Source organism: Ekhidna sp. (assembly GCF_965228795.1).
Lineage (GTDB): Bacteria > Bacteroidota > Bacteroidia > Cytophagales > Cyclobacteriaceae > Ekhidna.
In genome coordinates this window covers 1903157-2018499 of the sequence record NZ_OZ245839.1, presented here as the reverse complement: position 1 = coordinate 2018499, position 115343 = coordinate 1903157, and the positions used below count along the sequence as shown (strand labels likewise).

The 115343-nt window shown below is 40.5% G+C and carries 106 protein-coding genes and 2 tRNA genes (2 of these 108 running past the window's edge); 52 read left to right on the top strand and 56 right to left on the bottom strand.

Annotation, left to right across the window (positions count from 1 at the left end):
• Positions 1-531, bottom strand: the start of a protein-coding gene (locus tag ACQK2H_RS09080; RefSeq protein WP_425391118.1) for an alginate export family protein. It extends 726 nt beyond the left edge of the window; only the first 531 of its 1257 coding nucleotides appear in the window; the start codon lies at positions 529-531; the stop codon falls past the left edge of the window.
• Positions 532-625: 94 nt separating this feature from the next.
• Positions 626-1777, bottom strand: coding sequence for a hypothetical protein (locus tag ACQK2H_RS09075; RefSeq protein ID WP_425391117.1), 1152 nt, complete (start codon positions 1775-1777; stop codon positions 626-628).
• Between the two features lie 129 nt (positions 1778-1906).
• Between ACQK2H_RS09075 and ACQK2H_RS09070 the strand changes: the two genes are divergently transcribed.
• The 5 genes from ACQK2H_RS09070 to ric (ACQK2H_RS09050) all read left to right on the top strand — a co-directional run bounded on the left by ACQK2H_RS09070 (position 1907) and on the right by ric (ACQK2H_RS09050) (position 7631).
• Complete coding sequence (locus ACQK2H_RS09070) at positions 1907-3913, top strand: hypothetical protein (protein ID WP_425391116.1); 2007 nt, start codon at positions 1907-1909, stop codon at positions 3911-3913.
• Positions 3914-3949: 36 nt separating this feature from the next.
• Positions 3950-5743, top strand: coding sequence for a hypothetical protein (locus tag ACQK2H_RS09065; RefSeq protein ID WP_425391115.1), 1794 nt, complete (start codon positions 3950-3952; stop codon positions 5741-5743).
• A gap of 88 nt (positions 5744-5831) precedes the next feature.
• Positions 5832-6293, top strand: a complete 462-nt coding sequence (locus ACQK2H_RS09060; protein ID WP_425391114.1) for an acyl-CoA thioesterase — start codon at positions 5832-5834, stop codon at positions 6291-6293.
• 122 nt (positions 6294-6415) lie between these two features.
• Entirely contained in the window at positions 6416-6847 is a 432-nt protein-coding gene (locus ACQK2H_RS09055) for an RrF2 family transcriptional regulator (protein WP_425391113.1), read from the top strand.
• Positions 6848-6893: 46 nt separating this feature from the next.
• Entirely contained in the window at positions 6894-7631 is a 738-nt protein-coding gene (ric, locus tag ACQK2H_RS09050) for an iron-sulfur cluster repair di-iron protein (RefSeq protein ID WP_425391112.1), read from the top strand.
• Between the two features lie 125 nt (positions 7632-7756).
• Here ric (ACQK2H_RS09050) and ACQK2H_RS09045 read toward each other — a convergent pair whose 3' ends face one another.
• The 9 genes from ACQK2H_RS09045 to ACQK2H_RS09005 all read right to left on the bottom strand — a co-directional run bounded on the left by ACQK2H_RS09045 (position 7757) and on the right by ACQK2H_RS09005 (position 15294).
• Complete coding sequence (locus ACQK2H_RS09045) at positions 7757-8539, bottom strand: ABC transporter permease subunit (protein WP_425391111.1); 783 nt, start codon at positions 8537-8539, stop codon at positions 7757-7759.
• A gap of 66 nt (positions 8540-8605) precedes the next feature.
• Positions 8606-9322 carry an ABC transporter ATP-binding protein gene (locus ACQK2H_RS09040; protein ID WP_425391110.1) on the bottom strand — a complete coding sequence of 239 codons (717 nt, stop codon included), beginning with the start codon at positions 9320-9322 and terminating at the stop codon, positions 8606-8608.
• Positions 9319-10545, bottom strand: a complete 1227-nt coding sequence (locus ACQK2H_RS09035) for a nitrous oxide reductase family maturation protein NosD (RefSeq protein WP_425391109.1) — start codon at positions 10543-10545, stop codon at positions 9319-9321. The genes ACQK2H_RS09040 and ACQK2H_RS09035 overlap by 4 nt, the downstream gene beginning before the upstream one ends.
• Before the next feature lie 5 nt (positions 10546-10550).
• Entirely contained in the window at positions 10551-10982 is a 432-nt protein-coding gene (locus ACQK2H_RS09030; RefSeq protein ID WP_425391108.1) for a nitrous oxide reductase accessory protein NosL, read from the bottom strand.
• Positions 10983-10993: 11 nt separating this feature from the next.
• Positions 10994-11605, bottom strand: coding sequence for a hypothetical protein (locus ACQK2H_RS09025; protein ID WP_425391107.1), 612 nt, complete (start codon positions 11603-11605; stop codon positions 10994-10996).
• A gap of 77 nt (positions 11606-11682) precedes the next feature.
• On the bottom strand, positions 11683-13650 hold the full coding sequence (nosZ, locus tag ACQK2H_RS09020; protein ID WP_425391106.1) for a Sec-dependent nitrous-oxide reductase: 1968 nt from the start codon (positions 13648-13650) through the stop codon (positions 11683-11685).
• A gap of 12 nt (positions 13651-13662) precedes the next feature.
• Positions 13663-14235, bottom strand: coding sequence for a fasciclin domain-containing protein (locus ACQK2H_RS09015; protein WP_425391105.1), 573 nt, complete (start codon positions 14233-14235; stop codon positions 13663-13665).
• Between the two features lie 17 nt (positions 14236-14252).
• Positions 14253-14744, bottom strand: coding sequence for a c-type cytochrome (locus ACQK2H_RS09010; protein WP_425391104.1), 492 nt, complete (start codon positions 14742-14744; stop codon positions 14253-14255).
• Between the two features lie 130 nt (positions 14745-14874).
• Entirely contained in the window at positions 14875-15294 is a 420-nt protein-coding gene (locus ACQK2H_RS09005; protein WP_425391103.1) for an RrF2 family transcriptional regulator, read from the bottom strand.
• Between the two features lie 344 nt (positions 15295-15638).
• On the opposite strand from ACQK2H_RS09005, the gene ACQK2H_RS09000 reads away from it, so the two are divergent.
• From ACQK2H_RS09000 to ACQK2H_RS08990, 3 genes are read left to right on the top strand one after another with little or no spacing between them, the layout of a single operon-like run.
• The gene (locus ACQK2H_RS09000; RefSeq protein ID WP_425391102.1) at positions 15639-15827 is read left to right on the top strand and encodes a hypothetical protein; all 189 of its coding nucleotides are present in this window, start codon (positions 15639-15641) and stop codon (positions 15825-15827) included.
• 14 nt (positions 15828-15841) lie between these two features.
• Positions 15842-16492: an MCP four helix bundle domain-containing protein gene (locus ACQK2H_RS08995; protein ID WP_425391101.1), complete on the top strand. Its 651-nt coding sequence runs from the start codon at positions 15842-15844 to the stop codon at positions 16490-16492.
• Between the two features lie 3 nt (positions 16493-16495).
• Positions 16496-17125 carry an MCP four helix bundle domain-containing protein gene (locus ACQK2H_RS08990; RefSeq protein ID WP_425391100.1) on the top strand — a complete coding sequence of 210 codons (630 nt, stop codon included), beginning with the start codon at positions 16496-16498 and terminating at the stop codon, positions 17123-17125.
• Here the strand turns inward: ACQK2H_RS08990 and hemN are convergent, their stop codons facing one another.
• From hemN to ACQK2H_RS08940, 10 genes are all read right to left on the bottom strand, one after another.
• Positions 17126-18469 (bottom strand): oxygen-independent coproporphyrinogen III oxidase, encoded by a 1344-nt coding sequence (gene hemN / locus ACQK2H_RS08985; protein WP_425391099.1) that lies wholly within the window; start codon positions 18467-18469, stop codon positions 17126-17128. It abuts the gene before it with no gap.
• Positions 18470-18548: 79 nt separating this feature from the next.
• Positions 18549-20627, bottom strand: coding sequence for an ATP-binding protein (locus ACQK2H_RS08980; protein ID WP_425391098.1), 2079 nt, complete (start codon positions 20625-20627; stop codon positions 18549-18551).
• 133 nt (positions 20628-20760) lie between these two features.
• A complete protein-coding gene (locus tag ACQK2H_RS08975; protein ID WP_425391097.1) occupies positions 20761-21441 on the bottom strand; it encodes a sulfite exporter TauE/SafE family protein in 681 nt (226 codons plus the stop codon).
• Complete coding sequence (locus tag ACQK2H_RS08970; RefSeq protein WP_425391096.1) at positions 21438-21860, bottom strand: FixH family protein; 423 nt, start codon at positions 21858-21860, stop codon at positions 21438-21440. The genes ACQK2H_RS08975 and ACQK2H_RS08970 overlap by 4 nt, the downstream gene beginning before the upstream one ends.
• A 141-nt stretch (positions 21861-22001) precedes the next feature.
• Complete coding sequence (gene ccoG, locus ACQK2H_RS08965; protein WP_425391095.1) at positions 22002-23429, bottom strand: cytochrome c oxidase accessory protein CcoG; 1428 nt, start codon at positions 23427-23429, stop codon at positions 22002-22004.
• Positions 23430-23578: 149 nt separating this feature from the next.
• Positions 23579-24583, bottom strand: coding sequence for a cbb3-type cytochrome c oxidase N-terminal domain-containing protein (locus ACQK2H_RS08960; RefSeq protein ID WP_425391094.1), 1005 nt, complete (start codon positions 24581-24583; stop codon positions 23579-23581).
• Positions 24570-24761 (bottom strand): CcoQ/FixQ family Cbb3-type cytochrome c oxidase assembly chaperone, encoded by a 192-nt coding sequence (locus ACQK2H_RS08955; protein WP_349567115.1) that lies wholly within the window; start codon positions 24759-24761, stop codon positions 24570-24572. The genes ACQK2H_RS08960 and ACQK2H_RS08955 overlap by 14 nt, the downstream gene beginning before the upstream one ends.
• A gap of 19 nt (positions 24762-24780) precedes the next feature.
• Complete coding sequence (ccoN, locus tag ACQK2H_RS08950; RefSeq protein ID WP_425391093.1) at positions 24781-26952, bottom strand: cytochrome-c oxidase, cbb3-type subunit I; 2172 nt, start codon at positions 26950-26952, stop codon at positions 24781-24783.
• Positions 26928-27140 (bottom strand): cbb3-type cytochrome oxidase assembly protein CcoS, encoded by a 213-nt coding sequence (ccoS, locus tag ACQK2H_RS08945; RefSeq protein ID WP_425391092.1) that lies wholly within the window; start codon positions 27138-27140, stop codon positions 26928-26930. The genes ccoN and ccoS overlap by 25 nt, the downstream gene beginning before the upstream one ends.
• A gap of 386 nt (positions 27141-27526) precedes the next feature.
• Entirely contained in the window at positions 27527-28246 is a 720-nt protein-coding gene (locus ACQK2H_RS08940; protein ID WP_425391091.1) for a Cthe_2314 family HEPN domain-containing protein, read from the bottom strand.
• A 276-nt stretch (positions 28247-28522) separates the two neighbouring features.
• Between ACQK2H_RS08940 and ric (ACQK2H_RS08935) the strand changes: the two genes are divergently transcribed.
• The 4 genes from ric (ACQK2H_RS08935) to trxA are packed head-to-tail and all read left to right on the top strand — an operon-like array spanning position 28523 to position 31441.
• Complete coding sequence (gene ric / locus ACQK2H_RS08935; RefSeq protein ID WP_425391090.1) at positions 28523-29275, top strand: iron-sulfur cluster repair di-iron protein; 753 nt, start codon at positions 28523-28525, stop codon at positions 29273-29275.
• A 58-nt stretch (positions 29276-29333) separates the two neighbouring features.
• The gene (locus ACQK2H_RS08930) at positions 29334-29711 is read left to right on the top strand and encodes a hypothetical protein (protein ID WP_425391089.1); all 378 of its coding nucleotides are present in this window, start codon (positions 29334-29336) and stop codon (positions 29709-29711) included.
• A gap of 4 nt (positions 29712-29715) precedes the next feature.
• Entirely contained in the window at positions 29716-31104 is a 1389-nt protein-coding gene (locus ACQK2H_RS08925) for an MBL fold metallo-hydrolase RNA specificity domain-containing protein (protein ID WP_425391088.1), read from the top strand.
• 40 nt (positions 31105-31144) lie between these two features.
• A complete protein-coding gene (gene trxA, locus ACQK2H_RS08920; RefSeq protein ID WP_425391087.1) occupies positions 31145-31441 on the top strand; it encodes a thioredoxin in 297 nt (98 codons plus the stop codon).
• A gap of 1 nt (position 31442) precedes the next feature.
• Here the strand turns inward: trxA and ACQK2H_RS08915 are convergent, their stop codons facing one another.
• The 4 genes from ACQK2H_RS08915 to ACQK2H_RS08900 all read right to left on the bottom strand — a co-directional run bounded on the left by ACQK2H_RS08915 (position 31443) and on the right by ACQK2H_RS08900 (position 36528).
• Positions 31443-31904: an OsmC family protein gene (locus ACQK2H_RS08915; RefSeq protein ID WP_425391086.1), complete on the bottom strand. Its 462-nt coding sequence runs from the start codon at positions 31902-31904 to the stop codon at positions 31443-31445.
• Between the two features lie 96 nt (positions 31905-32000).
• Complete coding sequence (locus ACQK2H_RS08910) at positions 32001-33596, bottom strand: 7TM diverse intracellular signaling domain-containing protein (RefSeq protein WP_425391085.1); 1596 nt, start codon at positions 33594-33596, stop codon at positions 32001-32003.
• Between the two features lie 135 nt (positions 33597-33731).
• On the bottom strand, positions 33732-36101 hold the full coding sequence (locus ACQK2H_RS08905) for a heavy metal translocating P-type ATPase (RefSeq protein WP_425391084.1): 2370 nt from the start codon (positions 36099-36101) through the stop codon (positions 33732-33734).
• Complete coding sequence (locus ACQK2H_RS08900) at positions 36082-36528, bottom strand: universal stress protein (RefSeq protein ID WP_425391083.1); 447 nt, start codon at positions 36526-36528, stop codon at positions 36082-36084. Before ACQK2H_RS08900 ends, ACQK2H_RS08905 begins: the two co-directional genes overlap by 20 nt.
• Before the next feature lie 114 nt (positions 36529-36642).
• Here ACQK2H_RS08900 and ACQK2H_RS08895 point away from each other — a divergent pair, with 114 nt between their 5' ends.
• Entirely contained in the window at positions 36643-37944 is a 1302-nt protein-coding gene (locus ACQK2H_RS08895) for an ATP-binding protein (RefSeq protein WP_425391082.1), read from the top strand.
• Here the strand turns inward: ACQK2H_RS08895 and ACQK2H_RS08890 are convergent.
• Positions 37937-38122, bottom strand: coding sequence for a PLD nuclease N-terminal domain-containing protein (locus ACQK2H_RS08890; RefSeq protein WP_425391081.1), 186 nt, complete (start codon positions 38120-38122; stop codon positions 37937-37939). The genes ACQK2H_RS08895 and ACQK2H_RS08890 overlap by 8 nt on opposite strands.
• 125 nt (positions 38123-38247) lie before the next feature.
• On the opposite strand from ACQK2H_RS08890, the gene ACQK2H_RS08885 reads away from it, so the two are divergent.
• The 3 genes from ACQK2H_RS08885 to ACQK2H_RS08875 all read left to right on the top strand — a co-directional run bounded on the left by ACQK2H_RS08885 (position 38248) and on the right by ACQK2H_RS08875 (position 41955).
• On the top strand, positions 38248-39294 hold the full coding sequence (locus ACQK2H_RS08885) for a response regulator (protein ID WP_425391080.1): 1047 nt from the start codon (positions 38248-38250) through the stop codon (positions 39292-39294).
• A 388-nt stretch (positions 39295-39682) separates the two neighbouring features.
• Positions 39683-40786, top strand: a complete 1104-nt coding sequence (locus ACQK2H_RS08880) for a hypothetical protein (RefSeq protein WP_425391079.1) — start codon at positions 39683-39685, stop codon at positions 40784-40786.
• A 53-nt stretch (positions 40787-40839) separates the two neighbouring features.
• On the top strand, positions 40840-41955 hold the full coding sequence (locus tag ACQK2H_RS08875) for a hypothetical protein (protein WP_425391078.1): 1116 nt from the start codon (positions 40840-40842) through the stop codon (positions 41953-41955).
• A gap of 289 nt (positions 41956-42244) precedes the next feature.
• Here the strand turns inward: ACQK2H_RS08875 and ACQK2H_RS08870 are convergent.
• The 4 genes from ACQK2H_RS08870 to ACQK2H_RS08855 all read right to left on the bottom strand — a co-directional run bounded on the left by ACQK2H_RS08870 (position 42245) and on the right by ACQK2H_RS08855 (position 45778).
• Positions 42245-42318 (bottom strand) — tRNA-Thr (locus tag ACQK2H_RS08870).
• Positions 42319-42501: 183 nt separating this feature from the next.
• A complete protein-coding gene (locus tag ACQK2H_RS08865; RefSeq protein WP_425391077.1) occupies positions 42502-44568 on the bottom strand; it encodes a DUF349 domain-containing protein in 2067 nt (688 codons plus the stop codon).
• A 47-nt stretch (positions 44569-44615) separates the two neighbouring features.
• Complete coding sequence (locus ACQK2H_RS08860) at positions 44616-45194, bottom strand: YqgE/AlgH family protein (protein WP_425391076.1); 579 nt, start codon at positions 45192-45194, stop codon at positions 44616-44618.
• Complete coding sequence (locus tag ACQK2H_RS08855) at positions 45194-45778, bottom strand: tRNA-(ms[2]io[6]A)-hydroxylase (RefSeq protein WP_425391075.1); 585 nt, start codon at positions 45776-45778, stop codon at positions 45194-45196. Before ACQK2H_RS08855 ends, ACQK2H_RS08860 begins: the two co-directional genes overlap by 1 nt.
• A gap of 67 nt (positions 45779-45845) precedes the next feature.
• Here ACQK2H_RS08855 and pdxH point away from each other — a divergent pair, with 67 nt between their 5' ends.
• On the top strand, positions 45846-46487 hold the full coding sequence (gene pdxH, locus ACQK2H_RS08850; RefSeq protein ID WP_425391074.1) for a pyridoxamine 5'-phosphate oxidase: 642 nt from the start codon (positions 45846-45848) through the stop codon (positions 46485-46487).
• Positions 46487-47674, top strand: a complete 1188-nt coding sequence (locus ACQK2H_RS08845) for a glycosyltransferase (RefSeq protein ID WP_425391073.1) — start codon at positions 46487-46489, stop codon at positions 47672-47674. The genes pdxH and ACQK2H_RS08845 overlap by 1 nt, the downstream gene beginning before the upstream one ends.
• Here the strand turns inward: ACQK2H_RS08845 and ACQK2H_RS08840 are convergent.
• Together ACQK2H_RS08840 and bshB1 are read right to left on the bottom strand one after the other, a co-directional pair.
• On the bottom strand, positions 47671-48909 hold the full coding sequence (locus ACQK2H_RS08840; protein ID WP_425391072.1) for a carbohydrate porin: 1239 nt from the start codon (positions 48907-48909) through the stop codon (positions 47671-47673). The genes ACQK2H_RS08845 and ACQK2H_RS08840 overlap by 4 nt on opposite strands.
• A gap of 24 nt (positions 48910-48933) precedes the next feature.
• On the bottom strand, positions 48934-49650 hold the full coding sequence (gene bshB1 / locus ACQK2H_RS08835; RefSeq protein ID WP_425391071.1) for a bacillithiol biosynthesis deacetylase BshB1: 717 nt from the start codon (positions 49648-49650) through the stop codon (positions 48934-48936).
• 121 nt (positions 49651-49771) lie between these two features.
• On the opposite strand from bshB1, the gene ACQK2H_RS08830 reads away from it, so the two are divergent.
• From ACQK2H_RS08830 to ACQK2H_RS08810, 5 genes are all read left to right on the top strand, one after another.
• The gene (locus ACQK2H_RS08830; protein WP_425391070.1) at positions 49772-51475 is read left to right on the top strand and encodes an amidohydrolase family protein; all 1704 of its coding nucleotides are present in this window, start codon (positions 49772-49774) and stop codon (positions 51473-51475) included.
• Positions 51476-51483: 8 nt separating this feature from the next.
• Entirely contained in the window at positions 51484-52833 is a 1350-nt protein-coding gene (locus ACQK2H_RS08825) for an amidohydrolase (protein ID WP_425391069.1), read from the top strand.
• A gap of 29 nt (positions 52834-52862) precedes the next feature.
• Positions 52863-53231, top strand: coding sequence for a four helix bundle protein (locus tag ACQK2H_RS08820; RefSeq protein WP_425391068.1), 369 nt, complete (start codon positions 52863-52865; stop codon positions 53229-53231).
• Positions 53232-53255: 24 nt separating this feature from the next.
• Entirely contained in the window at positions 53256-54548 is a 1293-nt protein-coding gene (locus ACQK2H_RS08815) for an amidohydrolase family protein (RefSeq protein ID WP_425391067.1), read from the top strand.
• Positions 54549-54621: 73 nt separating this feature from the next.
• Entirely contained in the window at positions 54622-55389 is a 768-nt protein-coding gene (locus tag ACQK2H_RS08810; RefSeq protein WP_425391066.1) for a patatin-like phospholipase family protein, read from the top strand.
• Here ACQK2H_RS08810 and ACQK2H_RS08805 read toward each other — a convergent pair.
• On the bottom strand, positions 55386-55973 hold the full coding sequence (locus tag ACQK2H_RS08805) for a hypothetical protein (RefSeq protein WP_425391065.1): 588 nt from the start codon (positions 55971-55973) through the stop codon (positions 55386-55388). The genes ACQK2H_RS08810 and ACQK2H_RS08805 overlap by 4 nt on opposite strands.
• Positions 55974-56080: 107 nt before the next feature.
• Between ACQK2H_RS08805 and ACQK2H_RS08800 the strand changes: the two genes are divergently transcribed.
• Both ACQK2H_RS08800 and ACQK2H_RS08795 read left to right on the top strand, forming a co-directional pair.
• Complete coding sequence (locus tag ACQK2H_RS08800; RefSeq protein WP_425391064.1) at positions 56081-57064, top strand: hypothetical protein; 984 nt, start codon at positions 56081-56083, stop codon at positions 57062-57064.
• Between the two features lie 99 nt (positions 57065-57163).
• Positions 57164-57430 carry an SdpI family protein gene (locus tag ACQK2H_RS08795; RefSeq protein ID WP_425391063.1) on the top strand — a complete coding sequence of 89 codons (267 nt, stop codon included), beginning with the start codon at positions 57164-57166 and terminating at the stop codon, positions 57428-57430.
• Position 57431: 1 nt separating this feature from the next.
• On the opposite strand, the gene ACQK2H_RS08790 is transcribed toward ACQK2H_RS08795, so the two are convergent.
• Both ACQK2H_RS08790 and ACQK2H_RS08785 read right to left on the bottom strand, forming a co-directional pair.
• Positions 57432-57614: a CPXCG motif-containing cysteine-rich protein gene (locus ACQK2H_RS08790; RefSeq protein WP_425391062.1), complete on the bottom strand. Its 183-nt coding sequence runs from the start codon at positions 57612-57614 to the stop codon at positions 57432-57434.
• Entirely contained in the window at positions 57611-58915 is a 1305-nt protein-coding gene (locus tag ACQK2H_RS08785; RefSeq protein WP_425391061.1) for an MFS transporter, read from the bottom strand. Before ACQK2H_RS08785 ends, ACQK2H_RS08790 begins: the two co-directional genes overlap by 4 nt.
• A gap of 121 nt (positions 58916-59036) precedes the next feature.
• Here ACQK2H_RS08785 and ACQK2H_RS08780 point away from each other — a divergent pair, with 121 nt between their 5' ends.
• The 5 genes from ACQK2H_RS08780 to ACQK2H_RS08760 all read left to right on the top strand — a co-directional run bounded on the left by ACQK2H_RS08780 (position 59037) and on the right by ACQK2H_RS08760 (position 65193).
• Positions 59037-59579 carry an RNA polymerase sigma-70 factor gene (locus ACQK2H_RS08780; RefSeq protein WP_425391060.1) on the top strand — a complete coding sequence of 181 codons (543 nt, stop codon included), beginning with the start codon at positions 59037-59039 and terminating at the stop codon, positions 59577-59579.
• Between the two features lie 27 nt (positions 59580-59606).
• Complete coding sequence (locus ACQK2H_RS08775; RefSeq protein WP_425391059.1) at positions 59607-60578, top strand: FecR family protein; 972 nt, start codon at positions 59607-59609, stop codon at positions 60576-60578.
• 272 nt (positions 60579-60850) lie between these two features.
• Positions 60851-63178: a TonB-dependent receptor gene (locus tag ACQK2H_RS08770; RefSeq protein WP_425391058.1), complete on the top strand. Its 2328-nt coding sequence runs from the start codon at positions 60851-60853 to the stop codon at positions 63176-63178.
• Complete coding sequence (locus ACQK2H_RS08765; protein WP_425391057.1) at positions 63175-63948, top strand: DUF4249 family protein; 774 nt, start codon at positions 63175-63177, stop codon at positions 63946-63948. The genes ACQK2H_RS08770 and ACQK2H_RS08765 overlap by 4 nt, the downstream gene beginning before the upstream one ends.
• A 129-nt stretch (positions 63949-64077) precedes the next feature.
• Positions 64078-65193 carry a hypothetical protein gene (locus ACQK2H_RS08760; RefSeq protein WP_425391056.1) on the top strand — a complete coding sequence of 372 codons (1116 nt, stop codon included), beginning with the start codon at positions 64078-64080 and terminating at the stop codon, positions 65191-65193.
• 73 nt (positions 65194-65266) lie between these two features.
• Here the strand turns inward: ACQK2H_RS08760 and trxB are convergent, their stop codons facing one another.
• The 5 genes from trxB to ACQK2H_RS08735 form a co-directional block, all read right to left on the bottom strand.
• Positions 65267-66217, bottom strand: a complete 951-nt coding sequence (gene trxB, locus ACQK2H_RS08755; protein ID WP_425391055.1) for a thioredoxin-disulfide reductase — start codon at positions 66215-66217, stop codon at positions 65267-65269.
• Between the two features lie 108 nt (positions 66218-66325).
• Entirely contained in the window at positions 66326-68482 is a 2157-nt protein-coding gene (gene pnp / locus ACQK2H_RS08750) for a polyribonucleotide nucleotidyltransferase (RefSeq protein WP_425391054.1), read from the bottom strand.
• Positions 68483-68564: 82 nt separating this feature from the next.
• A complete protein-coding gene (rpsO, locus tag ACQK2H_RS08745; protein WP_425391053.1) occupies positions 68565-68834 on the bottom strand; it encodes a 30S ribosomal protein S15 in 270 nt (89 codons plus the stop codon).
• Positions 68835-68869: 35 nt separating this feature from the next.
• Positions 68870-70549 carry an LptF/LptG family permease gene (locus ACQK2H_RS08740; RefSeq protein WP_425391052.1) on the bottom strand — a complete coding sequence of 560 codons (1680 nt, stop codon included), beginning with the start codon at positions 70547-70549 and terminating at the stop codon, positions 68870-68872.
• A 129-nt stretch (positions 70550-70678) separates the two neighbouring features.
• A complete protein-coding gene (locus ACQK2H_RS08735) occupies positions 70679-71068 on the bottom strand; it encodes an START-like domain-containing protein (RefSeq protein ID WP_425391051.1) in 390 nt (129 codons plus the stop codon).
• A gap of 251 nt (positions 71069-71319) precedes the next feature.
• Here ACQK2H_RS08735 and ACQK2H_RS08730 point away from each other — a divergent pair.
• A tRNA-Met gene (locus ACQK2H_RS08730) sits at positions 71320-71393 on the top strand.
• Between the two features lie 31 nt (positions 71394-71424).
• Here the strand turns inward: ACQK2H_RS08730 and ACQK2H_RS08725 are convergent.
• From ACQK2H_RS08725 to ACQK2H_RS08690, 8 genes are all read right to left on the bottom strand, one after another.
• Positions 71425-71847, bottom strand: coding sequence for a (4Fe-4S)-binding protein (locus ACQK2H_RS08725; protein ID WP_425391050.1), 423 nt, complete (start codon positions 71845-71847; stop codon positions 71425-71427).
• A gap of 1 nt (position 71848) precedes the next feature.
• Entirely contained in the window at positions 71849-72154 is a 306-nt protein-coding gene (locus ACQK2H_RS08720; protein ID WP_425391049.1) for a GNAT family N-acetyltransferase, read from the bottom strand.
• Positions 72135-72773, bottom strand: coding sequence for a pyridoxamine 5'-phosphate oxidase family protein (locus ACQK2H_RS08715; RefSeq protein ID WP_425391048.1), 639 nt, complete (start codon positions 72771-72773; stop codon positions 72135-72137). The genes ACQK2H_RS08720 and ACQK2H_RS08715 overlap by 20 nt, the downstream gene beginning before the upstream one ends.
• A gap of 211 nt (positions 72774-72984) precedes the next feature.
• Positions 72985-73830, bottom strand: coding sequence for a universal stress protein (locus ACQK2H_RS08710; protein ID WP_425391047.1), 846 nt, complete (start codon positions 73828-73830; stop codon positions 72985-72987).
• 96 nt (positions 73831-73926) lie between these two features.
• Positions 73927-74823, bottom strand: coding sequence for a 1,4-dihydroxy-2-naphthoate polyprenyltransferase (locus ACQK2H_RS08705; protein ID WP_425391046.1), 897 nt, complete (start codon positions 74821-74823; stop codon positions 73927-73929).
• 2 nt (positions 74824-74825) lie between these two features.
• Positions 74826-76610 carry an arginine--tRNA ligase gene (gene argS / locus ACQK2H_RS08700; RefSeq protein WP_425391045.1) on the bottom strand — a complete coding sequence of 595 codons (1785 nt, stop codon included), beginning with the start codon at positions 76608-76610 and terminating at the stop codon, positions 74826-74828.
• Positions 76611-76621: 11 nt separating this feature from the next.
• On the bottom strand, positions 76622-77557 hold the full coding sequence (ctlX, locus tag ACQK2H_RS08695; protein WP_425391044.1) for a citrulline utilization hydrolase CtlX: 936 nt from the start codon (positions 77555-77557) through the stop codon (positions 76622-76624).
• Positions 77550-78464: a dimethylarginine dimethylaminohydrolase family protein gene (locus tag ACQK2H_RS08690; RefSeq protein ID WP_425391043.1), complete on the bottom strand. Its 915-nt coding sequence runs from the start codon at positions 78462-78464 to the stop codon at positions 77550-77552. The genes ctlX and ACQK2H_RS08690 overlap by 8 nt, the downstream gene beginning before the upstream one ends.
• Positions 78465-78626: 162 nt before the next feature.
• Between ACQK2H_RS08690 and ACQK2H_RS08685 the strand changes: the two genes are divergently transcribed.
• The 3 genes from ACQK2H_RS08685 to ACQK2H_RS08675 all read left to right on the top strand — a co-directional run bounded on the left by ACQK2H_RS08685 (position 78627) and on the right by ACQK2H_RS08675 (position 86155).
• The gene (locus ACQK2H_RS08685; protein WP_425391042.1) at positions 78627-80012 is read left to right on the top strand and encodes an arginine decarboxylase; all 1386 of its coding nucleotides are present in this window, start codon (positions 78627-78629) and stop codon (positions 80010-80012) included.
• A 97-nt stretch (positions 80013-80109) separates the two neighbouring features.
• Positions 80110-85359, top strand: coding sequence for a BspA family leucine-rich repeat surface protein (locus tag ACQK2H_RS08680; protein ID WP_425391041.1), 5250 nt, complete (start codon positions 80110-80112; stop codon positions 85357-85359).
• Positions 85360-85420: 61 nt separating this feature from the next.
• Positions 85421-86155 (top strand): polyprenol monophosphomannose synthase, encoded by a 735-nt coding sequence (locus ACQK2H_RS08675; protein WP_425391040.1) that lies wholly within the window; start codon positions 85421-85423, stop codon positions 86153-86155.
• On the opposite strand, the gene ACQK2H_RS08670 is transcribed toward ACQK2H_RS08675, so the two are convergent.
• Entirely contained in the window at positions 86152-87369 is a 1218-nt protein-coding gene (locus tag ACQK2H_RS08670; RefSeq protein WP_425391039.1) for an ABC transporter permease, read from the bottom strand. The genes ACQK2H_RS08675 and ACQK2H_RS08670 overlap by 4 nt on opposite strands.
• Positions 87370-87431: 62 nt before the next feature.
• Between ACQK2H_RS08670 and ACQK2H_RS08665 the strand changes: the two genes are divergently transcribed.
• The 5 genes from ACQK2H_RS08665 (at position 87432) to ACQK2H_RS08645 (ending at position 91063) form a co-directional block, all read left to right on the top strand.
• A complete protein-coding gene (locus tag ACQK2H_RS08665; RefSeq protein ID WP_425391038.1) occupies positions 87432-88580 on the top strand; it encodes an exo-beta-N-acetylmuramidase NamZ family protein in 1149 nt (382 codons plus the stop codon).
• Between the two features lie 3 nt (positions 88581-88583).
• A complete protein-coding gene (locus ACQK2H_RS08660) occupies positions 88584-89501 on the top strand; it encodes a glutaminase (RefSeq protein WP_425391037.1) in 918 nt (305 codons plus the stop codon).
• A gap of 10 nt (positions 89502-89511) precedes the next feature.
• A complete protein-coding gene (locus ACQK2H_RS08655) occupies positions 89512-90381 on the top strand; it encodes a pirin family protein (RefSeq protein ID WP_425391036.1) in 870 nt (289 codons plus the stop codon).
• 11 nt (positions 90382-90392) lie between these two features.
• Positions 90393-90761 carry a VOC family protein gene (locus ACQK2H_RS08650; protein WP_425391035.1) on the top strand — a complete coding sequence of 123 codons (369 nt, stop codon included), beginning with the start codon at positions 90393-90395 and terminating at the stop codon, positions 90759-90761.
• Positions 90762-90883: 122 nt separating this feature from the next.
• Complete coding sequence (locus tag ACQK2H_RS08645; RefSeq protein WP_425391034.1) at positions 90884-91063, top strand: hypothetical protein; 180 nt, start codon at positions 90884-90886, stop codon at positions 91061-91063.
• A 15-nt stretch (positions 91064-91078) separates the two neighbouring features.
• Here ACQK2H_RS08645 and ACQK2H_RS08640 read toward each other — a convergent pair whose 3' ends face one another.
• On the bottom strand, positions 91079-91936 hold the full coding sequence (locus ACQK2H_RS08640; RefSeq protein WP_425391033.1) for an oxidoreductase: 858 nt from the start codon (positions 91934-91936) through the stop codon (positions 91079-91081).
• A 153-nt stretch (positions 91937-92089) separates the two neighbouring features.
• On the opposite strand from ACQK2H_RS08640, the gene ACQK2H_RS08635 reads away from it, so the two are divergent.
• The 6 genes from ACQK2H_RS08635 (at position 92090) to ACQK2H_RS08610 (ending at position 100178) form a co-directional block, all read left to right on the top strand.
• A complete protein-coding gene (locus ACQK2H_RS08635; RefSeq protein WP_425391032.1) occupies positions 92090-93256 on the top strand; it encodes an aspartyl protease family protein in 1167 nt (388 codons plus the stop codon).
• Positions 93257-93283: 27 nt separating this feature from the next.
• Entirely contained in the window at positions 93284-94210 is a 927-nt protein-coding gene (gene fmt, locus ACQK2H_RS08630) for a methionyl-tRNA formyltransferase (protein ID WP_425391031.1), read from the top strand.
• A 193-nt stretch (positions 94211-94403) separates the two neighbouring features.
• Positions 94404-94904, top strand: coding sequence for a dihydrofolate reductase (locus tag ACQK2H_RS08625; RefSeq protein ID WP_425391030.1), 501 nt, complete (start codon positions 94404-94406; stop codon positions 94902-94904).
• 7 nt (positions 94905-94911) lie between these two features.
• Positions 94912-95313, top strand: coding sequence for a hypothetical protein (locus tag ACQK2H_RS08620; protein WP_425391029.1), 402 nt, complete (start codon positions 94912-94914; stop codon positions 95311-95313).
• Entirely contained in the window at positions 95294-96088 is a 795-nt protein-coding gene (locus ACQK2H_RS08615; protein ID WP_425391028.1) for an SDR family oxidoreductase, read from the top strand. Before ACQK2H_RS08620 ends, ACQK2H_RS08615 begins: the two co-directional genes overlap by 20 nt.
• A 40-nt stretch (positions 96089-96128) precedes the next feature.
• Complete coding sequence (locus ACQK2H_RS08610; protein WP_425391027.1) at positions 96129-100178, top strand: S8 family serine peptidase; 4050 nt, start codon at positions 96129-96131, stop codon at positions 100176-100178.
• A gap of 3 nt (positions 100179-100181) precedes the next feature.
• On the opposite strand, the gene mtgA is transcribed toward ACQK2H_RS08610, so the two are convergent.
• A complete protein-coding gene (mtgA, locus tag ACQK2H_RS08605) occupies positions 100182-100883 on the bottom strand; it encodes a monofunctional biosynthetic peptidoglycan transglycosylase (RefSeq protein WP_425391026.1) in 702 nt (233 codons plus the stop codon).
• A 23-nt stretch (positions 100884-100906) separates the two neighbouring features.
• On the opposite strand from mtgA, the gene ACQK2H_RS08600 reads away from it, so the two are divergent.
• Complete coding sequence (locus ACQK2H_RS08600; protein ID WP_425391025.1) at positions 100907-103630, top strand: triple tyrosine motif-containing protein; 2724 nt, start codon at positions 100907-100909, stop codon at positions 103628-103630.
• Here ACQK2H_RS08600 and ACQK2H_RS08595 read toward each other — a convergent pair.
• Complete coding sequence (locus ACQK2H_RS08595) at positions 103601-104161, bottom strand: EF-hand domain-containing protein (RefSeq protein WP_425391024.1); 561 nt, start codon at positions 104159-104161, stop codon at positions 103601-103603. The genes ACQK2H_RS08600 and ACQK2H_RS08595 overlap by 30 nt on opposite strands.
• A 186-nt stretch (positions 104162-104347) precedes the next feature.
• On the opposite strand from ACQK2H_RS08595, the gene ACQK2H_RS08590 reads away from it, so the two are divergent.
• The 6 genes from ACQK2H_RS08590 to ACQK2H_RS08565 all read left to right on the top strand — a co-directional run bounded on the left by ACQK2H_RS08590 (position 104348) and on the right by ACQK2H_RS08565 (position 110864).
• Entirely contained in the window at positions 104348-105592 is a 1245-nt protein-coding gene (locus ACQK2H_RS08590) for a competence/damage-inducible protein A (protein ID WP_425391023.1), read from the top strand.
• A gap of 51 nt (positions 105593-105643) precedes the next feature.
• Complete coding sequence (locus ACQK2H_RS08585; protein WP_425391022.1) at positions 105644-106969, top strand: dihydrolipoamide acetyltransferase family protein; 1326 nt, start codon at positions 105644-105646, stop codon at positions 106967-106969.
• Between the two features lie 10 nt (positions 106970-106979).
• Positions 106980-107864 carry a cation diffusion facilitator family transporter gene (locus tag ACQK2H_RS08580; RefSeq protein WP_425391021.1) on the top strand — a complete coding sequence of 295 codons (885 nt, stop codon included), beginning with the start codon at positions 106980-106982 and terminating at the stop codon, positions 107862-107864.
• Positions 107865-107874: 10 nt separating this feature from the next.
• On the top strand, positions 107875-108813 hold the full coding sequence (locus ACQK2H_RS08575; protein WP_425391020.1) for a lipid A-modifier LpxR family protein: 939 nt from the start codon (positions 107875-107877) through the stop codon (positions 108811-108813).
• 70 nt (positions 108814-108883) lie between these two features.
• On the top strand, positions 108884-110410 hold the full coding sequence (locus tag ACQK2H_RS08570; protein WP_425391019.1) for a GNAT family N-acetyltransferase: 1527 nt from the start codon (positions 108884-108886) through the stop codon (positions 110408-110410).
• Positions 110411-110480: 70 nt separating this feature from the next.
• Complete coding sequence (locus ACQK2H_RS08565) at positions 110481-110864, top strand: hypothetical protein (protein WP_425391018.1); 384 nt, start codon at positions 110481-110483, stop codon at positions 110862-110864.
• A 139-nt stretch (positions 110865-111003) separates the two neighbouring features.
• Here ACQK2H_RS08565 and surE read toward each other — a convergent pair whose 3' ends face one another.
• The 4 genes in view from surE to dnaG are tightly spaced (at most 3 nt apart) and all read right to left on the bottom strand, a layout consistent with a single transcriptional unit that may run on beyond the window.
• Complete coding sequence (gene surE, locus ACQK2H_RS08560; protein WP_425391017.1) at positions 111004-111774, bottom strand: 5'/3'-nucleotidase SurE; 771 nt, start codon at positions 111772-111774, stop codon at positions 111004-111006.
• Positions 111775-111777: 3 nt separating this feature from the next.
• Entirely contained in the window at positions 111778-112380 is a 603-nt protein-coding gene (locus tag ACQK2H_RS08555) for a hypothetical protein (RefSeq protein WP_425391016.1), read from the bottom strand.
• A complete protein-coding gene (locus ACQK2H_RS08550; RefSeq protein ID WP_425391015.1) occupies positions 112377-113576 on the bottom strand; it encodes a bifunctional 3,4-dihydroxy-2-butanone-4-phosphate synthase/GTP cyclohydrolase II in 1200 nt (399 codons plus the stop codon). Before ACQK2H_RS08550 ends, ACQK2H_RS08555 begins: the two co-directional genes overlap by 4 nt.
• Before the next feature lie 3 nt (positions 113577-113579).
• Positions 113580-115343, bottom strand: the 3' portion of a protein-coding gene (gene dnaG, locus ACQK2H_RS08545) for a DNA primase (protein ID WP_425391014.1). It continues 168 nt past the right edge of the window; the window shows 1764 of its 1932 coding nt (coding positions 169-1932); the start codon falls outside the window, past its right edge; the stop codon is at positions 113580-113582.

Genomic DNA, 115343 nt, shown 5'->3' with positions numbered 1-115343 from the left:
CTGGAGTGTTTTGTAGCTTTTAGGCACTGTATAAAAGTTGGTTGTTGACTGAACACCATCCTGATTATAGGCAGCAGCCAGTCTTAGTGTAAAATCATTTTTATCTAACTCATATAATGCAGCATCGTGGCTCCTGGCCTGCTGCGCCCATGCGACATTTCCGAAAATCCGCGAATCATCAAGAATGATTTCCTGTCGGCCGAGCTTCAATGAAGACACATCGCTCAATTTGACTTTTGCCCAGGCCTCATGGATGCCGGCTAGAACTCCCCCATTATTAACCAGCTGACTTTGACTTCCCCAAACGCGGATGTCTTGAAGTACAATCTTCATCGAATACTGATCCTTCCAATACTCTGCGTTCAATCTCGATCGCTGCTCGGTAAAAAATGCCGGATCCTGGCCAGGCATAACCAGTGATTGAAACCCATGCCTGTATTCAGACCTGGGGCGAACCTCTCCCGAAAGTTTGAATTGAGCCTGACTGCCAAGTGCAAGTACAATCAAGCAGGTAAAGAAGACTTTTTTCATAATCTCAAATTTGAAATTTCCTTAATCAGCCACTCATGATAAAATCCACTAAATGAAATGATATAAATCAACTTTATGATTGAGTCCTTAAAATTCATTTATAGCTCAGAGAGTTTTCAATTGATGTAATTGAGCGAAGGTCTCTATAAAAGCAAGCACTTTTCTTATGCTGCCTGTGATCAAAATCACCCCATAAGTTCCTCACATCTGAGTTGGACTCCAATTCTTTTGTACTTTCCACATACAGCACCCCACGCCGGATTACTGCCGGTATGATCTGCTCAAATATTAGTGCATGGACTCCCCTATGTTGAAAAGAAGGTTTGACTGCAATAAGCAGAAGGTCTACGGTATCGGATTTTTTCAAGGCCCTGTACAGTTGCCAATAACCAAATGGAAAGAACCTACCATTCATTTTCTTCAGTGCTTCCGAAAGATCAGGCATCACCAATCCAAACCCTACTAATTCACCAGTATCATCTACAACAAGCGAGAAATAATCCTTAGGAATAAGTTGAATGAATTTTTGATATAATTGTTCGAAATGCTCATTGGAAATTTTCGAAAATCCAACAATACCACTATACGCTTCATTTATTAGTAAACGTATTGCCTCAGAATAGCCACGAAGTTCCCTCTTCCTTCTAATCACTACCTGACGAAGACCATATCGTTGACGGATGGCTTGTGCTCCTTTCACAAATTTCTCCGGGATTTTTTTAGGGACCTGAATATTATATTCAACCCAATGAAATTTTCGCTTATACCCGGCAGCCTCCAGCAATTCTGCATAATATGGATAGTTGTAGTTTCCAAACATTGTAGGTAGTTCATTATATCCACCCACCAGTATGCCGGAACGATCAAAAGAATTGAACCCAAACGGTCCCTTCAAACTATAAATCTTTTCGTGTAAACACCACTGCTCCACGGCGGATAGCAAATGGTACAACACCTCTTGGTTATTGATAAAATCCAACCACCCAAAACGAGCTTCCATCAGTGATGGATCTGTGTCACATGGCTTTATGATACCTGCAATTCTACCTACAATCCGTCCTTCATCTTCAACAACCCAATATCTGGATCGTGCATCTTTGAATGCGTTGTTGTGTTTCGGGGACAAGACATTCAATTCATCCTGAATTAAAGGAGGAATATAATTTGCATCATAACGATAAAGCTCCATTGGAAACTCCACAAATTTCCGCAACTCGTTGTAGCTATTAATTTCTCTTAGTTTCATTTTCTATCATTTCCCTTTCAAAATTAAATGATATTTATAATAAAAGATATAATCATCTTTATATCATTAATAAAAGAATCAATATATTTGACCCGTAATAACTATCACTCACTCAAAAACATGATTCCTATGAAACTTAAGTTCAAACTAACTGATGACTTTGTAGAAAAATACCGCAATACAGATCCTCAATTTGGCTTCAATGGTTTAGGCCTACTCACCTATTACCGTACCTATTCACGCCTAAAAGAAGATGGAACCAACGAGCAATGGTTTGAAACAGTAAGACGTGTGGTTGAGGGGTGCTATTCGCTTCAAAAGGAATACATCCTGAACAATGATCTGGGTTGGAATGACAATAAGGCACAGGAGTCTGCTCAGGAAATGTATGACAGAATGTTCAAGATGAAATTCCTACCTCCAGGCCGCATGCTATGGGCTATGGGCACTCCCATCATTCACGAAAAGAAAGTAGGTCAGGCATTATTTAATTGTGCGTTTGTCTCTACCGACCAGATGGGTCGATCGCTCGAAGATGCCACCTTGCCTTTCACTTTCATGATGGACATGAGCATGGTGGGTGTAGGTGTGGGTTTTGATGTGGCCGGAGCTCAACGTTTGAAAATCTACAAGCCACAATCTGAAGAAGAAGTGTTCATCATACCGGATACCAGAGAGGGATGGGTAGAAAGCCTGCGAAGACTATTGGCCTCCTATTTCCAACAACATTTTATCGGCACTCCTGGATTCACCCTTCGTTTTGATTACAGTAAAATCCGTTCAGCTGGAGTCACAATTAAAGGTTTTGGAGGAATCTCCAGCGGCCCAGCACCTCTGGAAAATCTTCATGAACAGGTACGAAGTGTACTGGAGAAAGAGCATGATAAATACATCAGCCTAACAGTCATCACTGATATCATGAATATGATTGGCCAATGTGTGGTGGCTGGAAATGTCCGGCGAACCGCGCAGATAGCTTTAGGAAATGTAGACAATGAGGAGTATCGAAAACTAAAAGACTACAGCTGGGATGCTGAAGAAAAAATCTATACAGGATCACGAGCAGAGCGAGCGGCCTACGGTTGGGCATCCAACAATAGTGTCTTTGTAGATAATCAAACCGATTTCGAAGAAGTGGCTAATCAAACGGCGATCAATGGTGAGCCCGGATATATTTTCATGGACAACATCAGAGCGTTTTCCCGTTTGTGTGATCCTGCTGATTACAAAGACTCAAAAGCTAAGGGCACCAATCCTTGTGGTGAGCAATCACTCGAAAGTTTTGAGCTCTGCTGCCTTGTAGAAACCTTCCCTTCACGTGCAGAGTCCAAAGCAGACTACCTGCGTACATTGAAGTTTGCTTACATGGTAGGCAAAACCGCCACTCTTGTTTCCACCACCTGGCATCAGACCAACAGGGTACAAAAACGTAATCGCAGAATAGGCACTTCGGTAACGGGTGTAACGAATTTCATAGACAGGAATTCGCTCGAAACACTAAGAGACTGGCTGCAAGACGGCTACAACGAAATCCAAAAATGGGATGAAATTTATTCTTCCTGGTTGTGCGTGCCTCGAAGTATCAAAACTACGAGCGTAAAGCCGTCTGGAACAGTTAGCCTACTGGCTGGTGTAAACCCCGGATGTCACTTTCCTGAGTTCGATTATTACATTCGTCGGGTACGTATCGCTAAAACCTCTGCGCTGGTTCCTGCACTGAAAGAAGCCGGACTCGATATTGAAGATGATGTAATGGACAATTCTTCCGTAGTGGTATCCTTTCCGGTACATAATCAAGGCAGGAGTCAAAAGGATGTAAGCATATGGGAGCAGGTGAGTCTTGCAGCATTTTTACAAACCTATTGGTCGGACAATCAGGTATCCTGTACAGTTACTTTCAAACCGGAGGAAGCCAATCAGATTGCCCCCATCCTCGATTACTTCAAGTATTCACTCAAGTCGATCAGCTTCCTTCCAAAACTGGAAGTAGGTGCGTATGCACAAATGCCTTATGAAGCGATCACACGTGAAAAATATGTGGAAATGGCCTCAAAGCTTCAGCCTATCAAATATGTAAATCATGAAGAAGATGCAGAAGCAGAAAAGTTTTGCAACAATGATGTTTGCACCATTTAACTCAACCCTTAATACATATCCAGTAAATCACATATAATGTCTTTACATACATTCCATATCCCCGTAATGGGTTTAGCTTTTACCATAGACACTCCTATTAAAGTTGCTCATTACGGCATTAATTCTGTTATTTCTATCATTGAGGACACTCTTATAGAAAAAGTACGAAAAGTTTACAGCAAGAAACATGACGTCCCCTATATTCCGATTAAGGATCAGGATGAAGATTCGCGAGCTACACGTATTACTACATATTTAAACCTGGTTAAAAAGATTGTTGATGAGAAGATTAATAAATTCAGGCAATCCTGTTCATTAACGGAAGCGCTTCACTACCTCGATTTATTACCGGATCAATCCGATATTAAGCAAGGCTTTTTAAAATTAAAAACGAAGGGTTCTGCTGATGATATCATCCACTATGCCAGATCCCATGCACAACCGGGGACAATAGATGTAAATATCATGACAAAGCTGGACAAGGTAAACTACGAGAAAGGGAAGCCCCTACCTTCAATCTACAAAGATGCGCATGCTTCTGTTAGGGGCTTTGCATATAGTGATTTAAACTCATCCCTCGTATTATCAGCAGGACTGAACCCTGCATTATATAGTTATTTGTCAAATTTTGATGATTTTTATCCAGACCAAAATGGAGCTTTCAAAAAGAAGATCATTCTAAAAGTAAGTGACTATCGGTCTGCGATGATCCAGGGAAAGTTTTTGGCAAAAAAAGGACTTTGGGTTTCCGAATTCAGGATAGAGTCAGGTTTAAACTGTGGTGGGCATGCGTTTGGAACAGAAGGACATTTAATGGGGCCAATCCTGGAAGAATTTAAAAACAAACGAGCGTCCCTTACTCAATCGATATATGATGTATATCAGGAGGCACTCATAGAAAAAGGTCATGCACAATTATCTGAAATTCCAGCCTTGAAAGTCACTGCACAAGGGGGAGTGGGTACTGCCAATGAACATTCGTTTCTTCTAAATTACTATAAACTGGATGCCATCGGATGGGGGTCGCCTTTCCTTTTGGTACCAGAGGCCACCTGTGTAGACAGTCATACCCGTGATCTCATTAAAAACGCCAAGGAAGATGATCTATATCTTAGTGGGATCTCCCCTCTTGGGGTTCCCTTTAATAATTTAAGATCAAATACAAAGGATCAGGAAAAACAGCAAGTAGCTGCACAAGGAAAGCCGGGAAGTCCCTGTGTGAAAAAGCACCTTTCTTTCAATACAGAATTTACAGAAAAGCCCATCTGTACAGCATCCAGGAAGTACCAACATTTAAAGATCAAAGAATTGAAAGATCATGGACTGGTAGCACAAGACTATGAAAAAGCGTACAAAAAAATTACTGAAAAAGCCTGCATATGCACAGGTTTGGGAACCTCCTTTTTAATTGAAAACAAGATAGACACGAAGCAAGAGGGAAATGGGGTGTCGGTATGCCCCGGCCCCAACATGGCTTATTTTGATAAGAATGTCTCACTCAAAAAGATGGTGGATCATATTTACGGTCGAGCCAATATCATATCACGAAAAGACCGACCACATATGTTCATGAAAGAATTAGGGCTTTACCTGGATCAATTAAAAAAAATGGTCGATGAATTTCTGAATGAAGGCACGACCAAGACCGAAAAGAAAATTCAGGCATTTATTTTCAATATGAAAGATGGAATAAATTATTATCAACATTTGCTTGGTAGAAAATTGAATCTCCCGGGACCTGAAGCGCACGCATTCTTTGATTTTCTTGAAGTTGCACAAGAAAGAATTGATAGGCTAGCCACTAAATCGCACATAAAAATTTGTGTATAATAGTCCAATCATGAAGATTAATGGGACAATAGATATTATTTGACAATAATTAGACTTAAGTATGTCGTAACATTTAAAGCCAAGCCATATGCACAGCGTAAATAAAAAAGTAGCAGATTCCGTTACCGATGTGACCTATATCGTCATGCCTAATCACACCAACCCACTTGGGTATTTGCGTGGAGGAATGCTGATGGAGTGGATGGATATAGCCGCAGAAATAACAGCTCAAAAACATGGTCATTGTGTGGCGCTGACCGCATCTATTGACTCTGTGTCTTTCGATGGTCCCATCAAATCCGGTGATACGGTGTACATCAGAGCCTGCATTACCCGCGCATTCAATACTTCAATGGAAATCTTTGTAGAAGCATGGGCATCAAGCCTGCCAGATATGAAGATGTACAAGACCAATGATGCGATATTCACCTTTGTGGCGATCAATGAATCAGGGAAGCCGGTTAAAGTACCCAGCCTTGAAATTGTGACTGATGAAGAGAAAAAACGTTATGATGCGGCGCTGAAAAGAAAAGAAAACAGATCAAAATAATCGAACACTATGTCAATGAATTCGATAACCTCTGCTCCGTTTACTTCGTTAATTAAAATAAAAGATAAACTTATCTTTTATTATGTTTATTATTTCTATTTTTGCAAAAACAATGATTCATTATGTTCTCGAGAACCTGCGAATATGGCATAAAAGTAATGGTGTACCTCTGGCAAAGAGACTATTCTACATCCCCCTGGGCAGGTGTACAGGAAATTGCAGACGCGATTGAATCACCCGTATCCTTTACAGCCAAGGTGTTGCAACAACTAACTAAACAGGGCCTGCTTAATTCCGTTAGAGGTCCCCACGGAGGATTTGCTCGTATTAGTAACAAGACCATCACATTAGCTGATATTGTCAAGGCTATCGACGGTGAAAAAATCATGAAGGATTGTGTCTTGGGATTCCGGGAATGTTCTTCAGAGCAACCCTGTCCGGTACATCATAAATTTGTCGGTGTGAAGGACTACCTCAAAGAAGTATTAACAACAACTGAAATGGATGAACTTACGGAGCTCTTAAGAGAGGGTAAAGTGGTACTAAAGCAATAAAAATTTTATTAATTAAAGGATATAAACATCTTTAAATCTTATTTATATGGAGAATTTAGCACAAACTAAAGTGAGCAAGATTGTAGCTCAGAATTATAAAACAGCACGCGTATTCACCAGGTATGGAATTGATTTCTGTTGTAATGGTGGTATACCTTTGGAAGAAGCCTGCGAAAATAAGCAGGTAGACTTACGTGAAATAGAGAATGATATTTCTGAGGTGCTTTCCACTCCTATTGAAAATGATTATCAAAAAATGGATCCTACTGAGCTGGTAGATCACATTGTGAATATCCATCATGACTATGTGAGCTCTACCATTCCGGTTTTGCAGGCCTACCTGAACAAACTATGTCAGGTACATGGAGAGCGTCACCCGGAGCTTTACAAAGTGAATGAATTATTCGATGAAGCAGCCATTGCCCTGCTCTCTCACATGGAAAAAGAAGAGTTTGTTCTATTTCCATTCATTAAATCTCTCGTAGAAGCATCAGGCAGCCAATACCCACTTTCAGAGCCCTATTTTGGTCACATTGAAAATCCGATTGAGATGATGGAGCATGAGCATGCTACTGAAGGCGAGCGCTTTAGAAATATAGCGAAACTAACTAGCCAATATGAGCCCCCTTCAGATGCCTGTCAGACATACAGGGTTACTTATGCCCTATTGAAGGAATTTGAGGAGGATCTTCATTTACACATTCACCTGGAAAACAACATCTTATTTCCAAAGTCCATTGAATTGTTCAAAGAGTATTTTGAGCAGTCAGGTGCTGTGGTTTGATGGTTTAGTTTATAATGAACCCGATTCCTGAATAATTCATGGAATCGGGTTTTGATATTGAAAACAGTTTCAGAAGAAGTTTACGGCAAGCTGTGTTGTTCAGAGACTATTTGAATTGAAAGCACTTAGAAGTCCTTTCTGAGCGACTTTCTCAGCATGATTGAGACAGGGATAAACACCCATAGTAAGAGCACGCCAATCGAGATAAATAATCCTGAGCTGGTGCCGAAAAACTTCTGAAACAGTGCACCTGTATAACCCAACAACGCTGAAATCTCCAGCTTAAGCAAAATCATAATTCGACTCAAATCAATCGGGTTAAAGAGTGATGCACCCAGAGCAAATTTATCCAGCGGGTAGTCCCCAAAGACAATCAACGAGATCATGAAAAGCCCATCATAGATCACTGCAAAGAACAGCCACATGAGAATGGCATAGCCAAATCCTTTGATTTTGTTGGAGTTACCCAAGCCAATATTCAGAGACAATGCCACGAAGATGAAGGTGAGAAAAGTACCGGAAGCCAGCAATGTGATAAAGTTGCCTACTGCATCCGATTGGGTGATACCATACAAAAGAAATGGAATGCCCAACCCAATGATTAAACTCATAGAGAGTGAGAGTGACAGCCCCAAGTATTGCCCTAGAAAGATGGTAGAACGCTTCACGGGTTGTGAGAGCAATAGCTCCGTAAACTCACGCGAATTATAGAAATACATAATACCGAAAATGGTTCCAATCATCGGTGTGAGCACTACAATGATATTCATCAAGGTGATCGTTGCTTTGGACAGGTCTGAATTAAGAAACAATAAAACAAACCCCAACAGCATGTAAAAAGCCAGGTACACGTAGCTCCATCTGCTGCGCATTAAATCGTAAAAGCTGTATTTTAATATTTTTATCATCGTATTCGTATTAAGCTCGAGACGGATAGCATTTAGTTCTAGCCATTTCTTTATCAATTCAATTCTCTAATGATTATGTGTACCATTAGGCACAAGCATTGCTGCGATTGCGTGTTCCAAATCTTTTTCATTCGTCTGCTTCCGCATCTCTTTCAGCGTTCCCTGAAAATGGATCTTCCCATCTAATAGAAAGATGATCTCTTCGGCCACCTCTTCTACCAAGCTCATAATGTGTGTGGTTATAAGTATAGTTTTCCCTTTTTTTCGCTCCTCATCGATCAGCTTTTTCAGCTCAATCATGGCTACCGGATCCAGTCCGGCTGTAGGTTCATCCATGATGCAGATGTTTGCATCAAACATGAAAGCCAATACAATATTCACCTTCTGTCTTGTCCCGCCGGATAAATCCGACAGCTTCTTATCTAGAAATTTTTCCAATCCGAATCGCTGAATCAGCTCTCCCTCTCTACCCTTTCGATTTCGTATATCCAGAATCATCTTGATAAGTTCGTTGACCGTCAGGTTCTCCGGAAAACGAGCAATTTGTGGCAGGTAGGCAATGTCTTTGCGATATTCCCAGCTTTTGTGAATCGTTTGATCATTTACTTTCAGCTCTCCACTGTTTGGTATCACCATTCCTAATATGGTTTTAAGCATAGTGGTCTTGCCCGAGCCATTGTGGCCGAGAATCGCAAAAACACCTGGTCTATTGATGGAGAAGCTGACACCTTTCAGGACGTCCAGCTTACCAAAGGTTTTATGTAAATCTGTTACTTGAATCATTTGAATGCGTTCATTGCCGGTGTTTGATCCACCAGGTTGTCAGGGGTAAAAACAGGCGAAACCTTTTCGGAAAAATTCATAATATCCACAAAAAGGCTTCTTAGTAAAATGATGGTTTCAGGGGTTTTATTCACAATGTATGAAAATAGCTTTACCGGACGATAAGGCACATCCCCTACACCGTCTTTGTCCAGGTCATAGCCTGTATAATCTCCCCAGTAATTACCATCAAAGGTGTTGTCATTCATCTTGGAGTTATATGACACATCAAAAGAGTTTCCTTTGAAGTCATTTCCTGTGATCCGGTTAGCATAGCATCCTCCGGATACCTTAATCGCCCACCCATTTTTATTAAATACATTACCCACATAATTAATGCGGCTGGTACCGTCTATAAAAACGGCTGTCGTGTTTTCAATGAACTCATTATCCAGCACTTCAGCATCGTAGATTTCTTTTAATAGAAGCCCATAACTCGCTGGTCCCCAGTTGTTAACAAAGACATTATTCTTCATTATAATAAACTTAGAAAACATGACTGCTACCCCTGCTCCATTGTGTTCAAATCGATTCCTGATATAATCATCATTATTGGAAAACATGAAGTGCAATCCATATCGAACATTGTCATGTGCGTAGTTTTCCTCAATAATGCTTTCGTCCACAAACTCCAGGTAAATGCCATCCCTCATTCTGTAAACTTCATTGTCACGTATCTGAAGGTTGGAGCAATGCCATGCATGAATGCCATTCCCAGCTTCGTCTTCTTTTACATTCTCCCCATACACCAGGTTATTTCTGATGATACCATTACTGGATTTCTCTATTAGCAAACCAAAAAAGGGATCAATTACTGTATTATTTTCAATAAGAAAGTAATTGGCTCGATAAGCATAGATCGCAGCATAGTCTTTCGTGTAGCTTTTACCGGCATTGATGATTTTCAGTCCTGAAATGGTTATGCTGTCAGCGAGCAACTTCAACACATAGCTTTTATTCTGACCGTTCAATATGGCACCCTTTTCACCAATCAGGGTTAAAGGTTTTGTTATTTCAAGATCAACCACCGGGTAAACACCACTTTTAATAATAAGGGTATCATGAGGCTCAGCAAGGTTTACTGCTTTTTGCAAATCCTTGATATCACACCTTGGACAAATATTAGTTTGTCCACTGGTCTGCAGAAAAATCAAAGTAAAAAATGAAACAAGTAGTAATCTCATCTAACTCAATTAACTTCAAACTCCGCCTTTAAAGCCTTCCAATCCAGGGCGGTTCCAATTACATCTTTTTTCACTTCATTTCGCTTCTCTGCACTTTCAAATGCCGTTAGGAATTCCCCCATAGGACTTGGGATTTCCTGAGATATCAAATAAGCAGCATCTGATGCATCTGTCAATACTCCGGGATTGGCATAGTCAGCAACCAGATAGTAAGTGACTTCAGGATGTTCCCATTCCTTCAGGTCATTAAGCATACACTCAATGGCATCATACTTAAACGCCTTACCTGTTTTTGTGACCAGTTGTGCTGCATGTTGCTTATCCACAATAGTCATTTTACAGAAAACACACGCGTCTTGCCCATAATTTATCGGTTTAGGGCCTGTGCTACAGGAGAAAATAAAAAGTGACAACAGCGTTACATATATGAATTTCATAGTGCTCATATTTAAGAAGCTAATCTGGCTTTTCGACCTACGAAAAAAGATACCAAACTCAGAAACATACCAACACCTAATAAGATACCTCCTGTGCGTGGGTACGAATAGGCATCAAAGTTTAGTAGTTTTTTATGCCCGATGAGCGGAGGGTTGTATTTCATTGGGGTTCCATCTGGATTGACCAGTTTTAAGATGGCATTGGGATCCAGATCGCTTCCATAATCAATCAACCATAAGTTGAAGTCATAAATACCAAGAGCTCCAAGTATGCTCATCAAAACAAACCAAATGAGGAAGTAGACAGGAGATATTTTCCGTGTCATCCCAAGTATGCCAATAATTATACCCAATCCAGCCATTACTCCAACTACTTTAGGAAATACAGAAAACTCCCACATTTCATCAGGCTTTGGAAGAACCTTCATTCCTATGTAGTGATTAAGCCCATCTATGTTTTGAATATCAAATTCATTCTCTCCTCTTAACCCATCTACATGGATATCAATACCAAGAGGTTCAGGGTATTGAGGTGCGCCAAGGCGTATATTCCACATGGGGAATACGAATAAACCTAAGAGCATAGCGCTTCCGATGATCATTAAGATACCAGCCCGTTTCATTAGCTTATCATGTTTTAATTGGGAAAATTGAAATAAACTGTAAGGCTGATAATTAAATCAGCCTTACAGATTGGTTTTTAGATGTCATCTCCATCCAGGGTATAACTCAACTCTATGTTTGAGTTTGCTGGTGATACTCTAATGTATCCTTGCATCTCCTGGTGAAGTGCAGAGCAGAAGTCTGTGCAGTAGAATGGCCACACTCCAACTCTTTCTGGTTCCCAAAGGGTAGTTTTGGTCTGACCAGGCATCACAAGTATCTCAGATGTTCTCTGTCCGATCATGGAGAATCCATGAGGTACATCGAAATCCTGTTCGTGGTTAGTGATGTGGAAATAAACCTTATCTCCTACTTTGATGCCTTCGATATTATCTGGCGTAAAGTGACTTCTGATGGTTGACATATAGATATGTACTTCTTTGCCATCTCTTTCGACTCTAGCTTCCGCCGGACTCTTAATAGCATATGGGTGATTATTCTCATCGATTCGGTAGATTTTTTTCGAATTGTTCACCAAAAGATCAGCATCACATCCAGCAGCATAGTGCGGCTCTCCATGTGTAGGGAAGTCGTAAAGCAACTCCATTTTCTCACCTGAGATATCATAAATCTGTGCAGAGTGCTCCATCTCCGGTCCGGTAGGTAAGTAACGATCCTTTGTGATCTTGTTCATGGCCACTAAATACTTACCATGTGGCTTTCTTGAGTTACCTCCAGGAATCATCAGGTGACCAACTGAGTAGTACGTAGGTTTTCTATCGACTACCTCCCAGGTTCCCAATTTCCACTTCACCACTTCAGAAGAAATAAAGAATGTGGTATATGCATTTCCTCTTCCATCAAACTCGGTGTGCAATGGGCCTAAGCCACCACTTTGTACGCTACCAGCCAATATATCGTCATAGTTCAAAATCGGAATGCCATATGCATCGCCATCAAATTTTTCTCCATCAATAGCTGCTAACATTTTGTCGAATGAATGAACAGTTATGTTAGCTGAGAGCTTACCTGATCCAATGATATATTCTCCATTAGGGTCTACATCACATCCGTGAGGTGATTTTGGAGTTGGCAGGAAGTATATAGCTCCTGGTACATCTGCAGGGTTTACCGTCAATACTTCTTTTTTCATAGTAGAAGTAGCCGTGTGAGTGGATTCATCATAGACATTGTGTGCATAATTAGCTGGCATTTTAGTGCCACCACCGTTGTTTACATACTCTTCGATTTTCTTCCAGTTTATTGCTGCGATAAAATCCTTATCATTCTGCGATGCATTTACCTCAAGTAGTGAATTTGCCTCTTCAGTGTTGTAAGTAGAGAAGAAGAACCAACCATGTGACTTACCTCTACCAGGGTGCGACAGGTCATAGTTGAAACCAGGCATCAACAACTGAAACTTAATATCCATATGACCATGCTCAGGATCCACCGCAATAAATGTCAAGGCCCCCTTGAAATTGGCCTTGTATTCACTGATAGGCATATCCTTCTGAGGTACAGGAACAGAAAAACGCGTTCCGGCTACAACATACTCTGTGTTTTCAGTGATAAAGGAAGAACTGTGATTACCGGCACTGTTTGGTACTTCAATAATCTCTTCCGTTTCAAAAGTTGTCAAACTAATTCTTGCAATACGCGGCGTATTGTTACCATTTGCAAAAATCCATCTTCCATCAAGCTCACCATTTGTTTGAGAAATATCCGGGTGATGAAGATCATCCCATGGAACGAAACCAAACGAAGTATTTAACATAGGCTTGGTTTCTTCAGAATAGCCATAACCTGACGTTGGGAACTGAGAAAAAACAGGGATCTCTTTAAACATCCTTCCGGAAGGAAGACCGTAAACAGTTAAGTTACCACTATAGCCTCCAGAAAGGAAAGCGTATTGTTCATCCCTTTCGCCTGGCGCTACGTACACTTTTTCAGCAATGTTGCTGCTAAGCGCACCATTACCTCCTCTATCCCCTGCCTGACCACAGGAGAATAAGAAGGCAAGAGCGCTTATAAATAGAGCATTTTTAATAATTGTATTTTTCATTTTATTGGTTTTTTAAGGTAAAATCACTTTTTCTACTACATGGATGATTCCATTTGAAGCAGGTACTGTTCCGACTATTTTGGCACCTCCAACACTCACATCATCTCCATCCACAGTTACCTCCAGATAGTCGCCAGTAGCCATATAAATTTTCCTTCCCTTTTTAGCCTCTCTTTTAAGAGCGTCTAAATCGAAAGAACCAGGAGCCGCATGACGAGTGATTATCGTAGCAAGATCTCCCTTGTTCTCGGGCTTCAAAAGGTTGTCTAGTGTGCCCTCAGGAAGTGCGTCGAAAGCTTCATTGACGGGAGCAAACACGGTAAGCGGTCCGGCATTAACAAGCACATGCTCAATTTGAGCTGCCTGAACTGCAGCAACTAAGGTGCTGTGTGGCTCTGAAGATATCGCCACCTGTAAAATATTCGGGTCTGATACTTCGTCTACAACAGAGGCTTGCCCCATCGGATGGCTACCGGTCCCAGCAGAGGCCTCTGAAGAAGATTCACCCTCTTTCTGAGGTGTACACGACCATATCAGTACAGAAAGCACCAATAGGGTCAAAGAGTTTAAAATTTTATCTTTCATAGTATTATAGGTTTGGTTTATAAGGTTCTGAAGTATTCCAAAATATCACGCGCCTGTTCTTCAGTCATGTTTTGGTTGGCCATAGCAGCTCCGTTAAACTCGACTAAAAGATCCTTGGCACATCGATCCTGCTCCACCATTAATTGAGGATCGAGGATCATATTCATGATCCATTCAGGACTTCTTCGTTTCATAATTCCTTTTGGAGAAGGGCCGATAAAGCGCTTATCTATCTTGTGACAAGCACTGCAGTTGGTACTGAAAAGTGCTTTTCCTCTCTCTACCATTTCCTGATCAATGGTCTCCGGAAGTGGTAAATCCTTAATTGGCCCTACCCCTTTGTTATCCAGCGTGATACGCTCACTAGCAGGAACATTGCTTTCTGCTTCTGTAGCTTCCATTTTGGACTTCTCTTTGATCTGATCGATCTTGCTTTTTCCGCCTCCGCCTCCACATGCATTGATGATGAAAAAGGCGGCTATTAAACTGATTGAGATTACTCTGTTCATGACATTTTCTATTTAATGGTTCAAAGTTTTAAAGAATTGGGTGTCTGAAATATGATCTTCTTCACTCCCACTTATGATTTATGTTAATATTTAAGATTAAAAGATCATTTTATCTTTTATTAGAATAAATTTAAGTCAGATCTATCCCTTTTGTAATTAATTCAGGGTCGCGTATTTCGGTTGAAAGCAGTGTTTCATTTAGCTGATCTCTTATTTCTATAAACTTAAAATGCACGGGACACGGATTTTTTCCTGAGCAGGTTTCAAGTCCAAGGACACAGCTTTCCATGAGTTTATTGCCATCAATGGCTCTCACTATATCTACTAGTTTTATCTTCTTATTTGCGGCTAATTCAAAACCTCCTGTAGGTCCTTTATACGAACTCAACAAACCATTCTTAACCAGTTGCTGCAATATCTTAGCTGAGAAAGCCTCCGGTGAATTAATAGCATCTGATATCTCTTTCACCCCCGTTCTTCTCCCCTCCTGCTCATTGCCGGCAATGTAGATCATGATTTTGATGGCGTATTCACATGCTCTTGAAAACATCTCTTTCCTTTTGAAGCAAAAATAGCAACCCATCTAATAAAGGACAAATTAATCCTCTATTATATTTAAGTATTTACACCCAGCAAAAAATCACGAATTATTACCTCTCACCAATGAATAGGTATGACGTTAAATTATACGATACGATTAGCGATCATATTTATTCTTCACTTTGGCTCCATACATATATGGCAATAAAGGTTATGAACCATACACGGTTGAGCAAAAGGATTCTGATCCTCTCCATACAAAAGAGTAGATCGAATAAAAAGACATGTGGAACACTTGTTTATCGGAAGGAAAGTGTGGAGACACTGACGACTTTAAACTAAAATAAAAGAAAAATGAAAAGCACGGCTAAAATCAAAAACACCATGACCATGCTGGAATACTGCAAGTTGCTTCTTAACAAGATAAGTTTCAGCGACGAGCTACTTAAAAAAGAATATCAAAAGGGACTTAAATATCTAAATCCTAAAGACCAGGAGGAACTTAAGCAGTGGCTTCTACTGAAGGGAAAAGTAATTGAATAAATAACACTGAAGATATGAGATGGAAATACATTCTAAATAAGAAAAGGAATGAGACAATAGTACTGTTCTCTATTCTGCTAATGATTGTCATGATCGGTTACATGCATAAAAAGAACCTATCAGACATGGAAGAAACGGTTGCCTCTATTTATGAAGACAGGCTGGTGGCCAATGAATATATTTTTGAACTCTCACGAAAAATTGAGAGCAAAAAGTGGCTGATGAGCAAAAGTCAGCATGCAGCTCAAGAACTGACGTTATTAAATTATGAAATAGACATTTTGATTGATGCATATGAAAAAACAGACCTAACAGTCGAAGAAAATAAGCTGTGGGAGGAGTTTAAAACTGAATTGGCTCTTGCTTATGAATTTGAAAACCAGATACTTTATAATTTGGCTTCAAAGCAAAGGGTTCAGTTACAAAAACACCTTGACAATCAATACGAACTTATTCATGCTGATTTAGTGGAGCTTTCACACATTCAACTAAAGGAAGGAAAAAGCCTGGTTGATAACTCGAAAAAAATTATGTCATCTAATAATATTAGTAGTCGTTTAGAAATCGCTCTTATTATAATCGTATTGCTTATCTTTCTAATGTTCAACTCAACCTATAAATTGGTTAGAATTAAAAACAAATGGCATAGTTCGTTAATTAACTAATACATGCGCTGGAAACTTAGTTTAGCACAAAGAATAAGAGCAGGAGCTGCACTCGCGGTGGTTTTCCTATTAATTATTGCAACCAATCTGATCGATAAGAATCACTTTAGAATTGTTAAGGAAAACCTGACTACTGTATATGAGGACAGACTACTAGCTAAAAACTATCTCTATCGTATATCAAGAAATATCCAACAAAAGAAAGAAATCCTTCAAAGCGCAGAAGCGAATAACCTAAAAGAACTTCACCATGCAATAAACGATTCAATAGATATTTTGATTGATAAGTTTGCCTCAACCAAGCTAACCGAGAGGGAATCTATACGCTTCACATCACTTCAAGAAAATATACGAGAATTAAAAAAGTTCGAGAATGCTTATGTTTCTGATGAATCTATAGCACCAGAAGCACCCATCTCAACAAATAGTGAGCAGTACTTCCAGGCTGTTTTTCAGGATTTAGATGCGCTATTCAAAATCCAATTAGAAGAGAGTAGCAGGGTTATCAGTAGCTCTAATCAAACAATACAATCAAGTGATCTTATTACAAAATTGGAAATAGGCGCTTTAATAGTCATTGGCATTCTTATTCAGCTTTTAATTTTCTTGAAACCGTCTAAACACGAGCAATAATCAAACTGCTTTACTAAACAGAGGGGTTCGGTTGGTCCTGGCCATTCTTGCATCAAGAGCAGTGCAGATGACTCTAATCACTTTGCGACCCTCAGGTGTGACGTTCATGCCTTTTTCATTGTACCTAACCAGTCGCTCATCTTGTAATTGATCCAGCAGATTGTAATCAAGCGCCACGCAATGCTCCATGAATTCAGACTCATGCCAGGTGGTTTCAAAATCGCACATCAAATTCAAGATGTGCTTTCGGAAAAATAAGTCTTGTTTCGTATGAATGTGGCCTTTTATGATTGGCAGTTCTCCCTTATCTATTTGCTCATAATACTTAGGAATGCTTTTCTCATTTTGAGCAAAACCTGACCAGCTATCGCTGATGGAGCTTACCCCCAATCCAATCAGTAGCTTGCTAGTGAATGGCGTGTAGCCCATGAAGTTCCTATGGAGCTCACCGTTTTTGCGAGCCTCCAGCAATTCATCACCAGGCAATACAAAGTGATCCATGCCCACCTCTTCATAGCCTGCCTGAGTAAAAGCCTCATTTCCCAGCTGCATAAAACTCCATTTGTTGTCCTCATCAGGCAGGTGCTGTTCATACGATTTCTGTGCCGGACGCATGGATGGAACATGCGCATAACTGTAGTAGGCAATTCGTTCCGGTTTCAACTGAATGATCTGTTCAAGTGTGTTTTGTACAGACTCAACCGTCTGGCCCGGTAATCCATAAACCACATCATAGTTCACTGAAGTATATCCGATCTCGCGCGCCTTCTCTGTGATCGCTTTTACCTGCTCAAATGACTGCATACGGTTGATTAGTTTCTGAACGTTCAGGTCAAAATCCTGAATACCAAAACTCACCCGATCAAAGCCCAGCTCATGTAGTGTCTCCAGATGTTTTGCCGTGGTATTCGCCGGATGGCCTTCGAACGACATCTGAAATTCTTTGGAGAGACTAGCTTTCTCGATAATGCCAGATAGCAATCGATCCAGGTTCTCAGGTGCAAAGAAGGTGGGTGTACCTCCACCTAAATGAATCTCACGAATGAGTGGTCTCTCAGGCAGCCTTTCTAAATACAATTCCCATTCTTTCAACACATGATCAATGTAAGGATCTTCAACCTGATGATTTTTGGTAATTCTGGTATTACATGCACAATACGTACACAAGCTTTCACAGAAAGGCAGGTGGATGTAAATGCTTACCTCCTTGCTACTCTCCCAAAAAGCAGACTGTAAAGTCTTTTCATAAGCTTCAACGCTAAAGCTCTCAGGCTCCCAAAATGGGACGGTTGGATAGCTGGTATATCGTGGAACAGGTTGGTTGTACTTTTTCAGGTCTTGCATTGAATCAAAATTTGACTCAAAGCTATTTGGCTTACCAAGCCCAGAAACTGATGAATGAAATACTAGTATCTGATTTTTATCACTTGCATTTCAGTGTGATGATGAAAGTGGTTCCTTCTCCTTTTTTTGATTTTACATCAAGCTCAGCTCCGTGCTCATCTATGATCATCTGTGTGATGAAAAGTCCAAGCCCAGTGCCTTCTCCAGGTTCTTTAGTTGTGTAGAAAGGATCTGTCATCGATTCGACTTCCTTTTTAGTCATCCCGATACCATCATCTGTAATTTCAACTATGATTGTCTGCTTCTCATTTTTTGTGATTATCTCAATTACGCCCGAAGCTTCAATCGCTTGTTCAGCATTGGTTATGATATTGGTAAAGACTTGATGTAATTTCCCCTCATTGCCGATTATGACAGAGTTTTCAGCGTGGAAATAGGATCGAATTTCAATCTCCTTATTTCTAAAACGATTTGTCAAAAGGGTTAAGCTGTTTTGTAAAACTTCGTGTACATCGCATGTTTCATCCATTGCCTCACCCGTTCTACTAAAATGTGACAATCCACTTACAATTTGAGATGCTCGCCTTACACCCTCCTCAATTGCATTGAAGTACTGATCATAAGAATCATAGTCTTCAATATTTACCAACCGCTCTTTCAAGGCAAGAGCACCATGTTTAATGAAATTAAGCGGGTTATTTATTTCATGCCCGATTCCTGCCGACAGGATTCCCAAGGAGGCCATTTTCTCAGCGCGAATCAATTGTTGCTGCGTTGATTGGAGCTTATCATAGCCCTTTTTAAGCTCTTTATTTTTTTCCTTTAATTCCTTGGTTCTTTCCTGCACCTTATTCTCTAAGTCTTTGTTGAGTGCCTCCAGTTGCTTTTGATAACTCCTTATCTCTGTGATATCTTCAGAAAAGAGTGTAAACCCTACTACCTTATCATCCCTATAGACCGGATTATAAGTGGCCTTAAAGGTAAGGTCCCCCTTAGGTGATGGGTAAATAATTTCAAGCTGAAATTTCTCTCCACTTAGAGCTCGATCAAAAAGCTGGTTAAAGGATTCTACCTGCTCGCTATTTTTGATTGCTTTAAGTACATCCATCCCTTTGTATAGCTTCAGACCATCCGTCACTTTAGCAGATATGTTAAATGCACGATTAAACTCAATCAAATTTTTATCATTATCAAAGAGCCCAATTAAATCGGAGGTGCTTTCAATAATCGATTTAAGGTTAGCTCGTTCTGTACGGAGGTTAAGAATGGATTTTTCAAGGTTTCGCTTTAGATATTTATAAAGCAATATTGAAGCAAGTACGAGAAGGATGTATACAATGAAAACGAATTTAAATCTGTTTAAAACCTCGAAAATGAGCGCCGACTTCTCTATAGAGATGATGAGCGAATGATCAACATTGTCAATCAAAATCGAAGCGCAAATAATATCATTTCCTGTGACCGGGTCGATGGCAGAGGTGACATATGCATCATCCTTAACTTCTAGTGTATCTAAGTCCTTATAAATCAAATCGACGGAACCTAAAACCCCTTCGTAATTCCTCAGATCCATGGGATATAGTATCTGAGTCGTATTGAACTCGTTATTGATTAAATGAACCTTATATTGAGTACCCTCTACAAATCGTCCCAATTCCTCCATCATGGTACTGTAATCAATCGCAGACGTATTGACTGCCAGGATTTCTCCTTCCTTATTCTTTATCGGCACTCGGATCGGTAATATCCAATCAGAAACATTTTCAAAATAGTAGCATTCGCCCAGGGTTAGACCACCATTTCTTAGTGCAGATTCGAATGATCTCCTTGTTCTTTCGGACATTGATAGATTTGGCAAGGAATCATTGACTAATCTACCTGTAAATGTGACAACCTGCCCCCCCGGCTCTGCCAGACCAAAAGCAAGTAACTCATTTCGATAAACCTCTAATGCCCTATTGGCATAATCGAGACGCTCTTGAGGGTCCTTAATTTCAACAAATCGATTGCCTAGACTAAGTAGACTCAACTCCCATTGGTGAAAACTAAGCTCATAGTAGCTCTCTATCACCTTGGCTGTATTCGTCAAATCATTTACTCTATCCTTTTTGGCGTCATCAAGGATGTAGAGAAAGGCGGCTCCAGCTAGGGTGGTCATACTTATAACGAGAAGAAAAAATATCCTCCTCAAGGACCTTATTTCTGATACGGATTTCAACCGTTAGTAATTTTATCCTATAAGTTAGCTGAAAAAATAAGATAAAGAGTTGTCGCTCTCTTTAAAATTCAATTCAAAGTCCACAAACGGTAATTAAACCTGCTGCATTGGCTTGAACCAATTGGTTGAACTGTGGGAAGCTTGTGAGTAAGCCTCGCATAATAAGAATGGACCCGGACACTATAGCAATGATGGGGATAGATCGGGGAATCAGCGTTCTTAACCGACGAGAAAAGATATTTCCGGCAAAGGATAGTGTAATCAAAGCAGGTAATGTGCCTAGCCCAAATAATACCATAAAAGCTGCCCCTTGGAATGGATTTCCTAAAGCTACCGCCCCTGCTGCTGCCACATAGGTGAGTCCGCAAGGAAAAAACCCGTTTGCTACTCCACTGAGAAACCAGCGTCGTTTGGTTGAAAGATTTTTGGAGAGGAAAGATTTGAGAAATTGATAAAACCGAGACTCAAAATAGAACCGTTCCAATCTATGACGCACTGAAGGAACACCGTAAAGCAGAATTAATCCAAAGCCTAAAAAGAAAGCCAGAAACTTTTGAAGCTGCATTAATACTACAGTAGCTCCAAGCAAGCCCAACACTCCGCCAATGAGTACATACGCTAGAATTCTACCGGAATGATACAATGCAAAACCTTTCTTGGATTGTTTCGGACCCATAAAAGCCATCATCACCGGACCGCACATGCCTACACAGTGCAGACTACCAAATAAGCCGATGATGAATGCGCCAATCATTTGAGATAGATACTTGACTGTTGTAAATAATCCGTGTTGTTTGCTTTCCAGGCGATATTCACCCGATAATTACCCGACACAAGTTCTGACTTACTAATCTCTTGCTTTAAATCATCCCCATGCGATATGGAAAATGTCTTGTCGAATATTTTTCTGGAAGGATGGTAGAAGTGAATTTCACCCTTAGCCTCATCAGGAAAGGTCAGCAAAACAACATCTGACATTTGCTGCATCAGTACCTGCTTTTCGTCCTCGGCTGTATTCGATAGCTTATTCAGCTTTTGCTGGTAGGCAATTTCCTTTGCATAATAATCCTCCGCCACCAGATCAAAGTCTTCCTGAAATGCCCTGACCACCATATAACCGATGAAGGCCGCAAAGAGTACGAATGCTACTACTATTTTATTTCCCCAGTTCATGATTTTAAGTAGTTAGAGGTTAGGAGTAAGTAGTCAGAAGTTTTCATTTGCTTTTCAAACCCAACTACAGAACTCGATTCATTTTCCTTTCTCATTTCTCAATTCTTCATTGTCAATTATCAATTGTTCATTGTCCATTGATTAGTTCGTTGGTCCAAGAAACTTTGTCTCAACTGTCTCTACCAATTCATCGCCGGAGTACACGCCAATTTTCGCCATGGTGCTCATACTCTGAATATTCTTCGGGTTTATGATCACGAAAAATGCGCCTTGTCCGATTCCCTGCTTAGTGAGATCAATTTCACCACCCACCATTTCTATGCTTCCCTCTGGTTCAAGTAGCTTAAAATTCACATCCATGGCATCATTGGTTTTATTCACCATCTTCACCTGATAAAGATTAGTAATCATCCCATCTTCCCGTTCTTGGTAGAGCATTCCCGGTGTACGCATAATAGTCGTTTCAAAATCTGATCGAATAAGCAACAAGGTTACCAGTACGCCAACAAGCGCAATAAGTACTCCTGTATATGCCTTCATTCGGGATGTAAACTGAAAAGGTTTCTTTTCTGCAATATTCTCTTCAGACGCATATCTCACGAGTCCTCTTGGCTTTCCAATGCGATCCATAATTGAATCACAGGCATCTATACAAGCAGTACAGTTAATACATTCTAACTGTGTTCCGTTTCTGATATCGATACCGGTGGGACATACATACACACACTGTTTACAGTCAATACAATCACCTTTGCCTACCTCATCCCGATCCTCTCCTTTTCTGAATTTGCCTCGTTCTTCACCACGGACATGATCGTATGCCACCACGACACTTTGCTTGTCTAAAAGCACGCCTTGCAGACGCCCATAAGGACAAATGGTGGTACAAACCTGCTCACGCATCTGACTAAAAACCCCATAAAAGAGGCCTGTAAATACAACCATAGCAATGAACCCTGCAGTATTTTCACCTGGTCCCTCCTCTATGATGTTCCACAGCTCATCTACTCCTACCAGATATGCCATAAACGTGTGCATGATAAAAACACTGACGAGGATAAATAAAGTATGCTTAATGGTCTTTTTGGTTATTTTCTCCTTATCCCATGGTTGTTTATCCAGCTTTTTTTGAGCCATGTAATCACCTTCAATCCAGTACTCAATTTTTCTGAATACCCCCTCCATGAAAATGGTCTGCGGACAGATCCATCCACAGAAAATACGTCCAAAGACTACCGTAAAGAGTATAATAAATACCAGTGAGGCCAGCATCCCGATCACAAACAGAAAGAAATCCTGTGGCCAGAAAACCTGTCCGAAGATCACAAACTTCCGTTCGAAAATATCAAACAGCAAAAATGGCTGACCATCTATTTTTATAAATGGAGCACCAAATAAAAACAGGAGCAGAATATAGCTGACAAGTGAGCGATAGTTTGTGAATCTACCTTTTGGTTTCTTTGGGTAAACCCACACTCGCTTCCCTTCTTTATCCACCGTAGAAAGATGGTCTCTGAAGGTCTCCTCAGCACTCTCCTGCTCCTGATATATGTCTTTTACGTCAGCCATTTGGAATAATTCACACTTAATTAAGCCATCTCAAAGGGTTCGTCATTGCGAAGCAATCTTTACGAAATTTTGTGCTAGTATCCCTGAGCTAGCCGCACTTCGTTCGCTATGACGTTTCTTAATTTTTGAGATGGCTGATTTCTTTCTTTCTAACAACACTCACCCTCTTCCAACTCAGCTTCATCATCCACGTAATCCGGATTTGCCTCTGGATTTGGATCTGCCTCCTCCAACTCCACGTCCGCATCCGGGCTCACATCAGCTTCATGCGCTCTTTCAAATAAGTCTCCTTGTGGTTCCTTTGGATTGGCAGAAGTTTGTCCTTCCATCATATAAATGTAGCTGGCTACCTGTTGCATTTTCTTCGGTGACAGCTGCGCTTCCCATGCAATCATTCCTTTAGAAGGAACACCATATTTAATAGTGGAGAAAATAGCAGTCATATCACCTCCGTGAAGCCAGTATTTATCTGTAAAGTTTGGTCCAACTCCACCACCTCCATCTGCTGCATGGCATACTGAACAATTCTGTTCGTAAATGGCTCGTCCCGCATCCAAATCAACCGTTTCAGTCAACAAAGTGACATTGCTTTCATCAATCAGGTTATCCAGTGAAGCCAGATAAGTCTTCACATCCTCTTTTGCCTGAATCATCTCAGCTTGAAACTCTTCGTCCTGAGTAGGTCCAGTCCCTAATACTTCGTAGTTGATCAGGTAAACCACCCCGAAAATAATGGAAACATAAAAGCCCCATAGCCACCAAGGTGGAAGGCGATTATCCAATTCCCTGATTCCGTCATATTCATGGCTAGTAGCCACTTCATGTTCCTTGGCTACCGGTACTGAAGCATTCAAACGATTCCAGAATCTTCTCCAGAATCCGACTCCTTCTTCTCCCTCAACAGCTGGTATTAATTCTTTCTCTTCCTCTTCAATTCCCATCTCCGCTTTCTTCAACTTCAAGACTACTCTCAAGGCCACTAGCAAGGTGTACATCGCAATAATTGCTACGAAAGCTACCACCACAGCAAGCCCCAATACCAGCTCGATCTGATACTGCTCGGAAAAAGATTGTTGCGAAGCTTCTTCCTGGGCCATGGTGAGTCCAGGTATCGCAAAAATGAGTGTCAATAATATGTATTTAAGCTTGCTCATGGTCAGTTTCGTTTTCGTTCAACGGAATATTTGAAATGTCTTTGAATAACTTCTTGTCCACTTTCAAAACATAGATTGTCAACGCTATGAAGAAGACGAAGAAGATGACAAAGGAGATCACGGGATAGATCTCTATCCCCGCGATTGTCTCCATATGATGTTTGATAAATTTTAACATGACTTCTAATCTTTATAGGTTATTCACCGGCTTCTGCTACGCCTTCCACATTTTTAATATCTGTTCCCAGTCGTTGCAGATATGCAATCAGCGCAATGATTTCAGCATCACTGCTCATTTTAATGCCCTCCAGCTCGAGTCCCTTCGTGATCAAAGCTGCCTGATTCTCTGCATCTGCTACCGCCTGCTGATCATAACCTTCCGGATATGGCACACCTAATGTCTGCATCGCTCTGATCTTAGCTGGGGTTCGCTTCTTGTCCCACTCCTGCTCAAAGAGCCACGGATATGGAGGCATGATTGATCCCGGTGACATACTGGTTGGATCCAGCATGTGGTAGAAGTGCCAGCTATCCGGATATTTACCTCCTACTCTGTGCAAGTCCGGTCCGGTTCGCTTGGAACCCCATTGGAATGGGTGATCATACACAAACTCACCCGCTTTAGAATATTCGAGATCAGCCGGATCGTATCGCATCACCTCAGAACGGAATGGTCTAATCATCTGTGAGTGACAGGTGTAGCAACCTTCTCTCACATAAATGTCTCTTCCATTTAGCTCTAATGGTGTATATGGTTTCACAGTAGAGATAGTCGGCACATTGCTTTGGATCAGGAATGTTGGGATAATCTCAATAGCTCCACCAATAGCGACCAAAATCAAACTCCACACGAGCATTCTTACCGGTTTCCATTCGAAAATTCTTCTGTGCCAGTGTTCGCTCTTCTCTGGCTTGTAGTCTTTCATCAATGGTGCAGCTTGAGCCTCAGTGCTTGGCTGGAATTTGCCAGAACGTGCGGTTTTAACAAGGTTAAATACCATCACAAACACACCACTTAAGTATAGCAATCCTCCGAATGCTCTTAGCGCATACATAGGAATGATCTGAGTCACCGTCTCAAGGAAGTTGCTGTAAACGAGCGTTCCATCCGGGTTGAATTGCTTCCACATCAAGCTTTGAGTAAACCCTGCCCAGTACATAGGGATCGCATAGAATAAGATACCCATCGTACCAATCCAGAAGTGAACATTGGCCAGCTTCTGTGAGTGAAGCTTCGTCCCGTAAAGTTTTGGAATGAGATAATAAAGCATAGCGAACGTTAAGAACCCGTTCCACCCAAGACCACCTACGTGTACGTGAGCCACGATCCAATCTGTGAAGTGACCGATCGCATTTACATTCTTCAATGAAAGCATCGGACCTTCGAAGGTGGCCATACCATAACAAGTGATGGCAACCACCATAAATTTCAAAATCGCATCTTCTCTCACTTTATCCCATGCCCCTCTCAATGTCAAAAGGCCGTTCAACATACCACCCCAGGATGGAGCAATCAACATCACTGAGAAAACCACACCCAATGATTGCGCCCAGTCAGGTAACGCATTGTATAACAAGTGGTGTGGGCCGGCCCAGATATAGATAAATATCAATGCCCAGAAGTGAATGATCGAAAGTCGGTACGAGTAGATCGGACGGCCTGAAGCTTTCGGGATGAAGTAGTACATCAAACCCAGGTATGGTGTGGTCAGGAAGAATGCCACCGCGTTGTGGCCATACCACCACTGCACCAATGCATCTTGAACACCTGCGTACCATGAATAACTCTTCATGAAGTCGATCGGCAACTCAAAAGAGTTGACGATATGTAGCATGGCTACCGTCACGAATGTAGCGATGTAAAACCAAATGGCTACATACAAGTGACGCTCCCTTCGCTTGATGATGGTCATAAACATATTCAGACCGAACACAACCCATATCAGTGCAATGGCAATATCAATTGGCCATTCCAGCTCTGCATACTCTTTACCGGAAGTCATTCCGAGAGGAAGCGTGATTGCTGCTGCCAGAATGATGATCTGCCATCCCCAGAAGTGGATCTTGCTCAGCAGATCGCTGTACATCCGTGTTTTACACAATCGCTGAAGGGAATAATACACACCTGCAAAAATTCCGTTCCCCACAAAAGCAAAAATCACCGCATTGGTATGCAGTGGCCTTACTCTCCCGAAGGTGGTGTATTGTAATCCGAAGTTGGCTTCCGGCCACACGAACTGGCATGCAACAAGAAGGCCCACCGACATGCCGACAATTCCAAAGATCGTTGTTGCGATCAGGAAATTTCGAACCGTGGTGTTGTCATAGTGAAAGGTCTCCAGACCTACTTTTTCGTTGTTTTCTGACATTGGTCACTCGATTTATTACTACTCTTACTATTTGTTTGGACCGAAGGTCCTTCCTCGTCAAAGAGGATCCGAACGGATGGTGTATAGTCATCCTCAAACTGTCCCGACCGTGACGCCCATAAGAACGCTGCAAGGAAGCTGCCTGCCAATAACAGGCTACATGCAATGAGGATAAATATGACACTCATAATTCGATGACAAGATTAGCGGAGTGTCGCAGGCTGGTTCATGAGGGGTGTTAGTCAGGTTACTGATTTTTATCAGGTACCCTCAATTACACCAATGTACACCTCCCGCTAATTGAAATTAAAAATTAATGAAAATGAAAGGACAATCAAAGTCATGGATATGTGTTGCCTCCTTATAAAGTCCAGCATGACGCAATAGAGAAAGTGTCATTTCGAACGAAGTGAGAAATCCATACCTATCTCCTGCTTCAAAGGAAAAGTTAAGTCTGGCCATTAATCTTTATTCCCTCACAGTGATGCTGCCATCTATTCCAATGTCGTCTCAGACGACCAACCAAGCACTCCCGGATTGCAAATCCGGAAGAACCCCGGAACCCACTCTTTGGTTAAGATTTGAAAGCAATTAATAAGGAGTTGATAAATTGTTCTGAGTATTCGTAACACTTTTCTGTATCCTTTAGCATCTTAGCATCAAGCTTAGCACTTTGAATATCTCGATTTTTTTTGAAAGACTCTATTAATAAATTATCTCTTAAATATCCTTCATCAATAGAATAAGTATCGTACCAATCCAAAATCTCATTGACGTAATCCCCAGAATGAACAATAGAATTTCTCTCTCCTCTATTTTGATCTAACTCTTTTGCAAATTCTAATAATACTTTTGATGAAAAATGTGCATTGCCTAGTTTATTAGAAAATTGAAGCCAATTACAGTATCTCTCTTTAATGCCAAGTTGAAAAACTGTGTTACCAAGTTTCGAACAAATATCCAAGGTAGATACAATCCTTATTTGATGATTTTCATAAGTGTACTTAAGAAAGTAATAAGACTCGACATTATTTCTTTTTAGAAATTCATCAATCCCATCTAGCTTAGTTGAGTTTTTAATGATTCTTAGATCGTAAAGATGATATGACAGTATTTGAATTTTTTGAAAAATTTCTAGAGTCCATTTATCTTTATTATTTCGTTGGTGAAAGGGTACATGTTTAGGTTTCCCCTCTTTATCTATAGAAAGAGAGTTCTTAAGTGTATCCCCAATTCGAGAACTAAACTCCTTCCAAAAATTTGTTTTGTCCAACCAACCTAGAGCATCTGACATATCCATAGTCTAATTGCAATTTAATTCAATCCTAAATTCTCATTTCGTTCGAAATGAGAAGAAGATGCTGAAACAAGTTCAGCATGACGCTCAAGGAGAAATATCAGTTTCAAATATTCAAGGTCATCCTGAACTTGGTTCAGGGTCTATCATAAACATTGAATCGTTACCTCAAATAAAAACTCATCCTGACCAACATCATCTATCTATACGATGATTGTCATTTCTACACTCCTCTTTTCTCAGGAGAATTGCAGTTGTATTTAAAAAAACATTATGACAATATCATCTCAACAGATTATTGGTGAATTAGTAGCCAAAGACTACCGAACAGCCAGCATTTTCAAAAAAAGAAACATTGACTTCTGTTGCAATGGTGATCGTACCATTGAAGAGGCCTGTGATTTGAAAAACATCAATATTAATGAAGTAATAGACGAGTTGAACGAAGTGATGAATGACTCTGGGACATCCACAGATTATATTGCAAAGCTTGCTCCTGAAGACCTTGCTGATTATATCATTGAAAAACATCACACTTATGTAGAAAGGCGACTACCGGAAATAAAAACTTACTTAAAAAAAGTCGCTGCTGTTCATGGAGAACACAACCCTGAACTCATCAAGATCCGGGACTTATTTGAAGCTTCATCCGGGGAATTGGCTAAGCATATGAAAAAGGAAGAAATGATATTATTTCCATTCATACGTAAAATGGCTAAAGCTAAAACATCAGGAGAGCCGTTAGACGCTCCTCACTTTGGAACCGCTGAAAACCCTATCCGCATGATGAAGGAGGAGCATGCTAACGAGGGTGAGCGTTTTAGCGAGATAGCCAAACTCAGTGGCAATTACTCCCCTCCAACACATGCATGCAATACATACAGAGTAAGCTATGCCATGCTCCGTGAGTTTGAAGAAGATTTGCATAGGCATATACATTTGGAGAACAATATTTTATTCCCAAAGGCATTGGAAATGGAGAAAGAACTATTTGGGCACAGTCAGAAAGATCACATAAACGCCTGACGGGGATCATTTCCAAAACAGGCAATTTTGATCATTTTAGTATCCTAAATAAATGATCATGGAATTATCAATTTACCTCGCCCGTACATTTGGTGTCATTTACCTGGCTGTTGGATTAGGTATGTTCTTATACAGAGAAAGCTACATTCTACTGTTCCGTAGACTTACGGAAAGCATTGATTTTGTATTGATGGGTGGGTTCATCGCTGTGGCCAGTGGTATGGCAATGGTTACCTACCACAACCTCTGGGTGAGTGACTGGCGTGTGATCATTACAATCGTTGGATGGATCGCATTAGTCAAAGGCATAATGTTGCTAATAATGCCGGGGTATATACGTACCTTTAGAGGGGTCCTCCTGGTTCGCTATGGAAAGTACTTAACGGTGGCCATTTTGCTTTTTGGATTAGCACTCTCATATTTCGGTTTTTTCTAACTCAATGGATATACGTGTAAAATTCTTAGGTGGAGCAAAGTCAGTGACCGGCTCAAAGTACCTGATCACGGTCAATGACTTCCATGTATTGATTGACTGTGGCCTGTTTCAAGGCTTAAAAGAATTGCGATTGCGAAATTGGGATGAACTACCAATTGATCCGGAAAAAATCGATTGTGTGTTACTCACTCATGCCCACATTGATCACTCCGGATACATTCCCCTCCTTTACAAAAATGGTTTTGGCGGAAAAATACACTGCACTGAGCCTACACAAGAGCTCGCGGAGATCTTGCTAACCGATAGTGCGAAGCTACAGGAAGAAGAAGCTGATTTTGCCAACAGAAAAGGATACTCCAAACATAACCCGGCAAAACCTCTTTATACGGTGAGAGATGCCACAGAGGCACTCAATGCTTTTGAAGCTCATGCATTTGACCGGCCTTTCCGAATACATGATCAAATCGAAGTTCGATTCTTTCATGCCGGTCATATTTTGGGTGCTGCGAGTGTAGAACTGAAGATTTATACCAGTCAGGGTGTTAAAGTCATTGTGTTTTCAGGAGATCTTGGACCCATGGATGGCCCTTTACATGTAGCGCCTAAAAATCCGCCTCAGGCAGATGTTCTATTTATAGAGTCCACCTATGGTGCCAGACAGCATAAAGATGTAAATCTTGAGAATGAGCTAAGAAAACTCATAATTGAAAGCGACAACAAAAGAGGTTGTATCGTTATTCCTGCCTTTTCCGTTGGTCGTACACAGCTCGTGCTCTACTACCTCTGGAAGATCTTTCAAAACATAAAATCCCGGCCGGTATATGTGGATAGCCCCATGGCAATCAGTGTAACACAACTGTACAAACAATATGCAAAGTATCATCGACTTTCCAGCGATAGCGAATTTGGGCATCACATCTTTGATGCACCATTTGTTCACTATGTAACAGAACAAAGTAAATCCAGAGTACTTAACACAATCAAAGATCGAGCAATTATAATCTCCGCCAGTGGTATGGCTACCGGTGGACGGATTTTGCATCACCTTTATCACAGATTACCAAATAAACAGGACATTGTTCTTTTTACAGGATTTCTGCCTGAAGGTACCCGTGGAAGGGATATCGCTAATGGAGAACAGTCTGTAAAGATATTTGGAGAAGATGTTTCGGTGAAGGCCAATATCCACGTACTGGATGGCCTCTCTGCCCACGCTGATCAGGATGAGCTTGTTGAATGGGCCTCCCACATCCATGAACAACCCAAAATGACATTTCTGGTCCACGGCGAAGAGGAACAAGCAGAAGTATTAAAAGAGCGACTGAACGGTAGAGGTTGGAATGTAACAATCCCTGGCTACCTGGAAACTTTTACACTCTTTGATCATGTTTAATCCTTCGACAAGCTCAAGAGGACACTAAAAATTATAAGAAATGTCAAAGTTTAGTGAATTAATTAATGGTGACCAACCGGTGCTGGTAGATTTTCATGCCACCTGGTGTGGTCCGTGCCAAACCATGGCACCTATTCTTGAGGAGCTAAAGACTGAAATTGGCAGTAAGGCTAGAATCATAAAAGTAGATATTGATAAGAACCCGGCTGCTGCACAGAAGTATGGAGTTCGAGGCGTTCCCACATTCATTCTATTCAAGAAAGGTCAGCAGGTGTGGAGGCAATCCGGGGCTATCCCCAAACATATGCTGGAGCAGGCAATCAGCCAGGAGAGCTAATTTAAACTGCTTCTACCTCAACTATCTTTATGATGGGCTTCATGATTACCTCTGACTTTATCGAATTGGAAATCAGGCAAGCTTTCTCTGATTTCTGTAGCACACGCTCAGCTCGCTCTCTCTCCTTTTCATCGTAAATGGTAACTGTAGGTTCCAGTATAATTTGAGACATCAAAAACTTACCATCTATCTTCTCCAATTTACCTTTTGACTGACAGCTAAAGTTTTCAAATTCAAGTTTTGAATTTTCGGCGATCGCCAAAAATGTGGTCATTAGGCAACTACTGACAGATGCAGTAAACAGGTGTTCTGGTGACCAGATGCCAGGAATGCCCTTCGGAAATTCCGGCGGAGTAGCCACATCGATGCAGCTATTAGCTTCTTTATTCAGCTCAGGCGAGCACATTACACCTTTCCTATCCTGATTCCAATTGATGTCTACATTGTAAAAGTGTGAGTCCATTGTGTTTACTTTTTTGTCAAAGCAAAATTGGATTGAAGACTGGAGCCATTTCATGATTTAGGTCATTGGAAAGGTAGATTTAGATCATCTAATAGTCTAGTTGCTTTTAATTCCATTCAATTGATCTTGGAATTTTTTCTTATAACTACGAGAAAGGCGGACCTCCTCGCCTCCATTCATTACCACCCTATCAGCAAACAATATCCGTGCATGATTAAGATTGATAACATAGCTTCGATGAGTCTGAATGAAATTAGGTGGAAGAGAATCTACCAACTGACTCAGTGAATTTCGGTCGATCTCCTTTTGACCTTCTTTAAAGTAAAACTCCAGGTAGTGATCGTCCGATTTGATATAAGAGATATTATCTATGGAGACAACTGCCTTACTATTAAGTTTCAAGTATCCATTTCGAATGACCTCTTCTTTTACCTCCATCTGACGTTTGAGTTGCTCATGCTCTTGCACCACCTCTTTGCTCTTAGAAAGCGTCTGTTTCAGTATTACACCCATTGCAATTGATAATACAATCACCTCGATTAAGAAGCCCAACTGAATAGGATCGAACAGTAATTTATCTTCTCTGAATAATCCATAGTCCATAAGGATTTTACCAACGATCGCTGAGAGAAACAGCGAATATGCAAGCAAAAACATTCGTGACTTGAAACGATTAACCTTTCGGTGATGTATAGCCGCAGTGAAAGCAAAAACCACAGCTATTAAAAACAAGGAATACCTAAGAAGAAATAGGTTAGTTGCATATTCTACATATTTATCCGGCCAGGTAATCCAAGTAATCGCACCAATCACAAAAATGATCAAGACTACATCCATAACCTTATGAAATCGTGGCAATGATTCTTTGGTCTTAAAGAACGATCTGACATAAAATATCAGCATCATGATGGCTAATTGCCCTGCTGCAGCCAGCAAATGCCGATTAAACTCTGGAAATTCAGAAACTAAAAATTGGTAACTGTACCCCAACCTGGTAAATAACCATAAAGCAAAAGAGAGCACATACAATGAGTAAATCTTGAAAACAGATTTATTAACAATAAAACCCAATGCCATGGCACTGATTGAAATCAGTAATATAAAACCGAAGTAAAGGCTGTATTTCAGGTTTGAATTGAAATACTGCTTTTGATAGTTGGCCGCTTCGTATACATAGATCGGAAAACGCATGGTGGAATTATACTTCTGGAGATGCATTAGGTACTCCGCCGTATCACTATTGGAAATTGAAACAGGTAAGACAAAATTCCTGGCTGAAACGGGACGCTGATCAAACGCGTATTGATCGCCTGTCTGGTACAAATTATGGATAGTGTCTTCTCTCACCTCAAACAAATCCAGATAGTCCAGTTGAGGGTAATCCAATACAATAAATGCATCTTTCGACTCCTTATCGCTATTTACTATTTGGAAGGTAAGCCAATAGCTATCCTCCGGAAAAGTCATTCCTGCATTGATTTTCAGGTTCGTTTCTGGCATTGCTCCTTTCCTGATCTGCTCCAATGCTTCAATACCGGAAAGTGTTTCAGAGGAGTGGTAAACCCTGATTTTAGCATTGATCATCTCCCCATCAAATGTCTCCAAGTCTATTGCCTCTTGGGAAGATAAATCGCCAATGGAAAGGATAGAAAAAGCAATGAAAAAGAAAGCAGTTTTTATGCTGAGATGCATTTAAATTCTAAATGGTCGATTGCAAGCTACAATTACATCAAAAACAAACCTTAAAATTATCCTTAAGGTTCGGTTTTTTTAGTCAAGCATTAAGAAAGTATAGATGGATCTTTATGAAATTGAGTTGAATATCATTCAATTCAATCGATTGCTAAACCACGCTACCATCAAAGTCACAAAACCCACCACAGTCACCGAGCTTATCGGCATCAGAATAGCCGAAATAAGAGGTGTCAAATGTCCACTCATGGCGAATGAAAGGCCAACGATGTTGTAAAGAAAAGAAATACCAAAAGCGACAAAGACAACAAAAATCACACGCCGTGAAAAGTGTAGAACTTTCGGGATGCTGGTGACTTTCTCCGAAGTAAGAATAGCGTCACACGCCGGAGAAAATTGATGAATATCTTCCGCAATAGCGACACCTACTGATGCCTCGTTTAAGGCACCCGCATCATTCAGTCCATCCCCCACCATCAGGTGATTTGCTTGATGGTCTTTGATGTAAGTCAGCTTGTCTAGTGGTTTCTGACCAAAGTGAAGATCATCAAAATACGGCTGTAAAATCTTTTGCTCTCCTGTATTATCCCCTGACAAAAGTGTCAGCTTATATCGATCCCTCAGCTGTTTAAGAAGATCAAAGACTCCTGGACGGTAAGCTGATTTGATGATGAAGCAGCCGTTCCTATCATTTACTCTTACATAAACCCGTGATTCGTTTTGTGAATCGTCAGGCTTTATTTCCAAAAAATCGGCTGAACCAACCTTAACATCAATTCCTTCTACCTCTGCCTCAAATCCTTTTCCTGTGATTTCCTTAAATTCAGTAATCGGTAGCTTTTCAACCGATGGCAATTCATTGTGTATCAATCGACTCAAAGGATGTGCGGAATTACCCAAGGCAGATCGCAAACACTGCATATCCTTACTTTCAATCACATCACCTTGATAAGTGATTCCTGCCTGTACCATGGTGAGTGTTCCGGTTTTGTCAAAAACAATCGAATCCACTTTTGCCAGGAACTCTATTACCTCCGCGTTTTTAAGATAAAGCCCCTCCCTTCCCAGCTTTCTCATTGCATGACCATAGGCAAAAGGCAGTACCAGTGCCAATGCACACGGACAAGCAACAATGAGGACGGCAGTCACCGAATTCCAGACCAAAGCCGCATCATTGAACCACCAAAAAACACCGGTTGCAATAGCTAAAACGATGATAGTTAGTGTAAAATACTTGCTGATTTTATCAACCCAGGTATGTAAGTCCGCCTGATCCTTCTTTTTGAATGAATCTGTATTCCACAAGCTTGTCAATTCACTATTATTAACTGTCTGGCTTAGCGCTATCGATAATTCCGTTCCTTTTTGCCTGCCACCGGCATATACCTGTTGGCCTTCAGACCGGCGTTCAGGCTTTGACTCACCCGTAACAAAACTGTAATCAATATTTCCCCGACCGGACACCACCACACCATCAGCCGGGATCAGTTCATCATTGTGAATGACTACTACATCTCCTTTTTTAAGCTCTCTCAACGGTCTTTGAATTTCTTTTCCATCTACGAGACAGGTGACAGACACAGGGAAATAAGAAGTGAAATCCCGATCAAAGGAAAGTGCCTGATAGGTTTTGCTTTGATACCATTTCCCGATCAAAAGAAAAAACACCAACCCTGCCAATGAGTCGACATACCCCATCCCAACACCGGAAATGATCTCATACGAACTACGCCCAAAGAGTGTGAGTATACCCAAAGCAATTGGCACATCGATATTTAAATTACCGTATCGAATCCCCTTCCAGGCTTTTTGAAAATAATCACTTGCAGCGTACAATACCACAGGAAAAGCCAGGGCAAAATTGATCCAATTGAATACCGTTTTAAAATCATCGGTCAAAAGGAAATTCCGATCAAGGTATTCCGGCATACTCATTAGCATGGCATTGCCAAAGCAAAAACCTGCCACCGCCACTTTGGTTCCAATGTTTGACTTAGCAACTTGCTTTTTGGTTTTGTCCAGACTGCTGAGTGAAATGCCCGGTGCATACCCCAGTTGTGACAGCAACACTGCCAGGTCCTTAAGCGATTTCTCATTGTGATCAAACGTGACCGTCACCTCACGCTTCACAAAATTCACCTCTGATCTGATAATCGTCTGATCCAGTTTCGGCAAGTGCTCCAGCAGATAGATACATGAGCTGCAATGGATGCCCGGTAGAAACCACTTGACTACTGATACATCATCACTTTTGAAACGCAGTAGTTGTTTCTGGATATCTTCATTATCAAGAAAAGCGTATTTGCGTTCAGCTTTTAGTTCCGATAAAGATTTGTTCTCTTTAGAGGTTTCAGAGTAGTATTGGTTGAGGTTGCTTTGATCCAATAGTTCATAGACTGCCCGGCATCCATAGCAACAAAAATGATATTCGTTTGCCTGAATGGATTCGTCACAAGGGTCTCCACAATGGTGACACTTAAGTGCTTCAGCTTGCAATAGCTCCATGCGAAGTTCGATTCGGAACGATCATGACTGGTACGCCGCTTTCCTTGATCACTCTGACGGTATGACTGCCAATCTCATTATCGTGCCCATTACTATTGATTCCCACAATCACTAAGTCAAAGTTATGATCTTTAATGAACTGCATCATTGTCTCTTCTACGTTTCCAGACAACACCACATTCTGAATACGATCATCTGAAAGATCTGAGATATCATGCGACAGTTGATTCATCCGGTGCTTTACTTCTTCCAGTTGACTATCATTCACTTTAGGTCCGTTTTTATGGGCGTATTTTGAGGATATCGGATATATATGCAAAAAGGAGATGGTTGCATCTCCGTAAATTCTTGATAACTCCACTCCTAGCTGAGCCGCTTGCCAGGATGCAGGAGAAAAGTCCGTAGGGATGAGTATACTTGATATCACGCGCAGTTCATTTAAGATTCAAAACTAGAGTGCTGAATGCTTGTGCAGATTGACATTCGTCAATATCACCCTTGAATTTTGTCACCTGACTAAACTGAGTTTACTTTGGTTTAAATGAGAAAAATGAAGATCGGCAGTCAGGATATCGTATCAAATGAAGGACTAGAATTACTAGAAAGTCTTTTCAAAAGCTCCGGAGAAGGTATTATGCTATTTAATCACATCGGTGAAGTGGTAATGGCCAATCCTCGTGCAAGAGAGATGTTTGGGTATGAAGATGGAGAAGTGATTGGTCAAAAGGTAGAGAAGTTTGTTCCCAAAAAATCTCAAAAAAAACACGTTGATTATCGAAATAATTACATCAAACACCCGGAACCCAGACGTATGGGTATCGGTAGGGATTTAGCTGGGCTAAGGAAAGACGGCTCATCATTCCCTCTGGAGATCAGCTTGAGCTACATGCAACATAACGATGAGAAACTTGTGGTTGCATTTATTACTGATATATCCATAAGAAAAGAGAATGAAAGAAAGCTGGAAGAGCAACGTAAGAAATTGGAGGAATATACGACTGAGCTAGAGCGAAAAGTGAAAGCCAGAACAAGTGAGCTGGAACATATGAACCTCGGGCTTCAGAGCCAGATTCAGGAGCGAAAACTTGCAGAAGAGGCGCTTAAACAAAGTTTAGAGGATTTGAAAAAAGCTGAGCAAGAGATTTTAAAATCGCTTGAAAAAGAAAAAGAGCTGGGTGAGCTAAAGTCCCGATTCGTATCCATGGCAAGTCATGAATTCAGAACCCCACTCACTACCGTACTTTCTTCTGCTAATTTGATTGCGAAGTATACCGAATCGGACCAGCAGACAGCACGGGAAAAACACATAAACCGAATCAAGAAAAGCGTAGAAAATCTTACCAACATTCTTAATGATTTTCTGTCACTGGAAAAGCTGGAAAGCGGTGCTCAGAAAGTAATCTTCGCTCAAGTAAACCTTGAGGAACTGATGCAGGAGACGATTGAAGATATGAGTCAGAACCTCAAGAAAGATCAGGAAATAAAATTGTCAGGCACAGCACGTACTATCCAAACTGATGAGCATATCCTGAAGAATATCTTATTCAATTTAATATCCAATGCGAGTAAGTATTCTTCCGAGGGAGATCCGATTGAAATTAATCTTGAGGAGGACAAAAATTTAAAAATCCATATCGTGGATCATGGGATAGGCATCCCGGAAGCAGAGCAGAAAAAAATGTTCGAGCGTTTCTTTCGAGCTGCAAACGCCACCAACATTCAAGGAACCGGACTTGGTTTAAATATTGTAAAAAAGTATGCAGACTTGCTGAAAGGTGACATTTCCTTCACAAGTACCGAAGGTCAGGGAAGTACGTTTACGCTTACTCTCCCACTTAGCTAGCCTCCACAGTAGATTTTCTCTTTAGCAGATATATAAGTGGACCCACTATTGGAAAAATTACTACCAGAGTGAACCACAACGCTTTCCTATTGTTGGGCATGCGTGCTAACAGCACATTAACCATGGCAAACACAGCGATCGCTGCTGCGAATAGTGATATGTATAACCAGTAATTCATGACATTTTTGCTTTTAACCAAATTAAGAAGGTTTACCCCGTAATTATGCTGAGTTTCCTTAACGCAGGAACTGATTATCGTCAGTCTTTTGTAAATTGGCGTCAACTGAAAATCATCAACTTTCTATGAGTAAGCATCGTATTCTAGTTATTGAAGATCAAGAAGATGTGAGAGATAATATTGTGGAGCTTCTTGAGCTTTCCAACTATCAGGTCGAATCCGCACCTAATGGCAAAGAAGGAGTGAAAAAAGCCCTGGCTTCTCCACCGAATTTGATTCTGTGTGACATAATGATGCCTGAGATGGATGGGTATGAAGTACTCTATATCCTTTCAAAAAATCCTGAGACAAGTTCACTTCCATTCATCTTTCTAACAGCCAAAGCAGAAAAGACTGATTTCCGGAAAGGAATGAACATGGGTGCTGATGATTACATCACCAAGCCTTTTGAAGAAATGGAGCTTTTAGGTGCCATTGAGCGTAGGCTAAAAAAATATGAGGAGCTTTCAAAAATCTCTGAGGTAGAAGAGCTAGTGGAGCATGCATCCAACTATCAGAATATTAAAGACCTGGAAAAAGAGCGTAAAACACAGCAGTATAAGAAGAAAGAAATCATATATCGTGAAGGAGATTTCAGCAATTTCGTCTACAAGATCATCAAGGGTAAAATCAAAACCTATCATATCAATAACGATGGGAAAGAGTTCATACATGACTTGCGTAAGGAGGGAGACTTCTTAGGTGAGCAATCCATCATCCAGAATTCATCAAGGACTGAATTTGCTGAGGCAATGGAAGACACGGAAGTAATGCTCATTCCAAAAGACGACTTTCAGGAGCTTATATTTAAAAATCGGGAAATATCAGGGCAGTTCATTAAGCTTCTCTCAAATAACCTCTCTCAGCGAGAAAAGGAGCTGATGGAGATGGCATACAATACTGTGAGAAAGCGTACCGCTGACTCATTGATCAAGCTTTATGAGACCTATGCCAACGAGGATAAAAAAGTTACTGTAGATGTTTCTAGAGCAGATTTAGCCGGTATGGTGGGAACTGCTACAGAGTCAGTTATAAGAATCCTTTCGGAATTCAAAAAAGACAAATGGATTGAGATAAATGGCAGTGCCATTACCATTCTGGAGCCGGAAAAAATTCAGGGAGTTAAGTTTTAAATAACTCCGGTCAGCGTATATCAAACCTCTTATAAAGAAGGATTATGGTGTCAGCTGACACATTCGATGATCCCCATAGTGGGCGTGATCTAGCGCGCCAAACAAACCCATTTATTGTTACATTCTCAGATTTGTATACTGCTCAACCGGAGTAGTGACAAAGGTAAGAGATTCAGATAATTTCTGATTCTTTATTACTGAATCCAACTCATAAAATCACTATTTCTCATAACGCTATTGGCTATCAGTTTACTTACTGCTAGGCTTGAGCTGGTTAATTATTGTGAAGAAAATGCCTTATTACAAAATAGGATACATATTCTATTGATTTAGTAAGCATTTTCTTTTCTTCCTCACTTATATTCGCCTTAAAAAAATCCATTTTAACATGGTAGAAAAGATTTTCTCTTTTTTTATATCACTCTTAATTGTGCTATATGCACATGCCCAATCAAACTACATCGATACTGATACTTCAAGATTGGTAGGGATTGATATTATCGCTGGAACTCCCAAAGAAAACGCGCAATCGATAGTTGTGCGAGAAGGCGATGCATACAAAAAATTCTCCCCATATGATCTTACAGGATATGGTTTAGAAAATGGACAACACTTTAAAGCTTTCGATATTCAAAGTAACAGCGAAATAAAACGATACTTCCTTAAAGAATTAGTTTCAGGAAAATTAAAAATCTATTATTTAATCCTGGAGGATGGCAAAGAGAGTTATTTTATATCTAAAAATGATTCTATTATTATTAAAATACCAATGGCAACAGATGAATTTGTTCCGTTGATCAAAGACTGTGTCAGAGATTGTAATCAATCTGTAAAAGATGTGAGTTACTTAAGACTAAATCAAAACAGTCTAAAACGGTTTTTTAATGCTTATAATGGTTGTACCAGTATACCTCTACCCAGAATAAGGTATGGGTTTAAGATAGGTGTTTCAAGTGCGAAATTTGTTTCAGACTATTCTTCGTTACCCCAGCTTCAATCACTCCCGGATAGAGCAAGTTATTTAATTGGTTTTAATGTAGACGTTCCAGTAGATGTAACTAACAGCTCTATTCACTTTGGTTTATTAATCAAAGATTATGGTAGTGTTTATAGCTTTTCTAATACACAAAATGAATATGATCTTATAATAGATGATATTTCAATGGAAATTCCTGTTTTATATCGATATACTTTTCTTCACTCTAAATTTAGCCCGTATATAGAAATCGGGTCGATTTACTCTAGATCACTCAAAAGCAAGAATTTATTATATACGTATAAATCTATACAGAACAGCGTTTTTATTGATAAAGAAAAAATAGCTCTTAATAATAAATTGGGATATGGTATTGGTGCTGGTTTTATATCGGACTACAGCAATAAATTATCCTGGTATTTAAACATTCGTCTGTCAAGTCTTAATAGCCTTGTAGAAGATAATTTCCAATTCAACTTGAAAGAAAGATCAATATCACTTGGTATAATTTTATGAAATTTTATTTGAGAATATATCTATTAGCATTAAGTATCATTATTACCAGTTGTTTGGCTGAAGAACCTAGCCTTCATACATTTCCAATTATTGCGACCTTAGCACCATTTGAAGTTAATCAGGAAACCATAACCTTGAACGGAGAAATTACAAAAGAAGGAATCGATAAAATAGATTCCGTGGGGTTTGTGTGGACTATGAAGGAATTCAATTCTGATTCTTTCTCAATAATTAGAGAATATATTCCAAATCAATTTAATAGAACAATCGACTCTAGCTTTCACGAGGGATTTTCCTATTCGATTAGAGCTTTCGCTAGGTCAAATAATCGATTTATTTATGGAAACGAGATTGAAATAATTAGTAAAGGAACGAACAAAAGTTCTTGGACTCTTGAATTAGGGCAGACAGTAATTGATGGTTATGGAAGTTCATTCGGAATCAGTGACTCAAGATATGGCTATGTTCTAGTTCAGAGTGGAGAAATGTACATTTTTGACCCATTCACGAAGGTATTATCTTATGAAAATAAATTTCCCTTCGGAGGTGATACAGGAACGAGAATCACATCTATAGAACATAATGGAATCTTGTATTTCATGAGCAACAATAGTAGAAATCTTTATACCTATGCAAATGGAGGGTTTAAAATAAAGTCACAGATGCCGTTCAATTATAGTCGATATGGAAACTATTATCATGGACATGCACATGATAATAAAATTTATATTTTAAATAGCCACCAATCATATTCATATGATTTAGAAATGGATGAATGGAAAAGAATATCATCAATTTCTGAGTCTTCTTCTTATGGAGGAGTTTCTCTCGGTAAAGATGCTTTCATAATATGCTATGACAAATCAATTTGGAAGTTTAATCCTGAATCTAATATTTGGTCTAAAGTTGCTACATACCCCGGAAAAATTGATGGATTAGAACCTTTCGTTTCATTTTCTTATGATCGAAGAATTTACTTTGGGCTTCACGGCGGAGAAACAGACCTTTGGTCATATGATCTAGTAGACGAAATTTGGAATAGAAAACGTTTTCCACTTAAAGCAATCATTGAGCCTGCTTTTTTTAAACTTGAGAATAAGTTGTATATCCTAAATTCTGGAAATAAAACTAAGATAATTTCTTATGATTTAGCAAACTCGTCGAACTGAAATCTTAATGATCTTTTCGAACCAGTAGGTTTAAGAGAACTGTTCGCTAATTCTTATCCGAATTTGTTAAGCAAATAACTCATTTAAGTGGGTCTTCAAGAGTCCCACAGAATAGCCCTCCACATCAGGTTACTCCTACGATTCATCCATGCCGCACCACCCCTTGTGAATCTCCCTCCTGTCGATTTCGAACCATATTGTCTCTTGCACAAGTCGTTGACGGTCCGTCGCTGCGGTTCTCTTCCAAAAAGACATAAAAAAACCCTGACATAATTGTCAGGGTTTCAAGAGCCCCCAGTCGGATTCGAACCAACGACCTACTGATTACAAGTCAGTTGCTCTGGCCAGCTGAGCTATGGAGGCAATATTTTCTAAAAATGTACACCTCTCGTTTGAGGTGGGGATTCCAAGTCAGTTGCTCTGGTCGAATCGTCGAACCGCAGCTGAGCTATGGAGGCAATATACTCGTTTATGATTCCCCACATTCGAGGCGTTCAAAACGGTTTGCAAAAATAGCAGTGTCCAGCTATTTCGCAAATCTATTTTTCAATTTTGTGCAGAAATTGCTGCAAGTTGCGATTTTAATTCTTCCAACTCATTTTCTGCCTTCTCAATCTTTTCCTGCATATCGGCTTTTAACTTATCTGCAGTAGCAGAATCAGCAAAAAATTCCATGTTCGTATTCCAGGTCGAAATGTCATTTTCAATACTGGAAATTTTTCTCTTGATCGAGTGTTCCTTACGCTGAATTTTTCTATCACCCCCAGGCGTGTTTTTCAAACGACCCATTTCGATATGGTTTCTCAAGTCCGTACGGTCATCTTCATGAATTGCATCGCAGGAAAGAATCTTCTTCTTCACCTGATCAAAACGATTCCTTATTTTCTTGATTGCATTTTTCGGAACAAAACCAATCGAAGTGTAATTGTCCACTAAATCGTACAAATTATCCAAATCAACTTCACTCCCTGATACGGCCTCTTCCAGCTGGTCGCATATTTGCAACTTGAGTTTCAAGTTCTCCTCATATGCCTTAAACTGCTCTTTATTCTGATCCCTTCTTCTATTGAAAAAATGATCACATGCCGATTTAAACTTTTTGTACGTCTCGTTCCGCACTTTTTCAGGAACAGGTCCAATATCTTTCCATTGCGCTTGCAGGTGCTTCAGTTTGTCAGCCGTTGAATTCCACTCCTCACTGTCCTTTATCGCCTCGGCTTTCTCTACCAGCTCAAGCTTCTTTTCAAGATTTTCTTCCCTTTTAGACTCTAGCTCCTTGAAGAATTGGTTCTTATTCGCAAAGAATGCTTTAAACGAATTCCAGAAAGACTTATTAGTTGCTTTGGCTTTCTCACGAGGCACTCCACCAATTGCCTCCCACTTTTTCTGAATCTCCAGAATCTCTTTTGTCTTAGCGTTCCACTCTGTTATTCGATCAGAATTAAACTGAGTAAACGCCTCTACTTCTTTTATCAGCGCTTCTTTCTTGACCAGATTCTTCTCAAACTCTTCTTTTAAGTGCTCGAAGTATTCTTTCCTCTTAGCATAAATCGCATCCGAAGCTGCTTTAAACCTCTGCCAAAGTGGCTCTTGATTTTCTTTAGGTACCGGGCCTATATGCTTATATTCTTCATGAAGATCGTTGAGTTGGATTATTGCAGTTTTCAAATCATCCATTGCTGCAAGAGCCTCTGCTTTTTCGCAAAGCTCCTCTTTCAACTTCATGTTTTTCTTACGGTCAAGATCCTTAAGCTCAAAATAGATGCTTCGGTTGTCGTAATAACGATCCAACAAGGCATTATAATTAGCCCAAAGCGTTTTATTCATGGCGCCAGGAACAGGACCTACTTTTTTCCACTCGGATTGAAGTTCTCTGACGGAATTGATACTCTCAGACGATTCCTCGCCATCAACAATTTCTCTAAGCTGCTCAAGAAGACGTTCCTTTTTCTTAAGATTATCCTCTTTTTGATTTTCTAAATCTTTGTAGTGCTTGTTTCTTTTAGCCTTGAGTTGGCCATAAAGGGCTATAAATTCTTTGTCTAGTTCATCACCATGGTATTCAAAGGCATCTGCTTCATTTCCATCAGTTACAAACTTTTGAAGTGCTTCATTTTTTGAGACTTCATATAGCTCATCAAATCGCGGTTTGATGGCTTTAAGTACCCGATCAAGCGACCGAATATTTTCTTCGTTTTTTACTTCTCTGATTTTGGCAACTAATTCTTCCTTATCAGCATGCTCAAAATCCAACTCCTCCTCTTCATCATGATCATCGCCTTCCTCCTTCTCTTCCGTTGAATCTTCAGATTCTGTTTTAGAAGCTTCCGCTTTATTTTCTTCAGCAGATGTATCTGCTTCTTGCTTTTCCTCTACAGGAGGGGCTTTTTCTTCAGCAGAAGGTGCTTCAACTTCTTCCTCTGCTTTTATCTCCTCAGAGGGAGTTTCTTTTTTTACTTCTTCCTGAGATTGCTCAGCAGCTACGTCACCTTTCGATTCTTCCTCTTCTACTTCAGGTTGATCTTCGTTTCGCAATTCAGCTTGATTCTGAACTTCCTCAGGCGTTTCATTTTTAGTTTCTTCCGAAACGTCCTGCAATTTCTCGTTATCCATTATGGAACCAGTTACTTTTCTCTATGACACAAAGCTAACCAAATACCCTAATTCATCCGGGGATCTTTTGGATAGTTAGACATTAGACGGTATTTACCGCCCATGGTTTTTAGACACTCCTTCCATAGGTCTTGGTTGTCCCAGTCAAAAATCATTTCAGGGGTTGTATTTTTCAATACGATCCATGACTTAGCTTTCATTTCATCCATCAGCTGACCGGCAGCCCAACCTGAGTAGCCTACAAAAAACCGAATATCTTCAGGTTGAATACTTCTGACATTCATCATTTCGGTCAGTTTATTGAAATCACCACCCCAATAAACACCATTAACTACCTCTCTGGACGATGATACCAGTTCCGGTTCACGATGCACAAAATGCAATGTGTCGCGCTCCACCGGGCCTCCTAAAAAAACCTTTCCCGGGTAGTCACCAACCTCATCCACAATTTCACCAAGGACAAGATTAGCAGACTTATTTAAAACAAAACCAAACGTACCATTTTCATCATGCTCACATAAAAAAACGACGGTCCGCTCAAAATTGGGATCCGGTAAATAAGGCTCTGAAATGAGTAAATCACCTTTCTGTGGTTTGATAATCTTATCTGATGAAAAATAATCCATTAATGTAATGCCGGTCTAATAGGAAGTTCGTCCAAAATCACTCCCTCCTTTTGTTTCATTTCTTCCAATCTATTGTATACGTCATCCTCTTCAAAATAATTCAGGGCCATTCTTACAAATACCTCTCCGTGTCTTGCTTCAGAAGCCCAAAGTCGATGATAAAACTGCTTTAGTTCACCTTCATCCAGTGCCTCATAAATCAAGCGAAATCGTTCTGCACCTCGTGTCTCAACAAGCGAAGCTAACAATAGGCGATCCATAAAGCGCTCCTCTCTCCCATCTCTGCATATTTTGAGTAGCTTTTGGATATACATATCCTTCGGAATCTCATGATTGAGCTGCAAGCCTCTCTTTTCCATGATTTCATAAACATCTCGAAAGTGTTCTAACTCTTCAACAGAGGTGTCAATAAGTTCCGGAATGATTTCCGTTCGATTAGGGTATTTTGCAACCAGACTCAGTGCCATTCCCGAAGCTTTTCGCTCGCAATCAGCATGATCCTGGAGAAAGGCATCAAAATCATTTAATACCGCCTCTACCCATTCTTTTTTTGAATCTACCGTCAAGTCAATTCTAAACTTCATCGTTCGTTTCTTTTAACCTTTTTACCTTCGCTTCAGTTGAGTTTCAAAAGTAAACGGAAAGCACAACATGAGAGACGACATAGCCTCCATCCGAAAAGAATACACCCAGGCTAAACTTGACGAGGAGACCATCCAAAAAAATCCATTTGATCAATTTGATAAATGGTTTCAGGAAGCATTGGATAGTAAGATCATCGAGCCCACAGCTATGGTACTATCTACTGTTAATAGTAATGGACAACCTTTTCAGCGTACGGTGCTTTTAAAGACGTTTAGTGAAGACGGTTTTGTTTTCTACACTAATTATGAAAGTAGAAAGGCCAGCCACTTAAAAGATAATCCTTCAGTGAGCATCTTGTTTCCATGGTATAGCCTTGAACGACAAGTTGCGATTACTGGGAGAGTTGAAAAAGTGTCTACTAAGCAGTCGCTTAAATACTTTCTTTCCAGACCAAAAGGAAGTCAGTTGGGCGCGTGGGTTTCCAATCAAAGTGAAGTGATTTCTTCTAGAAGCATTTTAGAGTCCAAGCTTGAGCAAATGAAGCAGAAATTCAAAGAGGGCAAAATTCCATTACCTGATCATTGGGGTGGGTATCGTATTGTTCCGGATTCTTTTGAGTTTTGGCAGGGAAGAAAAAGCCGTCTGCATGACCGTTTTTATTTTGAAAAGAGGTCTGAAAACTGGAATATAAGTCGACTTGCACCCTAATGTCAGTTTATCTTGAGCGATATGCCTGGCCGGATGAACTGTTCCCTGAATATCAGCCATCCAATAATCTCTCGTTAACAGTTGTTATTCCATGCTTCAAAGAGTCAGACTTGATTGGCGCTATAGAGTCCCTAAACGCATGTGAATCCCCGGGAGGAGATGTTTTGATCATTGTCATAGTCAATGAATCAGAAGAAGCACCAAAAAGTATCCGAGAGATCAATCAAAAGACTATAGATGAGTTAAAGACATACAACAGCAAGTTTGAATTATTATACAGCTACCAAAAACTCCCTTCCAAAAAAGCCGGAGTTGGACTTGCTAGAAAAATCGGCATGGATGAAGCCGTGAGGTTGTTTCATAAGGTAGGCAATGACAATGCAATTGTTTGTTATGATGCGGACTGCCGTTGTGATTCAAGCTACCTGAAAGAAATAGAAAAGGTGTATAATGACCATCAGGTTAATGCCGGAATCGTGTTTTATGAGCATCAACTTCATGGTCAGAATCATAAAGCGATTGTTGATTATGAGTTGTATTTACGGTATTACATTGATGCCCTTCGTTTCTCAGGTTTTCCGTATGCTCATCAGACGTTAGGATCATGCATTACGGTAAGGTGCTCCACTTACGAAAAGGTGGGTGGAATGAATACAAGAAAAGCCGGAGAAGATTTCTATTTCCTGAATAAAACCATCCCTCACGGAGGTTTTGTTGAAATCAATGCAACCACCATTCGTCCTTCAGACAGGGTTTCTGACAGAGTACCCTTTGGAACTGGAAAAGCCGTAAATGAAATTATTCACTCAGATGAGGAATACAGTGTATACCACCCAAATATTTTTGAAGACCTTAAGCTGTATTTCGAGAAAGTTGAATCGTTTTGGGATGAAGATGAATGGAAAATCCCGAGGACCATTCGTACATTTCTGGGAGATGATTGGCAATCTCAAATAAATGAATTAAAGTCTCAGGTAAATTCAAAGGAACAATTTGAAAAGCGATTCTTTCATTGGTTTGATGCATTTAAAACACTCAAGTTTGTTCACTTCTGTCGGGATGAATTCTATCAAAATGTGGAATTGGAAGAAGCACTGAATTGGCTGAGAAACAAACACTTTTTCCTCAAAGGCTCTAAAGAATCTTTACTCATTCAGTTGAGGTATTTGGACAGACAATTCCACTAATTGCTCAATGAAAGCTGAACAAGCATGGCTACTGCCAAAGGATTCGAAAGTTCCTCTGATGTAGATGGATTGATGACAAACTGTACATCCGGTTGCAACAAAAACCATGATTTGATTGGCAATGAGTAGGTTAATTCCAATACAGTTTCAGTCCTCTCACCACTGTTTTGCAATTCCTGAAATTCATCACCATTAAAACCTGAAGAGAATGCCAGACCAAAACTATCTTCAATACCGGTAAGCGGATTACTCACCACCAAACCACCGGATAAAGCAGCTCCGAAACGATTGTATTTCGAGTTGGCTATTCCATATCGTCCGAAAAATGCCACAAAATCCTCTTCATTCCCAATTGGGAAGTACTTCTGCGCACCTACATAGACACCAACGTTTCCACTTGAAACGCTAGAACCATCAAGTTCTTCAAATTCACTGGTATAATACCACCCCCCTACATTGATTTTATCTTTTTTATAAACATCAAACTGACGACCCACTTTTCTTCTTCTTGTCTCGTAAGATCGTTCTAAATTTTGTTGATCCTCATCAAAATCTTTGTTCGTATAAACAGATAATTCACCCGCTATTAATGCCCCTTGTTCGCTCGACAAACTAATTTCATTACTTTCCAGATCATTCGGATCTCCGGATACAGCATCTAAAACAGCAAGCCTCAATCGGGTTCGATCTCCGATAAATGACGATATTCGAATACCTAAAGAGGAAATTGGAAAAATAGAGGGTCCATTTTGACCACTTTGTGCATATTCTGCACCAATACCGAAGGAGCTATTGATGAATAGTGTTCCGGGTCTCAACACGTCGAATTCAGAATTCAAATCATACAATCCAACTAAAACAGAGATTTGGTCATTGAAAAGATTTTGCTGAACCCATAACTCAAAAATTCGCCATGCCTTAGGAGCTTCGATGTTGCTGGCTATTTGAAAATCACCCATGTATTCGGATGCCATATCTCCATTATTGCCAAGCCCATACACAAAGAGCGAAAGATTATCCTTCAGACCGAACAGCTGGTCAAAATTCAATTTAGCAGTGATATCCGCATTGTCAATGTAGACAAAACCTGTTTTGATACCCCCATCAACATTGTACCATGGCATAGCAGAATAAACTGCTTCCAATTCAATCCATTTGCTCTCATTTTCTTGAGCATCTATGGGTTTAGGTATCCAAAGGACAATAAAAGAGAGTAGAATAAATCTATTTTTCAACTGATTAGGTTTGGTATGTGAAAGCTAAATCAAATCAAACAAACTCTTAACTCCTATTGAGTGTTTGACTTTAAAGCCTTCCGCATATTCTACACCTATTCTCTGGCCCCATTCTCTGGCCCTCGATTCAAGCATAGTCATAAAGCCTTTAGAACTGATGAATGTCTCCGGTTCGTCGCTGTTCGGATCGTAAAACTGTGACTTAAAGGCATTTATTGCAGCTCTTCTTTCTTCAATTACGTCAGAAACATCAACTAAAAGGTCCGGTTCGTGTGCCGTGCTCTGAATGGAGAAATACAATTTTTCAGGGCGAAAAAAATCTTGTTTCACTCCTTCCCACTCCGTTTCTACTGCTTTTAGTCCAGCAATAAAACAAGCCGTTTCTACCAATTGAGCACCCCGTGTATGATCAGGATGTCGATCATAAATTGAGTTTGCAATCACAATCTGGGGCTTAAATCTTCGAATTTGCTGTGCTACTGCAATTTGATTCCCCTTATTGTTCTCAAAGAAACCATCCGCTAGTCCAAGATTTTCCCTGACAGTGAGTTTTAAAATTTCACCTGCATCTTTGGCTTCCTGCGCCCTGATTTCAGGTGTGCCCCTTGTCCCTAATTCACCCTTTGTCAAATCAAGTATGCCTGTTTTATACCCTTGTTTTTGGTGTGTGAGTAAAGTCCCTCCAAATGAAAGTTCTACATCGTCCGGGTGAGCTACTATGGCAAGTATATCTAGTTTCATTCTTCAATTCTGATGTTTGGCCGTATGATGCAAAGTAACACCACTCATATAATATTGGTTTTCAAGCTCAGAGAATTTCCTAAATTCCCTTTCCATTTATTAAACCTAAAGTAAAGAACCTATGCAAAAACGCGACAGCTTATTCAGGTCGGTCTGCATGCTTTTTTTGATCAGCATTATTCCGCTGATGGGAAATGCACAAGACGATGACCTGAAGCCTGTAACAAATAAGTATGCGATCAAGAACGCTACCATTGTGCAGGCACCTGGTAAAACCATTCAAAATGGTACAGTTTTAATTGAAAACGGAATCATTAAGGCAGTTGGATCAAGTGTATCTATCCCGGCGGATGCCTGGGTAGTTGATGCCGATTCGATGTTTGTTTATGCCGGATTCATCAGTGGTCTTTCAAACATTGGAGTGAAAAAGCCCAAAGAGCAAGATCGAAAAGATGATCGTAAGCTTACAGGTAATCCATCATATGAACGGGCCGGAATAACTCCAGGAAATTCAGCAAGGGAAATGCTCGATCCGGAAGATAAATCGGTTGAAGATTTCAGGAAACTTGGATTCACGGCTTCTCATAGTGTGCCTCATTCCGGAATGTTACCCGGTAAAGGAGCGATTGTCCTTCTCGGAGGATCCGATGGTGAGAGTATGGTTGTAAAAGATCCCTCCGCTATGTATTCCCAACTAGCTGGTGCTGACGGAGTTTATCCAAACACGGTTATTGGCGTAATGGCTAAATACCGTGATCTATATCGCAAAGCCAGTCAGGCAAGGGATTATGAAACCAAGTATAATAGCAACCCTAATGGCATGGAGCGTCCGGCAACTGACGCGACCCTTCAGTCGCTATACCCGGTGGTTTCAAAACAAATGAGTGTTGCTTTTAAAGCAGAGAGCGTAAAAGACATCATGAGGGTTGTAGCACTACAACGAGATCTTGGATTTAAAATGATGCTGGGCGAGGTGAAGCAAGGCTGGGATGCCATTCCAACCTTAAGCGGTTCACGAGTACCTGTTTTTCTATCATTGGACCTTCCTGAATGGAAAGAAGAGGAAACGAAAGAAGAGGATAGCGAAGAAGAAAAAGAAGAGAAAAAAGAGCCTACTGAGGAGGAGCTAGAAGAGCAAGCTTTGAAAGAAAGGCAAAATGCCATGATCAAAAACTATTACACACAAGCTGGTAAGTTCCAAAATAGTGGTATGAAATTCGGCTTTTCAACTATGGATGTAAAGTCTAAAGACTTTAAAGAAACTCTTTTGAAAGTGATTGAAAATGGACTTTCTCAAGACCAGGTACTTGCTGCACTTACGACAGCTCCTGCCAGTATCCTTGGAGTTTCTAATATGATGGGTTCCATAGAAACAGGAAAAATGGCTAACCTCATTGTATCAGATACCGCATACTTTACGAAGGACTCAAATGTACGCTACGTTTTTGTAGACGGAGTGAAGTACGAATATGAAGCCAAAAAGAAGAAAAAGAAAAAGAGCGGTGGAGAGGCAGTTGATGCTGCCGGAGTGTGGAATTATACTACAGAAACCCCTCAAGGGAATGGTAGTGGTATAATTACGATTAAAGGTACCCCCGGGGACTACAGCGGCACGATCACTGTGAGCTTTAATGGAAGCACAAATGACATTGAGAATGTAACGGTAGACGGAAGCAATGTTTCCTTCTCTTTCAAAATGAACATGGGTGAGGAAATTACGGTAGATATCAGCATGGATATTGACGGTGACACTTTTGAAGGTACTTTATCTGTCGCTGCTTTTGGAAGCTTCCCGATGGAAGGATCACGTGAACCAAATAAATAAGATTGGACATGAAAAAACTGAATTTATATATAGCAATACTTCTGACTATCACGTGTGTGATGGCTCAGGAAAAAGGAAGTGTGCTAATCAAAAACGGTACGGTTTTAACCGTCACGAATGGTACACTGGAAAATACTGACGTTCTTATTAGAGATGGTAAAATCTCTAAAATTGGAGAAGGATTAAGCGCTCCAAGCGGAGCAAAAACCATCGATGCAGATGGTATGTTTGTAATGCCCGGCATCATTGATGCGCACTCTCACCTCGCACTGGATGCTGTGAATGAGGCAACAAACCCTGTTACAGCAGAAGTTTGGGTAGGTGATGCGCTCGATCCACTTGATGTAGGTATTTATCAGGCATTGGCTGGTGGAGTTACCGCTGCACACTCCATGCATGGATCTGCCAATGCGATTGGTGGACAATGTGAAACTGTGAAGTTTCGATATGGAGAAATCGATCCCGACAAAATGAGAATGGATGGAGCTCCACGAACGATCAAGTTTGCACTTGGAGAAAATCCGACACGTGTGCATGGAGCCGGAAATGGCATTCTTCCACGTACGCGAATGGGAGTTGAACATGTTATCCGTAGCTCTTTTCAGGAAGCTAAAGAATACATGGAAGCATGGGATGCTTACAATAAAAAGAAGAATGATAAGCGATTCAAAGGCAAAGCTCCTCAGTACGATTTAAGACTGGAGACGCTTGCCGACATCCTGAAAGGAAATATTATTATCCACTGTCACTCCTACAGAGCAGATGAAATCTATATGCTCATGCAGGTGTGTGAAGATTTTGGGATTGATAAACTTGTCTTTCAGCATGTAAATGAAGGCTTCAAGGTAGCACCTGAACTTGCAAAGTTCGGAGCAGGAGCTTCTGTTTTTGCTGATTGGTGGGCCTATAAGTTTGAGGTGTATTATAGCACGGCATACAATGCTGCGATTCTTACTAAAAATGGTGTAACTACTTCCATCAATTCGGATTCTGGAGAACTGATTCGTCACCTATACCACGAAGCAGCAAAAACACAAAAGTATGGTGGACTTACCGATGATGAAGCGCTTTCACTCATTACGATCAACCCTGCTAAGCAGCTTGGTATTGATCACAGAGTAGGTTCTTTGGAAGAAGGAAAAGAAGGTGATGTAGCTATTTTCAAAAATCATCCGCTTTCTATCTATGCCGTTCCGATGATGACTATCGTAGATGGTATTGTTCGCTTTGATCGTGAAAATGATCCGGCTGATATGCGTATCTATCCGGATCCGGAAGAGAAAATTGATGTGACTCACTGGGAAAAAGAAGATCACGATCGATGCATGCAGAACACCGAATTTTTATTCAATAAATAGTTTCGAGAAATAAGTTACGAGGTTCGAGTATGAAGAATTTTAAACAATTAATGATCTGGCAAAAAGGAATGGAGATTTGGAAGGAAACATATCTACTTACCAAACAGCTTCCTGCTGAGGAGAAATACGGAATTTCATCTCAGATCAATCGAGCAAGCTCATCAATTCCAGCAAATATTGCAGAAGGAAGTAGCAGAGATAGCAAGAAAGACTATGCCCGATTCCTTCAAATTGCTTTAGGTTCTTCTTTTGAATTAGAGACTTTTCTAATTGGAATAAAAATGCTCGAATTGGTTTCTTCTGAAGAAAAGGTTGAGGAAATCCTAAACCTTATTAATGAGGAACAGAAAATGATCATGAGTTTTAAAAATAAGGTTGATCCACCTCGTAACTCATAACTCAAGACTCAAAACTTTCATAAAATGAAAAATATTAAAAATATACTAGCAGGATGTCTGACTTTAATTGCCACAATTGCACTTGGTCAGATACCCAGCGCCGAAACTGGAACTTTTGCATTAACGAATGCTACCATAGAAACAGTAACCAATGGGACCATTGAAAATGGCACGTTGGTGATTTCTGATGGAATGATAACCGATTTAGGAACCAGCGTTTCAGTACCTCAAGGTGCGAAGACCATCGATTGTACCGGCATGACCATTTATCCGGGAATGATAGACGGAGGAACACAAATCGGACTCATTGAAGTTAGCGCCGTGGATAGAACCCGGGATAATAATGAGATTGGTGATGTCATCCCTCATATTCAGGCATTGACAGCTGTTAATCCAAGCTCAGTAATCCACCCGGTGACGCGAGTAAGCGGAGTAACTACTGCACTTACTATGCCGTCAGGAGGTTTATTCCCTGGCACAGCAGCATTAATTAATCTACACGGCTATACGCCTGATCAGATGTATGCAGGATTCAAGGGTGTGGTACTCAACTTCCCCGCTACAGGCCGAAGAGGAAGATGGGATCGTCGATCGGATGAGGACATCAAGAAAGCAGCCGAGAAGGCGCTTAAGCAGCTGAACGAAGTATGGGGAAAGGCCCTACAGTATCATAAAATTGATTCCGCTACTGGAGGAAAAGATCAACCGTATTACCCGGAAATGGAAGCACTACTTCCTGTGGTAAGGGGTGAAATGAAGCTGTTGGTTAATGTCAACTCCGCCAACGATATCAAATCTGCTTTGGAGTGGATTGATGAGAAAGGTGCTGATGCAATCCTATGCGGAGTGTCTGAAGGCTGGAGAGTAGCAGAGGAGATTGCGAAAGCCGGAGTACCTGTGATCACAGGTCCTGTTTTAAGCAATCCAACCAGAAGCTACGATCGATACGATAGACCATATGCAAATGCTGGAGCGATGCAAAAAGCCGGCGTAAAGGTGGCTATCCGAACCAGCGAGGTGGAGAATGTACGAAACCTCCCCTACCATGCGGGATTTGCAGCCACCTATGGCATGGGCAAAGAGGAAGCACTGAAAGCGATCACGATCGTTCCGGCAGAAATCTTTGGGGTAGCTGATAAATATGGTTCGCTTGAAAAAGGGAAAGTGGCTAACTTATTTGTGGCTACCGGTGATCCGTTCGAGACTAAAACACAAATCCAGTATGTGTTTATAGAAGGATGGAACATCCCAATGATAAGCAGACACACGCAGCTTTATGAAGAGTACTTGAATAGGGCTCCCGGAGTGGAGAAATAATTAAATTTTAGAATCTTTGAAAGGCATCTCGATATGAGATGCCTTTTTTATTAGAACTAACTAATTTAGACACATGTCTAAGTCAGAAAAAAAATATGATATTGGAATTGCTTTAGGCGGAGGTGGTGCACGCGGCTTTGCTCATCTCGGGATTCTACAAGCGTTGAATGAAAAAGGCATCAAACCGGATGTCATCTCAGGTGTTAGTGCAGGCGCTATTGCCGGGGCATTTATTGCATCCGGGCATTCTCCAAAAGAAGCATTCGACATCATCAAAGAATACCGATTTACCGGAATATCAGAGTTAAACATCCCTAAGACGGGTCTTCTGAGTTCAGCTAAAATGAAATCCCGTCTATTAAAGAAAATTCCAACCAAAAAGCTTGAAGACCTGGAGGTTCCATTAATCATCTGTGTAAGCAATATGTTGGAAGGAAAGCCTGAGTATTTAACTGAGGGCCCGGTAGCAGATATCATTCAAGCCTCCGCTTCGATTCCCGTTTTATTCAGCCCGGTGGAGCTAAATGGTAAGTTATACTCTGACGGAGGCATCTTTGATAATGTGCCGGTGAAACCGCTTAAAGATAAGTGCAAGAAAGTAATAGGTGTGAGCATCAGCCCTATTCAAGAAATTGAGGAATTAACAAGCCTCATCCAGGTTGCAACGCGTATGTTTCAACTGGCAGTTAATCCAAGTAATGGAGAACTTGAAAATAATTGTGATTTATTCATTGAGCCTCCAGAGTTGTGTAATTATGATATCATGGATACCAAACACGCCCAAGAAATCTTTGATATTGGATACGATTATGTGAAAAATATGGATATAGACCTGGATTAATTGCCTATTCTGTAATTAAAACTGGTCTTCAGAAGCCACTTCTGCCGAAAGAAGGTATCACTGAAAGAGTCAATGCTCGATTCAGTATCTCTGAAAACGATGTTAGCACCGATACCTATAGATTGACTCAGTCCAAGCTTGTCAGTTAAATTGAGAAGTATCCCTGCATTGGCAGAAAGAAAAAGAGATTTGTCTATTTGCTTAATCTCATTAGGCACAAACGCATTTGATTCCGAATCAAAATATTGGGAGTCCTGAGTATCCTTTATTCGTTGTGCAACAAAATCAAATGAATGAAACAGATTCCACTTTGCTTCCTTGCCATGAAGAAAGTGAGCATAGCTAACTACAAGCCCTGTTAATTTTAAAGCCTGTCGTTCTTCTACCTGATCGCCAAAAGAAAATAAAAGGCTTGGCCCAAAATCCCACGTATGGTTGTTTCTCTCCAGTTTTACAGCAGGAGAAATAATGAATTCATCCTCCTGATCCAGCTTGAGAAAACTTATTGCAGATCCGGATATTCCTTGGCTCTGACAATAAAGAGCACCAACTATTGCAATTCCGAATAAAAGCTTCTTTAGCATATCCAAAAGTATCACATGTGATTTGATATGCAGCGTCATTTATGAGACACTTGGTTTCTTCAATAACCAGATATCTTTGAGATATGCATAGGCTGATACTTTTTTTAATGATCATAGTCCTCATAGGCTGTACTGAAAATCCAGATGTTCCTAATCATACGCCAGGGGTAGTGAAAGTTGTCAATGGGTATCTAATGGTTACTTACGGGGAAGGTGGATTGGTAATTTCAAACGAAATCAGTGGAGAATTTATAGCTCAAATCTTTCCTTCCAGAGAAATGAATAGTATTGATGACTTTGATGTCGATGGAGATTTGATCTTCCTGCTGGACACAAGGGGAAGGGATTTTTTGGCTGTTTATTCTATTAGAAATGAGAAGGTAGAAATGGTCAACGCTCCAATTGCTGTTGAAGGAGGTCCATTCAATGGAATCTCAGCAAAAAATGGCAATCTGATAGTCTCTGGTGGAACAACTTTCCTGGAACGATTTACTTATTCCTCCAGTGGTAAATTATCACATCCCATTACATTCGGGAGAGATAGAGGTCATCCGGATGTGCTCCTTTCTTCTGATGGTCAAGCTGCATTTGTGTCAACTGATTTTGGGATAGGACTGGATATAGACAGGTTTGGTGTTATGTCTCTCTTCATTGGAGACAACCTTGAGATACCAAGTGTCATTTCAGAACTGGGAATCCCCGAATCAGGATTTACAACAGGGGTTACAACACCCGTGGGATTTCCTATCCAAACTGATATCTATGGTGATCACCTGTTAGTTGCACATGGAAGCGGACTGACAATAATCAGACTTATCGACAATTATGTATTTCAATCAGCCTCATTTTTCAATACCGGAATTGATGCTACTTCCATAACAATTGCTGATAATAATGCATTCATTATAGGTTTTGAGGAAACACAACCTGTTTTAATTCAGATAGACCTATCTGACATTAATAACCCTCGGGTGCTATCACAACAACCATTGCAAACAGATGGTAGCATCCCTACATCTATTGCAATAGGTACGAATGATATCTATATTGCTGCAGGGTCTTCAGGCCTGTTAACTTTACCTTTAAATTGAAGTATGGAAATGAGTACACCAATGATCATTTCAAACCTCGTTATTGGACCATTACTTTTGATCCTGAGTTTAATTTTCAAGGCATTTCCTCCTAAAAATATGAATTGGATATATGGATACAGAACGGTCAGATCAATGAAATCGCAAGAAGCATGGGACGCTTCAAATAAGTATTCTATGGATTTAATGATTTGGATTGCTGTTATTACAATCATATGTCAGGTAGTAACCAACCTGCTCTTTGAGCCAGCAACTGCCCTACTTATTGCATGTTCGGTCATGTGTGTATTGCTTGTTGGGATCGTTGTGGTTGTTGAGAAGTACTTGAAGGAAAACTTTGATGACGAAGGGAAACCCAAAAGCTAGATTACTGCTCGATAGAGATTGCATCAAACAACACAACCTCTCCTGCCTCTAATTCGCATTGTACCCTGATCGGGTTGCAACACACTTCACAATCCTCTACATAGTCCTGCTTTGTTACCGATGGATCAATCAGCATACTTATCTCTGCTGCGCAATACGGGCAATGAAAGAAATGCTCGATCATGTTTCTTTAAGCTTTGAACCAAATAGGATCGCTAAAATCATCAACAACATCAATGATGCAATCATCACTTTTACACCAAAAAAGCCTGCAACTACACTCAGCACCCCGGATAATAAAGTCATCACTCCCATGAAAGTATTAGCGACAGACACATACAATGGTCGCTCATCAGAAGGAGCATAATCCACCAGATAGGTCTTCCTTGCCATCCTCGCGCCCCCGTAAGCCATGATGATCAAGAAAAACACAGGCCCAAAAAAGTAGATATTTTGAAAGTCAGACGGAAGGTTATCAAACAAGAGTACGTATAGACATATTATTACGGCAAATGCCGAACTAACCATCATCACTTTTCTGCTACTCTGATCAGAAAACTTGCCCCAAAAAGGACTGCTAATGGTATTGGATATGCCAGCTGCGATAACAAATAGCCCCAGTCCGGATAGCTCTACATCCATATTCTCCGTAGCATACAAAACGAAAAATGGCTGTACCAATGGAATGGCTAACAGCAAAGCGCGTGTGATCAGGAATTGCCTAAAGTTTGTATCCTCTTTTATCAAGGACCAACCGTTTTTTATTTCATCAATGGGTGACCGACCACCGGAGGTTGCGCCGGGCTCCTCCCTAATAAAGGCAAAAAGTATAGCTGAAATAATCCAAAGGATTCCTGCAAAAACAAAAAGCCATATAAACGAATCAATGGAGCTATTACCATCTACTATGAAGTAAAGGGCAAAACCGGCAAGGATTGTCAGGACACCTCCTCCTGTTGCTCTGAAAGACAGCAGTCGTCCTCTCTTCCCTTTGGGAATGGTTTTCCCCAGTACATCTTTAAAGGAAATCGAGCCTACTCCGCTTGCCATGCTGAAAAGCAAAAGCAACAAAATCAAAAAAATCCCAGCCGTTCCGGCTTCATAATTATAGCAGACAAGCGCTATCAAAAGCAGCATCACTCCCTGAAAAAAACCTGCAGCTGCCCAGAAATATTTACGGATTTTAAAGGCCCTGATTTTAGCAGATACAATGAGCTGTGGAAGTAACGAACCCGTATTCTTAATAGGAACCAATAGTCCTGAATAAAAGGAAGGCACACCCAAAAGAGAGAATACATACGGTATAATCAAACCAGGACTAGCTATCTGCTCAGCCAGTTTGGTACAAAATCCGTTTAGCCCATTGAGTAGAAAGTTCCCGGGGGCTTCTTTACATGAATCCTCAGAGATGGCATCACAGGCTCGCTCCTCACCTGTTTCTGCAACATACTCATATACCCGTTCGCTAATTGGTTCTTTAGACATACCCTAATAACCTTCTCTTGAAGTGAGTGTTTTTGAAATTTAACATTCCTAAAAAGATCGACAATGCTCGTCTAACTAAAAAAATATAATTTTCCATTGCAGTCGGAGGCTAAATCATCCAATGAATTTCAAAGAGCAAGATTTTGAAGCACTCTTCAAAGAGCATTATCCCTTTTTATGCTCCTTTGCCAGAAAGTATATTCAGGATGTGGACGACTGCAAGGACATAGTTCATAATGCATTTTTGAAGCTTTGGCAAAAGCAGGATGAAATCGATTTGACTAAACCACTGAAACCTTACCTCTTCAAATCGGTGCACAATCTGTGTCTCAATTATATCCGAGACAGAAAGAAGATTGTACAACATGACCTGCAAACAGACAATGAAGCCATTCCTGACTACATAGATTCGAGAGATTATCTGGAGGAATCAGAATTGCAAACCCGGATTGTGAAAGCCATTGAAAACCTTCCGGACAAGACTAAACGCATTTTTTCTTTAAGCAGATTTGAAGGTAAGAAATACCGAGAAATTGCTGAAATAGAGAACATTTCTGTGAAAACTGTGGAGGATCAAATGTCAAAAGCATTGCGTCTTTTGAGAGAGAAGTTGAAGGACTATTTAATTATTTACATTTTTATTCAATTTTTTACAGGGTTTTGACGCTCTCATGTGTGATAAAGAAAAGCTGTGAAAGAAAACACTGAAGACCATAACGAATTAATCCATCTTGCTACCAGCAAATTTGCGGGTGAGGCATCAGCTCAGGATGAAGCCAGACTTGAGGCTTTACTCAATGAAAGTGAAGCCACTAAGCAATTCTATGCCGAGCTGGTCAAGGTATGGGATGGCACAGAAAAAGCGGCTGGTATTACCCCTGAGGAAATCAATCAAGAGTGGATTCGACTGAGAGGTGAGATTCGAAAGACAGATAAAAAATCGTTCTCTTTCATGAAAATCGCTGCTTCCATAGCCCTTCTTGCAGCCATCGGGATCGCCTTTTTCTGGCTACAGAATGATAACACGGAACAATTGATTGCGGCGGAAATGCAAGTGCAGGCCCTAGAGGATGGGTCTATGGTGACACTCAATGCCGGGAGCGAACTGAGCTATCCAAAAGCATTTTCTAACGAAGAAACGCGAGAGGTTGAGCTCAAAGGTGAGGCCTTCTTTGAAGTGGAAAAGAACCCTGAAAAACCATTCATTATCAAAACACCAACGGTCCAGGTGCAAGTATTGGGGACTTCCTTCTCAGTCAGGTCTCTAGATGGAGAGGCTACATCTTCTGTCATAGTAGCGTCTGGTTCAGTGGAGGTCAAGTTTGGTGAAAGCAGTCTGGTCTTAAGCCCTGATGAAAAAGCCATTCTGGATCGTTCTTCCAGTCGGTTATTTAAAGTGACAAATGATGATCCTAACTATCTGGCATGGAAAACTAAACAGTTTGTATTTGATGATACCTCACTCGAAAAAGTAGTTGAAAACCTTTCAAATGCGTATCAGGTCGACATCCGCTTAAAGACAGACATCATTCGTGACTGCCCTGTCACCGTATCTTTTGACAATCAATCATTGGATGCAATCCTTGAGATTTTAAGTGCCACGCTTGATTTAACTGTAGAAAAAACCAGTGAAGGATTAGAAATAAGTGGTCAGGGTTGCTGATCTTCATACCTCTATGTCCGCTATTCGATTTGCGCTCATTACGATTTTAGCTCTTCTGTTTAGCTCCAACAGCTATTTGTCAGGATATTCTTGATCAAGAAATATCCATTCAAGTTGAGAATATTTCTCTAGAGAAAGCGCTGGACATCATTTCAAAAGAGGCGAATATTTCTTTCTCATATAGCACCAGAAGCATACCGGCTGATCAGAAAGTCAGCATCAATGCTAATAATCAAAAACTGAGTGAGGTTCTGGATCAGCTATTTCTGGGATTGCGAATAGAATACGTCTGGCTGGAGAACAAGATGATCCTGAGAAAATCAAAAAGTGATCCTGAAGTTAACGATAAGAAGTATACGATTAGTGGCTATGTATTGGATAAAAACGATGGGGAGACCTTAATTGGAGCCACTATCCTGGTAGAAGAACTAGGCGTTGGAACAATTGCCAATGCGTACGGTTTCTATTCATTAACACTGCCTGTTGGGAATTATACACTGAAGTATTCGTACATCGGGTATGATAGTCAATCCAAGTCAGTAACACTCCAAAGCAACAGAAATATCAATGTCAATCTTGAATTCAGCTCGTCCCTCCTACAAGAAGTAGTCGTCACTGTGGATGATTCTGTTCAAACAGTTGATCGTGTGCATTCAAATGTTACTCAGCTATCCAATACCACCATATTGCAAAAACCATCGGTTTTAGGCGAACCGGATGTTATCAAATCCCTGGACATCCTACCAGGTATTCAGCTATTCAATGACGGTTCTACCTTTTTCAATGTTCGGGGAGGAAACAGAGATCAGAATCAAATTTTGGTGGATGAAGCTCCGATCTACAATCCCGCCCACCTCCTTGGGCTTTTTAGCTCCTTTACGCCGGAAGCGATCAAAGACATCAAAATATACAAGGGCACAGCGGGAGCTGATTTTGGAGGTCGCATCTCTTCCGTAATGGACATCCACACCAAAGATGGAAATATGAAGAACTTTCATATGAACGGACGACTTGGACTTGTGACCACTCAGCTTTCACTGGAAGGCCCAATCGCTAAAGACCGAAGCTCATTTTTCTTGTCCGGCAGAAGATCTTACATAGACGCGTTTTTGAGCAATGACGACTTTGATGAATTCTACTTTGCTGATATCACCGGTAAAATCAACCTGAAGTTGAACGACAATAACAGACTTTTTCTATCTGTATTCTCCAGCAATGATGAATACATCAATAATGAAGGGTTGGCATGGAAAAACATAGCAGGAACCATGCGTTGGAATCACACATTCAATGATCGCCTGTTCGCCAATACCACGCTCTACTCCAGCAAATACGAATACCAACTCATCTCTGGTCCCGGTCAGGTTTGGTCCAACCATATTGCAAACGCAAGCTTGAAAACTGATTTCACATTCTACCGAAATCCAATAAGCACGCACAAATTCGGCTTTAAGTTAAGCGGACATAATTTCAACCCCGGCAATCAGGAAGGAAATGAAAATGCTCCATTTGTTCCGAAACGAAATGCTACTGAGTTTTCCCTGTACTTTAGCAATGAACGACAGCTTTCCTCACGTTGGCTGTTGACATATGGATTTCGATTGAGTACCTGGACGAATTTTGGAAGGACCATAGAATACACAATCAATGATGAATATCAGGTCACCGACACGACCACCTATGAAGATCGCAGCAGCTATAACGATTACTCCAATCTGGAGCCTCGCATCAAGTTGACACATATTGTAAACGACAAAAATTTTCTAACATTCAATTATGCACGTTCCGCTCAGTACATCAACCTGATCAGCAATTCCATCAGCCCATTCAACAACCTGGAGGTTTGGCTGCCTGCAAGCATCAACATCCAACCGCAAACAGCCGATCAAATCTCTCTTGGCTGGACCTATAAACGCAAACAATGGCAATTCAACCTGGAAGGCTATTATAAAGCCATGCAGAATCAAATTGATTATGCAAACCAGGCCGAGCTATTATTAAACCCTCATTTTGAGGCTGAGATCAGATCCGGCAAAGGCACTGCATACGGTCTTGAAGCCATCATTTCCAAGCAGGTTGGTAAACTAACAGGAAGTATATCCTATGTTCTCTCACGATCAACCAGACAAATAGAAGGTATCAATGATGGGAAAGCTTATGCTGCATTATCAGATCGTCCGGTACAGTTTTCACTTAACACTGTTTTCCAAAAATCACAACGATCCACCTTATCCGGTACCCTCATGATCCTCTCCGGCTCACCGGTTACTACTCCTACCTCTTTTTATCAATATGCAGGTCGTACGGTTCCCATTTATTCAGAGAAGAATAATGATCGTCTACCTACCTACCATCGGCTGGATTTAGGTTGGTCTTACAGGCTCAATAAGGTGGAACGAAAGTTCGATCACTTTCTGACCATCTCTTTTTTCAATTTTTATGGGCAGAAAAATTCGGTGCTTCGAAGTTTCAATAAGATCGTTTTGGAAGACGATACGATTGTTGTTCCGACCGAAATCAATAATCCGGAAGCGCTTCAGGCGACCCATCGCTTTGTATACCAAGTTGTACCATCCATTTCTTACTCTTTCAGACTATGAAAAAGCTTTTGATCATATTGATGGTTTTGCTGAGTTGGCAATGTGAAGAGATCTCTGAACAGGAATTAGGAATTGATAATGATGTCCTTTTAGTAGTAGACGGAGGAATAACCAACGAATTAGGCACGCAGGAAATCAAACTATCGCTAACGTTTAATGAACTTGGTCAGGAACCACCACCGGTAACTGATGCGCTGGTGATTGTTAATGAAGGAGAAGATAATTACTTCTTCACCCATGATGAAAGTAGACCTGGAACCTACACAAATAATTCACTGGTTGCATTATTTGGGAAGGTTTACATACTATATATTCAATACGATGGTAAGGAGTTTTATGCCTTTGCAACTTCAGGACTTGGCACTTCCTTACCTCCATTAACCTTAGAAGAAACCAATACCGGTGATATGGAATACATTCACACAGAGACGATTGCTTCTATGACGAATGTAAGAGTTGAATGGGATGATGATGGTATTGTTGAATCTAAAGAGGGTTTTTTCTATACACTGGATGTAGTAGATATTACCAAAACGTTTGCACCGGAAAAGGAACCATTTACTTTTCCCAGAGGTGCCACCGTACATAGAAAGAAATACTCACTGACCCCTGATCATCAAAACTTTTTGCGATCTTTTCTAGCTGAAGTAGACTGGCGCGGAGGCGGATTTGATGCCGCTCCTGGTAATGTACTGACCAACCTTTCAGATGGGGCTTTAGGGTATTTTTATGTATCCATGGTTGATTCTGACTCAACAGTTGTTAATTAATACCACTGAATGTCAGATAGTTATGATTTTAAATGAAAAAAATATTGAATTTTATCCAGGGTATATCCTAAATGCTGTGTGATCAATACAAATCACAAACAATTTTCAATCATGAAAACGAAAGACAAAATGAAAAAGATAAATCTATTGACTCTGCTATCACTTGTAGCTCTATTATTATTTGCTGCATCATGTGATGACTCGATTGACACGCCACCTGCACAGGAAGATATTTTACCTGAGCGGTTTTCTATTGATGTACCGGACCCACTTGCAAACCGAAATGCTACAAGCGCAAGAGAAAATGCCCGAGCAGAAGAAGATCAATTGAATGGTAACGAAATCTATGAATTACTTTCTCTTTTTATTGCCATAGGTGAAGGAGCAGGTGAGCTAACAGAAGCTATTCTGGGTGGGGTTTCACAGTTTGATGTAAACGGTGAGTTTTTCTTTAGCTACGAAAGCGACGATGATCAACGAATCAAAAACCTTACGGTGACCTCTGATGCAACTTATGAAGACGTTGATTACCAGTACTCTTTGACAATTACAGATGCAGCATCGGAAGGAAACGATGATGGTGGAAAAGCGATGCAAGTATTCTGGAACAAAGATGTAATCAAAGGTGTGGCAATTCTAAAACCTTATAATATTGATCGTATTAAAGACGTAGATGCCGGAGATGCGATTTACAAAATTGAGTATTCTGAGGAAAGTACCGATTACGATGCACACATGATTGTAACGATAGATAACCTGCCACTTGCAGATCCATCTGTTGACCCGTTCGCTATAAGCACACTCAAGATGTTTGTTGGAAAAACTGGAGAAGTGGTTGATGTTTACGGAAATTCATACCATCCAAATGCTTCCTTCTTTACTGATGATCAAGGGTTTAACTGGGCATTCGTAGCGTCAGGTGTTCACAAAGGAAGTATCGGAGTAGCCGAAGTTGGTCTCCCGGCTGGAAACTTAAATTCAGATGATCGAGCAGTGCTGTTGGTTGAGAATTCATTGAAAAACGTATTCACTTCGCAAATTCAAACAGAATTCCCTGGTTTACCACAAGAGCAAATAGATGCCTATTTGAAAAACACTGAAGCTCCTGGATATTTTAATTCGGATGGCTTTATTCAAGGAGGTGAATCTCCGGATCCATTGTTTGATCAGTTCGCTGATCGTCTTCAGGATCTAACTCCTTACAACCCTGCAGTAATTGCAGCGCTGGATGTAAGTTTTGAGTAAAAAAATAGCCTGTAAACAAAAAATGCCTTGCGATAATCGCAAGGCATTTTTTTTTATGATTTTTTTATAATGACTATGCTTCTTGCATTTCCACTTCCTTCTCTGCTATCCATTTTTCAGCATCAAGAGCACCCATACAGCCAGTTCCTGCTGCTGTTACAGCCTGTCTATACACCTTATCCATAGCATCTCCTGTTGCAAACACTCCCGGGACATTGGTTTTTGAAGTTCCTGGAATGGCCTTGATATACCCTTGCTCATCCATATCGATCCAACCTTTGAAGATATCGGTATTCGGTTTATGTCCAATAGCCACGAAGAACCCTTGAGCCTCAATCACTCGTTCTTCACCTGTTTCATTATTTACAACCTTTACACCGCTTACTTCTTCATCACCAAGCACTTCTTTGGTTTCGGTATTCCACAAAATCTCAATGTTTGGTGCATTCTTCACTCGCTGCTGCATGATCTTAGATGCACGCATTTCGTCTCTTCGAACCAACATATATACCTTATTCACAATCTTAGACAGGTAGCTTGCCTCTTCGGCGGCAGTATCCCCTGCTCCAACAATCACTACATCCTGCCCTCTGAAGAAGAAACCATCACAAACTGCACACGCAGAAACACCTTTACCATTCAGTCGTTGTTCACTTTCAAGTCCAAGCCATTTAGCAGATGCTCCTGTAGAAATGATCACTGCTTCCGCTTCAATCTCAGTCTTTTCATCCACAGTGACTTTATGAGGCCATCCACTAAAATCAACTGCCGTCACCATTCCGCTTCGAACATCTGTTCCAAATCGCTCCGCCTGCTTCTGAAAATCGACCATCATCTGAGGCCCCATCACTCCGTCCGGGTAACCCGGGTAATTCTCCACATCATTGGTGATAGTAAGCTGACCTCCGGGCTGACCGCCCTGATAAAGAACTGGCTTCATTCCTGCTCGCGCAGCATAAACCGCTGCAGTAAATCCCGCAGGGCCTGATCCTATGATTAAAACTTTTACTCGTTCTGTTGACATCTTTATTTATCTAGTCTTTTATAAAAAAAATGGTGTTCCGAATCAGAACACCATCTTATTAGCTTTTGTGCCATGCGGCATATAAAAAATTCAAAAGTGTCCTGCAGCTTACTCTTCAGTCTTTTCAGCTGGTTCAGGTTTTGGAGGACGAGGTAACAATACTTTCCTGGAAAGCTTGAATTTACCTGTCTTCTTATCGATATCGATCAACTTCACTTTGATCTCTTCACCTTCCTCCATCACATCAGAAACGTTTTCTACACGCTCCCACTTAATTTCAGAAATATGAAGCAATCCGTCTTTTCCAGGAAGGAATTCAACAAATGCACCAAATGGCATGATTGATTTGACTTTACCATCATACACCTCACCTACTTCCGGCTGTTGTACGATCGCTTTGATCCTTGCCATTGCATTGTTTAATGCTTCACCATCAGCAGCAAAAATGCTCACTTTACCACCTTTCTCATCTTCTTCGATATTTACAGTAGCTCCGGATTCCTTTTGAATCTCCTGAATGATTTTTCCACCAGGTCCGATCACTGCACCAATCAATTCACGATCGATTCTTAACTGCTCCATTCGTGGTGCATGTGACTTAAGCTCGGTTCTTGGCTCTGTGATGGTTTTCGCCATCTCACCCAGTATATGTAAACGTCCATTCTTCGCTTGATCTAATGCCTGAGCAAGTACATCGTATGAAAGACCATCCACTTTAATATCCATCTGACATGCGGTGATACCGTCCGTTGTTCCTGTTACTTTAAAATCCATATCACCCAGGTGATCTTCATCTCCAAGGATATCTGATAGGATTGCGTATTTTCCAGATTCGCTATCAGAAATCATTCCCATTGCTATTCCGGAAACTGGCTTTTTCAGTTTGATTCCGGCATCCATCAAAGCCAATGTTCCGGCACATACGGTGGCCATTGAAGATGAACCGTTTGATTCAAGGATGTCAGAAACAATACGTATGGTGTATGGATTTCCTTCTTCTTCTGTTGGAATCATCGGTTTCAAGGCTCTCATTGCGAGATTACCATGACCTACTTCTCTTCGTCCAGGACCTCTATTTGGTCTTACTTCACCGGTAGAAAAACCAGGGAAGTTATAGTGCAATATGAACTTATTGTATCCTGAGAACATTGCCCCATCGATCATCTGCTCATCCAACTTGGTACCGAGTGTTACTGAAGTGAGTGATTGTGTTTCACCTCTGGTAAATACTGCAGATCCATGAGCGGATGGTAAATAGTCTGCCTCAGACCAGATCGGTCTGATTTCATCTGGTTTACGACCATCAATTCGCTCCTGGCTATCTAGAACAAAGTTTCTTACTGCTTCTTTTTCAATATCGTGGAAATATTTTCCTAAAAGGAAATCATCCATTTCTTCCAACTGCTCATCAGAAAATTGACCAATATATTCTTCATATACCGCTTTAAACGCTTCTTTTCTTTCTGACTTATTAGGATTTTTCTTAGCAGCTACATCATACAATTTTTGATAAACTGCCTTGTGCATGGAAGCTTTTAGCTCTTCATCTTTTGGCTCGTGATCATATTCACGTTTTTCAGTAGCACCGGCCTCTTTAGCCAGCTCTTCCTGAATCGCACACTGTACTTTGATTTCTTCATGAGCCTTCTTAATGCCTTCAAGCATTTCTGACTCCTGCACTTCCTTACATTCTCCCTCCACCATCATGATGTTGTCGGCAGTACCTGCAACGATCAAATCAAGTGTCGCTTTCTCCATCTCTTCCGGAGTAGGATTAACCTTATACTCACCATCTACTTTAGCTACTCTCACTTCAGAGATAGGTCCTCCGAAAGGGATATCTGAAACTGATATAGCGGCAGATGCTGCTAATGCTGCTAGTGCGTCTGGCATTACATCGCTATCCGCAGAAATCAATTGAATGAATACCTGGGTATCTGCGTGATAATCGGATGGAAATAATGGTCTGAGTGCTCGATCAACCAACCGGCAGATCAATACTTCATAATCTGAGAGTCTTGATTCTCTCTTTAAAAAGCCTCCAGGAATTTTTCCTGCGGCTGCAAATTTTTCCTGATAGTCTACAGAGAGTGGCAAGAAATCCACTCCTTCTTTGGCCTCCTTAGAGGAAACCACGGTTGCCAAGAGTTTGGCTTTTCCCATTGTCACTACGACAGACCCATCTGCTTGTTTCGCAAGCTTTCCAGTTTCGATGGATACTTCCCTGCCGTCTGATAGTTGGAAGGTTTTTGTAATTACGTTCATAATAAATTAATAAAAGGGACACGTTTTGCCCCTGGATGTTTACAATCAAAAAAGGGAATCAGAAATTTGATCCCCCTTAATATTATTTTCTGATGTTAAGCTTAGCAATGATGCTACGATATCTTTCGATATCATTCTTGTAAAGGTAATCAAGAAGTCTTCTCCTTTTACCTACAAGTTTTAAAAGACCCAACCTTGATGCATGGTCTTTTTTCTGCGTCTTCAAGTGGTCAGTCAGATGATTTATCCTGGTGGTAAACAATGCAATTTGTGCTTCCGTGGATCCAGTATCTTTCTCAGACTTACCGTGTTCTTTAAAAATTCCTATCTTTTTTTCCTTTGTTAGATACATTCTGTTCTTCTTCCTCTATGATTTGAAGCGCAAATTTACGCTTTGTTATTATTACGAGCAAATCTCTGTTTAAGCTTTTCAAACCAAACTAAATACGCATCCACTTCAAACAAACGTGCGTCTACTCTAGCCTGCCTCAGAAAGAACAAACCAAAAGGCAAAAGAATGGCATCAGACATCCAGGCTGCAACATAAGGATCCATCGCCCCTTCTTTCGCTTGTTTTTCTCCGATGCTCATGAATAGGTAGTAAATGATGAAGAAGAAAATAGCAAGGATCGTTGGTACACCCAATCCGCCTTTCTTAATAATTGCCCCTAATGGGGCCCCAATTAAAAACATCAAAATGCATGCAAGCGCTAATGCGTATTTCTTTTGCATTTCAATTGTATAGAGGTTGACATCTTTTCTTGCCTGATAAAGCCTTGTTTTAGCAGAATTGATATTTACTTTAATATTTCTTGCTTTATTAAGTGCTTCGGAGATAAGCGGCTTCTCGGTTTTATGCTTTTCCTGAAGATAGCTATTTAAATGATCGTATGTTAGTGTATCAATTTTGCCTACATCCAATGAGTTGCTAATCTTCTTTGGTTTTCTAATGGGTTCCTCTTTTAACGCTTTGACATGGCTCTCACGCTCAGAAATAAGCTCAGAGTTTATTACTCTAACTTTTTCTTGCTCAGACGTATCTGAGGATTGTTTCTTACGTGATAATTGCTGAAAGAAGTCCAGTGGAATAAATGAAGCTTCCACCGTTGCGTCTTCCTCGGCTTCAACCGTATCCATCTTCAAAGTTCCTTTGTCAATAATCGCATCCTTATTGTTTAAATGGAAACTAAAGTATCTACCTGTGGTTTGAATAAAATTAGCCTTCTGTTTGGATAGGTTGACTTTAAATGAATCAATGTCGTGAGCTAGCTCACTAATATTTTTCATTTGCCGATTGTTCTGGAAAAGTTCTTCTTTTCTCCTCTTTAGATCAAAAGAAGCCAAACTGAATACCATATCCATCTTTCCATATTCCGTTCGGTAAAACCGATCTATACTTTGTTCTGATTGAGGTTCCTCTGAATAGTAATGTCCATCGTAAAGCTCAAGCTTAAGGTATCGCTCATCTAAGATGGTATACATCAAACATGAATCAGCAAGAATAATTGTCTTATTTCCTCTTCCTTCTGAATGATCATAAATCACGACATCTAAAAGTGTTTTGCCATCAGGAAGCTTTTCTTTGGCTTTAATGCTGTAGTTTGGAATGCCATTGTAAAAGGAGCCTGACTTTATATCCAGAGCAGGTTTTGTATGCTTGATATCATATAGTAAGCTGTACGCTTTGAGGTTAGCTGCCGGGATCGTGTAATTATTGAAGAAATAGGCACCAACCGACAACACCGAAACAAATAGAAAGATCGGCCTCAAGGTTCTTAAAAGCGAAATACCTGAACTCTTGATAGCCGTAAGCTCAAACTGCTCCCCAAGATTTCCGAAGGTCATCAATGCCGCTAATAATACGCCTAGCGGCAATGCTATTTGCAGCATATTCAGCGAGAAGTAAAACAACAATTCTGCAAAAACAGTGAATCCAAGGTTTTTACCCACAAAATCATCAAAATACTTGAGTAAGTACTGAATTAGAAGAATGAAATTGGCTACTGCCGTGGTGAGAATCAGCGGTCCTACAAAGGACTTAAGCATTAAAACATCCAGCTTTTTCATGTGTAGGTATATTGATTTTCAACTGCACTCATACAGACAACTTCAAACGGTATCGACCTCCAATTTTAGGAGGACAAAATTAGAAAATTGAAATGAAGCAATAACGATACCAGAGTGATAGTCTTTCAATCAACCACCTACAATCTCTTTTAGGTCATGAATCAATGTTTCCCACAGTTCGCTCGCCTCCTCATCATCCATATCCGAATAGTCAGTGATGCGAACGTAAACCGTTTGAGTTAGTTCATTCACATCAATCTTAAATTCGAAGAAATTATTGTCATCCTCATCTTCTTCATCAATCACGTCAAATCGTACATGATGATTAGTTCTGTTAGATGTGAGTTTAGCTTTGGTCTCATCGCCATCCCAGATGAAAGTATAGACTTTATCTTCGTTATTAATGTTCACATCATCAGCAAACCATTGCGCCAAGCCAGATGCTGTGCTAAAGTATGGGTAGAGCATCTTCTTAGATGCATTGAATTCGAACTCCCCGACATATTTGTTCTTTGCCATACGTTGTGAATTTTTTGATAAGGTAAAAAAAAAATCTATTCCGACAAGCCCATGGCAGAAAAGAAATCTTTTATAGATTTGCGTTCCTTTTTGAGGGACGCACTACAGATGCAGTGTAAAAACTCTTAAAAAATTATTAAAATGGCGTGGTAGCTCAAGCTACGCGCCCCGGTTGCTTAGAGCGTCGGAACCATAACCCCGGAGATCGGGGGTTCAAATCCAAAGGGATTTGATTTTTAAGATATTAAAATGGCGTGGTAGCTCAGTTGGTTAGAGCGTCGGATTCATAACCCGGAGGTCGGGGGTTCAAATCCCCCCCACGCTACTGTAAATAAGCCCTCAAATTGAGGGCTTTTCTATTCAAAATCAATTTTCTTATGACTCCCATCACAATAAGGCTTATTGGAAGAGGCGTCACATCTACAAAAGGCCGTCACTCTGTGTTTGTAGGTTTCTGAGCCATCGTGATGCTTTACTTTAATATTTCCATAAACCATCAATGGTCCTCCTTTAGAAACCTCAACGATTTGCTCATCTTCAATCTCATCCTTTGTCTCAGATTCATTTTTTAATCGGTAGGACAATGCACCTGACGGACATTTATCTACTTGCTGTTTAATCGTCTGATCATCAGCTCCATCCACATTCACCCAAGGTCTTGCTTTAGGATCAAAAACATCAGATAATCCTTTATAGCAAATTTCTGAATGAATACATTTTTCAGGTTTCCAAATTACCGTGAGCTCTTTGCTCTCATATTCTTTTATTTTCTCAGCCATACTACAATTTAGCTCTTTCGGATAATAAATGCTTGTAATCTTCTATATGGTCTTTTAGAAATGATCTAACAAACGGGCATAGCGGGATGATCTTATTATCAGTTGCTTCAATAATCTCTAAAGACTCTCGAACCAATTTATGCCCCACACCACGACCTTCTAAATGATCAGGAACTTCTGTATGAATAATGTATATCTCGCTACTTTTCCCTGCTTTATACTGAATGAAGGCTATCGATCCATCAACCTGCAGCTCAAACCTTTGCTGGTCTCGATTATCAGTTGTTCTAAGACTTGCCAGATCCATCTATCAATTGTTTAATGTATTCAGGTGTTGGTGAGTTCTGATCTAATTGATGATCTATTTGAGGTTGACCATAGTGCTGTTCCAATGGAATAATTCCACACCACGCTGAGTCAGAATCCATTGTTACGTTTACATCACCGGTTCTCACTTTTGCTGCTGCATTATCCAGGGATAGTTTAACAATCTTAGTAATGTTTACCTGATCAGCATTCGGTTCACCTATGTCGTTGATTCTTCCCGGAATATATCGATCAGTAAAAAGATTGAAGAATTTCAATTTTTCCGTAGGATCTGATATCTCTACTGCCTGTGCAAAGCCAATAACCGAACGATAATTAAATGAGTGATCAAATGCTGTAGGTGCAAGAACCAAGGCATCTAAATGAATGATTGAAAAGCTAACTATGGATCCGGCAATGGCTTCAATGAACTTGCTTTTAGCCGAGGCATGAATGTAAATATCATTTTCAACCCTGGCAAAACCGGTTGGAATCTGATGTGGAATTCCGTCTCTAACAAAAGCCACAGTGCAAAAAAGACCTTCATCAATTATCTGATACAAGGTCTCTTTGTCTTGAGTTCCTCTGCTAGGGTATCTCGAAGGAGTAGTATTTGCCATCACATCAAACTATTAAGCCCTATGAATGCTAAATATTTGATCTTTTTCATAAGGTTATTTTAGTTTATTGTTACTTATAAAAGTAATGAAAGATCAGCCCCTTTATAAATATTATGGTTATTGATCAACTTTTGTGAGCCCTGAGAAGGGTATGAAATAATTGAGCCCCTGTGAAACAGAGGCTCAAAACTTATCAATTAATCGTAGATTTTTAATCTTCAAGGTGTGCAGTCCACACAGGAATGCTTGCATGGTTTACCACATCTTCCGCTATACTGCCGGCTAGAAAATGACCAACACCTTTGCGCTGATGAGTTCCTAGCGCAATCATATCAGCATTGGTGTCCTCAGCATACATGATGATTCCGTCCTCCTCATTCTTGTAGTTATAAATTTCTATGCTATAGTTTTCAATACCATACTTTTCAACAAAATCATTCATCTGCTTAAGATCATGGCGTGTAGATGTGAAGCTTGCAGGTGTATTTATCTTCACAATATTCAGCTGAGCTCCCATCATTGATTGTAAGCTTTTGACTCGCTCAATGAAAAAGTCATCAGTGTTAAGGAAGTCGGAGGCAAATACAATCTTTTCAATCGGCTCCATATCTACTTTCTCATTCACTGAGATCACCGGACATTTTGCTTTTCGGACGATTTTCTCTGTATTCGACCCAACAAAAAATTCATTTATTCCCTCTGCTCCTTCAGTGCCTACTATCAATAGGTCAACACTTTCTTCAGTAATCTGATCAATGATTGTATTAAAGGCATTTCCTAGCTGAATCTTAGTGAAGATTTTATCGTCTGTATACTTCGCTTTCGAAACTACTTCCGCCAGCTTCTCCTGCACCTGTTCATACATTTTCTTAATGTAAAGCTGTTCCATAGGATCCACATTCTGAATGCCCATGGTTTTAAAGGAATCAGCTGTTGGGTGCTCAATTACGTTGAGAAGTAGAATATTTCCTTCCGACTTATCTGCTATTTGGCATGCAAAATCCAGGGCATGTTCAGCTACATTCGAAAAATCGTAGGGTACTAATATTTGTTTCATGTGTCTTTTGGAATTTTTAATACTCCCAATTTAATGAAAAATGACTTTCAACATTCTTTTTTGATGAAAATCATATTGTTATCAAACAATTAGCAGCTAGATAAAGAAGGAAAGAACCTGACCTACTGAAAATAATATTGAAAAAAGCAATGTAGAAATAGCCATTTGTTTTAAGTACGGATCAAGCTGACTGGTTGGTTTGTAGCTAACAGCCCGAATATTTTTAATAAAAAGAATATTGACTAAAACAAAGAGTAGTCCAACCCAACTTTGAAATGTTAACAAGACAAAAACAATGCTTAACAGCATCCCTCCCTGCAACAAAAAAATATGATAACGAACTGCTTTTGTTCGTCCGATTCTAACAGGAATCGAGTTCTTTCCAGCTGCTTTATCAGATTCTATGTCTCTGATATTATTAACGTTCAACACACCAACACTGAAAAGTCCAAGTGATGCGGATGGGAGCAAAATTTCCCAATCCAAAGCCTTTGTTTGCAAGTAATAAGTTCCAAAAACGAGAACTAAGCCAAAAAACACAAAGACAAACAGATCTCCAAACCCAGCATAGCCATATGGGTTTTTTCCAACTGTATATTTTATTGCTGCGGCTATGCCGATCAAGCCAATTAAAAGAAAAACAATGGCGGAAAAAAAGTCTTCAGGGAAAGCGAGTTGAAGCAGAAACAGTCCTGAGATTAGGGAAAGAATGGAAAAAATGATCATCGCATTCTTCATGGCTTGTGGTGATATTCTTCCTGAACTCACCATCCGTTCTTCACCTGTTCGTTTTTCATCAACACCTGAAGAAGCATCTCCATAGTCGTTTGCCAGGTTCGATAAAATCTGAAGGAAAAATGCGGTCAACAAAGTAAGACCAGCGATCGAATAATTTAATGCGATCACATTCCCTGCAAGCGTTGACCCAACGAGCCATCCTGCGAAAGCAAGCGGCAGTGTTCTTAAACGAAATGCTTTGATCCAGGATTTCATTATTACATCCTTTCAGGAACGTCAATTCCCAGCAAACTCATGCTTTCTTTAATAAGTTTTGCTGTGAATGAAGAAAGAGCCACTCGGAAAGCTAATTTATCCTTGTTGTCCTCATTGAAAATAGGAACCTCCTGATAAAATCCATTATACTCCTTCGCCAGGTCATAGGCGTATTGCGCCATTACAGCCGGAGAATATTCTTTCGCCGCTTCATTCAGTGATTTCGTGAATTCAGTGATTCGAAAGATAAGATCTACTTCGCGTTTCTTGAGCTCGCCTACCTTATCAATTTTGAATTTAGTATTGACTTCCAATGATTTAGCTCTTCTCAAAATGGCTGAAATACGAGCGTGGGTATACTGAACGAATGGACCTGTATGCCCCTGAAATTCGATTGATTCCTGAGGGTTAAAGAGCATTCGCTTTTTGGGATCTACTTTAAGCAAGAAGTATTTCAATGCTCCCAGACCCAGCATCCGATAAAGCTTTCCTGCTTCATCATTATCCATCCCTTCAATCTTACCTAGCTCTCGTGTGTGCTTTTCAGCAGTATCAAACATCTCCTGCAACAGATCATCTGCATCAACTACGGTTCCTTCTCTTGACTTCATCTTGCCAGACGGAAGGTCTACCATACCATATGAAAGATGATAGAGACCATCAGCGTATTTTCGACCAAGTTTCTTCATGATAGCAAACAGTACCTTAAAGTGATAGTCCTGCTCATTTCCTACCACAAATACTGACTTATCAAAAGGAAAATCCTGATGCTTCATGTCACAGGTTCCCATGTCCTGTGTCATATATACTGCTGTACCATCCGCTCTAAGAACCAACTTTTCATCCATTCCCTCATCAGTCAGGTCTACCCAGACAGATCCGTTCTCTTTTTTAAAGAAAACACCTTTCTGCAACCCTTCTTCTACTAGTTCTTTTCCAAGCAAGTATGTATTGGACTCCTTGTACATGGTATCGAATCGGATGCCCATGGTTTTATAGGTTTTATCAAACCCTTCATACACCCAGTTATTCATCTTCTCCCAAAGAGCCACTGTCTCTTCATCACCCTTTTCCCACTTCTGGAGCATCTCTTGAGCCGCTTTGATGGAAGGAGCTTCTTTTTTTGCTTCCTCCGGATCCATTCCCTGGTGAACCAATGTATTGATCTCTTCTTTATACTGCTGGTCAAACTTTACATAGTATTTTCCAATCAAGTGATCCCCTTTGATGCCGGCACTTTCAGGAGTTTCTCCATTACCGAACTTTTGATAGGCCAGCATCGACTTGCAGATATGAACCCCTCGATCATTCACAAGGTTGACTTTCTTCACCTCATAGCCATTTGCTTCCAAAATACGAGCTGCCGAATCTCCAAGAAAGTTATTTCTCAGGTGACCTAAATGAAGTGGCTTATTCGTATTGGGCGAAGAAAATTCAACCATCACTTTTTTACCATTGGCAGGGAGTTTTCCAAAATCCTTATCTGAGGCAATTTCGTTCAGGGTCGATACCCAGGATTGATCTGCAAGCTCCAGGTTCAAAAACCCTTTAACGACATTGAAATCTGCAATGAAGTCAGTATTTGCCTTGAGCCACTCGCCAATCTGTGCACCAGAGTCCTCTGGTTTTCCCTTTGTAATCTTCAGGTACGGGAAGACAACAAACGTATAGCTTCCCTCAAACTCCTTTCTTGTAGGCTGAAGACTGATCTGCTCAGCAGATAAATCATGATTATATAATTCGCTAAAAGCTTTTGAGATTGCTTCTTGTATTTTGTTTTCCAACATGCTCTTGCTGTCTATTTTTTAGGATTAAAAATTTCAGCCATCATACATCTGGCACTTCCTCCTCCTAGTTTTTCAATGGTGTGAATATCACTATGCACCAACTTACCATGCTTAGCAAGCTGTGCTTTTTGCTCATCAGACAAAGAGTTGAATGCGGCTGATGACATCACAATTAGTCGCTGATCGTCCTGACCAAGAACTTGAAGCATATTACCTGCAAATTGCTCTTTTTGCGCCTCCGTAATCTCTATGATTTCTTTATCGGTTTCTTCCAATGATTCGACCAGATTTTCTCGTTCCTCCAAGTCATCAATACTATCCAGACATACAACGGCAAACTCTTCTCCCAGACACATCATCACATTGGTGTGATAAATTGGCAACCTTTTCCCGTCAACCGATTGCATCGCATGAAAGGTAACAGCATCGTATCCTGCCTCATCACAAAAATCCTCCAGAACGTCAGGCATGGTGCGCTCAGATACTGCCGCATAAGCAATTTTATTCTGACGATCTAATAACAGACTTCCGGTACCCTCCAGGTAAGCACCTTTTGCTTCCCAATCGGTAAAGCTCACAACATCTTCAATCTTGAATGACTGTTTTAATGAAGCTATGATGTCTTCTCTCCGCTCTAGCCTTCTATTCTCTGCATACATCGGATATAGCCTTACAGCCCCATCCTGATGAAATGAAATCCAGTTGTTGGGAAATATGGAATCCGGAGTGGCCGGCTCAGCTGTATCATCAAAAACAGTCACTTCGACACCTTCTGCTCTTAGTTTTTCAACAAAAGCATCAAACTGTTCCAGGGCCTGATTTTGGATATCCTCAAGGCTTACTCCCTCTTCATTTTTTTGATAGTAATTATTGACCGCTGTTTGCTCATTCATAAAAAAGGCAACCGGACGAATCATCATAATGTGGTTTGTGACCTGCTTACTCATATTTTCTTCTTAAAGGCATGGTAGAACATCTTAATAACCCTTCCATTTTTGCGGCTTCTCTATACTTCACCTCCTCAACTGTAATTCCCCATTTTCTAAACTGATCATTTAGTCGGGTAAAGCTGCTATCCGAGATTACCACCTCAGGGCTGATTGAAAAGAAATTGGAATTCATTTCATACATCTCTTCTTTGGTGATTTCAAACACATTTTCAACGCCAAAGAAATTTATCAGGAATTCTGCATCTTCCGGGTGCTTAAAGCCACCTCTGTAGATCACCGCTTTATCCTTACCCACCGGCTGAAAACAACAGTCAAGATGGAGCGCATTTTCTCGCGGATCATCGTCTGATTTATTCAATTCGAAAGCTTTTACAGTAAAGTCAGTAAAAGTCCTTTTCAAATACTCAACTGAGGCTTCATTGGTACGTGAAACCTTATATTTATTAAAATCTTCGTCTTTAGAATAACCAACAAATATGTAATCTCTCCAAGGCATAATGTCGCCTCCCTCCATACGCTCATGTTCATCAGGAAGTAATACGTTTTCCACTTGCTCACTGATATGATCAATCCCATCGGACTCCAGCTTACGCTCAGGGGTCACACACGGGATCACCAACTTATCATCGATCACAAAAGCTATATCACGAGCGAAAATCTGATTTAAATTCTCAATGCTTTTTGGTCGATAGACCTTCACTCCATGTTTCTCCAAAACCTTTGCAACGGACTCCATCTCGTCTGCCAAATCTGATTCAGTTGGGAAAGTACCGGCTAGTATGTGCTCTTTTGACTTAGGGTCATAAGTTTCCTCCAACCTCGGTATACCTCCCATGCTATCTGCAGTTCCTAAAATCACTGCTTCAAGGGGTGCTGTTTCGTCTAAAATCTTAACGGTGATCATAATGCTGAAAAATTGACGCAAAATTAACCTGATTAAGTAAGGATACCTGCATCATTGGACAATCAAAAAGCTGAGACTTAAACATTTTCAAAATCAAAAAGTAATTTCTTTCAGGAATGCTGAATTTAATGGATAATTGCAGCGAGTTTTTAGCACAAGCCAATGAGAAAATATGCAGATCTAATAGATCAAACCTTTTACTTCCCTACTGCTGAATTCAAAGTAGAAAAAGACAACCTCCATTTTCATGGTGTAAATCTCATGGATATCATCAAAGAGTATGGTACTCCGTTGAAGCTAAGCTACCTGCCAAAGATTGAACAAAACATAAAATACGCTTATAAAATCTTTAATGATGCTATCAAAAAGCATAAATATGAAGGAAAGTACACGTATGCCTATTGCACAAAAAGCTCACATTTTCGATTTGTAGTTGAGGAAGCCCTTTCAAACAATGCTCACATAGAAACGTCCTCTGCATATGATGTGCCCATTGTTCGAAGTATGCTAAAAGCCGGAAAACTCACAAAGGATCACTATATCATTTGCAATGGTTTCAAAAGACCACTTTACTTACAAGAGGTCTCTGCGCTACTGAATGAAGGTTATAAGAACTGTATTCCTGTTCTTGATAATCTCAATGAACTAAATCACTATCAATCCAATGTCAAGGATGAATTCCAGATAGGCATTCGTATAGCGGCTGATGAAGAACCGAACTTCGCCTTCTATACGTCCAGACTAGGCATCCGATACAACGACATTCTTCCCTACTACAAAGAAGCAATCAAGGACTCGAAAGCTAAGCTTAAAATGCTTCACTTCTTTATCAATACAGGGATTAAAGATACTGCATACTATTGGAGCGAACTGAGCAGATTTATTTACAAGTACTGTGAATTGAAAAAGATTTGTCCGGAACTGGATACCATCGATATCGGTGGTGGCTTTCCTATTAAAAACTCATTGCATTTTGAATACGACTATGCGTATATGGCAGAACAGATCATTGAGAATATTCAATGGATCTGTAAAAAGAACCATGTGCCTGTTCCAAATATTTTCACCGAATTTGGAAGCTTCACTGTCGGTGAAAGTGGCGCTACCATCTATTCTGTTTTGGATCAAAAACTGCAAAACGACAAAGAGCTTTGGTATATGATGGATGGGTCATTTATCACGCACATGCCGGATGTATGGGGACTCAATGAAAAATACATCATGCTTCCGGTCAATCACTGGAAAAGTCCATATCATCGAGTGAACCTGGGAGGGCTTACGTGTGATAGTCAAGATTACTACGACTCAGAAGCCCACATTGGTGAGGTCTTCCTACCACAATACGATGAAGATGAGACGTTATATTTTGGATTCTTCCATACAGGTGCCTATCAGGAATCTTTAGGTGGTTATGGTGGCATTCAACACTGCCTGATCCCTGCCCCGAAACATATCATTATCGATCGCGATAAAGACGGGAACATTACTCATGAACTTTTTGCTCCGGAGCAGAAAAGTGAAGCGATGATGAAGATTCTGGGGTATTGATTAAATAACTCCAAAGTCACCTTTCAATTGTTGAATATTACTATTTTTGGAAAAAATTTAACTTATTAAAGTTTATTCTTACCTGAATTCATTATTCATGAAAAGATTTTTCTCACTCGTTGCACTAAGTTTAGCAACCCTTTTTCTATCAGCTCAAGAACCATTTATTACCACTTGGAAAACGGATAATCCCGGTGAAACTGAAGACAATCAGATTCTCATTCCCGTCAATGGGACAACAATTGATTACACGGTTGACTGGGGAGATGGAACTACACCTGAAAACTTTACGGGAGAAGCGCTTCACACGTATTCAGAGGCAGGAACTTATACGGTATCAATAACAGGTGATTTAACCGAGCTTGGATTTGCTAATGCTTCCAATGGTGGAGATAGAGAGAAATTACTCTCCGTAGAACAATGGGGAGAATTAGCCTGGACATCAATGAGTAGTGCTTTTTGGGGATGTTCCAATCTGGTAATTAACGCAACAGATGCACCAGATTTATCAAGTATTACAAGTATGTCTCAAATGTTTAAAGATGCTAGTTCAATGAATAGCTCAATTGATCATTGGGATGTCAGCACTATTACGAACATGTCTCAATTATTCGATGGAGCTGAGTCATTTGATCAACCCTTAAATAGCTGGGACGTGAGTGCTGTTACCAATATGAATGGAATGTTTAATGGCGCCACATCATTCAACCAGCCTTTGAATAACTGGGATGTTAGTAGTGTGATTTTCATGTCAGTGATGTTTGCAGAGGCATCAAGCTTTGATCAGGATATCAGTTCATGGTCAGTGGGTAATGTGACAGATTTCAGCGGCATGTTTGCAAATGCTAGCTCCTTTAATTCCGATCTCAGTTCATGGGATGTATCAAGTGCCACCAACATGGGTTCCATGTTTTCCGGAGCTACTTCTTTTGATCAGCCAATAAACAATTGGGATGTTTCCAATGTACAAAAAATGTCGTCCATGTTTTTTGGAGCAAGTGCACTCAATCAGGACTTAAGCCTATGGAATACCGCCAGTGTGACTGAAATGAACAACATGTTCTCAAATGCCTCCTCTTTTAATCAAGACGTCTCTGTTTGGAACGTAGGGAATGTCACGGATATGGGCGCGATGTTTTATTTGGCAAGCTCATTTGATCAGAATGTGGGAGCCTGGGATGTTAGTGCCGTTACCAACATGTCTTTAATGTTTTCCCGTTCAGGACTAAGTATTGAAAACTATGATGCTACCCTAACCGGTTGGGCTTCACAAACACTTCAAAATGATATATCATTAGGCGCACTTGATATTATCTATTGCGGAGCTACTTCAAGCAGGCAAACATTAATCGACACGTATAATTGGACGATAACTGGCGATGAACGATGTACCCCATTTATTACAATCTGGAAAACAGATAACCCTGGAGTATCCGCTGATAATGAAATTACAATCCCTACGACTGGTGCGGGCTACAATTACGATGTAGACTGGGGAGATGGAGAAGTTGACACAGGAGTGACAGGTAATATTACGCACACATACTCAACTGCTGGCACTTATACGGTTTCTATCTCAGGAGATTTTCCCAGAATTCATTTTGACAATTCCGGAGACAGACAAAAAATTATATCAATAGAACAATGGGGCCAAATTGGCTGGACCTCCATGAACAGTGCTTTTAGCGGATGTTCAAACTTAGTCCTCAATGCCTCTGATGCCCCCGATCTATCCGGAGTGACCGATATGTATCAAATATTTCGAGGTGACAGTTTATTGAATACCTCAATTGATCACTGGGATGTAAGTACAGTAAATGATTTAGGAAGAGCATTCATGGACGCAATTGCTTTTAATCAGCCGCTGAGCAGCTGGGATGTAAGTAATGTTACAAATATGAACTCCATGTTTGAAGGTGCTACTTCATTCAATCAAACGCTAAATGATTGGGATGTAAGCTCTGTTCAAACTGCCGGAGGGATGTTTAAAAATGCAACTTCATTTAATCAACCAATTGACTCATGGTCAACTTCCAATATTACATTAATGACACAAATGTTTTGGAATGCTTCGGTTTTCAATCAAGATATAAGTTCGTGGGATGTAAGCTCAGTTACTAATATGAGTAACATGTTTTTCAGCGCATCTGCGTTCAATCAACCACTTGATAGCTGGAATGTCTCAAATGTGACAAACATGAAATCTATGTTTGCTGTGGCTACTTCATTCAACATGCCGATTAATTCATGGGATGTGGGCAGTGTGACCGACATGACAAATATGTTCTACCACTGTGGTTCTTTTGACCAGCCATTGAATAGCTGGAATACGAGTCAGCTTACCAGCATGAATGGCATATTTCGGGGTGCATCCTCTTTCAATCAGCCTTTGGACAACTGGGATGTATCGAATGTGACTGAAATGATTAATGTGTTCAACGGAGCGCTAGCCTTTAATCAAAATCTTAATAATTGGGATGTATCAAATGTGACAAAAATGTGGTTCATGTTTGCGAATACTGAGGAATTCGATCAACCATTGGATCAGTGGGATGTCAGCAATGTTGAAGAAACAATCGAAATGTTTAGCAGAGCTAGTAGTTTCAATCAACCATTAAATACGTGGAATACAAGTTCTTTAATAAGACCTGATGCAATGTTTAGGGAGGCAGGTCTTTTCAATCAGCCATTAGATAATTGGAATACATCAAATGTTACGAGCATGAGTAACATGTTTGAAAGTGCTACCTCCTTTAATCAGCCCCTTGACACCTGGGACGTTCAAAATGTTACTGATATGAGAAGAATGTTTCTATCCGCATCTTCGTTCGACCAATCCCTCGAAAACTGGAATATTAGTAATGTTACTGATTTCACTTCTTTCATTGATGTAGCAGGAATTTCTTCAAAGAATTACGATCAAACTCTTTATGCATGGTCTCAATTGCCCACTTTACAAAGCGATATAAACTTTGGGGCCGTTCTCGTTTACTATTGTACTGCATCGGATGCCCGTCAAAAAATTATAGATGATTTTAATTGGACCATAAACGATGCAGGTCAGAGTTGTTCATTGGAAAGTCTTGATGGTCGGTCAGCCGCAATTAGTTTCATAATAAATGAAAAAGCTTATTTCGGTCTAGGCACCAATTCAGATACCACTTACACAGACTTGTTTGAGATTGATCCTGTCACAAATGCGATAGACCTACTCGCAGATTTCCCAGGCACAGCCCGATCAGAAGCGGTCTCCTTTGTCATTGAAGGTAAAGCATATGTGGGTTCCGGAAGAGATAAAGACGGCAACCTCCTCAAAGACTTCTACTCATATGATCCTACACTAAATGAATGGAGTCAGATTGCTGATCTCACTGGTGAAGCCAGAAGTTCAGCAATCGCTTTTGTACTGAATAATGAAGGCTATATTGGAACAGGAAGAGGAGCTTCATCAGAGCTATCAGATTTCTGGAAATACAACCCAACAACCAATTCTTGGGAAGAAATAACCGGCTTTACAGGAGATGCCAGGCAAGAAGCTGTCGCTTTCGTAGTAGCTAACAAAGCTTATGTATCCGGTGGAGTGGCCTACACGGGCGGTACTACTCAATTTAGCGATGTACAGGAATTTGATCCTTCCAGTGGTTCATGGACTGAAAAGATATTTGCGGATATTGATTTGAACATCAATAGCGCATCCTCATTTGTATTAAAAGACAAAGCATATATAGCCTACGGTAACCAGGAATCAATTATTTCATACGACCCTACAAATGATCAGATAGAAGATTTAGGAGATGTATTCAGTATTGATGATGGAGAAATTGGAGACACACGAGCTGATGCTATCTCATTCGTTGTGGCAGATACGGCCTATTTTGGATTCGGGTCTTCCGGGTTTACAACCACCATCTATTATAATGATTTGAACAAATTCATAATTCCAAATTCAGCACCAACAGACATCACGCTTTCCAGTCAAGCGATTAATGAAAATGAAGCCTTAGGTACTATTGTAGGAACGTTGACTGCTGTGGATGAGGATACTGATGATTCCCATACATTCGAGCTAGTGGAAGGTGATGAGGACAATCATCTGTTTGATATTATTGATGACAATCTAGTTACAGACACTGTCTTTAATCACGAAGAAAAATCTGAATACACTGTAAGAATCAAAACCACTGATGAACAAGGTGAAGCTTTTGAAAAGACATTTACAATTCAAATTGATGATGTCAATGATGCTCCTATCCTAACCGAGATGAACTTTGAAATACAAGAGAATATTGAAAATGGAGTAGTTGTTGGTCAGATTGAAAGTACAGACGAAGATGGTGATGATATCACTTTATCAATAGTGAATAGCACTGCTGCAGGTGCTTTTGACATCCAGAGCGATCAGTTAATCGTCGTGGATTCTTCCCTGATAGATTATGAGCTGAATGAACAAATCGATATTACAATCCGTGCCGATGATGGATTAGCAACTACTGATATTGTGTATAACATCATTATAACTAACATTGACGAGGCTCCTTATATTACCGCTACGGTTTACGATTTAGATGAAAATAGTTTAGAAAACAGCATTGCAGCAGATCTGGCTGTCACCGATCCTGAAAATGATAACATTTCAATAAGCATTACTTCCGGCAATGATGAAGGTACTTTTTATGCAACCGGAACATTTATTTTAGTTGATGATTCTACGCTTTTAGATTTTGAAACAAACCCTCAGTTTGAGCTAGGACTTGAATTGTCCGATGGTAGCAATCAGAGTAGTACATTCATAACTATAAATCTTTTGGATGTAAATGAGGCCCCATCTATCAATCGAACATCATTTACACTTGCAGATAACAGCGAAAACAATGAGGTGGTTGGTAATCTTCAGGCTTCCGATCCTGAAGGTGATGAGTTGCAATTCACCATTCAGAATGAAACGGCAGCTGATGCATTCACAATTGATGCTGATGGTCTGCTTTTGGTCAGTAATTCAAGCTTGCTTGATGCAGACGCAACACCAGTATTCAACTTTGATGTTGAAGTGTCCGACTCTGAATTTACGGTCAATTATGAAATCACTATTGATGTTGAAAAAGCACTAGGAATACAAGACCAAACCATTGTGATTTATCCTAATCCTACGTCACAGTATCTCCATATCAATGGAAATGATCGACTTGAACCTGATGGTAATATCATGATCTATGCTCAGGATGGAAAGATGGTTCTAAAAAGCCAATTGAAGACTCAAATTGAGATTTCAACCTTGCCTCAAGGTATCTACACTTTGGTGATCCTTTCTAAGGAAAAGACGTTCAGAACAAAATTTAGAATTAATTAACACAGCATAACTTCTGCAAGAGTCATGGTTTGACTTATTTTTGAAGACTTAGCTTATACGAATGTCTAAAAACTTAGTCGTCATACCAACCTACAACGAGCGTGAAAACATTCGAGACATCATCAATGTGACTCGTGTGCTCTCTCCATTATTTGACATACTGGTAGTAGATGACGGGTCTCCGGATGGCACGGCTGACATTGTAAAAGAAGAAATGGAGAAGACCCCCGATCGTGTATATCTCCTTGAGCGTGAGGGTAAACTGGGGTTAGGAACAGCCTACATTACCGGATTCAGATGGGCATTGGATCAGGGGTACGAATACATCTGTGAAATGGATGCTGACTTTTCACACGATCCGAACGATTTGGTGCGGCTGCATGCTGCATGCGTGGAAGGTGCCGATGTTGCGATTGGAAGTCGGTACGTAACCGGTGTAAATGTTGTGAATTGGCCTATGGGTCGTGTGCTAATGAGCTATTTTGCCAGCTTTTATGTCCGGATCATCACAGGCATGCCATTTAGAGATAGCACTGCCGGATTTAAATGCTACAGCAGAAGAGTTTTTGATCAGCTTGATTTAGATAAGATCAACTTCATTGGCTATGCTTTCCAGATTGAGATGAAATTCAATGCCTGGAAACATGGATTCAAAATAGTCGAAGTTCCCATCATTTTCACCGACCGCACCAAGGGCACATCCAAAATGTCTAAGGGCATTTTCAAAGAGGCAGTTTTTGGTGTGCTACAAATGAAAATCAAAAGCTTGTTCCAGAAATACGAGCCGGTGAGTTAGTCAAACCGAATAGCCTTAACCGGGCTCACTCTGGATATGATTGCAACGGGAATCAAAAGTGTCAATCCGATTAGCGTCAGGACAAGGAAATTCAATCCAAGGATAGTCAGCAAATCAAACTCAATTGGAACGTGTGACATGTAATAATTCACCTCATCCAATGGAATGACCTTGAAGTAGTATTGCAGCAAGCCAAGTGAAAGACCAATCACATTACCCCATAACAACCCTCTTACTATTAACTGAAGTCCATTAAAAATGAAAATGCGTTGAATCAGTTTATTTGGAGCGCCCAATGACTTTAATGCACCAATCATCTGCGTTCGCTCCATGATTAGAATTAATAGAATTGAAATAATGCTAGTGCCTGAGACGAATAAAATAATGGACAAAAGAATGACCACATTTCTGTTTAGCAAATTCAGCCAATCAAAGATTTGAATGTAGCGATCGGTAACTTTGTCAACATACAGATCAATATCCAGCGTGTTCCATAAATCTTCTTCTGCCTGTTCCAGTTTATCGGTATCAGAGATAAAAACCTCCACTCCTCCTGCCAACGAATCCGGCCAGTTGTTAATACGTCTCACCAGGTCAAGATCTCCTAGTATAATTTTCTCATCAAATTCTTCCAAACCGGTTTCATAGATGCCTGTTACCTGAAGTCTTCTGAATCGTGGGGGATTTTGAACAAAGTAGATTAATACCTCATCTCCAACATCTAATTCGAGATAGTTTGAGACCCTGCTACTCAATGCAACTTCCGTTGAATATGTCTCGGCATTCAGATTGGGAAACTTGCCTCTGATCATATGTTTCTGAAACCCAAGTGTGTCAAAATTTTTATCAACCCCTTTAATAATAACCCCCTGCACCTCCTCTTCTGTTTTCAATAAGGCCGCCTTCATCGCATAGGGCTGTATCCTCTGCGTCAAAGGATAATTATTCAACAGACTTATCAATGAGTCACTCACCACAATCGACCCCTCCTCAAATGAGGTAGAAAGTGTGTATTTACTGATAATCAGGTGTCCACTAAAACTGTAGATTTTATCTTTAATCTCGCGTTTAAACCCAAAAAGCACCATAAATGCCAATAGCAAAACAGCCAATCCCAGCCCAATACTTACAACAGCAATTCTATTGATGATGCTCGAAAAAGACCCGGAAGCCTTTTTAGAAATACGCTTTGATATGAAAAATGGTAGATTCATTTTGCCGCTCTGCAAAATAGGGTTTTCAATACTGTAAGAACAAGTTAACTTGGTGAATTAATATGCAAAGACTTTATTTCTTACTTGCTTTGATCATTTTGGGCTGTGCAAACAAATCCCAAGAGCTTACCTCTGAAATTCTTCCAGGAGCCCATCAGACGAAAGAGTACCTACCATTGCTTGAAGGCAAAAAAGTAGGACTAACCGTCAATCACAGTTCCCTTATTGGAAGTACCCATTTGACAGATTCACTAATCAAACATGGCATACATGTTACTAAAGTATTCACTCCGGAGCATGGTTTCACTGGGACTGTTAGCGATGGAGTCCTGGTCGAATATGATAGCACAGAGTCTTCATTCGAGCTCATTTCGCTTTACGGAAAAAATAAAAAGCCATCAGATGAACAGCTTATTGGCCTGGACATTATGGTTTTTGATATTCAGGACGTAGGTGCCCGGTTTTATACCTACATCAGCACTATGCACTACGTCATGGAAGCGTGTGCTGAAAACAATATTCCCATCGTAATCCTGGATCGACCAAACCCAAATGGCAGCTATGTCGATGGTCCTGTATTGGATACTGCTTTTCAGTCATTTGTTGGGATGCATCCCATCCCTATAGTGCATGGAATGACCGTAGGTGAATTGGCTCAAATGATCAATGGTGAAGGCTGGTTGAAGGATCGTGCGAAGGTTGACTTGAAGGTCATTAAAATCAGCAATTGGGATCATGGTACAAAATATTCACTTCCGGTAAACCCCTCTCCTAACCTGCCGGATGATTTGAGTGTCGCATTATATCCAAGCCTCTGTTTATTTGAAGGCACCATCATGTCTGTAGGTCGCGGAACAGATTATGCCTTCCAGCAGATTGGTCATCCTGATTACCCGGATACCACCTATTCCTTCACTCCAAAATCAAGAGAAGGAGCAAAATGGCCTCCGTATGAGGATCAGCTTTGTTATGGTAAATCCTGGATAGATCAAGCGCCCGAATATGGATTAAAACTTCAGCCACTTATCGATGCATACCAATTAATGAATCGTGAAGACTTCTTTAATAATTATTTTAAGCGCTTAGCTGGAACTAATTCACTCCAAAAACAAATAGAAGAGGGACAGACCGAAGAAGAGATTCGAGCTTCATGGGAACCGGAATTGTCAAATTTTAAAAAGAAGAGAGAACAGTATTTACTGTACGACTAATTAATGGACTATCAAGGCATATTAAACGTAATTGAAGATAAACTCGCTGGGGAAAAACTGGAAGGTGAAGTAGCATCCTATATCCCAGAGCTTGCCAAAGTCTCACCGGATAAATTAGGCATGCACCTGACCAGTGTGATAGGTGAGGAATTCCATTTTGGAAATTCTGAAGAAAGGTTCTCCATTCAAAGTATTTCAAAGGTCTTATCTCTTGCACTTGCGTTGCTAAAAGAGAAAGATGAAGTGATATGGGAACGAGTAGATGTAGAGCCTTCCGGTGATCCGTTCAATTCGTTGGTGCAACTGGAATATGAAAATGGAATCCCAAGAAATCCATTAATCAATTCAGGAGCACTTATCATTTGCGATATCTTAGTTTCAAAACTGAAGGATCCAAGGAAAGAATACCTTGATTTTGTTAGGCACATTGCCGGAAACAGCACCATCGATTACAATGAGCGTGTAGCAGCTTCTGAGAAGGAAGAAGGTTTTAACAACCGGGCGATGATTAATTTAATGAAGGGCTATGATAATATCCACAATGACGTGGAGGAAGTTCTCGATTTCTATTTTGATACCTGTTCACTCAGCATGTCTTGTCGAGAGTTAGCCCAAACATTCGTTGTATTTGCTAATCAGGGAAGATTGCTAAAAGAAGACGAGCGGGTCTTGAGTGAAGTGCACACCAAACGTATCAACGCAATCATGCAGACGTGCGGGTTCTATGATGAAGCCGGCGAGTTTTCCTTCCGTGTAGGCCTACCCGGAAAAAGTGGTGTCGGTGGTGGAATAGTAGCCGTATATCCAAACATGTATAGTGCTGCGGTGTGGAGTCCAAAATTGAATGAGAAAGGTAACAGCACCGCCGGAATGCGAGCGTTGGAGTTGTTGACTGAGATAACAGGATCGTCAATATTTTAAATAGAAATTAATGTCCAACACTGACCTTATCATAGAAGAAAGAAGCCGGGATATCGGTGATTTTTTAGTTGGGAGGCTCATCCCATTCAGAAAAAAACGAATGGTAGGCCCATTTATATTTATAGACCACATGGGTCCTACTACCATCAAACCGGGCACTTATTTGGATATTGATCAACACCCACACATTGGGCTATCCACCCTTACTTATCTATTTGAAGGAGAGGTACGTCACCAAGACAGCATTGGATCTGATCAGCATATCAAGCCCGGCTCGGTCAATTGGATGAGTGCCGGCAAGGGAGTGGTACACACAGAACGAACACCTGCAGAACTGAGACATGGCCAGCAGTTTACCATGCACGGATACCAAATATGGGTAGCACTACCGAAAGAAAAAGAAGATATGGATCCGGAATTCCATCATCTCGATGGAGCTGAACTTCCAACCTGGAAGGAAGGATCAACAAGCTTCAAACTTGTAGCAGGAAAAGGGTTCGGTAAGGAATCACCACTGCCGGTACATTCTGATCTTTTCATGATCGAAATTGAGACAGAAGATGTATTTGATCTACATGTAAAAGGTCAGCTTTCCGGCGAAATTGGCTTTTGCATTGTAGAAGGCAGCATCAATGCATGTGATCAAAAGATTGAAAAGGGAAATATGCTGGTATCCAAAACAGACAATGAATGTGGGCTTCAGATCGCGGCTAATTCAAGGGTGTTGCTTTTTGGCGGAAAACCATTTCCGGAAGAGCGACACATCTTTTGGAATTTCGTATCTTCAAACAAGGAAAAAATAGAAGCCGCTAAAGAGCGCTGGCAGAATAAAGCATTTCCACAGGTTCCAAATGATGAAACATATATTCCACTTCCCTAAATATTACAATTATGCGAGCAAACTGGTTTGAACTTCCCGTAAATGACATGGAACGAGCAAAGAAATTTTATGCATCCATCTTTGGAATTGACATGGGCGATGATTTTGCGATGGGCACATCTGTGATGTCATTTTTCCCATTTGAAACTGATCAGGATGGAGCGACTGGAACCTTGATTAAACAAGAGACTTATGTGCCCTCACAAGAGGGAGCGCTTATCTATTTCTCTGTGAATGAAATCAACGATGTGCTTCCAAAAATTGGATCAAATGGCGGAAAGGTCATCAATGAAAAGATGAGCATCGGAGAGCATGGATTTGTCGCTCACTTTGAGGATACCGAAGGCAATCGTGTGGCTCTCCACCAGTCTGCTTCTTAACTCTTGATCAATTGGTCGATGAATTAGGTAAGATCATCTACATCTTTTAAATTTCTCTTAACAAGTATCGAACCGGCTCGTTAAATTAAGTGTCTAAATGATACACCCTAAATTTTATTAATATGAGCACCATACAATCAAATTACGCTGGCATGACTATTATGCAACGTCTAAAAGTGACGGGGCAATATGAAGCCTTCAAACGGGCTTTGAAAAAGAACAAAGCTTCAGCTATTAAAATGCTAGAAGCATTGAATCTTGATCAGAAATCGATAGAAAATTTTCTGAAGTCAAAAAGTTAAGATGGACTGGGATACCTAGTCCATCTTCTCAAGTTCCTCTTCAGTATAGTCGGTAGGTTCGCCCAAGTTTCTAAACTTTTCAAGTTCTTCTTTAAACTCCTCCAGTCGGATACCTACGCGTTTATAAGCAGGACCACCCAGAGGTAAATGAACAGGCGGGTTCTCTAATGTCGTCACTTCATACATCGCTTCAGCAGCACGCACTGGATCACCTATCTGATTGCCACTCACCTCCCTGATACTTTCCATATTCTTGTTGGCTGTCTCGTTATACTCTTCGATCGATGATTCATTATAAGTTGCAGATCTACCAGCCCAATCTGTTCTGAATGGTCCCGGCTCAATATTCGTGACCTTAATTCCTATGTGTCTGGTCTCTGCTGCCAATGCCTCCCCTATTCCTTCCAGAGCAAATTTGCTACCGTTATAAATACCAACTCCGGGGAAACCATTAAGGCCTGCAATGGAAGTGATGTTTAAGATATTCCCACTACGTTGCTTTCTCATAAATGGCAATGCCAATTTCATCATTCTAACACAACCAAACACATTCACATCAAATTGGCGCTGAATTTCGTCCTCTGATGTCTCCTCAATTGGTCCAAGTGTACCATAGCCGGCATTATTCACCAATACATCCAACTGACCGTATTCTTTCTCAATGATCTCAGCGGTTTTGTCAATCGTATCTTGCTTCTGGACATCAAGTATTACACCCTTTACAAGATCAGGGTTGATGGCTTCTAGCTCTTCAATTTGTTCCTCTTTCCGAACGGTTCCGATAGCAATCTCACCTTTAGAGGCTACAATTTTTACCAGCTCTCTGCCAAAACCTGTTGAACACCCTGTAATTAACCAAACTCTTTTGCTCATAATATTCTGTTTGTTCGGTCAACATGACATAATTAATAATTGTTCGAAACAGGCACTAATTCTTCGGTAATTGACATTTAATGGCCGTATTTTTACATGCTTTGTCATCTAAACTTTTTAACTTCAACCTGTCATTCCAAATTACCCAATAACATGAAGAAATTAACCTACTTACTACTCGTCGTATTCATTTATGGTGCGAACGCACAAGCACCAATTACAACAATCCCTTTTGAGCTTTTTGGTGATCACATCATCATTAAAGTAAGTGTAGACGATTCAGAGCCTTTAGATTTTATTTTTGATACAGGTTCCGGATACACCGTCATTGATACTGATGTTGAAAATGAACTTGGTCTGGAAGGAAAAGAGATTGAAATGAATCAGGCATCTTCTGCCTGGCACCTAATCAAGCACAATTCCATCTCCATCAATAATTTCTTGATGGAGAAAAACACTAAAGTTTACTCTACTGATTTGGATCATCTTGAAATCAGCCTGGGCATGGATCTGGATGGGATCATTGGTTATGACCTGTTGCGACACCACTCGGTATACATCAACTTTGATACAAAGACGATGAATATTTACGATCATAGTAAATCCCCAAAAAGAGGGGATGCGATTCCTTTTTCTCTGCACGTATCAATCCCGGTAATTGAAGGGACGGTAGTTCTCAATAATGGTGAACCACACGAAGGAACATTTTTCGTGATGACAGGGGCAGGAACTACTCTTGATTTTAACTCACCTTATGCTGAGGAGTGGGATGTGATTCACAAAACCGGAAAACATTATTCTTATTTAGTTAAAGGACTTTCTGATAACGAAACCTTACACTACGAAGGACATGTACAGTCATTTAGCTTTGGGAATCAAACCATTGAAGATTTACCAATAGGCATCAGTACCGCTACTTCCGGCATACAAGCGGACAAGAAGGTTTCCGGTATCATTGGCTCACAGATCTTAAGAATGTATAACATGACCATTGACTATGGTACCAAAATGCTGTACCTGGAAAAAGACCACACCTATGATGCCAATTTCAAAGTAAACTGCAGTGGTATTGATGTGCAGCTTTCAAAGGATAAAGAGAAAGTATTGATCCATCAGGTATTTGAAGACAGCCCAGCCGCTGAAGCAGGTATCAATGTCAATGACGAACTTGTAAGAATCAATGGCAAAACAATGATGGAGGTAAACCTGGCCGAAGTGAAAAAAATCCTCAAGGAGGAAGGTGAAACCGTGGAACTGGTTGTTGATCAGGGAGGTACAGAAAAAACTGTCTCACTAAAACTTCGATCACTTATTGATTAAAGAAAGGTTTGGTTTCTTTGCACTTGTATGAGCAAAGATCTTCGTATTGTATTTCTTGGAACACCTGATTTTGCCGCTGAAAGCTTGAAGAAACTGGTGGAAAATCAGGTGAATGTTGTTGCAGTAGTTACTGCTCCCGACAAGCCTCAGGGAAGAGGCAAGAAACTTGGCATGTCTGCGGTCAAGTCCTATGCACTTGAAGCAGGACTACCTGTTTTACAACCGACTAATCTAAAGTCTGAAACGTTTATTGAAGAACTTAAAAGCTACCGAGCAGACCTTCAAATCGTTGTAGCTTTTCGAATGCTCCCGGTAGTTGTTTGGGATATGCCACCTCTGGGTACATTCAACCTACATGCCTCACTTCTACCACAGTACCGAGGTGCAGCACCGATCAACTGGGCAATAATTAATGGTGAGACTGAGACAGGAGTTACAACTTTCTTTCTTAAGCATGAAATCGATACAGGGGAAATAATATTTCAGGAAAAAGAGCCCATCAGACCGAAAGACAATGTCGGTAACCTCTATGAGCGATTGATGAAAAAGGGTGGAGATTTAGTTCTTAAAACAGTTAGAGCCATTGAAGCAGATGACTATCCTAGCCTCCCCCAGAATAACGATCAGGAAATCAAACATGCTCCCAAAATATTCAGGGAAGATTGTGAGATAGACTGGCAGCAAAAATCAGAAACAATCAGAAACTTTATCAGGGGTATGTCACCCTACCCTGCAGCATGGACCAAGCTTCATGGAAAAACGCTGAAAGTATTTGAAGTCGAAAAAGCGAACGAAGGGACTAATAAACCAATTGGCGAGCTATACTCTGATGGAAAAAGTTACATCCGGGTTAACACAAAAGATGGAACCCTGAACCTTCTGGACGTACAAATGGAAGGGAAAAAACGAATGAAAGTTGAAGACTTTTTAAGAGGCTATCAGTTTAGCAATTAGTCTTTGGAGAAGATTTGAATTGGAAGACTCAGTGGTCCTAGAATGATTGATAGTGGAACCCATCGAAACCAGTCTTCTTTTCTGTAAGTTGAAATAAGAATATTTAGAATAATAGTCATAGCGAACAAAAAGAGAAGAACTTCCATTGTTGTTTTCTCTCAATCTTACGTACGAATAAAATAAAAGTTGGATAATGATAATTTCAATGATAGCTGCAATGGGCAGTAATCGAGTAATTGGTAAAGACAATGATATCCCCTGGCATTTACCGGATGATTTCAAGTTTTTCAAAAACACTACTAAAGGGCATCATGTCATTATGGGACGAAAGAACTGGGAGTCATTGCCCCATTCTTTCCAACCACTACCAGAAAGACCAAATATTATCATCACCCGTCAAGATGATTATAGTCCTGAAGGAGCCCGGGTAGTGAAATCCATCGATGAGGCATTGGAAATTGCTGAAAAAAACAATGAGTCTGAGGCGTTTATAATCGGAGGTGGAGAAATCTACCGAATGGGCCTTGATTATGCGGATTGTATCTATCTAACTGAAATAAATGGTGTGTTTGATGGTCAGGTAACTTTTCCTGAATTTGACAAGTCTGTATGGCAAGAAGTATCTCGTGAACATCACCCGGTAGATGAGCGACACAAATATTCATTCGATTTCGTAGTATATTCAAAGAAATAACACAATTATGGACATCCAATCACACAAAAAAACCCTCGGCATCATTCACATCGTGTATGGTTCACTAATAACAATCACATTCATCTTTATAGGGAGTTTCGTCTCAGTTCTATTCCCTTTTATAGCTGATGAAATAGCGCGAGATGTAGGAAATGACGCTGACGAAATTCTGTTTATGGTCAGCTCGATCATCCGTACCATTTTTATTCTTTTACTGATTTTTTCTGCACTTCCTTCCATTATCGCAGGTATAGGTTTGCTCCAAAAGAAAAGCTGGGGTGTGGTAATCGCCCTAATCGCAGGATGCGTATCTATTTTTAGTTTTCCTTTCGGTACTGCAGTCGGTGTTTATAGTATTTACGTATTTGTAGAGAACAATAAGCAAAAGAATGACCAAGATCAAGGATAGTGTAGTTTGGCTAACCGGTGCTAGCTCGGGGATAGGTGAACAGCTGGCCTATGAGCTAGCGGAGAAAGGTGCCAAATTAATATTATCTGCAAGGAGAAAAGAAGAACTAGAGCGTGTAAAGGAAAACTGCAAATCAAACGATGTAGCTATTCTCACACTCGACCTGGAGGATAGCTTTTCATTAAAACAACGAGCAAAAGAATCCAGCACCATATTTGGAGAGGTTGACATCCTCATTAACAATGGTGGAATTAGTCAAAGGGATACCATTTTAAATACTTCTCTTGAAGTTGACAGGAAATTGATGGAAGTGAATTATTTCGGATCCATTACACTTTCCAAGATACTATTACCTCAAATGGTCAAAAGAAAAAAAGGCCATCACGTGATTGTCACCTCCACTGTTGGCATTATCAACACTCCCTACCGATCCGGATATGGAGCTGCAAAGCATGCACTCCATGGCTTCTATGATGCACTAAGAGCTGAGCACCATGCAGACAACATAAAGGTTACCATAGTACTGCCCGGATATATTAAAACAAATATCTCTTATAATGCACTGGTCGGTGACGGAAGTCAGCAAAACAAAATGGATCGGGCGCAGGAAAAAGGAATGTCTCCTGATAAATGTGCGCGTTTGATTATCAAAGCAATTGAAACGAACAAGCATGAAGCCTACATTGGCGGAGCAAAGGAGAAGCTGGGTATTTACTTAAAACGATTTTGGCCAAAAGCTGCAGCTAAGGCCATTAGAAAATTGAGAGTAACATAAAGGATACGTGAAGTATTTCGGGTTCATATTCATTTGGTTATTGTCTACACAAGTAGGTTTTGCGCAGCAAAGAGCCGCACTGCTGAGCCATGAGCAATTTAAAGTGGAGGAAGTCAATAAAGATTGGGTGTATGTTAAACTAAAACCAACATCCAACTTAAATGCTGACGCAAAGTTTGAGCGATTGAGTGAAAAGGGTTCAGGATTAAATCAACTTAGAAAACTGAGAGTTCCGGAAGGAATAGACCCTGTGACCTTCTGTAATGAATTGAGACTCTCCGGTGATTACCTGTATGCTGACCCTGTCATGGAGTATCAGCTACTCGCTACTCCTACTGATCCATTAATTGCCAACCAATATTACCTCAGCACTATCAAAGCTTTCCAGGCCTGGGATATTACTACAGGCGATGATGATATCACTATTGGAATTATAGACTCAGGTCTTGATTTGGATCATGAAGATATTGTGGGAAATTTATGGATCAACGAGGACGATACGATTGACGGAATAGATAATGACAACAATGGCTATACAGATGATTATTACGGTTATGATTTTGCTGATTTAGACAATGACCCCTCTATTGAAAATGGCAATCACGGAATGATCGTCGCAGGCATTGCCGGAGCGCGAGCCAATAACAATCAGGGCATTGCCGGGGCAGGATACAATACCAAAGTAGCAGCACTCAAAGGATTTCGTTCAGCCAATAATACCAGCAATGGACTATATGAAGCCATTATTTATGCTGCTGATAATGGATTAGATGTGGTCAATTTATCATGGGGCCGAATGGGACTACCATTGGCCTCCGAACAAGATATCATCAACTACGCAGTGCTGGAAAAAAACATGGTCGTAGTTGCTGCTGCCGGTAATGAAGGCGGTAAAACCACTGAAGAAGAAAAATGGTATCCCGCCAGCTATGATCACGTCATTTCAGTAGGTGCTACTGATGAGGATGATAATAAATCCTCAGGTTCTTCATTCAACTACGCAGTTGATATAGTGGCCCCCGGAGTATCGATGTTCTCAACGGTTGATAATAATGGCTATGCAGATGGAGGTCCGGGCACTTCATATGCAGCCCCACTTGTGGCAGCAGGTGCAGCATTGACAAAAGATAAGTTCCCCAACTTATCTGCTATTCAAATCATGGAGCGTGTACGGGCTACCTCGGATGACGTTTATGACATTGGCAGCAATGCCTCAATGGAAGGTAAATTGGGCAAGGGCAGACTTAATTTACTTCGGGCTGTGAGTGAATCCAATGTAAAGTCAATCAGAGCAAACACGACTTCTATATCATCTTCTTTTGATGATTTGATTTTCTTTGGAGATACCATTACAGTAACGAGTCAGGTAATCAATTACCTCAATGCAACCGGCAACCCACAAATTGATATTTCATCGCCGGAAAATACATTCACAGTCATTCAGAAGCCTGATCAGATTCCTTTTCTTGGCACATTAGACACAGCAAACATCTCATTTGAGATTGTGCTGGATGATAGCATTGACCCAGAAGCTCGTGTTAACATTCGTTTAGACTACTCTGAAGACACCTATCATGATTTTCAATTCCTGGAATTTACAACCTCTCCCAATTATGTGGATTTTGGCAATGAGCAAATGAGCATGACCATTAGCGGTGATGGAGATCTGGGATATAATCAATACGGTCCCAATTTTGAAGGTTCCGGTTTCAGGTTTCAGGGAGATGTCCTTATGACTTACACCGGATTGATGATTGGTACCAATCCAACATCGGTATCCGATAATATCATTTCAAATTACACCAACCAATCACGCAATGAGGACTTTGTGGTGCAAAAGAATTACAAGCTCTATCACCATCAGGCAGCCGACAACTTTGGGTATTCGGAGTTTACTGACCTAAATCACCCGATCACTGTAGAGCAATCGAATATTGTGTGGAATGGAGATGACTTCATGATTGTGCGGTACAGGATAATTAATCATTCTGCGGACCCAATAAACAATTTATCATTCGGAATTTTTGCGGACTGGGACTTAGGTGATAAGTCATTGAATAATGCAGCGTTTGATGCTGTGAAAAACTATGCATTCAGTCAAAATGCGGATGCCTCACTCCTATCAGGTGTGCAGGTTCTTGGTAATGGAAGTAGAGAATATAGTGTATTGGACATGTCCGATGCGAATGGAAATAATGCTGATATTTTCGACCTTTTCACGGATGAAGACAAATACGATTTTTTAGTTAATCAGGAATTAATGTCAGCCGGTGACATAGGAGGAGGCAATGATGTAGCTACGATTAGCGGGATAACAATCCCAACCCTTGACTCTGCTGAGTATGAATATGTAGATGTTATTTATGCAGTAGCGACCTCCAAAAACAACCTTGATTCCATCTTTTTAGCAGCACAAAACAAACTGGAGATCTTTAAAATAAACCCACGAGTTTTAGAAACATTTTTTACCTGTGACGGCAGTTCATTTACATTGGATCCATCCAATGGCATCAACTATCAGTTTTACAGTGATGCCTTAGGTCAAAACTTAGTTACCACAGGTTCTGAGCTAACAGTAACCAATCTCTCGAGTGATACCACTTTCTATGTTCGAAACATTGATGGAGATTATCCTTCAGACATTTTTGAAGTACGCTTAGCACTCTTTGCAGATATAGCTGATTTTAAAATGTCAACAGATACATTATACCTGGATCACACTACCAATGTGGTTACGTTTACTGATCTGAGTCAGCAGGCGGTCAGCTGGGATTGGGATTTTGACCAAGGCACTTCATCTTCCATTCAAAACCCGGCATTATCATTTACGGAACCAGGCAATTACACCATTCGCTTAACTGTAGAAAACAATCAAGGGTGCGTCGATTCAGTTGAAAAGACGCTGGTTGTTGCAAACAGGCCATCCCCTCCTACATTCGATAGCTTCGTGGTTTGCCCAGGAGAAAATATAACCCTTACTGATCCTGATGCCGACAAATTGAACCTTTACATTTTTGAAGGTCAAAAAACGCCATCTTTTAGTGGTACTTCGGTTCAGGTAAAAAGCATCCAATTTGACACTACCGTTTATGTCTCGGGCGTTTACTCCTCTTTTGAAAGTGAGAAGTTTCCTGTCACAATCGACGCGCTGGAGGTTGCAGGCAGAATGAAATTTATCCCGGATACGACATCTGAAGAGTTTCGCTTGTTCCTGATCGCCGATGACTTGGAAGCCGGATCTACTGTGAGTTGGGTGATAAACAGTGGTGAAGCAGGGACATCTGAAACCATTTCTGTATTAGCAGAAGGTGTAATAGATGTAGAACTATCCATTAATAGCTCAGAAGATTGTGATAAGGTTTTGTCAAAGCAAATCGAAGTTAGCAGTTCTCCTACTCCACAGCACCCTGACGTAATTTCATGTAATGAAGATTCTGTATTAATCAAACCAACAAATGGAACCTACTTTGGATTTTATGAAGATCCGGAATTGAGTTCATTGATCAAAAAAGGCACCCAATTGAAAACCAATGCCTATGAAAAAATTTATGTAACAGGTCTGGATGATGGTTTGCCGGGCATACCCATTGAAGTAAATATCACGAATCAATCACCTGAAATTGAGATTACCTACACATCTTCGTCAGTCGGAACGAAGCAAAAAATTGATTTATCACTGACTAGCTCAATTCCAATTGAATCATATGAATGGTACGTTAATGGCTCTTATCTTGAGAGTGTTGCTGAACCATCCATTTTCCTGGACAATGAATTATATGAAATCACGGTTGATGCAACTACTGCTGATGGGTGCCATGCCACTGACACGCTCATGCTGGATTTAATTCCTCCATTGTCTGTGGATGATGCTGATGAATGGATCATTTATCCTAATCCTACTACTGGAGTTTTATTCATTAACCCTCGGGATGTGACGAAAGTAGAAGTGTATCAGCTTGACGGAAAAATGATTCTTAGTCCTGAAATCATAAACCGTCGGGTGGATCTATCCTCACTTAACAAAGGCGTGTACTTATTGAAAATCTATACTCAAGAATTAGTATCAACCCATCAGCTTCTCTTAGAATAGTCGCTATTTGACCATTTTTTTAACAAACTCAGGATCATAAGTCATCTCATATCCCCAATACCACATTTGCTTCTTGATCCAGGTGATCCTTTGTTGTACATAAGGACTTGGCGAAACAGCCGAGTATCGTTTGGGACTTGGTAATATTGCAGCAAGACTAGCGGCCTGAGAAGTCGTTAGGTCTTTAGCTGATTTTTTAAAGTATGCCTGAGCTGCAGCCTCAGCTCCAAAAATTCCATCGCCAAATTCAGCAACATTCAAGTATGCCTCCATAATTCTCTTTTTACTCCATACGATCTCAATCAAGAGTGAAAAATATAACTCAGCGGCCTTTCGTAAGTATGTTCTATCCGGCCATAGGAATACGTTCTTTGCAACCTGCTGGGTAATTGTACTTGCACCTCTCATATTACCTCCACGCTTATTGGCCTCCTCTGCCTCACGTATAGACCTGAAATCCAGTCCCTCATGTAGCAGAAAGTATTGGTCTTCTGCACACATCACCGCTAATTGAAGTTTACCTGAAATTTCATCCAGATCCTTCCATTCGTACTGTATTTCCTTATCCCTCCCTTCAATAACCATGAGTTTTGTAACCGGAATAGGGATCACAGAATATAGCAATACCCACAGCAATGTGAGGATGTTAAATAGCAAGACAAATCCGGCTATTGATTTGATAATATGGTTTATGATATTTTTCAATCGACATCCATTAAATTCGGGGAATGAGACATTCACTGCTGGTTATCTTTTGTCTTAGCCTAACCACACTATTCGCACAAAAAGGTGATTTTCTACTTACTCACCATTTCCCTCGTCATTCTAATATAGATAATTCAAACTTCGAAATCACTAGTGACAATCACGGGAGGCTCTGTATTGCCAATCGTGCAGGTGTTTTAAAGTATGATGGCGAGGCGTGGGATTACTACCAAACACCATCTTCCGCTTTATCTATTGCGGTTGATTCAATGGATGTGGTATATGTTGGATGCATAGGAAGTGTGGGAATGATTGACTTTCACAATCGTAGCGTGCAATATAAGTCACTCATTGAAGGAGATACTTTAAGTGATTTGTTTTTAGAAACCCACCAATTCAGAAATAAGGTTTACTTCATGGGTAGCAAAAACCTCATTGTTTATGACATTGTGAGCAAAGAGGTACAGCATTATCAGGGAGATTATCTTAATATTTATGAGCTGGATGCCCAGATGCTGGTAAACACCAGTAATGGCGAGACTTACCTCATCAAGGACTCCCTAACATCTATTTCGCCACTTCAAAAAGTGGCTTATTCAGATCAGCGGAAAGGAAAACCGGACCTGGTTGTCAATTACGATAATGAACTCTTTGAATATGAAAGTTTTGAATTTCGATCCCTTACTCAAAACAAGCATATCAAAGAGTTAGGATTTGAAGTCAAGGAGATTCAGTGGGTTAATGATACCCTTTTTGTTTGCTCGACATTCGAAAGTGGTTTGGTACTCTTTAATACAAATGATCCGGATTACGCAGAAGTAACGGACTATCATGCAGGACTACCCGATAATGAGGTATTTACCATTCATGCAGATAATTCGGATGGCATATGGGCCGCTCATCAATTTGGAATAACCCATATAGCTCCGCTTTTCCCGGCATACAGTTACTCACACTTTCAGGGACTAAACGGAAACCTTACAAGCGTCTCAAACTATAATGACGAATTGTGGGTGACCACCAGCCTTGGGTTATTCTACTTTGACCGAGACACCATCTTTGAAAACAAGGTGTATTATGAGGTGCAGCGAACCAGGAAAAAGCAAACGACACGATCTACTAAAAAAGAGACAACCGCTAAAGAAGAAAATAAACCAATCTTAAAACGCTTGTTCGGTAAAAAGAACAGAGCTGAAGAATCAACTAAAGAGAAGAAGAAAGGCGGAATATTCAATTCGATAGCCAATCTATTCGAAGATGATTCCAAAGTAGAAAAAGTAAAGGGCAAGCTTGATAAGAACACAAAGTATGTGCGTAAAGTCAGAAAAATACCAGTCGACATTAATTATACTTTTAAACCAGTCGATGGTGCAAATGGCAAGTTTCTTTCCATATTCCCCTACCAAGAAAAACTACTCGGAATAAGCACTTCAGGCATCTATGAGGTAACTAAAGATGGCGCTCAGATCATCATTCCAGAAAATGTAAGATCATACATGGTTAATTCATCTAACCAACTGGTAATCAGTACCTCAGATCTTGAAATCAAAATCTACAAGCTAATTAGTGATGTATGGGTTGAACAGGTAAGCCAGACGATGAACGACATCATTGTAAGTATGCAAGAAGGGGATGATGGAGTAATGTGGATGGCAGGAACATCGGCCATATACAGAGCAAATGCTACCGACTCCACTTTTGCCATTAATCATCAATTGCCACTCAACAACATATTTCTCGATGATGTAAACATTCTTAACCGAAGGGATTCGCTGTACTTCATTAATTCTCAGGGTTATTTCTACTACGATGCAGCTAGTAATCAGGTAAAAGAAGACTTAAAACTGGAAGCATCCTTAGGCGCACCTCTTCATCACCTATATGATCCGGTTGAGAAAAGCGTGTGGATTTTTAACGGCAAAGTATGGCATCACCTAATGGAAGACGGTAGCGTTGAGAAACTTGAGTATTTGGGATTGTTTTCTGATCTCCGCACGATAACCATTGACCCTACATCAAATAAACTATGGCTGATTACTGAAAACAATGAGCTTCTTAAGTACGACCCTTCAAAAAAAGGTGGCCTGGAAAGCTTCAATTTTTTTCTTAAAAAAGTCTCCAATGAAAACGGAGAAATTAACCAATCCGAAAGATTCATACTTAGCTATGATGAAAACTTCCTGAATATTGAGCTTTCCAAACCTGATTTTCTAGGCTTACTCAATCCGGAATTTCAATATAAACTGGAAGGACTTCATAATGACTGGTCGGAATGGTCAAAAAGTAAAACCATTGATTTCAGCTTTTTACCGGAAGGTAATTACCAATTAAGAGTTCGTGCAAGAGATGCATTTGGCCGTATTGAAGAAGGAGAAGTATTGGCTTTTAGCGTGAAACCACCCTATTGGCAAACGCCCTGGTTTTATGCAATCCAGATTGCTTTCTTTGGAGGGTTAGTGTTTTTCTCGACCAAGCTAAACCAGGATAGCTCTAAGAACAGATTACTGAGAAGCGGTCTTACATTACTGACATTAGTACTGATCATTGAATTTTTGCAAAGCGCTATTGGATCACTTTTCAGCTTCAAGAGTACACCGGTTGTTGATTTCCTATTAGATGCTTCAATTGCATTCATGATTTTCCCGCTCGAAAGACTGCTAAGGGAACTTATGACTCAAGGTAAGGTGAAAGTGAAAATCAAAAAGGAAAATATTCCGTTAGTCAGTAAGGAGGGCTCTTCCAAATAGCCAGTTTCCCGGAGCATCCGGATCATCACTTCTAAAGAATTCTTTTACTGCTCTAATTAGTTCACCCCTACTGATCAAATCATCGTGATTACGATCTAATTTACGGAAGGATTTAGCTGCAAATCTTACTTCAATTCTATACCCGACAAGCAGATCGATATATTCATCAAGGTTGATGTAGCCGTCATTATCCGTATCGAAGTTATCAAAAATCTCACCTACAAACTCATCTACGTAGTGAGAGAAGATTTCTTCATCACCATTTACAATCACCTGCTCCGCAAAACTGATCCAGTGATCCCAATTTGCTTTACCATCATTGTTATTGACAAATAAATTGAAATGATTCCATCCATCTTCAAATCGCTTCTGAATTTCAGAATACTTAGGATCTCCTTCTTTGATTCGCCATAGAATGCAAAGATTTTCAGCAATACCTACAAAATCTTCTTTTTCGATGATTCCGTTTCTGTCATAGTCCAAAACGTAGAAAAAACGCTCCAACTTATTGATTTGCAGTTCAGTCAGCATGATCGTGATTTTGATACGAAAATAAATAATCTACTCATTACTCACATTTTTCAATCAATTGGATTTTTATGATGCTGTGCCGTATAAATATACTTACCTGTTTCAATTAGAAACTTCATGGGCTAAATGGTATTTTTGAGGCCTCAAAAAATAAGTGATTCAAATTCACATACATTATTAGAAAATATGCCAGCAAAAGCCATACTTATTTCTATTGGTGACGAAATCCTCTACGGCCAAACACTTGATACTAATTCACATTGGATCGCCGGAGAACTTGACAGTCTGGGTATCAGAGTAAATAAAAAGGTAACCATTGGGGATACTCGAGAGGAAATCATAAACCAGCTGGAAGAATCAGAATCTCAGGCAGACATTGTTTTAATAACGGGAGGTCTCGGACCTACCAATGATGACCTAACCAAACCGTGTCTTGTCGAGTATTTTGACACCCACCTTGAGCGAAATGAAGAGATGTTGAAAAATATCCGATCACTTTTTAAAAAAGCAGGTCGGGAAATGTCTGAAGTGCATGAACAACAAGCCGATATGCCTGCAGCCTGCACTCCGATAGCCAACAACATGGGCACTGCTCCGGGAATGTGGTTTGAAAGAAATGGAAAGGTGATTGTTTCTATGCCCGGTGTACCCTACGAGATGAGGAAGATGATGTCTGATACGGTGCTACCAAAACTTTCAGCCATGTTCATCAAAGATGCCATTTATCATCGAATGATCCGAACAGTTGGGATCGGTGAGTCCGCACTTGCAGAGATCATCAAGGACTGGGAGGATTCACTTCCCTCTCACATTAAACTGGCATATCTTCCATCCATGGGCACAGTTAAGCTCAGATTGACCACCTCAGGAGAAAATGAACAAACAAAAAAAGAAGTTCAGGAACAAATAGATAACGTGCTTCCTCTCATCAAGAAATACGTTTATGGTTTTGATGATGAGGATATGGAAGAGGCAATCGGACGTATGCTGAAAGAACGCAACTTAAAGCTGGCCATAGCCGAAAGTTGTACAGGAGGATATCTATCTCACAAAATCACCTCTGTTGCAGGTAGTTCTCAATGGTTTAATGGATCGCTTGTCCCCTACTCCAACCAACTTAAAAACGAGCAATTACAAGTAGACAGTAAAATCATGGAAGAACATGGTGCTGTCAGTGAGCCAGTTGTTTTAGCTTTGGCCAAAAATGTACGAAAAGTCTTCAAAGCAGACGTAGGGGTCTCCATAAGTGGCATAGCAGGACCTGGCGGAGGATCTGAAGAAAAACCTGTCGGTACTGTTTGGATCGGTTATTCCGATGAAAAGAAAACCGTAGCAAAGAAATTTCAGTTTGTAAGAGACAGAAACATTAACATTGGCTACAGTGCTGTAGCTGCAATGAACATGATCAGAATAAACTTAGATAAGGATTAACAAAATTATTATCTTTGAAAGCAAAAGAAACAACCTAAAACAAAATATAATATGGCAACTGTAGAAATGGTAATGCCTAAAATGGGCGAAAGTGTGATGGAAGGAACCGTGCTGGCATGGTTAAAAAATGTGGGCGACACCATCGAAGAAGACGAATCGATCCTCGAGGTAGCTACCGACAAGGTTGACACAGAGATACCAGCTACACATGCCGGCGTACTTAAAGAAGTATTAGCTGGAGAAGGTGATGTTGTAGAAGTAGGTAAGCCAATTGCCATAATTGAAACAGATGGTGAAGCCGGAGGATCCACCCCTACTCCTGCAGAATCGCCAAAAGAGGAATCAAGCCCGGCTGAACAAGCAGAAGCCATTGTTGAAACCGCAATGACTACCGCTTCCTCGTCAACGAGCAATGGAACAGAAGTCCCTCGTACTTCAGAATCCGGAAAATTCTTTTCTCCGCTGGTACGAAGTATTGCTAAAGAAGAAGGAATCTCAGTTTCTGAACTAGAGTCAATAAATGGAACAGGTAAAGAAGGTCGTGTGACTAAAAATGATATTCTGGATTACGTTAAAACCAGAAAATCAGGAGCGCCTGCTCCTGCTGCAGCACCGGCACCTACTATGCCATCAGCTTCGCATCAGCCAATGCCTGTTGCAGTGGATGGCGGAGATGAGATCATCGAAATGGACCGGATGCGTAAGATGATCGCTGAGCGTATGGTGGCTTCTAAGCACATTTCACCACACGTAACATCATTTGTTGAGGCGGATGTAACAAAAGTGGTGGCATGGAGAAACAAAGTGAAAAATGAATTCCAAAACAGAGAGGGAGAAAAGCTTACATTCACTCCTATCTTGATTGAAGCTATCGTACGTGCCATCAAAGATTTCCCAATGATCAATGTGCAGGTGGATGGTAATAATATTGTGAAGAAAAAAGCAATCAACATTGGAATGGCTACTGCCCTGCCATCAGGCAATTTGATTGTGCCGGTTATTCACAATGCCGACCAGCTGAGTTTAGTTGGAATAACCAAGAAAGTAAACGATCTGGCAAAGAGAGCCAGAGAAAACAAACTGAAGCCGGATGAACTACAAGGCGGTACATACACCGTGTCGAACGTTGGTTCTTTTGGTAATGTGATGGGCACGCCTATCATTATGCAGCCTCAAGTTGCGATCATGGCTTTAGGGGCTATTCAGAAGAAACCTTCCGTAGTAGAAACTCCTGAAGGAGATATGATCGGAATCCGTAGTAAAATGTTCTTATCTCATAGCTATGACCACCGAGTAGTGGACGGAGCATTGGGAGGAATGTTTGTAAGAAAGGTAGCTGACTACCTGGAAGAGTACGATCTTAACAGAGGCATTTAAACAAATTGAAGTGGGGCACTCGCACCACCATCATCATTCAAACCAATCAGAAGGCAACATCAAAGTTGCCTTCTTTTTAAATCTTGGTTTCGCTGTGATAGAGATCATCGGTGGTCTTTTAACCAACAGTGTTGCCATTCTATCCGACGCGCTTCATGATTTCGGAGACAGCCTATCACTCGGAATTGCCTGGTACTTTCAGCGAATTTCCGGAAGAAAAGAAAACCAGGAGTTCACCTATGGGTACACTCGATTCTCTGTTTTAGGAGCAGTCATTAATTCTATTATTCTGTTTGGCGGATCCATTTTCATAATGATCGAAGCGATCCCCCGATTACTTGAGCCGAAAACACCGGAAACTATTGGCATGATCTATCTGTCGATAGGCGGAATAATTGTAAATGGTGTTGCAGCCTTTCGCCTTAGCCGAGGCAGTTCATTAAATGAAAAGGTTGTTTATCTACACTTACTGGAAGATATACTAGGATGGGTCGCTGTATTAATTGGCGCCATCGTCATGCACTTCTATGATGTTCCAATCCTTGATCCACTATTGAGTATTGGAATTGCGCTCTTTATTCTTTTCAATATCTACAAGAATCTAAAAGAGAGTTTTCGAATCATACTTCAAGCCACCCCTTCCAATCTTAGCATAGATGCTATCCATCAAACACTTGAAAATATCCCGGATGTGAAGTCCTTTCATGATTGCCATACCTGGACCATGGATGGGGAGTTCAATATTCTTTCGGTACACCTTGTAGTTGACAGTAAGCGCTCTATGAATGACCTGGAAACGATTAAAAAGACCACCAAAGAACGCCTGAAGACAATTGGTATCGATCATGCGACTATTGAGTTTGAAACCATAGAAGAAGATTGTGATCCATGTTAATTTCGCAAGGATGAAAGTGCTGTCTGCCGTTTTTCTTGTTCTTGCCATCTCCTTTACTGCTCATGCGCAAAGTAAAATGCTTACTCGTGAGCTTCAGGTAGAGAATGACAATGATGCATACACGCTAAACTTAACACGTGATCAATATTACAGTAATGGGGTGGCGTTGCGTTACCGCATGCTAAAGGACTCTTCAAAATGGAAATCGGGGGTCGAAAAAGTAATCAGGTCTTATGATCTCAACCATCGAATTTATAGTCCCAGACACCTTTTCTGGGAAGATTCAGCAGATATGGATCGGCCGTATGCAGGACAAATTTCACTAGCTGCATCCAATGAATATTACTATAAAAATCAGAGCTACATAAAATTAAAAGTAGAACTGGGTTGGATGGGTCCTGCTTTGAGAACCGGAGATTTACAATACGAATGGCATAAAACTTTCGGCATGCAACTCCCTCTTGGATGGCAATATGAAATCAATGATGCTCCGATAATTAACACTTACGGCACCTATGCTAAGACCCTTGTTGGGACAGAAGGCACAGAAGTGATTAGTGAATCCAATTTGGCACTAGGCACTACGTTTACACATATAAGACAAGAATTAATGATAAGAATGGGAAACTTCAAACCCATTCAAAACTCAACACAATACAATGGTGTTGTCGGTATAGAAAATAAGGGACCTGGAAATCATGAGTTCTACTTGTTCATTAGCCCGGGATTGGAATATGTTGCCTATAATGCAACCATTGAAGGCAACCTGATTGGAAAAGAATCTATATACACTGAAACACGTGAGCCATGGGTTGTTCAGGTACGCGCCGGCATTATGGCTAGCTGGACCAAGTTTGATTTTGCACTTCTGTATTATCGCCGAACTAAAGAAACCACCGAAGCACGCTATCATAAGTTTGTTGGCATTCGAATGAATCAGCGGTTTTAACAAATCGCTAATTTAATTTCCACACAAATTATTAATCATTTTAGCACGTGATCGTAATTACCTTTGCATCATGCAAGACATTGACATTGACAACATTGATCTGACCTACCTTGGTCTTGAAGACTATCAGGAGCTGAAGAAGGCGATGATAGAATCCTACCAAAAGGTGGAGGATAATTATTGGGAGAAACATGAAATCGAAAAACTGATTAATCTCTTCCCGGAGGGACAGGTCGTCATTAAAGTCAATGGACAACTGGCAGGTTGTGCACTTTCACTTATTGTTAAAAGCAGGATCGCACAGAAAAGGCACACCTATAAGCAAATAACAGGAAATTACACCTTCAGCACTCACGATCCCGACGGGGATATGTTGTATGGAGTGGACCTGTTCATTACACCGGAATTTCGTGGTTTAAGATTGGGCAGAAGGCTCTATGATTACAGAAAAGAGTTGTGTGAACGTATGAATCTTAGAGGCATTGCTTTTGGTGGGCGAATTCCAAACTACCACCGCCATGCAGAAGAGCTAACTCCTCGTCAGTATATTGATAAGGTGAAGAAAAAGGAAATCGATGATCCGGTACTCAACTTCCAAATCAATAATGATTTCCACGTATCCAAAATACTAAAAGGATACCTCGAAGGTGATCAGGAATCCAAAGAGTATGCGGTTCTTCTGGAATGGGATAATATCTACTATGAAGAACCAACAGACCAGGCTAGCAGCATCAAACGTGTCGTGCGTCTCGGCCTTATTCAATGGCAAATGCGTCCTTACAAAGACCTGGACGATGTAATGCAACAAGCAGAATATTTCATAGATGCTGTTTCAGACTATCGGTCAGATTTTGCGCTTTTCCCCGAGTTTTTCAATGCTCCATTAATGGCAGAAAACAACCATCTCTCAGAATCTGATGCGATAAGAGAGCTTGCAAAACACACGGATGAAATTGTGAATCGATTTTCTCGACTGGCTGTTTCTTACAACATCAACATCATTACGGGAAGTATGCCCGAGATAAAGAATGACAGGCTTTATAACGCGGGTTATTTGTGCCGAAGAGATGGAACAATTGAGCGATTTGAAAAAATTCATGTTACGCCGGACGAATCCAAAATCTGGGGTATGGAAGGCGGTAATAGCGTTCAAACCTTTGAGACCGATTGCGGAAAAATTGGTGTGCTTATCTGCTATGACGTGGAATTTCCGGAGCTAAGTAGATTATTGGCTGATGAAGAAATGGATATTCTATTTGTGCCATTCCTCACAGACACTCAAAACGGTTACTCCAGGGTGAGAAACTGTGCGCAGGCTCGTGCCATTGAAAACGAGTGCTACGTTGCATTGGCTGGTAGTGTTGGCAACCTGCCGAATGTGCATAACATGGATATCCAGTTTGCACAGTCAGTGGTATTTACCCCTTGTGACTTTGCATTTCCTACCAATGGCATCAAAGCGGAGGCCACTCCCAATACAGAAATGATCCTCATCGCTGATGTAGATGTGGATGATTTAAGGGAATTGCATGAGTTTGGAAGTGTGAATAACCTTAAAGATCGAAGGAAAGATGTATATGAGTTGAAGAAGAAGTAGGTTTTATTTTTTTAGGGGATATCGTTTACTTATTGTACTAATATAAGTACCTATCACAAACACCTAAATCATGAAACTTTCCTTTACTATTCTTTTTACATTGTTTCTTACCCTACAGGTTCATAGCCAAAAAACAGAAAGTTTGGATGGCATGAGTGCACCCGAAATAAGGGAGCACTTACTAAGTCAGTCGGTATCACCGAAAGCCAAAGAAATGATAATCAAGCATAATCGCGCAAGAAAAACAGCTTATGGCTTTTTGGGTGCTGCCGTATTGTTAGCTATTATTTCCAGTAATACCACCAACCCGGATACTGACAATAAGAACTCCATCATAATTAGTACTGGTGCTGCATCATGCGGCCTAATAGCTATTGCATGTGGAGTCTCGGCTAGTGAACGAATGAAGAGGGCAAAAAACTATTATTTGTCTAGTAAGCCGATCCATCAATAGTCAGACTTAGTGAAGCTTTGAGTGCTGACTTTTTAAGTAGACATTAAACCAAAGACATAAATCACATTATCTATTCTCAAATACTGAAGAAAAGTAATCATAGCTTTCACAAAGTGTCAAACTTTCTGAAAGCTTAACTCTAAATATCCCAAGCCTCATTGATCTGAGCAATGGCATGATGGCCTGTCATATCAAATTGGCAAGGCACAATTGAAACGTAGTTATTCGCTAGTGCCCATTCATCATTGTCCTCACCTTTGTCGTGATTGACAAAGTTTCCGACCATCCAAAAATAGGTTCTTCCATATGGGTCTTTACGCTCATCAAACTGCTCCTCCCAGTTGGCGTTTGCCTGGCGGCATACTTTTATTCCCCTTATCTCTTCTTTTTGTTTCACTGGGAAATTCACATTTAGCGCAATACCCTTTGCAATACCATTTTTTAATGCTTCCTCAGTCACCTTTTTCACATAACTGTCAATATGATCCATATCCGCATCCGGATCATAATCACATAGCGAAAATCCAATGGCTGGTAATCCCTCAATTGCTCCTTCAATTGCTGCACTCATCGTGCCTGAGTAAAGTACACTAATTGAACTATTGCTCCCATGGTTCACACCGGATACTACTAAATCAATGGTTCTATCTTTCAACACGTAGTGCTTGGCCAGCTTCACACAATCAGCCGGAGTTCCTGTACATTCATAGGCTTCTATCCCTTCAAAGAGTTGGCTTTTCTTTAACCTAAGCGTATCTCCTACAGTGATTGCATGTCCCATGCCGGATTGAGGGCTGTCTGGAGCGACTACCACAACCTCACCTAGTTGTTTCACCACATTTATCAGTTTACGAATGCCACGAGAAGTGATGCCATCATCGTTGCTAACAAGAATTAAGGGTTTGCCCATAATTTAAATTGAATTGTAAAATGCTGTAATTCTGACCAAATCAGCCATTTCATCAGTATCCAGCTTATTGTCTTTTATAAATTTTTTTACTTCTGATTGTTTTTTAGACATAAATGAAAGCAAATCTTTCCGCTTACCGTTGAAGTAAGTGATCTTACCATTATCATCCATGAAATAATACGTGTACTTAATGACTATTTGAGTGCCGGTTCCTCCACCCCAATATGCAGAGCTGCTATTGACAGTTTGACTTACCAGATGTTCGCGTGCCAGCAGTGACATCTCTCCTTCGTATACTAGCTCAAAAAAGACAGGGATTTTATAATCAAAATTTACAGTGTATGGGATAGAGTAGAACTGTCGGTAGTTATTGACAATCTTATCAAAAATTTCAAAGTAAAAGACTTTATGGCTGGAAAAAGACTTTGTTTTTCCCCGATGTACAACCGTTAAAATATTAGCGTCTAAATCATACTTAAGGTCTCCTTTGATCGTGTCTTTGTCTGTGGTCACCAAAAAACCATCATGGAATACTTCTGATGAAAAGCGCTGAGCAGACACGCTCAGGATTGCTAATAAACATATTAACCCAAACAGATATCTCATTTCAAAATTTCGTGTCCTAGTTTATCTCTTTTAGTTTCAAGATACTTTTGATTGTGTTGGTTGGGAGCTATTTCAATAGCAATATTCTCCACAATTTCCAGACCATACCCCATCAATCCTACTCGTTTTTTCGGGTTGTTGGTTATCAGTCTCAGTTTAGTGACACCCAACTTCCTTAAAATCTGAGCTCCCACACCATAGTCTCGTTGATCAGACTTAAATCCAAGCTCCAGGTTTGCCTCAACCGTATCCTTACCGTCTTCCTGAAGTTTGTAGGCTTTCAATTTATTCATTAAGCCTATCCCCCGGCCTTCCTGATTCATATATAAAACCACTCCTTTTCCTTCCTTTTCCACCATTTGCATAGCTCCATGCAGCTGGCCTCCACAGTCACATCGGCACGAACCAAATATATCACCGGTCACACATGAACTATGGACTCTGACCATCACTGGCTCACCTTCTTTCCATTCACCTTTAATCAATGCCAAGTGCTCTTCTCCGGTATTCTTTTGTTTAAATGCTTTGAGTTGAAAATCTCCCCAGGCAGTAGGCATACTCACCTCAATCTCCTCCTCAATCATCGACTCTTTATCCATTCGATATTTGATAAGATCTGCAATTGAAACAAGTTTCAAACCAAACTTGTCAGCAATCTTTCTGCAATCGGGCAGACGAGCCATGGTGCCATCATCTTTCAAAATCTCTACCAAAACTCCACCTGGTGTAAGACCTGCTAAACGAGAAAAATCAACAGCAGCCTCTGTATGACCGGCTCTCCTAAGCACTCCGCCCTGTTTTGCTTTCAATGGAAATATATGTCCCGGCCTGCCTAAATCCTCAGGTTTGGTTTCCGGATTGACCAATGCCTGAATGGTTTTTGCCCTATCGGAGGTAGAAATACCGGTAGTGGTACCATGTCCAATAAGATCAACAGAAACAGTAAATGGGGTTTCAAAAGTCGCTGTATTCTTGCCAACCATCAGATCAAGGTCAAGTTCCTTACACCTATCCTCCAAGAGTGAAGCACAGATTAGCCCCCGCCCTTCCTTTGACATAAAATTAATGATGTCGGGAGTGACCTTCTCCGCCGCGCAAATGAAGTCGCCTTCATTTTCTCTATCCTCATCATCTACCACGATGATCACTTCTCCATTTTTGATGGCCTCTATGGCTTCTTCTATTTTATCTAGCATTATCTATCCTACTAATACGTTTCCTAATATTTTGGCTATTTCCACCGATACCTTCTTCAACTCATTTATGTCATCCAAAAGTTCATCCACATCTGCTTCGTTTGTCGCATGTTTCAGCTTGTCGGTCTCCTCCTCAATCAGCTGCTGCACGATTCTAAACTTTAACCTTAAGACATTGGTATAAGTGACATCACGCAAAAACTCAGTTTCGCGAGGTACATGAATTTGATATTTCTCACTCCAGTTTTCACTGATCTCATATTTATCAGCACTTAGATCAATGACGGTTTTTCGTACTTCTTCATCTTCGTGATTCATCAGATATTCACCGTCAATGACCTCTCCCTCATTCAATTTTTCCCTGAATACATCAATGATCTTTCGATAGGTCTCATTGGTAAACTGTATTTCATCCGCTTCGTTCAGAAAATAATCGATTAAACTCTGATCCTGCATTTCACGCGTTTCGATCTTACTTTTCCCGTAATTTACCAATACCCTAATGCTCTCTCGTTCCTGATATTCGATAATCTTTCCAATATCCAGCTGATCGATGAGCTCCTCTTGCTCCATCGGAAATGGGGGCGCTTCGATATCAGGCTGTTGTGGTTCGGGTGATCGTTGCTTTTTCCGATTCTCAATGAGAATCTTATTTTGTTCAGCTACCAGCACCGATTCAGATATTCCAAGGAGATCACTACACTCTTTGATGTAAACCGTCCGCTTTACAGGATCGTTGATCTTGGTGATACTGGAAACTATGTCTTTGATAACTCCTGCCTTCTTAACCGGATCGTTTCCTGTCTCATCCAGCAGCACTTTAGTCTTAAACCGAATGATGTCCTGGGCTTCTTCAGCAACATAATCCCGAAATCCGGAAGCCCCCAATTGCCTCGCATAGCTGTCAGGGTCTTCCCCTTCAGGTAGCGCGACAGCCTTTACGTTCAAATCACCTTCCAGCAACAGGTCAATCCCTCGCATGGATGCTTTTATCCCGGCCTGATCGCCATCAAAAATGACTGTTACATTCTCTGAATAGCGTCTGATCAACTTTACCTGATCTTCTGTTAGTGCGGTACCTGACGATGCTACTACATTTTCAATTCCGGCCTGATGCATGGAGATGACATCCGTATAGCCTTCTACCAGGTAGCAGTTATCTTCCTTACGAATGGAATTTTTTCCCTGAAACATCCCATAAAGCACCCGGCTTTTATGGTATAGCTCGGTCTCCGGGCTATTGATGTATTTTGCTGACTTATCCGTACTGGAAAGTTTCCTTCCTCCAAAAGCAATTGTTTTTCCTGAAACATTGTGAATAGGAAACATCACCCTGCTACGGAAACGGTCGTAATTCTTTCCTTCCTTAGCTATAATCAGGCCTGCTTCCGCCAATAGCTCTTTATTGTAGCCTTTTTGAATGGCCTCATTGAGTAACCCATCCCACAATTCCTTTGAATAGCCTAACTCAAATTTCTTAATTGTTTCCTCTGTGAATCCGCGTTCTTTAAAGTAAGAAAGCCCAATGGACTTACCCTCTTCGGAATTGTGAAGCACATCCTGAAAATACTCATTTGCGAAATTGAGAACAATAAATAAGCTCTCTCGCTTGTTTTGAGCTTGCTGCGCCTCATCCGACTGCTCTTCTTCTTTTACCTCAATTCCATACTTACCTGCCAGGTATTTTAGCGCCTCCACATAGCTAAGGCCATCTACTTCCATTACAAAAGTGATAGCGTCTCCCCCTTTGCCAGAGCTAAAATCCTT

Bases quoted from the DNA above. Each gene is read 5' to 3' on its own strand.
- ACQK2H_RS09075 (WP_425391117.1), bottom strand. From the start codon at position 1,777: ATGAAACTAAGAGAAATTAATAGCTACAACGAGTTGCGGAAATTTGTG.
- ACQK2H_RS09070 (WP_425391116.1), top strand. From the start codon at position 1,907: ATGAAACTTAAGTTCAAACTAACTGATGACTTTGTAGAAAAATACCGC.
- ACQK2H_RS09065 (WP_425391115.1), top strand. From the start codon at position 3,950: ATGTCTTTACATACATTCCATATCCCCGTAATGGGTTTAGCTTTTACC.
- ACQK2H_RS09060 (WP_425391114.1), top strand. From the start codon at position 5,832: ATGCACAGCGTAAATAAAAAAGTAGCAGATTCCGTTACCGATGTGACC.
- ACQK2H_RS09055 (WP_425391113.1), top strand. From the start codon at position 6,416: ATGTTCTCGAGAACCTGCGAATATGGCATAAAAGTAATGGTGTACCTC.
- ric (WP_425391112.1), top strand. From the start codon at position 6,894: ATGGAGAATTTAGCACAAACTAAAGTGAGCAAGATTGTAGCTCAGAAT.
- ACQK2H_RS09045 (WP_425391111.1), bottom strand. From the start codon at position 8,539: ATGATAAAAATATTAAAATACAGCTTTTACGATTTAATGCGCAGCAGA.
- ACQK2H_RS09040 (WP_425391110.1), bottom strand. From the start codon at position 9,322: ATGATTCAAGTAACAGATTTACATAAAACCTTTGGTAAGCTGGACGTC.
- ACQK2H_RS09035 (WP_425391109.1), bottom strand. From the start codon at position 10,545: ATGAGATTACTACTTGTTTCATTTTTTACTTTGATTTTTCTGCAGACC.
- ACQK2H_RS09030 (WP_425391108.1), bottom strand. From the start codon at position 10,982: ATGAAATTCATATATGTAACGCTGTTGTCACTTTTTATTTTCTCCTGT.
- ACQK2H_RS09025 (WP_425391107.1), bottom strand. From the start codon at position 11,605: ATGAAACGGGCTGGTATCTTAATGATCATCGGAAGCGCTATGCTCTTA.
- nosZ (WP_425391106.1), bottom strand. From the start codon at position 13,650: ATGAAAAATACAATTATTAAAAATGCTCTATTTATAAGCGCTCTTGCC.
- ACQK2H_RS09015 (WP_425391105.1), bottom strand. From the start codon at position 14,235: ATGAAAGATAAAATTTTAAACTCTTTGACCCTATTGGTGCTTTCTGTA.
- ACQK2H_RS09010 (WP_425391104.1), bottom strand. From the start codon at position 14,744: ATGAACAGAGTAATCTCAATCAGTTTAATAGCCGCCTTTTTCATCATC.
- ACQK2H_RS09005 (WP_425391103.1), bottom strand. From the start codon at position 15,294: ATGTTTTCAAGAGCATGTGAATACGCCATCAAAATCATGATCTACATT.
- ACQK2H_RS09000 (WP_425391102.1), top strand. From the start codon at position 15,639: ATGAAAAGCACGGCTAAAATCAAAAACACCATGACCATGCTGGAATAC.
- ACQK2H_RS08995 (WP_425391101.1), top strand. From the start codon at position 15,842: ATGAGATGGAAATACATTCTAAATAAGAAAAGGAATGAGACAATAGTA.
- ACQK2H_RS08990 (WP_425391100.1), top strand. From the start codon at position 16,496: ATGCGCTGGAAACTTAGTTTAGCACAAAGAATAAGAGCAGGAGCTGCA.
- hemN (WP_425391099.1), bottom strand. From the start codon at position 18,469: ATGCAAGACCTGAAAAAGTACAACCAACCTGTTCCACGATATACCAGC.
- ACQK2H_RS08980 (WP_425391098.1), bottom strand. From the start codon at position 20,627: ATGACCACCCTAGCTGGAGCCGCCTTTCTCTACATCCTTGATGACGCC.
- ACQK2H_RS08975 (WP_425391097.1), bottom strand. From the start codon at position 21,441: ATGATTGGCGCATTCATCATCGGCTTATTTGGTAGTCTGCACTGTGTA.
- ACQK2H_RS08970 (WP_425391096.1), bottom strand. From the start codon at position 21,860: ATGAACTGGGGAAATAAAATAGTAGTAGCATTCGTACTCTTTGCGGCC.
- ccoG (WP_425391095.1), bottom strand. From the start codon at position 23,429: ATGGCTGACGTAAAAGACATATATCAGGAGCAGGAGAGTGCTGAGGAG.
- ACQK2H_RS08960 (WP_425391094.1), bottom strand. From the start codon at position 24,583: ATGAGCAAGCTTAAATACATATTATTGACACTCATTTTTGCGATACCT.
- ACQK2H_RS08955 (WP_349567115.1), bottom strand. From the start codon at position 24,761: ATGTTAAAATTTATCAAACATCATATGGAGACAATCGCGGGGATAGAG.
- ccoN (WP_425391093.1), bottom strand. From the start codon at position 26,952: ATGTCAGAAAACAACGAAAAAGTAGGTCTGGAGACCTTTCACTATGAC.
- ccoS (WP_425391092.1), bottom strand. From the start codon at position 27,140: ATGAGTGTCATATTTATCCTCATTGCATGTAGCCTGTTATTGGCAGGC.
- ACQK2H_RS08940 (WP_425391091.1), bottom strand. From the start codon at position 28,246: ATGTCAGATGCTCTAGGTTGGTTGGACAAAACAAATTTTTGGAAGGAG.
- ric (WP_425391090.1), top strand. From the start codon at position 28,523: ATGACAATATCATCTCAACAGATTATTGGTGAATTAGTAGCCAAAGAC.
- ACQK2H_RS08930 (WP_425391089.1), top strand. From the start codon at position 29,334: ATGGAATTATCAATTTACCTCGCCCGTACATTTGGTGTCATTTACCTG.
- ACQK2H_RS08925 (WP_425391088.1), top strand. From the start codon at position 29,716: ATGGATATACGTGTAAAATTCTTAGGTGGAGCAAAGTCAGTGACCGGC.
- trxA (WP_425391087.1), top strand. From the start codon at position 31,145: ATGTCAAAGTTTAGTGAATTAATTAATGGTGACCAACCGGTGCTGGTA.
- ACQK2H_RS08915 (WP_425391086.1), bottom strand. From the start codon at position 31,904: ATGGACTCACACTTTTACAATGTAGACATCAATTGGAATCAGGATAGG.
- ACQK2H_RS08910 (WP_425391085.1), bottom strand. From the start codon at position 33,596: ATGCATCTCAGCATAAAAACTGCTTTCTTTTTCATTGCTTTTTCTATC.
- ACQK2H_RS08905 (WP_425391084.1), bottom strand. From the start codon at position 36,101: ATGGAGCTATTGCAAGCTGAAGCACTTAAGTGTCACCATTGTGGAGAC.
- ACQK2H_RS08895 (WP_425391082.1), top strand. From the start codon at position 36,643: ATGAGAAAAATGAAGATCGGCAGTCAGGATATCGTATCAAATGAAGGA.
- ACQK2H_RS08890 (WP_425391081.1), bottom strand. From the start codon at position 38,122: ATGAATTACTGGTTATACATATCACTATTCGCAGCAGCGATCGCTGTG.
- ACQK2H_RS08885 (WP_425391080.1), top strand. From the start codon at position 38,248: ATGAGTAAGCATCGTATTCTAGTTATTGAAGATCAAGAAGATGTGAGA.
- ACQK2H_RS08880 (WP_425391079.1), top strand. From the start codon at position 39,683: ATGGTAGAAAAGATTTTCTCTTTTTTTATATCACTCTTAATTGTGCTA.
- ACQK2H_RS08865 (WP_425391077.1), bottom strand. From the start codon at position 44,568: ATGGATAACGAGAAATTGCAGGACGTTTCGGAAGAAACTAAAAATGAA.
- ACQK2H_RS08860 (WP_425391076.1), bottom strand. From the start codon at position 45,194: ATGGATTATTTTTCATCAGATAAGATTATCAAACCACAGAAAGGTGAT.
- ACQK2H_RS08855 (WP_425391075.1), bottom strand. From the start codon at position 45,778: ATGAAGTTTAGAATTGACTTGACGGTAGATTCAAAAAAAGAATGGGTA.
- pdxH (WP_425391074.1), top strand. From the start codon at position 45,846: ATGAGAGACGACATAGCCTCCATCCGAAAAGAATACACCCAGGCTAAA.
- ACQK2H_RS08845 (WP_425391073.1), top strand. From the start codon at position 46,487: ATGTCAGTTTATCTTGAGCGATATGCCTGGCCGGATGAACTGTTCCCT.
- bshB1 (WP_425391071.1), bottom strand. From the start codon at position 49,650: ATGAAACTAGATATACTTGCCATAGTAGCTCACCCGGACGATGTAGAA.
- ACQK2H_RS08830 (WP_425391070.1), top strand. From the start codon at position 49,772: ATGCAAAAACGCGACAGCTTATTCAGGTCGGTCTGCATGCTTTTTTTG.
- ACQK2H_RS08825 (WP_425391069.1), top strand. From the start codon at position 51,484: ATGAAAAAACTGAATTTATATATAGCAATACTTCTGACTATCACGTGT.
- ACQK2H_RS08820 (WP_425391068.1), top strand. From the start codon at position 52,863: ATGAAGAATTTTAAACAATTAATGATCTGGCAAAAAGGAATGGAGATT.
- ACQK2H_RS08815 (WP_425391067.1), top strand. From the start codon at position 53,256: ATGAAAAATATTAAAAATATACTAGCAGGATGTCTGACTTTAATTGCC.
- ACQK2H_RS08810 (WP_425391066.1), top strand. From the start codon at position 54,622: ATGTCTAAGTCAGAAAAAAAATATGATATTGGAATTGCTTTAGGCGGA.
- ACQK2H_RS08805 (WP_425391065.1), bottom strand. From the start codon at position 55,973: ATGCTAAAGAAGCTTTTATTCGGAATTGCAATAGTTGGTGCTCTTTAT.
- ACQK2H_RS08800 (WP_425391064.1), top strand. From the start codon at position 56,081: ATGATCATAGTCCTCATAGGCTGTACTGAAAATCCAGATGTTCCTAAT.
- ACQK2H_RS08795 (WP_425391063.1), top strand. From the start codon at position 57,164: ATGAATTGGATATATGGATACAGAACGGTCAGATCAATGAAATCGCAA.
- ACQK2H_RS08790 (WP_425391062.1), bottom strand. From the start codon at position 57,614: ATGATCGAGCATTTCTTTCATTGCCCGTATTGCGCAGCAGAGATAAGT.
- ACQK2H_RS08785 (WP_425391061.1), bottom strand. From the start codon at position 58,915: ATGTCTAAAGAACCAATTAGCGAACGGGTATATGAGTATGTTGCAGAA.
- ACQK2H_RS08780 (WP_425391060.1), top strand. From the start codon at position 59,037: ATGAATTTCAAAGAGCAAGATTTTGAAGCACTCTTCAAAGAGCATTAT.
- ACQK2H_RS08765 (WP_425391057.1), top strand. From the start codon at position 63,175: ATGAAAAAGCTTTTGATCATATTGATGGTTTTGCTGAGTTGGCAATGT.
- ACQK2H_RS08760 (WP_425391056.1), top strand. From the start codon at position 64,078: ATGAAAAAGATAAATCTATTGACTCTGCTATCACTTGTAGCTCTATTA.
- trxB (WP_425391055.1), bottom strand. From the start codon at position 66,217: ATGTCAACAGAACGAGTAAAAGTTTTAATCATAGGATCAGGCCCTGCG.
- pnp (WP_425391054.1), bottom strand. From the start codon at position 68,482: ATGAACGTAATTACAAAAACCTTCCAACTATCAGACGGCAGGGAAGTA.
- rpsO (WP_425391053.1), bottom strand. From the start codon at position 68,834: ATGTATCTAACAAAGGAAAAAAAGATAGGAATTTTTAAAGAACACGGT.
- ACQK2H_RS08740 (WP_425391052.1), bottom strand. From the start codon at position 70,549: ATGAAAAAGCTGGATGTTTTAATGCTTAAGTCCTTTGTAGGACCGCTG.
- ACQK2H_RS08735 (WP_425391051.1), bottom strand. From the start codon at position 71,068: ATGGCAAAGAACAAATATGTCGGGGAGTTCGAATTCAATGCATCTAAG.
- ACQK2H_RS08725 (WP_425391050.1), bottom strand. From the start codon at position 71,847: ATGGCTGAGAAAATAAAAGAATATGAGAGCAAAGAGCTCACGGTAATT.
- ACQK2H_RS08720 (WP_425391049.1), bottom strand. From the start codon at position 72,154: ATGGATCTGGCAAGTCTTAGAACAACTGATAATCGAGACCAGCAAAGG.
- ACQK2H_RS08715 (WP_425391048.1), bottom strand. From the start codon at position 72,773: ATGGCAAATACTACTCCTTCGAGATACCCTAGCAGAGGAACTCAAGAC.
- ACQK2H_RS08710 (WP_425391047.1), bottom strand. From the start codon at position 73,830: ATGAAACAAATATTAGTACCCTACGATTTTTCGAATGTAGCTGAACAT.
- ACQK2H_RS08705 (WP_425391046.1), bottom strand. From the start codon at position 74,823: ATGAAATCCTGGATCAAAGCATTTCGTTTAAGAACACTGCCGCTTGCT.
- argS (WP_425391045.1), bottom strand. From the start codon at position 76,610: ATGTTGGAAAACAAAATACAAGAAGCAATCTCAAAAGCTTTTAGCGAA.
- ctlX (WP_425391044.1), bottom strand. From the start codon at position 77,557: ATGAGTAAGCAGGTCACAAACCACATTATGATGATTCGTCCGGTTGCC.
- ACQK2H_RS08690 (WP_425391043.1), bottom strand. From the start codon at position 78,464: ATGATCACCGTTAAGATTTTAGACGAAACAGCACCCCTTGAAGCAGTG.
- ACQK2H_RS08685 (WP_425391042.1), top strand. From the start codon at position 78,627: ATGAGAAAATATGCAGATCTAATAGATCAAACCTTTTACTTCCCTACT.
- ACQK2H_RS08680 (WP_425391041.1), top strand. From the start codon at position 80,110: ATGAAAAGATTTTTCTCACTCGTTGCACTAAGTTTAGCAACCCTTTTT.
- ACQK2H_RS08675 (WP_425391040.1), top strand. From the start codon at position 85,421: ATGTCTAAAAACTTAGTCGTCATACCAACCTACAACGAGCGTGAAAAC.
- ACQK2H_RS08670 (WP_425391039.1), bottom strand. From the start codon at position 87,369: ATGAATCTACCATTTTTCATATCAAAGCGTATTTCTAAAAAGGCTTCC.
- ACQK2H_RS08665 (WP_425391038.1), top strand. From the start codon at position 87,432: ATGCAAAGACTTTATTTCTTACTTGCTTTGATCATTTTGGGCTGTGCA.
- ACQK2H_RS08660 (WP_425391037.1), top strand. From the start codon at position 88,584: ATGGACTATCAAGGCATATTAAACGTAATTGAAGATAAACTCGCTGGG.
- ACQK2H_RS08655 (WP_425391036.1), top strand. From the start codon at position 89,512: ATGTCCAACACTGACCTTATCATAGAAGAAAGAAGCCGGGATATCGGT.
- ACQK2H_RS08650 (WP_425391035.1), top strand. From the start codon at position 90,393: ATGCGAGCAAACTGGTTTGAACTTCCCGTAAATGACATGGAACGAGCA.
- ACQK2H_RS08645 (WP_425391034.1), top strand. From the start codon at position 90,884: ATGAGCACCATACAATCAAATTACGCTGGCATGACTATTATGCAACGT.
- ACQK2H_RS08640 (WP_425391033.1), bottom strand. From the start codon at position 91,936: ATGAGCAAAAGAGTTTGGTTAATTACAGGGTGTTCAACAGGTTTTGGC.
- ACQK2H_RS08635 (WP_425391032.1), top strand. From the start codon at position 92,090: ATGAAGAAATTAACCTACTTACTACTCGTCGTATTCATTTATGGTGCG.
- fmt (WP_425391031.1), top strand. From the start codon at position 93,284: ATGAGCAAAGATCTTCGTATTGTATTTCTTGGAACACCTGATTTTGCC.
- ACQK2H_RS08625 (WP_425391030.1), top strand. From the start codon at position 94,404: ATGATAATTTCAATGATAGCTGCAATGGGCAGTAATCGAGTAATTGGT.
- ACQK2H_RS08620 (WP_425391029.1), top strand. From the start codon at position 94,912: ATGGACATCCAATCACACAAAAAAACCCTCGGCATCATTCACATCGTG.
- ACQK2H_RS08615 (WP_425391028.1), top strand. From the start codon at position 95,294: ATGACCAAGATCAAGGATAGTGTAGTTTGGCTAACCGGTGCTAGCTCG.
- ACQK2H_RS08600 (WP_425391025.1), top strand. From the start codon at position 100,907: ATGAGACATTCACTGCTGGTTATCTTTTGTCTTAGCCTAACCACACTA.
- ACQK2H_RS08595 (WP_425391024.1), bottom strand. From the start codon at position 104,161: ATGCTGACTGAACTGCAAATCAATAAGTTGGAGCGTTTTTTCTACGTT.
- ACQK2H_RS08590 (WP_425391023.1), top strand. From the start codon at position 104,348: ATGCCAGCAAAAGCCATACTTATTTCTATTGGTGACGAAATCCTCTAC.
- ACQK2H_RS08585 (WP_425391022.1), top strand. From the start codon at position 105,644: ATGGCAACTGTAGAAATGGTAATGCCTAAAATGGGCGAAAGTGTGATG.
- ACQK2H_RS08575 (WP_425391020.1), top strand. From the start codon at position 107,875: ATGAAAGTGCTGTCTGCCGTTTTTCTTGTTCTTGCCATCTCCTTTACT.
- ACQK2H_RS08570 (WP_425391019.1), top strand. From the start codon at position 108,884: ATGCAAGACATTGACATTGACAACATTGATCTGACCTACCTTGGTCTT.
- ACQK2H_RS08565 (WP_425391018.1), top strand. From the start codon at position 110,481: ATGAAACTTTCCTTTACTATTCTTTTTACATTGTTTCTTACCCTACAG.
- surE (WP_425391017.1), bottom strand. From the start codon at position 111,774: ATGGGCAAACCCTTAATTCTTGTTAGCAACGATGATGGCATCACTTCT.
- ACQK2H_RS08555 (WP_425391016.1), bottom strand. From the start codon at position 112,380: ATGAGATATCTGTTTGGGTTAATATGTTTATTAGCAATCCTGAGCGTG.
- ACQK2H_RS08550 (WP_425391015.1), bottom strand. From the start codon at position 113,576: ATGCTAGATAAAATAGAAGAAGCCATAGAGGCCATCAAAAATGGAGAA.